Consider the following 81,290-nt stretch of genomic DNA (forward strand, 5'->3'; position numbering starts at 1 on the left):
GGTGTGAGTGATGAATAAAAATCCTGTCTGTATTGCGATGCTTGTTGCTGGTTTGTGTGTGAGTTCGTTGTCTGTTGCTGCCGATTTGCCTAATATCAAAATTTTAGCAACGGGTGGAACCATTGCAGGCGCTGGACAATCAGCAACAGAGTCTGCTTATACGTCGGGCCAAGTTGGCATTAAATCATTAATTAACGCTGTACCTTCAATGACAAAAATTGCGGATGTTAGCGGTGAGCAAGTTGTTAATATTGGCTCGCAAGATATGAATGATCAGGTGTGGCTTACTCTATCTAAACGTATTAATGAACTATTAGCACAAGATGATGTTGATGGTGTTGTTGTTACTCATGGTACCGACACCATGGAAGAAACCGCTTATTTCCTAGACTTGACTATTAACAGTGATAAGCCAGTCGTGCTTGTTGGTGCAATGCGACCATCAACGGCGGTGAGTGCTGATGGTCCAGCTAATTTATATAATGCTGTTGTGACGGCTGTTGATAAAGACTCAAAAGGACGCGGCGTATTAGTCGCAATGAATGATACAGTGCTAGATGCACGTGATGTCACAAAAACCAATACTACGGCCGTTGATACTTTTCGAGCACCTAATTTTGGTTCGTTAGGTTATATCCATAATAGTGATGTTATTTATCAACGTGCGCCTGAGCGTCATCATACAACAGCAACACATTTTGATGTATCGAAGCTGACCACCTTACCAAAAGTAGGCATCGTTTATAATTACTCCAATGCGTCAGCATTACCTGTAACTGCGTTAGTGAATGCTAAATTTGATGGTATTGTCAGTGCTGGTGTGGGTAATGGTAATATGTATAAAGCTATTTTTGATGAATTAGCCAAAGCAAGTAAAGAGGGGACAATGGTTGTACGTAGTTCACGAGTTCCTACAGGTTCTACGACACTAGCCGCTGAAATTGATGATGCGAAATATGGTTTTGTTGCAGCTGGAACACTCAATCCACAAAAAGCACGTATTTTATTAATGCTATCGCTAACACAAACAAAAAATTATAAAGATGTTCAAAAGATGTTTCAGTATTACTAAACGTCATATTTAAAGAACAACACAACAAGACATAATATTAAGTCTTGTTGTGTTTTCTGTTTCAATTTAGCTATTATTTAGTGCTTGCTTGTAGATCACTGATTGCTTTTTCTAGAGCATCAGGATTGTAACCATTAATAATAGTAATATTATCGGTAGTGATATTATTTGTTGGCATCACAATTAATGCAGGGGTGCCTTGGAAACCTAATTTACTAAATAACTCAAAGTTATTCATAAAGGTATTATTTGCATCAAATTTAGACACATCAATACCAACGCTTGTTGCGATACTATTAATATCTTGTTTGGTTAATTTACCTTCATCTTTACCTGTTGCAAATACGGCATTATGGTATTTAGCGTATGTTGCGCCACCTTTTTGTTGGTAGATCCAATTACCCATATCGGCAGCATATTTTGATGCTTCCCAACGTGATGCAAAGATAGGTGTTTCTTTAAATATGAATTTTACATCTGGATTTTTTTCTTCTAATTGCTTGACGGTATCTGCAATTTTAGAACAATACATGCATTGGTAATCAAAGAATTCAATCACATTTACTTTAGCGTCTTTAGGGCCAATAAAGGGTGTTGCTTTATCATTTATAAGCTGTTCAGCATTTGCAATCACGACTTTTTTAGCTTCAACTTGTTGAGCTTGCATCTGTTGCTGTTGCAATGTCTGAGACGCTTTTACTAATACATCGGGATGATTAATAATATATTGACTTGCAATTTTCTCAATTTGTGCTTTTTGTTGAGCTGTAAAGTTGTCACTGTTATTGGCTGTTGTTTCATTACAACCGGTAAGTAATGCACCTAACATAATTGGTAGAAGTAATTTTTTCATCGTATTATCAATCACTATAAATATTTATTGGTCAGAATATCATTTAGAGTAATAATAAAGTAACTTAGTTCAAGTTATTTCAGTAAAATGTCAATTATTAGCAATTAAAAGTAGTAAATATTAATATATTTAGTTAAATTCCATCAAAGTAATTAAATGTTATTTTTTGCTTTTGTTTTTTATGGATCTTATATTCCAGATAAAATAACGATTTAATGTGATAACTATCACTTTATATATAAATATGAATCGTTAGATTATCAATTCAATTTTTTTGATTATTGATTCTAAAATGAAAAAGACATTTACTGCGATTACTATTTCTTCTTTGCTTGCTTTGAGTCTTGTTTCTAGTTCTGTAATGGCTGAGCCAAAAGTACCTGCGACTGAAACAGGATATAGCACTATTCAATTAACACAAATGGGACAGCCTAAAAGTGTTCATTGGGTAACAGTGGAGCAAATTGCTCAGCAATTAAAAGGCAAACCACCAATGGCGGTAGGTTTTGATGTTGATGATACTGTATTATTTAGCTCTCCAGGTTTTTATCGTGGCAAACAAGTCTTTTCTCCAAACAGTTTTAGCTATTTAAAAGATCAAAAATTCTGGGATAAAATGAATTGTGAGTGGGAAAAATTCAGTATTCCAAAACAAATTGGTAAAGAGTTAATTGCTATGCACCAAAAGCGTGGCGATGATATTTACTTTATCACTGGTCGCGATCCTTCAAAATGTGAAATCACCACACAATATCTAAAAGATGTGTTTGGTATTAAACATATGAATAAAGTTATTTTTGCAGGTTCTAGTAAAACAACTAATACTAAGACACCTTATATAAAAGCTGAAAATATTAAAGTTTATTACGGTGACTCTGATGGTGATATCACAGCCGCTCGTGATGCTGGTGCTGTGGGTATTCGTGTTATGCGCCCGGCTAACTCAACTAACCGTCCTATTGCTAAAAATGGTATCTATGGTGAAGAGGTTGTTGTTAACTCACAATACTAGTTGTTATTTATAAGTACAATCTTGGGGTTTTATTTACATAATAAATGCCTGATCTATTATCAATAGATCAGGCATTTTTATATTCAGTCATTGGCTTAGAACGTTGAGACTTTGGGTTAATATTTATAAGCGTAATGAGTGTGGTAGTATTGGCCGACATAAAACCAGCGTTAAAAGAGGTAAATATCGATGCTAGTGATTTCTAATGCTGTGAGTTTAGGTGATTGGGAGATTGAATTAACAGCTATACGTGCTCAAGGTGCGGGTGGACAAAACGTTAATAAAGTATCAAGTGCTATTCATTTACGGTTTGATATCAAGCGGTCATCTTTACCTGAATTTTATAAAGAACGATTACTAAAATTATCAGATAGTCGTATAACTAAAGATGGCGTGATTGTTTTAAAGAGCCAACAACATCGCACTCAAGAAATGAATAGAGAAGAAGCCTTATTGCGTTTAAAACAGTTGATTCAGAGTGTAATGACGGTGCAAAAAGCGCGCCGAGCAACAAAGCCAACTAAAGGATCTCAAGTTCGAAGAATGGATAAGAAAAATCAACGGGGCCAGACCAAGCAATTGCGTGGCAAAGTACAAATGTAAATAAGAAAGAATCAGTAAGGTTGTTGCCGTTCGTTTAATGGAATATTTAATGTGATATTGACTGCATTATCATACGAGTTTTTAGGCGTCATTGTCGCTATCTATTAAAATCGAATTCTATTCAAGATCAGTAAGAGAAGAGCTTATTGATCAACACATGCGCTACTGATTTGGTGAACAAGGATGTTTGAAAAAAAGACGTTGCAACTATTACAATTATTTTATCGTGAAACTGAGCGCGTACGCTTACTTGATATTGATCAATTACCTGTATTAGGGGTTGAACAACAACCTGTGATGAACCTATGGTTAGAGACTAAGCGCAATTTTCAACGCGATGAAATTTATCAACAATATTGGATTAAAACGTGTAGTGCTGGTTATATCACTGAATTACGGTTACATGCTGATGGTACTTTAGATGAATATACGCTGTTTAATCGTCTACATACTCAAGGACGGTGGCAATTAGTTGATGGCGTTATCGAGATAGAGATCATTAAAGGTGATAACTGCTATCGCTGTGCTGTATACGCCAATCGTTATATTAATATTCATTCCGCTATCGAATATAAAAATGATCAACTTCATTCTTATTTAAAATTGGCGCAAACTCGTCCGATTTAGCGATATATAATCAATTTTTTGTTTAATAAATAGACTTCCAAAAGTGATTAAAGTTAGTACACTAAGACTTATCAGTGAATATATTAGGACACAAGGATGAGTATAATAAAAAAGGTGGCGATTGTTGGTGGTACGCACGGCAATGAATTTAGTGGTATTTACTTATTACGTAAATGGCAGCAATCAACAGCATTAACCCGTGATAGTTTTAGTGTTGAAACCGTATTTGCGAACCCTAAAGCGCACGATGATAATAAACGTTATATTGACCATGATTTAAATCGTCAATTTAATTTGGCTGACTTAGCCAATAATGATCTAGCAAGCTATGAACAGAGTCGCGCCAAAGCGATCAATCAACAGATTGGTCCTAAAGGTGATGCTCGCATTGATTTTATTATCGATTTACACAATACCACCAGTAATATGGGGCCTTCTTTAATTCTACTGCAATCTGATAGCTTTAATCGTCAGATGGGGGCATATGTTAAAATGCAGATGCCTGATGCTGTAGTCGTATTTGAAGATCATACCCCAGTTGAACAAAACCATTTCCTTAGTACTATTGCATTACAGGGCGTTATTGTTGAAGTTGGGCCGCAGCCACAATCGGTGATCCGTCAGGATATTCTTGATTGGATGGATGAGATGACAACGCATATTCTTGATTTTGTTCATCTGCATAATACCAATGAACTTATTCCTTTAATTCCAAGCTATGAAGCATTCCGCTACCACGAAACACTGTCATTGCCAGAAGATGAGCAAGGACAGCGTATTGGCATGGTTCATCGTTCAGTGCAAGATAATGATTTTAAACCGCTACGTAATGGTGATCCAATCTTTACTTTGTTTGATGGCACAGAAGTGTATTGGCAAGGTGATTACGAAGCGTATCCTCATTTTATTAATGAAGCCGCTTATTATGATAATAATCTAGCGATGTCTTTGGCGAAGAAAATTGTGATGGAAACCCATGGTTAATTTGTTTGGGTGATAGCTAATTAGTATGTACGATTACGCCTCAGGATACTGAGGCGTAATAAAATGGCTCACTGTGATCTATTTGATGATTTAACAACGACAATTGGCCGATCATCGATAATGGCAACGTGTGAATCAACATCAAATACCGACCAAATTAAAGGGGGTGTAATCGTTGTTATTGGATCGCCATAAGCAAAAAGCTGGCCTTGGTGCAATGCTGCCACTTTGGTTGAATATTGAATGGCCAAATTAAGATCATGAATAACCATTAATACACAAGCTTGAGTTTCTTGACTGTATTTTCTTACAAAATCAAGAAGCTTCATTTGGTTATGCATATCAAGCGCCGATGTCGGTTCATCAAGTATCAGCACTTTCGGTTGGTTAATAACGGCTTGCGCAAGCCCTACCATTTGGCTTTCACCGCCAGATAATTCAGTACACACTTTATTGGCTAAATGTAAAATTCCCATTTGTTTTAATAATTGTAAACTTTTTTCTGCACTATTCGCTTTAGCAAATAAAGAATGTGATCCCATATTTAACGTGGTGATCAATAATTCAACCACGGTAATGGTGGCTGAAATACGGTGATCTTGAGGTAAGTAGCCAATATTCTCTAATGTTAACGGCTTTCCATGCAGTAATATTTGATGTGAATGTTGACGTAGATTTTGGGTAATATGTCGCAGTAAGGTTGATTTACCAGCACCATTTTTACCGATAATCGCCACCATTTCGCCTAAGGCAATGGCGGGTAGGGATAAGTTATCTAAGATTACGTTATTGTCAAATGCGACTGAAATATCATTAATTGCAAGTGCCATTAAAAACGCCCCCCTTTTTTAATGATCAGATAAATAAAGAAAGGAATACCGATGATCGACATCACGACGGTTAATGGCAAAATAATACCGGGCATAATGCTTTTACTAGCAATAGAAGCAAGCTCAAGCAATACTGCGCCAACAAGGAAGGAGGCGGGTAGGAAGTAACGTTGATCTTCGCCTAATACCATACGGGCAATATGAGGAGCAACCAGCCCAACAAAACCAACAGCCCCCACAAATGAAACTGCTAGCGATGTGATGACAGAGACTAATAATAGCGTTTTGATACGTAAGCGTTTAACGTTTACTCCCATTGCTTGAGCACGTTCATGACCAATTTTAAGGGTGGATAATTGCCAAGCATCTTTCATCATGATGACCAATACAATCGGTAATACGATCGCAAGTACGGTAATTTTGGCCCAACTGCCGCGATCAAGTGATCCCATTTGCCAAAACACTAATGTTTGTAATTGGGTTTCACTAGCAACGTATTGCATCATGGTCAGTAAACTGTCGTAGGCAAACATTAACGCAATACCAAATAGCATTACGCCTTCAATTGAAATTCGTTTTACTGATGAAATAGCGGCAATTAAAAAGGTGGTTAATAAGCACATAATAAATGCCATTAACGCTATTTGATATTGTGGTGGAATGAAGGGAATCGCAATAGCGTTCGTGATCACTAATGATGCCCCAAACCCCGCGGCGGCTGAAACGCCAAAAGTATAGGGATCGGCAAGGGGGTTGTTCAATGTGGTTTGCATTTGTGCGCCAGCTAAGGCTAAAGCACCACCGATTAATGGTGCCATTAACGCCATGGGCATTCGAATATCCCAGACAATAATTTTACTGGCAATATCACTGGTTTGAGGATGGATCAATGCGTGGATAACTTGAGTAAAACTTAGCCCTTGTGAGCCAATGAAAATATCCGCAATAACACAAATAATACTGAGTACAAAAAAAACAGCTAAGGCCACTTTTTTGTTACGGTTACGAATGTTATGAGTATTTAACTCCAGTAGAATTGAGGTCATTACTGCATAGCCTTAAAGTTATTCTGACCAAAATCACCACTGATTGTGCGATGACCAAATTGCTTATTCATTTCTTCAAAGGTCTGTTCTGGATTTAGATTTTTAAATACGTTGGGGTGGATCCATTTAGCAAAGTATTCCATGGCGACTAAGTTATACGGTGAGTTATAAAATGGCATATAAATCGAATAAACATCTTTGGTTTGATAAGCACTGACAGCTTGTAACCAATTACGATCCATTAATGCTGATGTGGCTATTTTTATCGCGGTGGGGTTAGGGGTGTAACCTAATGGAATGCCATGCGTTGGCTGACCCTTATCATTAATCCAGCCAGTGGTTTGCATAATATAAACATCAGGTTGAGCTGTGATCACTGTTTCTGGTGACATTTGCCCAGTTACTGCGCCTTTTAGTGGTTTATCTGCAATATTAATCGCTTTTAAGAACGGAATATAAGCCCCCATATTACCGCCTGCAAATGTGCGACAACAGGAATCGCTGTAACCGGCCGCCCGCTCAATAAAGACCTTTTTGGGCTTCAGATTGGGGGATTGGGCTAATGCTTGCTCAATATTGGCAATATGAGTGAGGTAATAATGAGCAAATGCTTGTCCTTGCGCCTCTCGACCGACGGCTTTCGCTACTGTTTCAACCGATTTTACAGTGTTCTTAATTGGATTTTCACGAAAATCAACCGCGATAACTTTAATGCCCGCTGCGTTTAATTTTTTTAATAAACCGTTATCTTGTGCCAATTTAATATTGGAGAGATCAACGATAAATAAATCAGGTTTTGGTTTTAAATTAATGAACCGTTCAGCATCAAATTCACCTGATTTTATCAACCCAATTTTAGGTACATGCTTGAGTGAAGGATATTGTTTGATGTAGTTGGCATACATACTGGGTGCAGAAAACTGCATATCATCGCGTGCAGCAACGAGGTGTTTGGCTGCATTTTGTTGATAAATAATTTCAAGTAAAGGAAAAATACGGCTAGTTGAGAGAGCAATATTTTGTGGCTGGTGGTCAAAGGTAATAGCACGCCCGGCCACATCAGTTACGGTAATAGGATAAGCGGCTGCAAAAGAGTTTAATGACCAAAAAGTAGCAGCACAAAGTGTAAGGATTTTTAGTTTAGTTCTCATAATGATACCCACAGAGAATGATTTTTGTGAATACTAATGAGAATAATTATTATTTTGAACTGTGATAAATGCAAACTTACAATGCAAATATAAATGATTTCGATTACTATTTGCGTGTTGGTGATGTAAATTGCATGAAATTGGTATAAATGATTTGAGATTTAGGTCGCAATATGAAAAAGTCGGAGTACTTGTTTTTATCAATCAAAAAACATAACAATATTGATTATAATAAAGTTATTAACCATTACATGCCTTAATGCTCAGCAGTAATGAGAGATAACAAGGAGGAACGGCTATGTCATTAGTTATACCAATGGTTATCTTTATGCAGCAACATTTAGTCGCTGAAGGCAGTACACTTGTTGCAAAAAAAATGCAGTATGATCTTAACAGTCGACAACTCTTTTATGGTGTTAGTCCTGAAAAACGTCATAAAATATTTCAATTAGCGATTACGCATACCAGTATTGATAATATTGAAAACTACCATCGCTTATTATTGTGGTTATGGTCTGGGGTTTATCGAGAAGAACGCTATTTAGCCTTAGATGCTGGTGAGTATTATCCTGAATATCAAACGCTCGCTTCTTTTGATGTGTATCTTGAAATGTTAGAAACGGCGGATAATATTGATATTTTAGATCGTCTTGTGACTAACCTAATAGGTAAGGTGATACAGCAAGACAAAGATTTAGAACGTTATCTTATTCAATGGCGTGAGTCTGACAGTGTTTGGCTAAAAAGAGCGTCAGTATTAGCGCATTTACATCATAAACAACACACAAATACGACGCTTCTCAGTGAGACAATTTTATTTCTAGCGGCTGATAAATCACAGTTAGTACAACAAGCGATGGGACAAGTGTTAAATGCTTATCGTGACGTTAATACGGCTTTTGTTGATAACTTCATAACAAATAATATGACCCGTTTAACGCCACTTTGCCAACGTGAAGCAAGAAAACTCACAATGATGGTAAATAATACAGTTGAATAAAATTACTGGTGTTTAGATGCTTGTTGCTATCTATATTGATCTTTTTTTGCTACAACACCTAACGAAATTAACGTCTATTCAATTATGGGTAGGCGTTATGGTTTTTTAATGTTTAGTGTGGGTTTTTCAATGCAATTATATCAACAAGATGCCGTCGAGTGGCTGTCTTCATTAGCCGATAATAGTATCGATCTTTTGATCACTGATCCTCCGTATGAGTCGTTAGAAAAGCATCGTAAAATTGGTACAACCACGCGGCTAAAAAATAGCAAGTCTTCAAGTAATCAGTGGTTTGATATTTTTCCTAATCAACGATTTCAAATACTATTAGAACACGCTTATCGTGTTTTAAAGCCTAATAGCCACTTCTATCTTTTTTGTGACCAAGAAACCATGTTTTATATTAAGCCTATTGCAGAGCAAGTTGGGTTTAAGTTTTGGAAACCGATTGTATGGGATAAAGTCGCAATAGGAATGGGATACCATTATCGAGCTCGTTATGAATTTATTCTTTTCTTTGAAAAAGGTAAGCGTAAATTATCTAATTTGTCTATTCCTGATGTGCTTGAATTTAAGCGAGTTTACCGTGGCTATCCAACAGAAAAACCAGTGCCTTTGATCGCAACGTTAATCGAACAAAGCTCAGTTATTGGTGATGTTGTCGCTGATCCCTTTTTTGGTTCGGGTTCAACGTTAGTTGCCGCGCAACAATTACAACGTCAAGCATGGGGTAATGATATATCAGATGCTGCGCACCAACATTTGCGTAGTCGAGTACAGCCAACATGATAGTGGTTGGTTGATTTAAGCGATTGATTGTGGTTGTTGGTAAGGGTGCAGTAAATGAAGAACTTTGATATAAATTTATTACGTATATTAAACGTGTTGTTGGAAGAACAAAGTGTTACAGCTACCGCAGCACGACTTCACCTTAGTCAATCGGCAGTAAGTAAACAGTTAGCAAAATTACGTCAAACCTTTGCCGATCCTTTATTTGAACGAACGCCTTATGGATTACGGCCAACGCCGAAAGCGCTTTCATTGTCTGATTCTGTTTATGACATTTTACAACAAATTAATCAGCTAACACGTGCAGAGCTATTTGATCCAGCACTTAGTCAGCGTCAATTTCATATTGATTTAGTCGAAACGGCATACTCATTAACATACCCTCGATTTATGCCGCAGATGCTACAGCAAGCCCCTGATATTAGTCTAACCAGTCAAACATGGAATGATGATAGTTTGCAGCGCTTACTTCGCTGTGAAATTGATTTCGGAATTGGTATTTTTGAGTGGGATGAACGTTCATCCAGTCATTATCGTAATGTACCCTCATCGTTAAATTATATTGAGCTAGCACGTGATTATCCGGTGTGCTTAATGCGTAAAGGACATCCGGCGTTGAGTGAGCCTTGGAATTTAGATGCCTTTCTAAAATACCGTCATCTACAAGTTAGCATTGGCGGGTTAAAGCGGTGGCTACTTGATGAAATTTTAGCACTTGAGAATAAGCAACTCGATAATGCGGTAAATATGACGGATTTTTATGCAGCAGTAAAACTCTGCGAACAAAGTGATCTCTTTATGTGCTACCCCTCAGCGGCAGTATTAGCAAGGATAGATGAAACAGAGCTTGTTAGTCGTCCTATTCCGATTGAACTTGAGCCTGGTGGTTACTTATTATTATGGAATAAACATTTTGATTTGGATCCTAGCCATCAATGGTTACGACAACTTATCACTAATGGAGCTAATGTTAGCTTGAAAAAATAAAGGATCACAAATGAAAATTCATTGCTCATGTTTTATAATCGAAGAGGCTAGTATATTAACCTTAATGGCGTATCGTATTTAAATATAGTGTAGAGATTATATTTAAATAATAAAGGATGGTTATTATGTTACCTGAAGATAAAAAACTATTAGATCAAATGTTGACTCTTGAAGGTAAGGATCTTACGCGGTTAACGGCGGCGGAAAAAAAGATTTTTGATACATTTAAAGCGCGCGAGCATGAATTTGGCGTGAGTATTGATGTCGCCACTGAAGCACCTATTGGCGATTTAGGCCAAGGCACATCTGAATATGATATCAATGAGCAAGAAAAGCATTATCCTCGTGAAATTATTATTAAACAAGATTGAATACACGTTCTGCCGTTATAGGTAACGGCAGAATAGTTATTTGAATTTTATGAATATTTAATAGTATTAAAAGATTAAATAAAAAATAAGACAATGATTGATTTTTAATTAGTTAAATTGCATTTTGAGCTTATTAATCATGATATAAAAATACTATTATTCATTTTGGATTCATCTTTAACGCTTAATATAATAGATATCGAATCTGCTTATTTATAGCCACAGTTTTTAATTTAATTTTAAGTTATGTAAATACGCATGAGAGGTTGATATGAAACGTTTAGCGATGGCAATCACAGGTATTGTAGCCGTTACTTGTCTAAGTACTGCTGCATGGGCTGACACCAGTGTCCAAACGATTAAAGTATATGAAAACCCAAGTATTACTTCTCCGGTGGTTGAAACCATAAAGTCTGAGATACCATTAATTACCATTTATCAAAATAATGGTTGGGAAAAAGTGGGTGACACAACTAATGGTAATACGGGTTGGATCCAAAGTGTCGATCGTCAAATGATAGCAAAAGCGAATACTAAGGTTTTACCTGATCAAACGACCAATACTATAAAAACTAAAGATGGTGAGAAGAGTGTAACTAAGGGTGTATTACAAACACCACAAGGTCCATTCCATTATGAAATTGTGCAATTTCAAGGCAACAACCATAATCAAAAGGTAGATAAACACCTTTTTGATGCGATGCAGAAGCAACAGCTTGACATGAATCAAGCCTTTGCAAACTCTTGGAATACAATGGGTAGTCCAAATAATTTTAATACCATGCAAGCGAATATGGCGAAGTTAATCCATCAGCAACAACAGCAAATGTTAATTATGCAAAAGCAGTTTCAGCAAGCTGGAATTACTTCACCAACACAACCTAAACTAAATGTTCATTTAACAACGAAAGCTGCTGTTGCAACACCAGAAGTTGTACCAGCTAAATAATATTTAGTTAATGGTATTAAAAAGCCGTGTATTTATCTCTAAATTTATAAGAGGTAAATAAGCGGCTTTTTATCTATATTAATGCTGAATATTTAAGGAGAAATCACTATTGAATGGTTTTCCTTTTAAGTTTGTTGTTACACGAATAACATTTTCATGCTCAAGTTTATGACAGCCAATAGTTGTGTTTGCTGCGTAAATATCAGCACCGCTATTCACTGAACATAATAATTGGAATACGTTGACGTCACCTTCTTTTGGTACGTAAGTTTCTGGGAAGGTAATATCATAAATACCTTTTGACTGTTTATTTACTGTTATTTGGCCTTCTGCTATATCTGGGCCTTGAGTAACATTCACATAACTCAGATCGTTATTATATCTAACGTGAACGGTTACTTCATGCGAAGTGCGTGGGTATACTTTTTGTGGCGGTTTTGGTGGGTTTTTTATATTAATGAAGTCGATTGGTTGACTGATATCAATACTTTTTATATAAGCGGTGACATTATTTTTTTCGTCAATTTTAAATCCCATCCAAGGGTAGCGATGAGTAATATCGATACTTTCATTACTGACTTTGGCAAGGATTAAAGGTTGATCTCTTACGAGATCTGCAATTCTGTCTAATGTCGCACTAATTTGTTCACCGTATTTGTTACGTTCTTCGTCCGTTGCATTAATGGCTTTATTCCACTCTGTACGTAATACTTGTTGTTCTGCTTCGGTACAGATGAATTTTCCATCAGCATTGATGATTGATTGAGATACGGCTTTATCACCAAAAAGATCCTTCATATTATCCAAATCAAATAGATCGCGTTCTATTGTGTATTGGCGTATCTTCTTTGTCTTTGGGGATTGTTTGAAAATATAACCACCTACACCTTCATTATATCGGCGGGAAGTAGATAGTTCTACATATCGAGTACCGCTACAATCAGGTGTTTTATAATAAAATGTGTTAGTAATTGCTGTGGCATCATTTATTATTGGAACGATTTCTCCTTTGCCATTAATAAATCCTTCCCAATTATCTCGATTAATATTGGCATAGCTATTATTATCATAATCTATATATGGAAAAGCATCAACATCTGATGTATAGCCAATAAAATGGCCATTATGGTCTTGATAATAATTACTATTTTCTGCACTTAATGCATGAAGTGAAAAGCTTGCTAAGCTGATATTTATAATAGTCATTAGTATCTGTTTATTTTTTTTCTTCATTATGTGTATTCTTATAGGCTGTTAAAAATAAAGTGTTATAGTCATTTAATGAGCATCGGTACGCATAATTATTATATGTCAATATATTGACGTAGTGGTTGTATTTTACTCTCATTATCTTTCTTTATATTAACAGTGTGACTATTTTTAGTTATCAAATGCTTTAGAATAATAATTAAGGCGAATACTTATGTGGGGGTAATGGGTTATTAATTACTTTATTGCCTGTCTATAATGAAGATGTTTAGTTGTAATAAATATAAGAAAATTGAAGATTTACTATCTTTAAAACCTCTTACTTTATTTATCTAAATATAATAGTAAGAGGTTTTATTTTTATATTAACGTTGAAGATTTAATGAAAAATCACTATCAAAAGGTTTTCCTTTATAGTTCGTGGTTACACGAATAATATTATTATTATTTAGTTTATGACAACCGATGGTAGTGTTTGCTGCATAAATATCGGCACCGCTATTAACAGAACATAATACTTGGAAAGTATTTACACTACTTTTTTTCGATAAGTAATTTTCAGGGAATGAAATATCATAGACGCCTGTTGATTCTTTATTTACTGTTATTTGCGATACAAAAATATCAGGACCTTGGGTAATGTTAACATAACTAAGATCGCCAGTATAACGAACGTGAGCTGTAACATTATGAGATGTACGTGGGAATGATAACTCTTCAGGTGGCACTGGTGGCGGTGTCTCTCCGAGAATCAGTTCAATACCATGGCCAAAACGAGCGGCTTTTATATAACCTATAACATTATGATTTTCTTCGATATCAAATCCCATCCAAGGGTAGCGGTTAGTCATATCGATACCATCGTCACTAACTTTTCCTAAGACTAAACGATTATTCATTGCTTCTTCAGGGATTGTGTCAATTATATAATCAACTTTCTCGCGATTCGCTTCTAGTTCTTCTGCTGGCCCATTTTCTACCAAATTTATTGCCCAATCCCACTGATCTCTAAGTTCTTGTTGGTGGGTTTTAGTACAAATAAATTTTCCATTTTCATCGATTTTTGATTGAGATACACCTTTATCACCAAACATATCATCACCCACATTATCCATACTAAAGGGTTCATGTGTGACAGTATATTGGGTTATTTTTTTTGTTGTTGGTGACTCTTTTAATATTTCAGTCTCAAACGGATCTTCGTGATAATAATGATAGAGCTTTAATTTTACATATCGAGTACCAGTACAATCTGAAGTTTGGTAATAAAAGTCATTTGTAGTGTGATCTACGTCTAAATAGTTTCTGAAAGTCATTATCTGGCCTTTTGTATTTATAAAACCATTCCAATCATCTCTAGAAATTTGAGCACGATCACCTACCTCTGTCCATGTTGGAAAAAAGTAAGGATCTGTAGTATACCCAATAAAAACTCCGTCATAATCTTGATAATAATTGCTGCTAGCTTCAAGGCTTAATGCATTAACTGAAAAGCTAGCTAAACTGATATTTATAATATTAATTAATAATTTCTTATTCATTATTTTCATTGCTTATATCCATAAAAGTAATTTAAAATAAACTATAGTTTTGTGTAACTTATTTTTAACAAATAGTATATATTAAATTTTATATCAGATGAAGGTTAATGCTATTAATTCTTTATTTAACAATGGCTTGTTATTTATTTATCTTATGGTTTAATAGAAGTAAATATTTGTTGTGAATGGTTTTTATTATATTTTTAGAATTAAATTTTAGTAATATATAATGACTAAAATTTTTATTTTTTTGAATAACGCTAGGATATTATTAATTATTATGATCACAGATATTCATTGCCATTTAGAATCGGTTGCACCTGAAAATATAGTTTCTTTTATTGCGGCGGGTAATAAAATAGGAGCGGTATCAATGACACTTAATAGCGCTCAGCAACTATTGAAATTAAAGCGACAATATCCTAATTCGATTGAATTGTTTTTAGGTATACACCCTGAAGTTACACCTGATGAAATGATGATAGAAGCAGTGATTGCGTTGATCCATCAGCATCATACTTTGTTGAGCGGTATTGGTGAGATTGGTATACCGTTCTTTTATCTTGATGATAAAACAGCAACCGAAAAGCGGCATATAAAACAGCAAGGTGCACAACTAATGGCTCGGTTTGTTGCTATAGCTGCGGACTATGACCTGCCGGTTAATTTGCATGTGGTGGAAGATGACATTGCGCTAGCACTTCCTATATTGCAGCAATATGATGTTGAAGGCGCTTTATTTCATTGGTACGAAGGTACTGCGACACAATTAGCCCTGTTACAGCAACAAGGACATTTTATTTCAGTGAGTCCGTGGATTTTTGTCGATGATCATTATTGGCAATTTGTGCAGAATATACCGCTATCGATGATGTTAGTTGAATCTGATGCGCCATGTAAATATAACGGAGAGGTTGGTGACCCGAGTATGGTGGTTGCTGTGATCGCGGCTTTGGCTAAGCACCACCAAATATCGATAGCACAATTAACAGCAATATTAACCGTTAATACTCAGCGTTATCTTCGAAAAGAGGGAAAAAAGGTGAAGATGGTTAAGTGATAACCTAAACGACAGTCTATTTTTATATAAAGCTGATTGATAACAGCGTAGGATGAAACAAATATAAAAATAGGGTGTACGTATGTGCACGTATAGAAAATTATGCAATTAACAGCAAAAGCCTCACAAAATCGTGCTTTACTTATTTCAATCCAAACACCGCAGTTTAAAGGTGATGAAGCCAAAGCATCACTGGCTGAATTAGCTCGTCTTGTTACTACGCTTGGTTTTAAAGTTGTTGGAACGCAATCCCAAAAACTCAGTTCAACTCAACGTATGAATGTATTAGGTTCTGGCAAGATGGCCGAAATAGCACATCTTACAGGTAACCAAGGTTTTGTGGATGATTTTGACGATGATGATGACATTGTCGATGAGATGCTTTTTAGCGAACTACCGTCTGAAGATTTACCCTTTGGCAGTGCTGATGTAGTGGTATTTGATTGTGATTTAAGTCCATCACAATTGCGCAATGTTGAAAATCAACTGGGTGTCGAGGTATTTGATCGTACCGGTATTATCATTGAAATTTTTAGTCGTCATGCGCGTACTCGTACTGCACGACTACAAGTTGAAATTGCACGCCTTAACTATTTAGCGCCGCGTTTACGTGAGTCAACCAGTGGTAATAAAGAACGTCAAATGGGTAAGGGTGCAGGTGAAACCACACTTGAACTTGATCGTCGTAAAATTCGTGACCAATTAGCAGAACTACGACGCGAACTTGCTAGTGTGCAAGATGAGCTTAAAGGTCGTCGTGCTCAACGCTCAGAATTGTTCTGTGTCGCGTTAGTGGGTTATACCAATGCCGGTAAGTCATCAATGATGCGTGCACTAACAGGCAGTGAAGTACTAGTTGAAAACAAATTGTTTGCTACCCTTGATACTACCGTGCGTGCATTACAACCTATAACTCAACCACGAATTCTAGTCTCTGATACGGTTGGCTTTATTAAAAAGCTTCCGCATGATTTAGTCGCGTCATTTCATTCAACATTGGCAGAAGCGCATGATGCTTCATTATTGTTATATGTGGTTGATGCTTCTGATCCTTCTTTCCGTTCACAACTTGATGTTGTACATGAAGTGCTACACGAAGTAGGTGTGGATGATATTCCTAAGCAATTGGTGTTAAATAAATCAGACCAATTGAGTGAGGAACAACAACAGGCATTGATGGTTGAGTTCCCTGATGCTGTGATGACATCAACCCGTAATCCGGCTGATATTACTAAATTACATCAATATATCGTTAATATTGCACAGAATGAGATGGTTGAAGATGAGATCATCGTGCCATACACTGCCAATGGAATTATTGGTGAAATTCGTTCAAGCATGAGTGTGACCAAAGAAGAGTATGAGTATGAGCATATTACTTTTACTGTTCGCTCAAACCCAATCAACTTAGCACGCCTTAAAAAGCAAATGCAGAATAAAGATTAAACAATCTTCTGATCCTATGTTTTAAACCACCATAAAATACGCAGCAAATAATAGGCTGCGTATTTTAAATGAGCGATAATTCGCTCATTTTTTTTCTTTGTGTTCACCTTTAAAACCTAAAAAAGATAACTGCTTTTTTGCCGCTGCAGGTGGTGTATAGCTACTCTCGTCATTATTTTCTTCTACTACTGGATGCGTCGTAAGTGGCAGTAATCTAAATATCGCAAATCCACCTTCTTTGCGTACAAATGAAATTTGACGGTGTAATAGGTTATCTGTTTCTTTTGTTGCCGCTAATGTTTTGTCGTTGACCAGTGCCAGCGGGGCAATCATCGCTTGGCAATGGTAAAGTTTATAACTGTAATCATTAAAGAATCGGCAAGGTTGATCTAAGGTAAATGTTTCGCCTTCAAGTAAATGACGACTATTCTCCACCGCGTTATTAATGTCGGTGATGTTAGCGGCAAATACACAAGAAGTGGTAAAGCTGATGCCCGTAATCACTAATAAGCTGGTAGTAATTATTTTTTTCAGCATAGAGTCTTCCTATTTTTAATCTAAATTGAATGCAAAAAAGCCAATAGCAAGGAATAAAAATATTCGCTGATATTGGCTTTATTATAGACAGAGCGTCACCTAATTTAGGTTAAGCTGCTGCAAACTCATTCAGTAATTCTTTTTGACGATCACTAAGGTTGAGTGGTGTTTCAATGATGAGTTGAACGATTAAATCACCCGTATTGCCCTTACGATCAGTAACACCTTTACCTTTTAGGCGGAACTTACGGCCAGTTTGTGTGCCTTCAGGTATTTTCAAACTGATTGCGCCACCTAATGTATTGACTTCCACTTTACCGCCTAAGGCTGCGGTAACAAAATCAGTGGTTGCTTTACAAAGTAAGTTATTACCTTCGCGAGTGTAGCGTGGGTGAGGGCGAATATTCATCTGAATATAAACATCACCCTGAGGGCCTCCGTTAATACCAGGGTGACCTTTGCCACTTAATCGAATACGGCCGCCTTCCTCGATACCCGCTGGTATTTTGATGTTCAGTTTTTTATTGGTTTGAACGCTACCTTCAAATACAGGAAGATCGATAACACGTGATGCACCACTGATAGCATCTTCAAGATCGATTTCCATGGTGTATTGAAGATCTTCACCTTTTTGCGGGCGAGTTGAATGACGACCACCGAAGCCGCCTCGACCACCACGTGCATTGGAGAACATGTCACCGAAAGCACCGCCAAACATGTCTTCAAAGTCGCTGTAACCACCTTGTTGACCAAAGCCTTGATGGCCACCACGTTGACCACCGCCCATCCCTGGATTTTCAAACGCATTATGACCAAATTGATCGTAAGCAGTACGTTTTTCTTTATCCATTAGAATCTCATAAGCGGCTTTTACTTCTTTGAATTTATCAGCAGCGGTTGGATCATCCGGGTTTTTATCTGGGTGGAACTTCATTGCTAGCTTTTTATAAGCTTTTTTAATTTCTTTTTCAGATGCAGTTTTGGCGACACCAAGAACTTCATAAAAATCGCGTTTTGACATTGGTAACACCTCTTATCCCTATCGGGACAACTATCTGGAACATTCTAAATCATGTAGTTAACACATATGATAACGAAAAACAGCATCATACTTAAACAGTTAATGATCTAAAAAGGCACAGATAGTTAGCCTAATAGGATTCTCTTTATTGTAATCGTCGAAAAGGGCGAGAGATAAAGATCTCTACGCCCATAGTTTTTGTGAAGTTTTTGCTATGTGCTGTCGATTATTGATTTAGCAACTTATCGATGTCGCAACATTAACATTTACTTCATTTCTTCAAACTCAGCATCTACAACGTCATCATCTTTCGCATTTTGTTGGTTAGCGTCAGATTGTCCTTGAGGATTTGCTTGGGTTTGAGCCTGAGCATGTTCCATTATTTTTTGTGCTGCTGTCATTAACGCTTGAGTTTGTGTATTTATCGCTGCTTTATCATCGCTAGATTTCACGGCTTCAAGTGCAGTGATAGCTGCTTCAATGTTGGTTTTTTCTGCTTCAGGGAAGCTATCTCCCGCTTCAGTCATCTGCTTACGTGTGCTGTGAATCAATTGATCCGCTTGGTTACGTGCAGTTACTAACTCTTCAAACTGTTTGTCTGCGTCTTTGTTTGCTTCTGCTTCTTGTACCATCTTTTCAATTTCAGCGTCGGTTAAACCACCAGATGCTTGAATCGTGATCTTTTGTGCTTTACCTGTTGCTTTGTCTGTGGCTGATACGTTTAAAATACCATCCGCATCTAAATCAAATGTCACATCAATTTGTGGCATGCCGCGTGGTGCAGCTTGAATACCTTCAAGGTTAAACTGCCCTAATGATTTATTATGTACCGCTTGTTTACGCTCGCCTTGAAGGACGTGGATCGTTACTGCATTTTGATTATCTTCAGCAGTCGAGAACACTTGATTCGCTTTTGTCGGAATTGTGGTGTTCTTATCGATCAAGGTTGTCATCACACCACCCATGGTTTCAATACCAAAGGATAGTGGTGTTACATCAAGCAATAGCACATCTTTAACATCACCTGCTAATACACCAGCCTGAATGGCTGCGCCCATAGCAACAGCCTCATCTGGGTTAACGTCTTTACGCGGCTCTTTACCAAAGAAGTCAGTAACAACTTTTTGTACCAATGGCATCCGCGTTTGACCACCCACTAAAATCACATCAGTAATGTCACTTATATTTAAGTTTGCGTCTTTTAATGCTGATTTTACAGGGTCTAGTGTACCTTGTACTAGGTCTTCAACCAGTGATTCCAATTTTGCACGTGTGATCTTAACATTCAAGTGTTTAGGACCTGTTGCATCGGCTGTGACGTAAGGTAGATTAACATCTGTTTGTTGTGCTGATGATAATTCAATCTTCGCTTTTTCCGCCGCTTCTTTTACACGCTGCATTGCGAGTGGATCATTTTTAAGATCGATACCTTGGTCTTTCTTAAATTCGCTTACAAGGTAGTTAATTAAGCGGGTATCAAAGTCTTCACCACCAAGATGAGTATCACCATTGGTTGCTAATACTTCAAACGTTTGCTCGCCATCAACGTTATCAATTTCAATAATAGAAATATCAAACGTACCACCACCTAAGTCGTAAACAGCAATAACACTGTCACCGGCTTTTTTATCAAGACCATAAGCTAATGCTGCCGCTGTTGGTTCATTGATAATACGCTTTACATCGAGACCTGCAATACGGCCTGCATCTTTTGTTGCTTGACGTTGAGCATCGTTAAAGTAAGCCGGAACGGTAATGACAGCACCTGTTACTTTTTCACCTAAGTATTCTTCTGCTGTCTTTTTCATTTTTTTCAAAATTTCAGCAGAAACTTGTGGTGCCGCCATCTTTTGGCCTTTCGCTTCAACCCATGCGTCGCCATTATCTGCTTTTACAATTTTGTAAGGCATAATATCAAGATCACGTTGAATCTCGTCATCTTCAAAACGACGACCGATTAAACGTTTAATCGCAAATAACGTATTTTCAGGGTTAGTTACTGCCTGACGTTTTGCGGGTTGGCCGACTAAGGTTTCACCATCAGTGTAGGCAATGATTGATGCGGTGGTACGTTCGCCTTCCGCATTTTCAATAACACGTGCAGTATCGCCATCTAAAACAGCAACACAAGAGTTAGTTGTACCTAAGTCAATACCGATAATCTTACTCATATTTATAATTCCTTTGTGCGCTGCATTGATTAGTTTTTCTTATTCGAACGGCGAGTTATAAGTATGCCGTTAAGGTCCATGAAAATGGTTCATGTGATCCTTGGGAATAACAATAATCAATTCAGCTAAATTTTTAAGTTACCCATAATAGGGTGAATATTTACGGAGCTATTAGCGACCTGCATTAATAATGCATGATGAATAAAGCCAATAGCTCAACGTTATTATTACGAGAGGAGCACTTACAACTGATGAGGCTTACTCGGCAGTTGGTGCTACTGATGCTGATTGACCAATTGCAATTTTACGTGGTTGCATTGCTTCTGGTACTTCACGGAAAAGATCAATATGTAGTAGACCATTTTCAAGATTAGCACCAACAACACTTACATAATCAGCAAGTTGGAATTTACGTTCAAAGTTACGTTCAGCAATACCCTGGTAAATAAAGTTCTTGTCTTCTTCTGGTGCACGAGTACCAGTCACAACAAGCATATTCTCGTTTTGAGTAAGATCTAAACGCTCTTCAGAGAAACCAGCAACTGCCATAGTAATACGGTAGTTGTTCTCATCCGTTTGTTCGATATTGTACGGAGGGTATCCCGCAGCTTGGGTTTTAGTGTTGCTTGCTTCAACAAGGTTAAACAAGCGATCAAAACCAATAGCATGGCGGTATAGGGGAGTGAAATCTACATTACGCATAAAAACTATCCTCAATAATAAGCAATAGTCTTAGTTGTTTGTTAAGTATGTCGTTATCGACAAGGCGACTTAACAGCAAACTAAGTGAACCAGTCCGTTATAGGATCTTGATTCGATATATAAGTGCTAATAAGGCATTCCCTAATAAGGCGAATCTTAATAGCGGTTTGAACTCCATTTGGCAGTTCGTGTAATTAATATATGCTTCCGGAGGGTTTCCGTCAACAGTTTTTAATTAGTTTTTCTAATGTTTTATTGTAATTTATACTAACTTGCTGATTTTAAAAAACTATCAACACTAAAAAATTGTACTCTGTTTTATTACCATAGGTTATTCATTGATAATCTAACGTCATTTAACCGTATTTTTGTTGTTATCTTTATATACATAAGGGCAAAAATTTGTATTTTCAAGACCTCATCAAGCAATAATTCACTTAAATGAAATGGCGTTAATTTTCTGTTTTGCTTATCACATTGTGGGCTATTAAATAGAAGGAATATCGGTTTTTAATGGTGACTGAGAACTACGACACACTATCTATTATCGGTAAATAGACGTGATCAAAATTGTGATCGTTCGCATTATTTAACGCGTGATAACGTTTACAATTGGTTACAGTATTTATCATGGAGTTACATAATGTCGTCTTACTTAGGGTTATCGAGCATAGATATAGCAGTTTTTGTTATATATGTTTTAATTATTATCGGGGTCGGGTTATTTGTTTCTCGTAATAAAAAAGGACACACAAAAACCACCGAAGATTATTTTTTAGCGGGTAAATCTTTGCCATGGTGGGCGGTGGGTTCATCACTGATTGCCGCAAATATTTCAGCTGAACAATTTATCGGAATGTCAGGCTCTGGCTACTCGATTGGATTAGCTATTGCTTCCTATGAATGGATGGCGGCATTAACCTTAATTATTGTCGGTAAATATTTTTTACCCGTCTTTATTAATAAAGGTATTTACACCATTCCTGAATTTGTTGAGCAACGCTTTAATAAAAACTTGAAGACTATTTTAGCGGTGTTCTGGATTGCACTGTATGTGTTTGTTAACTTAACCTCTGTATTATATTTGGGTGGTTTAGCACTACAAACTATTCTTGGTATCCCTCTGATTTACTCTATTTTAGGATTGGCCCTTTTTGCATTGGTTTACTCAATTTATGGTGGTTTATCCGCAGTCGTATGGACTGATGTTATTCAAGTGTTCTTCCTTATTGTCGGTGGCTTAATTACAACAGTGATGGCGGTATTGTATATTGGTGGCGCTGATGGATTATTTGGTGGTTTATCTCGTATGGCTGCAGCAGCACCTGAACACTTTACAATGATCCTTGATCAAGATAACCCACAATACATGAATTTACCTGGAATCGCGGTATTAATTGGTGGTTTATGGGTTGCGAACCTTTATTACTGGGGGTTTAACCAATATATTATTCAGCGTACTTTAGCGGCAAAATCAATTGGTGAAGCTCAAAAAGGTATTGTTTTTGCAGCATTTTTGAAATTGATTGTGCCTTTCTTGGTTGTTATTCCTGGTATTGCAGCTTACGTGATTACCCATGACAGTACTTTACTTGCCGGTTTAGGTGATATTGGTCAAACTAATATCCCTAGTTTTGCACATGCAGATAAAGCTTATCCATGGTTGACGCAATTTTTACCGATTGGTCTAAAAGGCATGGTTTTTGCCGCGCTTGCCGCAGCGATAGTGTCATCACTTGCGTCAATGCTGAACTCAACCGCAACCATTTTTACGATGGATATTTATAAAGAATATATTTCACCTAATTCGAGTGATAGCCAGTTAGTGAATGTTGGCCGTGGTAGCGCAATTGTTGCCTTGGTTATTGCATGTATTGTTGCCCCAATGCTAGGTGGTATCGGACAAGCGTTTCAGTATATTCAGGAATACACTGGTTTAGTTAGCCCTGGTATCTTAGCGGTTTTCTTATTAGGTTTATTCTGGCATAAAACGAACAGCAAAGGAGCAATTGTTGGGGTGTTATTATCGATTCCATTTGCTTTATTCTTGAAGTTTATGCCTTTGAATATGCCATTCCTTGATCAGATGATGTATACCTTATTGTTTACTATGGCGGTGATAGTACTGGTAAGTTTGGGTAGTGCAACATCAGCATTAGACGATAAAGCGATTGATTTAGATCCTGATATGTTTAAAACCGATAAGATGTTTAATCTTGGTGCTTATGCCATTTTAATTATTCTTGCTGTGCTTTATTCTGTGTTCTGGTAATAACATTAGCATCATGTTAAATAAAGATAGCGAATCATTAGTTTCGCTATCTTTTTAATATCATTAATGGATACGACACTTATTTTGTTATCGATGGTAACGATTACAAAATAACAGTTAAATGACACGAGTAATTATTGATATGTCTGAAACCTTGATTCCTAATATTATTGAGTTTATGGGGACGGTTGATCCGTTTGATAAGCTAAACCCTAAAACATTACGTGATGTCGCGGGAATGATCACCATTCGTTATTTTGGTAAAGGAGAGGTGATTGATTTACAAGAAAGTGATCAACTGTATTTATTGCGAATGGGTGCTGTTGAACAACGCAATCTTGATGGTACGTTACGAGCAAAATTAGCAGCGGAAGATTTTTTTGGATTTTCTCGATTAACTCAGCAAGAGACCAATACCGCTAGTGATCCTTATACCATTACTGTTATTGAAGATGCGCTAATTTATTGTTTGTCTATTAATGCATTATTAGCCAAATTAAATGATCAACCGAATGCTTTAGCGCATTTTGCTTCACACGCACAAAGTCGCCTTCGCAGTGGATTAAATGTTGTGTGGTCACAACATGAAAAAGGGTTGTTTTTTAAACCTATCATGGACGTGCTTAATCCTCATATTGTTTTGGTTGAAAGTACTCAAACTATTCAAGCGGTTGCTAAAGCGATGCATGTGGGCACGAATTCATCTTGTGCTTTTATTATGCAGAATAATAAATTTATTGGCTTGATTACAGATAAAGACATGACGAAGCGCGTCGTTGCTGACGGTATCGCTATTAGCGAGAACATTGCTACTGTTATGACGCAGACGCCTTACAGTGTTAAACGCGACGATTTGGTGATCACGGCGGCATCGCTGATGATGCAACACGGTATAAAGAATATTCCAGTGTTAGATAATGGCGTTCCAATCGGATTAATTACCCCTTCTGATTTAGTTCAAAACCACCGTATTCAAGCGATCTTTTTAATCGATAAAATTAATAAAATTGAACGTCTTGATCAACTAGCGAAGCTTACTATTGAGCGACAGGCTATTTTTGAAGCCTTGGTTGAAGCGAAAGTGACTGTCAGTGTTATTGGTCAGGTTATGGCAATGATCATGGATGCTTATAATCGTCGGTTAGTGATGATGGCTGAGGCATATTTAGGGGCCGCGCCTTGTGAATACTGTTGGGTAGTTGCCGGTTCTCACGCCCGTAATGAAGTTCATATGTTGTCTGATCAAGATAATGCGTTGATTTTAGCAAACGACGCGACTGATGCAGATAAAGCCTATTTCCATCATTTAGCGATGTATGTCAGTAAGGGAATGGCGTTGTGTGGGTATGAGCTTTGCAGTGGTCGGTTCATGGCCGTGACGCATAAATGGTGTCAACCTCTCGCGGTATGGAAAGCGCATTATCAAAAATGGGCAGTAAACCCTGAATATGATTTATTACTAGAAATGAGTGTCTTTCTTGATATGCGCTATATCACAGGCAAGCAACAGTTGGTTGATGAGTTACAGGCGTGTATGTGTAAACAATTGGTTCGTAATGCACGTTTAATCTCAGCCTTGGCTCGTAATGCACTAGTACAGAAAACCCCGCTGAGTATTTTTAGAAATTGGGTATTAGTAAAAGAAGGCGAAAATGCCAATACACTTGATATTAAAGATGCCGCATTAAGTATTATTGTGAATTTAGTGCGTGTGCAATATTTACAGTTGTTATCCCAATTATACAGCGTAGAGAAAAGTGTCGTTTATAAAACCAATACCGAAGAAAGATTACAGGCATTGTTTGAACACAATGTCATAAATAAGGCGACGTTCAAGGATTTATTAGCAGCATTTCAATTTATTAGTCAGATTCGTTATAGCCATCAACTGCAAGCATTACAACAAGGTAAAATACCTAATAATCATATTAACCCGAATGCATTTAACAGTTTTGAACGCACACATCTACGGGAAACGTTTAAGTTGATTACCAGCTATCAAGAAGTCATCAAAATGAAGTTTTGTTAAGCATGAAGAATAATCATATTTTTAGCCGATCTCAGTGGTGTTTATGGTGGCAGCGCTTATTGGGAAACCCGTTAGGTGATTTGGAACAGCGACGAATAACGCTGTTACAACAGCGGCCTGACTTGCCTGATTTTATTCAAGCATTGTTTCGCGCACCATTACCGCAACCATCGACAGTGATAAACCAATGGCCATTGTTAGCGATTGATTTTGAAACTACGGGCTTTGATGCTCAGCAAGATGACATTTTATCGGTAGGCTATGTTGCTATGCAGAGTAATGCGATTGATCTGAGCACCAGTGTCAGTGAATTAATTAATTCAAGTGCAACAATTAAACCTGATAGTGTGGTGATCAATCATATTGATCATGCGCAATTATTACAAGGACAGCCACTTGATAAGGTGATGATGCGATTACTGGTGGCTTTGACTGGAAAAATAGGTATTGCTCACGGTTGTTTTATGGAACAAGGCTTTATCAGTGCGTATCTACAGCATAAATATCAATTGAATGATTGCCCACTATTGTGGCTAGACACGTTACCGCTGTATCAATCTTTATATAATAATCAAATCTCACACCAAGATGCGCGTTTAGGCAGTGCGCGGCATAAATTAGGCTTACCTGAGTATCAAGCCCATGATGCCTTGTTTGATGCTATCGCGTGTGGGGAGTTATGTATGGTGTTATTGCATAAAATTTACGGTAATAAATTGCCGACTATTGGCCAGTTGCTTAAACGTTAGTGTTATTTATTATAAGCTTTCGGTCTTAGTTTAAGGTTTAGGTGCTTTTCTTTATTTATCACTGTCGGTGTTATTCTGCATTGATCACTTAATTGCACATCTAAACAACACGCGATGCATAGATGCTCTACACTCAAATTAAAGCAATAGTGTGTTTTGGTTTGCTAGTAAGGGATTGGATAGCATGGGTGTCATTATAAGACGCTATTTACCGGTAGTGATTTTATTACTGTTTGCAGGGGTGTCGGCAGGGTTATTATTAAATAGGCCTCAACCTCAGCAGAAAATGATTGAAAAGATTGTGCCAGTACTTGATGTGATGCAAGTAAAAAAGCAGCAATTGCGTTTTAATATTAACTCTTATGGAATGGTTAAACCTAAGCATCAAGCAGAGTTAGTTGCGCAAGTAAGTGGCATTGTTAACCGTTTAGATCCTGCTTTTGCGGTTGGACAATTTGTACGAAAAGGGCAAGTGTTAGCGTATTTAGACGATGATGATTACCATGCTGATCTTGCTCAGGCACAGGCAACGTTAGCCCAAGCAAAAGCGAAACTTGAACAAGAAATCGCCCATGGGATCGTAGCAAAAAAGAATTTACGTCATGTCGCTGTCGCTAAGCAATCAGCGTTAGGATTACGCATTCCACAACGAAAACAAGAACAAGCGAATGTTAAATTTGCACAAGCAGCATTAGCACGTGCCCAACGTAACGTTGCTCGTACAACTATTATTGCGCCCTTTGATGGTTTAATTACAGAGAAAGCGGTTAATATTGGCACTCATGTCAATGTTGGCGAGCAACTTGGGCGCATATTTGGTACAGATGTCGCTAGAATCCGCCTTCCTGTGACACCACAAGCTTTTTCATTCCTCGACACAAACTCACTCAATACTCGCGTTATATTAGCCTCAGAGCGCCTTGGCCAACCTTATCAACATTGGCAAGCTGACTTTATTGGTACTGAAGGGATCATCGATCAACAAAGTCGAATGGTTTATCTTATTGTTGATGTGTTTGATCCTTATCAATTACAACACCCAAGTTCGCAACGTGCTGATGTTTTAAAATTTGGGACGTTTGTTACCGCAAATGTTGCAGCAAGGCCGATTAATAATGCCGTTAAGTTACAACGTCACGTGGTGAGAAATGATCATGTGATATTGGTTGATCGCAATGGTTTAACTCAAATGCGCAAAGTCGTGGTTGCGCGTACTGATCTTGATTATGCCTACATTAGCAGTGGGTTAGAAGAAGGTGAGTTAGTGTCACTGACGTGGCCAGATAATCATTTAGATGGCAAAGAAGTAACCCCTATTTTAAATACTCCCTCTAAGACGGAACAAGCAACACTTACACTGACGCATTCTAAAGGTACTGAGAACGGAGACTAATGAATGGAATCATCAGGGATCATTGCTTGGTTTACGCGTAATCATGTCGCCGCTAATTTGTTGATGCTGCTAGTGATGATCGGTGGTTTATTTTCAGTTAATCTTATTAATAAAGAGATATTTCCTGCCTTTGGTACTCATAAAATTACCATAACCACTCAATATACAGGGGCTGCCGCTGCCGATGTAGAACAAGGGATCATTGTTAAAATTGAACAAGCTATTGATGACCTTGCTGATATTAAGCGGGTGACGGCTGTCGCTAATCAAGGAAGTGGGGTTGTTACGGTTGAGCTTGATAATGATGCTGATCTTAATAAAGTTTTAGATGAGGTAAAACAGCGGGTTAATAATATTACGACATTCCCTACTCAAATGGAGCCGCCCTTGATTCAACGGGCGGAATTTATGAGTAATGTGATGTTTTTATCAATATATGGTGATTTGAGTGATCGCCAACTTAAACGTTATGCTCAAGTTGTAAAAGATGAAATTATTCAGCAAACCAGTGCGACAGCGGTGACGGTAAGCGGAATAAGAAATGATGAAATAGCAATTGAAATAGCCGCACAGCAACTGCGCGATCATGGCGTTACCATTGAGCAAATAGCACAGGTATTACAGCAACGCTCATTGGACTTACCCGCCGGAGCAATTAAAGCCCAAGATGGTGATGTGTTAGTTCGTACCACAGAACAACTTTATCAAGGTGATCAATTTGCCAATATCGTTTTACGCACGAACGCGGATGGAAGTCGATTACGCCTGTCTGATATTGCCACTGTAACGGATGGTTTTGTCGAAAAATCAGTACTTAATCGATTTAATCAACAACGTGCCGCGGTGATACAAATTCGAAATCTTCCTAATCAAGACGCAACGCTCATATCCCAGCAAATCAGTGATTATGTGACGAATAAAAAGGCACAATTACCAGCGGGTATTCATATTGATAAATGGGCTGATATGTCACATTACCTTGAAGGGCGGCTTAATATGATGCTGTCTAATATGGTGTATGGCGGATTATTGGTGTTTATTATTCTCGCTATTTTTCTTGAAGTGAGATTAGCATTTTGGGTAATACTTGGGTTACCTTTTTGTTTTCTTGGCACGTTATTATTTATGCCATTTGAGATGATTAATATCTCCATTAACTTATTGTCGTTATTTGGGTTTATTCTCGTACTTGGGATCGTGGTTGATGATGCAATTGTTGTTGGAGAAAGTGTTTATTCAGAAGTAGAACAAAAAGGGCAAACAATTAATCATGTTATTCAAGGGGCGAAGCGAGTCGCTATTCCTGCAACCTTTGGGGTATTAACGACCATGGCTGCATTTGTGCCAATGCTGTTGTCAGATAGTCCTCGCACTGAATTTTTTAAGGCCATTGGATGGGTGGTTATTTTATGTTTAACTTTTTCCCTGATTGAATCTAAATTAATTTTGCCCGCCCACTTAGCCCGATCGCGTTTAGTACAACAACGATCTTGGAACAATCCTATTGTGCGAATGAAACAACGCTTTAATCAGGCGGTAAATAAGTTTATTCATGTTCATTATCGACGTTTTATTGGTTTGGCCATCGTGCATAGATATAGTGTCTTAGCGACATTTGTTGGTGTGTTGTGCTTAGCATTGGCGTTAGTGTTCAGTGGACAATTACGGTGGGTGTTCTTTCCTAAATTACCCTCTGACTATATTCAAGTCTTGGTAGAAATGAATGATTCTAATTCAAAAGCAAATAATATTAAGGTTATTAATCAATTAGAACAGGCGTTGTATGCAACTGATGAAGAAATTTATCAGCAGCAGGGCATGCATGTCGTGAAGCATAGCTTTGTTAATATGCGAGACAATAACAATATGTTTGTGTTAGTTGAATTAGAAAAAAGCGAAAGTTTACCTATAAGTAGTTTTGAGATTTTAAATAAATGGAAACACCATATTCCACCATTAGTTGGCGTCAAAACTATTGCTTATGAAGCGTCTATTGACCGCCAGAAAAGTGATATTCAATACCGTTTACAAGGTGAGAATAGTCAGCAACTTTTGCAAGCAGCTACAAAATTAAAGCAGCAACTTGAACGTTATCAAGGGGTGTTTAATGTTGAAGATGATTTATCTGCGCCAACGCAAGAGATTAATATTAAGTTAACGTCAATTGGGAAAATATTAGGTTTATCCGTTGCGAATCTGACCAATCAAGTTCGACATGCTTTTCATGGTATTGAAGTTCAACGTATTTTACGCAATAACGAAGAAGTGAAAGTGATGGTACGTTATCCTGCTGATGAGCGTCGTAGTGTCGGTTATTTACAAAATATGAAAGTGGTTTTATCAAATGGTACGTTGGTGCCATTTTCTGAAGTGGCAACCATTGATTTTATTTCAGCATTAAACAGTATTAATCGGGTAGATAAACGTCGAACATTGGTCGTTAGTGCAAATGTTCACAAAGGTAAAGCTTCTCCATCTGAGATATATACCATTATAAATAAAGATTATTTACCGTTATTACGTCAGCAATATCCAGCAGTTAACATTCAACTTGATGGGCAAGCAAAAGAAGAGTCTGAAACGAAAGTTAGCCTACTGCGTGATGCGGTATTAGCACTGGTTGCTATTTTTGCATTAATGGCGATTCCATTGCGATCATACAGCCAACCGTTGATCATTATGTCAGTGATCCCCTTTGGTATTATTGGTGCCATTGCTGGACACTATTTTGCGGATATTTCACTTAATTTACTGAGTGTGTTTGGTATTTTGGCATTGTCTGGTGTAGTGGTGAATGATTCTTTAGTGCTGGTGGTATTTATTAACCGTGCTTTGGAACAAGGTACTTCTCTTTATGATGCCGTTATTGATGCAGGGTGCTGTCGTTTTCGTGCCATTGTACTAACGTCACTAACCACCTTCTTTGGCTTGGCGCCTATTTTACTTGAAACGAGCTTGCAGGCACAAATAGTGATTCCAATGGCAACATCATTGGCATTTGGAATTTTATTTGCAACAGTAGTTACTTTACTATTAGTGCCTGCTCTGTATTTAATTTTGAATGACATTAAACAAGTTTGTCGTCGTTTATTTCATTATTGGTGGCGTCCACAATTGGATAAATAATGTCTTGTTTAAAAACCAAATCCAACCCCAGCAGCAATACCTGCGTCATGTTGGCTATCATCAGAAGCGGCTAAAGTGACAATACCGTGCTGACCGACATCGAATTTTCCTCCAATAGCCATTGCCGATTGGTTATCATAATTAGCGACACCCATACCAAGAGTATAGTGATAACCTTGTCGCATTGGGATTGATGTCATCGCCATTGCACTTGCAATACCCGCATTGGCTTGATTATGTACTTTTTCAATACTGTGGGAAAGTAAGTCGACTTTTTGATCCGTATATTCATTCGCGGCAGATAACGTAGCCGCTGATTTATTATTAGTATAAGTATTGGCTTGTTGTACGGCGTTGATACTTTGCTGATGGCTGTATTTATTTGCAGTGGTGAGTGTTGTTGCAGATTTATCATTAGTATAACTATTGGCTTGTTTTACCGCATTAACACTTTGTTGCTGGCTATAATTATTCGCAGTGGTGAGTGTTGTTGCAGCTTTATTATCAGTATAAGTATTAGCTTGTTGTACTGCGTTGACACTTTGTTGATGACTATATGTTTTTGCTTCGGTTAGTGTTGAGGCTACTTTTGTATTAGTATAATTTTCTGTTGCTTTTATGCCTTTATTTAATTGACTGACATTCACCGCATCAGTACTCGCGATACCTGAATTTACATGCTCTAAACGACGTTGGATTTGATTATTACCAAAGGAGACTTGACCATCAATTGATTGTGATTGGTTACCTATTGCAATTGAACCTCGAGTACCTGTGGCATGGGCATAATTACCAATAGCAATATTGGAGGTTGATGAACGAGCGTTTGTACCTAATGCGGTAGAATAGCTACCATTAGCTTGGGCGCCAGAGCCAAAAGCAACGGCTGCATTACCAATCGCATGTGCTGTTGATCCAAAGGCTTCAGCTTGAATGCCTTTAACAATAGCCCCTGAGCCAAAAGAAGATGAACTATTACCGTGAGTATTTGCGTTTGAGCCAAAAGATGCAGATTGATCCCCTACAGCCGTTGCGGCAACACCTATTGCAACCGCAGCATCACCTTGAGCGATAGCTTGATAACCTTCAGAAACACTTGAATTACCTTGAGCACTGGCATTAGGACCAACTGAAATAGACGTTGTACTGTTTTTTACATTGGCGTCATTACCAATAATGACATTATTTGATTGAGCCGTTGGCGTTTCAGCCATACTTGATGCAGATAAAGTAGCAAGTATTAAATAGGCTAAGTGATGTTTTTTCATAATAGAGCCCCTTGTTTCTATATAGAGATAGTAGAGCAAGAGGATGTATGAAAGTTAGTAGCAGAATTTAAATAACAGAAACCAAAACTGAACAAATCATAATCAATGGCAGAATGTGATTTTTTATGCTTTTAAAAACGGTATAAAACGTATTTAAATGGATGCTTATGCATTTGTTGTGGGTTGATTTGTAATTTTTTCAGTATTAATAAATATTACTTGTTTCTAATTGTGGCTATTTAGTGATCAAGGTGACTAATTATTGTTGTTTATCTTGTTGTTTATCTTGTTGTTTATCTTGTTGTTTATCTTGTTGTGATGCTGATGCTTTTTTTTCGCTGCGTTTTTATGTGATAAACACTCACTATAATCATTAAAACCTTTTTGTTGGCATTCAATAACTTTATTTTTCATTTGATTTAATTCAGTATTATTACGGACTGAATAAATATTGCCGTTAGTACAAGTAATTGAAATTATACCATTGGGTTCAAAATGATAGCCTTCAATGTCACTTCCACAGGGGTTAAATCCTATATCTGCTTTTACGCTGACTTTAGTTGGAATAACTCGCACACTTTCAGTTACACATCCTACTAATAATAAACAAAACAAGGTTGTAATAATAAATTGTCTCATGTAATGAAAAGCTTTTTAAAGGTAATGAAGATGGCAATTATAAATGAAAAAAGTATGAATATCATGTTATGAAGAGCTAATTGATCACAGTAAAGCATACTAATATATTTGTTAGTATGCTTTAGTCTGCTGAAGAATAATTATTCTTCGTCACTATTAATGATAGTAACGGGACCATAATAATGATGGTGATGATGCGTTGTATAATGGTGATGGTGAGTATCTTTATGTGCGGTACCAACACCACCATGGATATGATGTCCATGTGATGGTTCATGTTCACGATATTGTTGGTGATCTTTATCATGTTTGTGTTTTTCATTATCAGTATAATGATGTTTCATTGTTTCATTGTTTCATTGTTTCATTGTTTCATGCGTTGATTCTTTTGTTTTTTGAGTTGCCATAAATACCTCTATTTTATGATATATCTGGACTCAGTAAGCGTAGTTCATTTTTAAATAGAAAGGGTTGTTTGGCTTTTTTTTATGCACTTTTGCTATATAAATAAAATAATCTTAATTTCATTTTTAATGTAATTCATTGATTAATAATATTTTTCAAGTTTATTCGTGGTTATATGTAAAAGAGATAGTTATTCTTTATTATTTAAAAAAGAGCATTAATTAATATTGTTGCTATATGGAATTAATGTTTTACATTCAAATTGTTCGCAGAGTCACACGGTAAGTGCTATAACGTTGGCTGTTTAACGATGCGGAATACAACATGAATCTCGATGAATTTAAAATATTATCAGTAGTGCTGATTTTTATAACTACTGTACTTGCGGGATTGTATCCGTTTTTACGTAAATTTAAAACGACCCGACCATTAGAATCTCCGGCAGCAGAAGCCTTAGCATCAGGTGTTTTTCTAGGTGCAGGTCTTATTCATATGCTGGGTGATGCCTCTAAATCATTTTTAGATCATGGTATTGAATATCCAATTGCCTTTGTATTAGCTGGCAGCGTGTTCTTATTATTATTATGGTTTGAACACTTAGGTCGCCGTTTAGATGAACATGGCGACAGTAACAGTCCTGCATTCGCTATTTTAGCGATGGTCATTCTATCTATTCATTCGTTACTTGCGGGTACGGTGCTTGGATTAAGTGGTTCAATTACAATGATGGTTATGATCCTCATTGCTATTCTAGCGCATAAATGGGCAGCAAGTTTTTCACTGGCTGTGCAATTAAGTAAAAGCCGCTTGTCGTTGCGCCAATCTTTAACTATGTTTGCACTATTTACGATAATGTTGCCGCTTGGTGTGGGGTTAGGATCGGGTATTTTAGACTATACCGAAAACTATCCATTATTAGAGCCTATCTTTTATTCATTAGCTGCTGGTACATTTTTGTACCTTGGTACATTGCATGGTTTAAAACAGTCAACCATGGTTGATAAATGCTGTGATTTAAAGAATTTCACTTTTGTCGTTATCGGTTTTGTTTTAATGGCCGTGGTTGCTATTTGGGCTTGATTGTTTTATTACGCTAAATTCCACCTTATTGTCCGCGTTAGTTACTTCTAGCTAACGCGGAACTGCTTTATCTGGGTAATACCCTAACGTCATTACATCATCTTGTCTTTGAGTTAGAAACTGATGTGCTAATTATTTAAAAGTTGATCCCCCTCACGTGCAATGGGACAAATGTCCTCATCTTAGATAAAGATACCTTTTACAATTGCTTCAAATTATTAATAAGAACAAAAGGATTAACGGATGGACTTTCTTTCTTGGTTTGATATCAATAACACCCTTGTTAATTTTCCAATCGGTGACGGTTATGCAATGTCATGGATTGAAGCAATTGGTACTGTATTTGGTCTGCTGTGTATTTGGTTTGCCAGTAAAGAAAAAACCATAAATTTCTTTTTTGGTCTTATTAATGTCACCTTGTTTTGTATTATTTTCTTTCAAATTCAATTGTATGGGTTGTTGCTATTACAAGTATTCTTCTTTGTTGCCAATATTTATGGTTGGTTCGCATGGACAAGACCAACTAGCGAGGGAGATAACTTAGAGGTTCGGTGGTTAAGTAAGCAAAAATTAGTCATGACCGTGACATTAAGTGCAATTGCGATTGGGTTACTAACGGTTTATATCAACCCCGTGTTTTTTGCTTTAGCTAATTTCGCTGTAGATATATTGAATGTTTTCGGTGCTAATTTAGCGGCTCCAACATTACAACCCGGCGCGTTCCCATTTTGGGATGCTACCATGACGGTACTGTCTATTGTGGCGCAGATTCTAATGACACGTAAGTATGTTGAAAACTGGATTGTGTGGGTAGTTATTAATATCATCAGCGTCGGTTTATATGCAGTACAAGGCGTGTATGCAATGTCTATTCAGTATGCAATTCTACTCTTTGTTGCGGCAAATGGTGCCCGTTGCTGGATTGCAATTGCGAACAGAAATAAACCACAAGCTAAGAAGGTTATCGCATGAATCAACAACCTCATTTATTAATTAGTCACGGTCAAATTGCCACGAGTATTTTAGTCTGCGGTGAGCCTGATAGAGTAAATCGAATTGCGGAACGTTTTTTAACAAATAGTGTGTTAATTGCTGAAAACCGTGAGTACCGTATTATTAATGGCGACTATCAGGGTAAACCCGTTACATTGTGTAGTACGGGGATGGGCGCACCATCAATGATTATTGCTATAGAAGAACTCAAACGTTGTGGCGCTGAATATATTATCCGTGTTGGCTCAGCAGGGGCACTGCAATCAAATATTGGTTTAGGTGAACTCATTGTTGCCGAAGGTGCAGTGCGAGATGAAGGTGGCTCTAAAGCATATATTCCAAGTGAATTTCCGGCTATTGCTGATCATCAATTGGTTCACTTATTAAAAACAGATTTATCGCAACAGAATATTAACTATCATAGTGGCATTGTACGTTCTCACGATAGTTTTTATACCGATGAAGAAGATAATATTTGTGAGTATTGGCATAAAAAAGGCGTATTAGGGGCTGATATGGAGACTTCTGCCTTATTAACGGTGGGGCGTTTACGTCAACTAAAAACAGCCGCAATTTTGAATAACGTGGTGCTTTATCAGCAGAATGTAAGTGAAGGGATTAGTGCTTATGTTAATGAAGCTGAAGATATGATTAAAGGGGAACAGTTAGCTGCCCATACTGCGCTGAATGCCCTTATTAAGGTTGTTTAAGTCTATTTAATCACCAAATTAATAGCCCGGTTTTTATAAATTGGGCTATTTTAATGCGCACTATACATTTTCCTATTCAGTACCATAAAAACCCGCTATCTTGATTTAAAATGAAACAATAGTGATATGCGCAATGCAATTGACTCCTTCCTCCTCAACCCGTTTTAGTGATTACCTAACTCAACATTATGCGAGCTTTCGCCAAGCACTATATAAGTGTCAAATCGGCAGTAAACGCTACCAAATCGGCGATGCTATCATGCAGCAAGGCCAGGATATTACTCAGTTAATGATTGTGCCTGTTGGACGAGTGTCGATGCATATTTGTGCTGTTAATGGTCGTCGTTTTCAATTAGGAGAGATGGACTGTAACTATAATGTCTTTGGTGAAATGGAGTTCTTTACTAAAACACTATGCCAATGGTCTGTTGTTGTTGAAGAAGCGATAGAAATTGACATTCTTGATATGAAAAAAGTAGAGAAATTACTGTTAGAACGCCCTGAATTTAGTTTGTTTTTTGCGTCTGCATTGGCACTTGATTACCAAGACTCGCTTGATATTTACACCTACCGTTTATTACATCCCATTACTTACAATATTGCATTTGATTTACTTCAGCACGCCCGTAATTCGATGACCCTTGGTCGATTTAATAAAGCAGATAAAGAGGCTGAACGGTTTGGTACATCAAGCCGTGTTTATCGACGCGCATTAAAGACATTGATTCAGCAAGGATTAGTTGAGAAACAAGGTTCTGAGCTTATTATTGTGGATTTGGCTGGGTTACAGAAGTTTGTAGATCACTTTGAAGATTATGAATTATCGTAAGTTGTTTCTGAGTTTTTAAAATAACAATGGTGACTGATTAAGCCGCCATTGTTTGATGTTATTACTTGATATTTATGATTACGCATAATGTTATGCGTTGATAACTTATCACGGTTCAGCTAGATTAATTTCTGTTCAGCCAATAGATCAATAAAGAACGCGTATTCAAGTGCATCTTCATGGAGTGCCTTAAAGCGACCTGATGCGCCACCATGACCTGCTTCCATATCTACTTTAAACAACAGACGGTTATCGTTCGTTTTAACATCACGCAGCTTAGCAACCCATTTCATTGGCTCGAAATACTGCACCTGCGAATCATGTAACCCCGTTGTCACCAATAGGTGAGGGTAGTCATGAGCGGTAATGTTATCGTAGGGTGAATAGCTCAACATGTAGTCGTAGTACTCTTTGTGGTTAGGATTTCCCCACTCGTCATACTCGTTGGTTGTCAATGGAATTGATTCATCAAGCATGGTGGTAACAATATCAACAAACGGCACGTGAGCTGCAACACCACAGTATAGCTCAGGAGCTTGGTTGATAATCGCACCCATTAACAAACCACCCGCAGAGCCACCTACGGCAAAGATCTTATCTTTTGCGCCATAACCTTGTTCTACTAATGATTGTGTAACATCAATAAAGTCATTAAAGGTGTTTTGCTTGGTAAGTTTCTTACCATCTTCATACCAAGGACGGCCCAACATTTCAGAACCACGAATATGCGCAATCGCGTACACAAAACCGCGGTCGAGTAAGCTTAAACGGGTTGATGAAAAGCTTGGGTCAATGATAGCGCCGTATGATCCATAACCATATTGATACAACGGGTTAGTGCCATCTTTTTTAAAGCAATCTTTACGATAAACCAGTGATACCGGAACGGATTTACTATCACGAGCGGGTATCATAATACGTTCAGAACGGTAATTATTCGCGTCAAAATCACCGAGGATTTGTGCTTGCTTTAACACCACATTGCTACCATCACTAAGATTGAAATCATAGTGAGTGCCTGGCGTGGTCATGCTTGAGTAATACAGACGTAATTTGTCTGAATCAATCTCTTTATTACCGTAAAGATAAAGTGTGAATGCTTCATCGTTGAAATGTAATTGTTGCTGCTGTTGAGTGTGAAGATCACGCACAGTAATGCGAGTTAAGCCATTCTCACGCTGCTGATATACTAGATAATCATTAAAGATCTCGTAATCTTCTAACATTGCGCCTTCTTGCGCAGGGATCACGTCTTGCCAATGATCTTTATTGCCGATATCAGTCGTGGCTACTTTCATTAAGCGAAAGTTAACCGCTTTATAGTTAGTGTGAATATAGAACCAGTCATCAAGCTTAGAAATACTGTATTCCAAGCCAACTTCACGATCTAAGAACGAGATTGCTTGCGCATTAGCATCGTTAGCATCAATAAAAGAGACGGCGCTGGTTTCTGTGCTTGAATGCCAGATATAAATTAATGAGTTATCTTTACTTTTACCAATTGAGGTATAAAAAGTTTGATCGTATTCTTCAAAAATTAACTGATCATCAGCTTGTGGTGTACCTAAGCGGTGACGATAAACCTGATAACCTAATAAGGTTTGTGGGTCTTTGTGAATATAGTAAAACGCTTGGTTATCATTTTGCCAAGCAACAGAGCCGCTAGTACCTGTAATTTCATCAGCAAGGTACTGACCTGTGGTGAGATCTTTAATTTTAATGGTGTAAATACGACGGCTTACCGTGTCTTCACCATAAGCTAATAAGTTTTCGTTAAGGCTAATGCTGACACTGGAAACATCATAGTAATCATGCTCAGATGCGAGTTGGTTTAGATCGAGTAAGACTTGCTTATCTGTGCCCGAAAAATCAGTAGCGCGCACTGAAATAGGGTATTCATTATCGCCAGAGACTTCACTTGAATAGTAATAACTGCCTTGCTTTACAGGGACGGTATTATCATCTTTAACAATACGTCCTTTTAGCTCATCAAATAATGTTTGCTGTAATGCAGTGGTGTGTGCCATTACTGCATCTGTGTAACTATTTTCAGCATTTAGATGCGCGATGATCTCAGGATCTGTGCGGCTGTCATCTCGCATCCAATAGTAATCATCAATACGCGTATCATTATGGATGCTCATCTCATGGGGGATTTTCTTAGCAACAGGGGCGCTCACAGCCTGAGTGTTGCTATTATCATGAGATGTCGCTGATGTTGTGTCGTTCAAAGTGTTGTCCTTTTGTGGCTACTGGGTGAGATAAACCACTGAGTAAAACCAATAGATACAGCAATATTATTTGCTTTGATGGTAATAACCTTGGGGCTATTGGTGGCTTTTTCAATCCTTCGTTTTACAAAATAGAATGACGAATGGCTACATGAATTGAAGATGCTTATTGAGAGGAGAAAGCAGAACAGTAATTGATGTTTTCATTATTGAGTTATCTAGCTGAAGTTATTGGTTTTTATGTGATTTATAAAAGAGGGCTATATTTCTATTCTTAACATATAAGAATGAATAAAAACGGCCAATCAAGCGTGATAAAGATCACAAAAAATACAGGGTAACTATTTATGATGAAATAAGATTATGATCGAATAAATTGTTATTAAATGAAAAAAAGACGTGTTATTGCAGTAAGTGTACTGATTTTTGCTGGGCTGATTGGTGTAAGAGATCTGTATATGACGTTAGAACCTCAACATGAGGTTAACGTTAATGGTAAAACACTACATTTAGGTCAGGTATATTCTCAACATTTATTGTCGACGGTTGTTATTACGAGTAATGAAGAAACACTGCTAACGGTAACCGCACCGATTACAACGATCGTTAAACAACTCACAACCGAACTCAATAATGATGTAAATGAGGCAAATAAAACGCTTTCTGCTGGTGAAAAAATGCAGTTATCAACAGCGTATTTTAATACCAATATTACTCTTCATTTATCAACCGTAGTGACTTATAACACTCAGCATTATGCGTCAGTTTCAATGCCATTAGAGACGGTAGCCGTTAATTATACCGTTAATGATGCAGTGCAATTTAATGATATTATTGAGTTAGTGCAACGTTATCAAAAGAGTACTCAGAAGATATTTAATAATAATTATGATTTTATAAACTAGAGAGTTACAAGCAATCATAATAGGAATCAAATACCGTTATTAAATTGATTACCAGTAAAATTGTGATGATCGTTTGATTCTGAAATTTTATGATTGTTTGTTTTTAAAGACCATAGATACTTTCATTTACTTTTGATTTTAATTTAAAGAAAATACATGAAAGTAACTAGACGTTCATTTATCCATTATGCAGCTTCAATGTCTGTGTCTGCCGCAGCATTAACCAGTATGGGAGTGGTGGGGCAACCGATAGCGCCTAAAAAGAATAATGTGTTGTTTATTGCCATTGACGATCTTAATGATTGGATTGGTGCTTTAGGTGCGCATCCACAAGCAAAAACGCCTAATATTGATCGTTTGTTTCATCGTTCAACTGCGTTTACTAATGCTCATTGCCAAGTGCCAGTGTGCGGACCTTCGCGTACAGCTTTATTAACGGGAATGAGCCCAACGACAACAGGGCTATACACCAATAAAGAGCTAGGTATCAAACCGTTTTCGCCTGTTGCTGAGTCTGTTTTAGGTAGTTCTCCCGTCTTACCACAGCACTTTAAAAGTAACGGCTATTACACCATGGCATCAGGGAAAATATCTCATCATGGTACTGCGGATTTTCGTCATGCAGAGCAGTGGCATGAAGAAGTGCCACTCTATGTTATCGGCCCTCGTGATGCGCATATTTTTGCCAATGGTTACGGCTATGGTTCATACGGTAAAGATGATCATAAATATTATCCATTCCCTGTTGGTGGGGGACAAATTATTCAATCTGAACACTACGGTCCAGGTACACCGGGTATGTCTTTGTGCAGTGGTGCGTTAGAACGACGGGATATTCCTAATGGTGGTGTTATGCCTGATGAATATTTTGCTGATTGGACGGTTGAACGGCTTAAGAAAACCTATGATAAGCCGTTTTTTATGGCGTGTGGCTTTATTCGTCCACATGTACCTTACACTGCCCCAAAAGAGTATTTTGATTTATTCCCACTTGATGATGTGATTGTGCCTGACACAATAAGCAAAGAAATGGCTGATGTTCCATTATACGGTAAAGCGTTAGCATTGGGGATCATTCCAAATGGTGATGCGGCAGCGGTTGAAAAAAACAAGATGCGTAAAGAGTTAGTTCAAGCCTATCTCGCCTGTATTGCCTTTGTTGATGCACAAGTGGGTAAGTTGCTTAATACCCTAGAAGCTAGCCCACATGCAAATAACACCACCGTCATCTTTTGGGGCGATCACGGCCAGAACTTTGGTGAGCACATGAATTATCGCAAGCAAACCTTATGGGGAGAATCAACGCGAGTGCCGCTATTAATCAGCGAAGCAGGGCAGAAGCAAGGTAAAATATGTCGCCAAGCGGTAAGTTTGCTTGATATTTATCCAACTTTGGTTGAGATGTGTGGTTTACCGAACGTTGCCACTAATGAAGGTATTTCACTGGTGCCATTACTTAGAAACCCAAACTTTGATCGTAAAATTCCTGTCGTCACCACTTATGGTTATCAATGCCATGCGATTCGTGATCAGCGTTACACTTATATTCGTTATCGTGATGGGGGTGAAGAACTTTATGATCGTAGCGTTGATGCTGACGAACATCATAATTTAGCCGCCGATAAACAATACCAAGCGATTAAAACCAAGATGGCGCAGTGGTTACCCAAAAATGAAGTATTACCGTTTGGAATGAAAGACTTTGATAATGAGGGCGGTGATTTTATTACCAAGATCCTAGCTAAATTTGAAAACAACGGTATTCCAGCATACTTACAGTAATTCCAAATTATGAAAAGCCACTGTGTTGTTGACGCGGTGGCCTTTTATTTGGGGACAGCCATAACTTTGCATATTAACTATGAGCTACTACAGTTAAGCTTCAAGTTGCTTATGGTGAAACGAATGACAATCTCAAGACGAAAATTGATAGAACCTCAAATCACGCCCTTTTATCATGTGATTAATCGCTGCGTGCGTCGTGCTTATTTGTGTGGAGATGACCCATACAATGGCAAAAACTATCACCATCGTCGTGGTTGGATAGTAAATAAAATCAAACAATTAGCCTCTGTGTTTTGTATTGATGTTTGTGCTTATGCGGTGATGAGTAACCATTATCATTTAGTGCTTAAAATAGACACCGAACAGCAGCAAAAGCTAACGCCAGAAGCGGTGATATCACGCTGGTTACAGTTATTTAATGGTCATCCTATTGCGGTCGATTTTTTAAAAGAGGGTAAAATTGGCTCGGATAAACAACAAGCATTATCAAATTTAGTGGCTGAATGGCAACAACGATTAGGCAGTATTAGTTGGTTTATGCGCTGTCTTAATGAAGAAATAGCACGAAAAGCCAATAAAGAAGATCAATGTAAAGGCGCGTTTTGGGAAGGGCGATTTAAGTCTCAGGCACTACTGGACGAGCAAGCGTTATTATCTTGCATGATGTACGTTGATCTAAATCCAATTAGGGCTGGCATTACACCTTCATTAGAGCAGTCTGATTTTACCTCTATTCAACAACGTATTCGTGAATACCATCATGCTAAAGCTTCCAGTTCAAAGAAAACGCCATCAAGTACTAATCATTTTACATTATTACCTTTTGTTGGTGCTGAACATCAGGCAAAAAAAGCGGGGATAAACTTTGCTTTTGCTGATTACCTTGAACTGATTGACTGGACTGGTCGGTGTATTCGAAATGATAAAAAAGGCTTTATTGCACCTAATCAACCCAAGATTTTACAGCAAATGGGAATAACAGCAGATGCTTGGCTTGAACACAGTGAACAATTTATGGAGCATTATGCCAATGTAAGCGGGAAATGGTCCCGAATGTGTGCATTCAAACAACATGTTGGTGGGCATTGGTGCAAAGGGAAGTCAGCGAGTCACCAGTTACATCCTAATTAGATATAGTTTCTTATTATCAGATGAAAATACCGCAATAACTGTCAGGATTGTGGGCTTTTTTGATCCTGAAATATGGTAACAGAACCGATTTAGTGATGAATTATAAACAATAAGCTGTAATTTTTAGAATTGAGAATTTATTGCTGGTGGAATGGTTTGTTTTTGGGGGACTCTATTTAAGAGCTAATATATTTGGCTGTCCAGCATAAAGCACATAAACAAAAGACAGCCCCTAAGATAGCAGGCTGTCTAATATTATTTTATTTTGTTGTTGAGACTAAGCCATACCGCTAACGCTTATAAACCCTGAACATATTGGGCATTGGTTGATATAGGCACTAAATTATCCAGTTCAGCTTTAGCGTCATCATTACCAGCAAGTAGTGCTTCAAAGTGTTTGATTAGTTCTACTTTGTCTTGTTCTTGCTTAGAACCTGCACCGATGTTGGTTAAATCAATAAAGAACTCGTCAAACAAATGCGAGAAATCATTCACTGCATCAAAGTTTAGGAACTGCTCATGATTGTAAATACTTGGGTAGCCACCTTTTTGTTTATCAACCGCAAATGAAATACCTTTTACATTAGTAATGGTGGTCGCTTTTTCGCATTTCAGCATACAGCCAGCTTCAATGGCCGGTTTCTTACAGCCAACGGTTTGTTGGAAGAAACATTGACGGCTGGTCATCATCAGGATTGGATGATAAATGCTGTAATAGAGCTTAAAGTTTTCTGGACGGGTAATATTTCTGATTTGACCACGGTTGATCTCGTTAGAAATAAAGGCACCAGCACAGTTTAATTCTTCTTTTAACGTAAGAAGAGCGTGTGAGTTGGTGGTATTTAAGAACGGTCCTGCCACCCACTCGATACCCATTTCATAAGCTTTATAAGCAATACCCGTATTGTTAGTTACGATACGCTTAGGTTTCACTTGCTCAAGGATTTTGACTGATTCTAAATAATCTTTACCAATTAATACTGCTGGGAACCAAGGAATCAAACGAGGGTTTTCTTGTAATAACGTAATGTGCTTAAGACAGTTCTTTTTCAAGCTTTCAGGGAGTTTGAAGTAGATATCAGCATCTGTTACATCAGTAAGGTGTAAATCTTTTTCATTGGCAATCAGTAACGATAGTTTAGGTGTTGATGATACTTTATCGTGTTTAGGTAAAGCGGGTACATCAACATGCTTAATTACCTCACGAGAGCCATTTAATAAGAATGCTGCTTGGTTTTTTAGATCCGTAATTTCTTTAAACGGCACCGTTAAGTTAGCATCAAAGTTGTCAAAGTTCATTGGCGCTAGATTAAACGTTGCATTATTAAAACTACGGAAGCGTTTATCTAGCGTTTCTGGTGTAATGGCAATTTCATCTGCTGTACGTAATAACGAATCAGTTTTTACTTCAAATGAGGTGTTACCCGCCATGATATTAAGTATTAGCGGGGTGTTTTCTTTGGCAGTAAAAGCCAATGTTAGAGCAACTTTATCAATGCTTAGATCTTTAATCTTATCGGCTAGTTCAGCACCTAATGCATTTTTTTCATTATAAAGATCTTGCTTTACATCATGGATTTGAACAACAGAAATGGCATTGTTTTTTTCAACCGCGTAATTAACACTGTTATCACGCGGATTATCAGTAAACATTTTCTTGTTGAGATCGCCCTGTAAAAATGAGTTAGTGAAGCTACGGTTAAAGACTTTATGTAAATTGCTGTCGTCAGCTAATAACTTACCTGATTCAATAAAGTTATTGATCTGTTTGCGCCATGTATCAACCACAGTGTAAACATAGTGGGCGCCTTTAATACGGCCTTCGACTTTTAATGAATCAACCCCTGCATCGACCAGTTCAGGTAAATCAAAGTAGGCTGAATTATCTTTTAAGTTAAGCGGGAAGCGATGACCTTCAGCGGTCACTTCGTATTCGTCACGGCAAGCTTGGCTACAACGACCACGGTTACCTGAGTTACCGACACTGACTGAACTTGAGTAACATTGACCAGAGAAAGCGATACATAATGCGCCATGGACAAAGACTTCGGTTAATACATCATGATCATGGGCGACGGTTGTTAATGCTTTAATCTCTCCAAGATTGAGCTCACGCGATAAGTTAACGCGTGTAGCGCCGATTTTGTGTAAGAATAAAATTTGACCTTCATTGTGGGTTGTTAACTGAGTAGATGCATGGATATGTAATGATGGGAAATGCTTTTTAACAATGTTGAAGATACCCAAATCTTGTACGATGATGCCATCAATGCCACTGTTAACCAGTTTATTTAGCAACCGTACTAAGCTAACAACCTCGTGTTCTAATATCACGACATTGAGCGTTAAGAAGACTTCACAGTTGTGCTCATGTGCCAGTCGTAATACGCCATTTAGCTCGTCATATGAAAGATTAGAGGCGCGGTTACGGGCATTGAACATATCTAAACCACAGTAGACGGCATTTGCACCAGCAACAATCGCCGCTTTAATTGCTTCTACGTCACCACCTGGTGCCAATAATTCTATTTTTCTACTCATGCGAAATAACCCACTCAATGCTTTTCTTGTAATTTTTGAGAGGGCATTCTATCTGTATCTGTGGGGCAATACCATAAAATAGGCTTTTGTTGATATAAATCAATCAAAGAAATGTAAATGTATGCATGTAAAGTTAGATGAGAGGGTCGTTATAACGTTACATTACAATTGTGGATGATTACAGCAACATCAAGGTTACTTATAGCTGATGAATTACAACATATGGGTGTCCAATTATCTTAATCATCTTTTGGCTGTCTAAGCTTATTTTTTATGTTTTTGATGTATCAAAATAATAAGTATTGCGATGAAATCTACGATTATTGCCATCAATAGTTGTTGGGTGTTTATTTTATCATTGTTAGGTGATTAACTTTTTTATAAATAGTATTTTGGCATTATTCATAGGAAGAAACATGCAGAATCCCGGAGAAGAGTTAGTTGGTGAGTATTTAAAACATATTCTTGGTTGTGATTTTGTTGAATACAATCTTTATACCCCTAATATTCAAGGTGAGATTGATGTTGTGGGCATCAATATTAAGGCTAAAGAAGTTTACATTTGTGAGGTAGCAACTCATTTAATCACTGGTTTGCAATATGTTAAAAATAACCAACCAGATAATATTGAGCGATTCTATAAGAAATTTGTTAAAAATATTAGATATGTAGAAGAATGTTTTCCAAACCACAAAGCAAGATTTATGCTTTGGTCACCTATTGTAAAAGATCAATCATCGAATGCTAAACATAATCAACGTAGAGATATTAAAACCATTCAAGATCAAATATTAACTGAGTTTGGGGTTGAGATTGAATCGATAGTTAATCAAAAGTATTTGAAATGTTTATTTGAATTAAGATCTTATGCTCGTAATGAAACAAAAGAATTAAAATCGCCAATAATGCGATTATTTCAAATTGAAGAGTATTTATTAAAACATATAGAGCGATTAGAGCGTTAAAAATTATATAATAAAAATGATGTTTTAAATAAATTGTTGAAATAACCTCAGGCTATTTCAACAATTAATATTAGTGGTGAATTATTTCACATGTTAATCAATAACGACTAAACAGTTAGGTAATTCATTTTTTTCTTCCGTGTACGGTAGGGCGTTAGTTAATAATTTACCAGATTGCTGTAAACACTGAATAAAGCCTTCAAACGTTTTTCCTGCTTTAACATCTTTGGTGAAATCTCGCACTAGGCTTTGCCATGCCTCATCGCTGATACATTCACTAATGCCGTAATCTGTGAGAATTTCAACATAATGCTCGGCTTCGCAAACAAAGATCATCACCCCTAAATGCTGTTTAGTACGATGAACACCATTGGCTAAAAATTGTTCACGAGCAACTAGACTTGCACGACGATGTTTAACTACTTTTGGTAATAAAAGGTACTTAATGGCTGGAATACGGAAGATCAATGTTAGAACAACAAAAGCAGCTAATTGCACTAATAGAATATCTGTTAGCTCTAACCATAATGGAGTAATGATTAACAGTGCAGGAACAAATAGCGCAATAATGGCCGCCCATAAGGTTGGGACAAAGTAATAGTCATCAGCCTTTGTTGCCATTACGGTAATTAACTCGGCATCGGTGGTTTTTTCCATATCACTGATGGTTTGGCTAATTGTTTGTAGTTGTTCATTTGTAAATAATTTCATTACCATCCTCCTGATGCACCGCCGCCGCCAAAGCCACCGCCGCCACCACTAAAACCACCACCGCTGCCGCCACTACCTCCTCCGAAACCACCGCCAAAGCCACTAGAGCCGCCACGGTGTGATCCAAAACCACCACTGGTGAAGACATCACCATCGCGGCCATAATAGGTTGAACGGTTGCGACGACGACGGCTAAAGGCAACAATTTGAATGATCACTACAAATAAAATAAACAAATAGAAATCGTAGGGTGGTTTATCTTCTGTCACAACAGGTTTGTATTCACCATGGATAGCAGCAATGATAGCTGTTACGCCATTATCGATTCCCGTTGCAAACTTACCGGCTTTAAAAGCGGGTTTAATGTGATTATTTATAATATTAATCGCAATCGCATCAGGTAATGCACCCTCTAAACCATAACCGACTTCGATACGCATTTTTTTGTCATTTTTAGCGATAATTAATAATACGCCATTGTCATGTTGTTTCTGTCCAATTCCCCAAGTACGACCGAGTTGATAGCCATAATCGGCAATGGGAATGCCATTAGTTGACGGTACGGTTACTACCACCACTTGGTTGGACGATGATTTTTCTTCTGCGGCAAGCGTTTGCTCAAGTTGCTGAGTTTGAGCTTCATTTAGCATATGAGCGTCGTCGACCACTCTCCCTGTTAATTCAGGGAAAGTGATTGCAGCCAATGCATTTGGGCTGATGAACAACAAAAGCCCACAGATAAGTAGGACTTTTTTCATTTAGAATTCAACCTTAGGCGCAACATCAGCGTTAGGTGTTGTTGCTGTAAAGTTAGGTTTGATTTTTAGATCGCTATACATTGCCCAGTGCCATAAACGGCCAGGGAAAGTACGAATTTCAGTATTAAAAGCTTTTACTGCATTGATGTAATCGCGACGCGCAACAGCGATACGATTTTCTGTGCCTTCTAGCTGTGCTTGAAGTGCGATAAATTGTTGGTTAGCTTTTAGATCTGGATAGCGTTCTGATACAACCATCAATCGAGATAACGCACTGCTTAATTGACCTTGAGCGGCTTCAAATTTTTTAAAGGCTTCTGGGTTATTTAATGTTTCAGGCGTGACTTGCATCGATGAAACTTTTGATCTTGCTTCTGTCACTGCCGTTAACGTGTCTTTTTCGTGAGCAGCATAACCTTTAACCGTTGCGACTAAATTGGGGATTAAATCTGCACGACGTTGATAATTATTCTGTACTTGGGCCCAATCAGCATTGGCTTGTTCATCGAGAGTAGGGATGGTATTGATACCACAACCTGTTAATTGAGTAAGCAGTAATGCGATAAATAGATATTTGATTGATTTGAGATACTTCACCATAAGATTCCTTTTTTTATGCTTTCAAGTGATTATTATTACTCAAGTAAAGCATACATTGCACCATTGTTGGTAAATGATCACTGATAATTGTGACTAACTGATGGCAAATAGTCTTTTTTTTGTACAATGTTCGTTGGAGTAAGGAAATGGTGGGAATGTTCACATACCTTGTAAGAATGCGAGGTTTATCAACAATAACCCATGCTAATTATTAACTTCGCATGGGTATTGTGATGGAGGATAACTTAATGGTTAATCGTGAATAAGACGTACAATTAACGCCCCTGCGTCACGCAAAGCATCAGTATTGTGACTTAATACAATGCCATCACGAGGAGCGGTATAACGTTTAATTTCATTACCAAGCAGGTCATATTGTGTTGCGATAATATCGCCCTTACTTACAGGTGCTAGCATCTCAACATTTGCGAGTGTTAGCCCACCGATATCAGCGCGAATAGATGTCACGTTATCCGCTTCTATCGCACAAGGCGTCAAGGTCGCTGTTGTTAAATGGTGTTGGTTTTTAATAATTTGCATAACCCCCATAACAGCACGATTAATTAACGTTGGTTGAGTAATCTTGCCACTACCTACTTCAATGGTGATCGCGCTAACGCCATGCTGATTCCAAACGGTTTCTAATACTCCCTGATCGCCAGGATCATTTAAGATCGCATCTGGTGTCATTAATCGTGCCATCGCCAGCGCTGATTCAATCCGGAAATCAGCAAACACATACAATGGGTAACAGGTTCCCGTAGTTTGAGTATGAAGATCTATCGCAATGTCGGCATTGGGTAATAATAAATATTGCCACAATTGAGCAAGGTAACGTTCAGCGGCATTACCTTGATTGTTACCGGGGAAATAGCGATTAAGATTCACAGTAGATAAATCTTGATCCGCGCCATGAAAATCACGATGGTGGTGAACAATACCCGATAGATTAATCGCTGGAACAATAATCACGCTGCCACAAATGTCAGTATGTTGTAGCTGACGGGCCAGTTGTTGCGCGGTTAAAATGCCATTGAGTTCATCACCATGAATGCCTGCGGTGATCATTACTTTCTTGCCCGCTTGCTTGCCTTTAAATACCCATACGGGTAAATGTTGATCTTGATTTAAGGCGTTAGTCGCAACGTTGAACCAAAACTGATGCTGACCAATGGCGAGATCGTCCACATTTAATGCTGAAATCACCGCAATATTATTAATAATGTCACCCGTGAGTTGGGTCGTGCTTGTCGTTGTCATGTGATTAATTAAATCCAGCTAAGTGAGCACAAACAACCGTCACACTTGAAGTAACGAACAATAGCAACATAAAGCGCCAGCTAAAACGGATCCAATCACCCCAATCAATACGACATACCCCTAATGTTCCCATTAATGACGCTGATGTTGGTACCACGATATTGGTAAAACCATCACCTAATTGGAATGCCAGCACTGTTACTTGACGAGAAACGCCCGCAATGTCGCCTAAAGGTGCCAACAATGGCATGGTGAGTGCGGCTTGGCCTGATCCTGATGTCACAAAGAAATTAAACACAGATTGAAAGAGGTACATGATCCAGACTGCCGCTACATCAGGAATGCCACTGATTGCACCGCCAGCACTGTTTAAAATACTATTAAGTACACTGGGTTCTTCAGCAGAACCATCACCTAGAATTAATAATACACCTTTGGCACAACCAACAAGTAGAGCCGGAGCAAGCATGACGCCAGCACCTTCTTTAAATGAGGTCGCAATATCATTTAGCGTCATATTATTAAGTTTAAAAATAATACCGATAATACCGGCAATAAAGCCCATAGTGAAAAATTGCGATGCGATTTCAGGAATATACCATGCGTGTGCAACGACACCCCATACAACCCAACCTGTTGTGATTGCAACGGTAATGATCACTAAGGTATAACCGATACTCCACTGTGATTGTTTAACCTCTGCCGTTTTATCACGTAAAAATTGATCAGTTTTAAAACTATAAGATAATTCGGGATTGCGTTTGATTTTCGCCGCATAACGCATGGTAAAGATAACACCCATTAAAGTGAAACCCACCCATAATGGAATGCGAACCGTCATACCTGAAAGTACAGGGATGCCTGCAATACCTTGAGCAATAGCAACTGAGAAAGGGTTCATCCATGATGATGCAAAACCGACTTGAGTGGCGACATAAGTGACCATGACCGTGGTGATGCCATCGTAACCAAGTCGTAACATGAGTGGTGCGATAATAATTGCAAAGGCAATCGCTTCTTCACCCATACCAAAGACAGCACCGCCCAATGAAAACAAGACAAAGAGAACGGGAATGAATAAAAAGTCATTGCCTTTTGTTTTATGAATGAGGGCTAAAATACCAGCATCGATGGCGCCAGTACGCATAACAACACCAAAAGCGCCACCAATAACCAGCATGAACATAATCACGCCAACAGCTGATCCCCATTTATCACCAGAAACTAAGCCTTCGAACATAAAGTTCATTAAGCCAATACCGCCGCCGGCACTAAAAAATCCAACCGTGTTATAGATTTTTTCACCATTAGCATCAATGGCATATTTAAAAGATGCTGGATCAATGACAGCACGTGTTTTTTCTACACCATCAGCAATAAAACTCACTGCATGTTGAGTAAAACTGCCTGCCGGAATGAGATAAGTGAGAATAGTTGCTAATACGCCAACGATAAAAATGATGATTAATGTGTCAGGTATTTGCCATGATTTTTCAGTATCAGCTGTTTTAGGATGATCTATTGAATTGTGCAAAATATAATTCGCTATAAATTGATAAAGTATGCACAAAATATCAATTATTATGCGTTATTTATCAATTTGATCTTTTTTTTATAACGATAAAAAATATTGCGTTATATATATGTTGATGGAATATTTATTAGTAATAAGAATAATACAAGGTTTTAATAAAGAATTTTTTATAAGAACATGATTATTAGTTGGTTTTTTATTATAGATATCCTATTTTCTCCATTATATTTAACTATAAACAGCCTGTTTAATTTTGTAATCTCAGCGAAATATCACGATTGTTCATGAAAGTTGCAACATAATAAATACGAATTTGACGATATAAATAACAAGACGTCTTTGCTATGACTTTTTAGGCGCGGTATCGCGTTATTAATTTGACTTGAAAAAGAGATTTTAGAATGAAAAAAATATTAATGACAGGTTTTGAGCCTTTTGGTGGTGAGTCCATTAACCCTGCATTAGAAGCGGTAAAATTATTAGATGGTGTGGTTCTCAATAACGGCATAATTGTTGCTCACCAAGTGCCCGTGACTCGCTTTAAAGCAATTGAAGTCGTGATTGAGGCAATTAAATACCATCAACCTGATTATGTTATTACTGTGGGACAAGCAAGTGGACGTGCTGCAATCACTCCTGAACGTATTGCGATTAATATGGATGATTTTCGCATCGCAGATAATGATGGGAATCAACCTATCGATCAACCAATTATTATGAACGGGCCCAATGCTTATTTTTCTACATTACCCATTAAAGCGATCACTCAAGCCCTTCAGCAACAAGGGATACCGTGTCAGGTATCAAATACAGCCGGCACTTTTGTATGTAATCATTTATTTTATGGTGTTCAGCATTATCTACGTTATACCCAGATTGGTCATGGTTTTATTCATATTCCTCTGTTGCCACAGCAAGCAACATTTGGGGATCAGCCGAGTATGTCGTTAGATCTGATCGTTGCAGGGTTAAAAATAGCCGCACAAGCGGTCATTGATAATGCTTTTGACATACCATTAAGCGGTGGCTCTATTTGTTAATGAATTAACTATAGTGGTAGATCTTCCTCAATAACATCAGGATAACGTTTCTGAATCAGTGTAACTTTATTGAGTGAATGTAAAATAGCATCAATACAAAGAGGATCAAACAGTGTTCCTGAGCCATTGATTAAATACAGTTCAACATCTTCTATTGACCATGGTTGCTTATAAGGGCGGTGGCTTAATAGAGCATCAATAACATCAGCTACTGTAACGATACGCGCTTCTAATGGTATATCGGTGCCTTTTAGTTTATCTGGATAACCATTACCATCATAACGTTCATGATGATGACGAATAATATTAAGGATGGTATTGAGTTCTTGGTTATTATCGTACTTAAAGGTGGTTAAAATATTCGATAAAAGCTGGCAGCCTAGATCTGGGTGCTGATTCATGACCGCTCTTTCTTCATCGGTGTAAATCTCTGTTGAATATAAAATATCTTCAGGGATTAAAGATTTTCCTATGTCATGCATATCCGAGAAATGATAAACAGATTCAACAAAATCACCATTACATTTTCCTCTTCTAGCTAAGTAAAGCCCAATTAAACGGCTATATTCAGCAACTCTTTTTAGATGATTCTGGGTTTCAGGATCTTTATGATGACTTAATAACAAAACAGTTTTTACAATCGAATGAAACGCTTTTTTATTATTAAAATTATCAGTAATAAGCAACGTGATCAAAATTGAAAAGGTGGTGAAATAATTAACTTTTTCACTAAAAAAATCTTTTACTTTAGCATTGATAAATAACACACCAATAAAGGTATCATTAGTATAAATTGGACATGCCATACTTGAAATACAATTACTTTGTAATAATCGTAAATGAATTTTTTTCACAGATGATTGATGAGAAAGCATATTATCAATAATACTTGGTTCTAATGATGAACGCATTTTGTTTAAACGTGGTGATCGACTTATTGATGAAATAAAAGTTGGAAAATTATCACCATAGTCAGGGCTACGATAAACAGAATAAAGATTATCGTCTTCATCTATTCGCGTAACTGCGATCCCAATAATTTCAGGATAAAGATTTTTAACAGAAGCTGTAAATAGATTTAAGCGTTCATTAAGAGTATGTGTTGAATTTAAAAATGAATACATCAATAAGTCCCATTCATAACTATATGCATATTGGTTTATATTTAATCAAATATAGTATCTTGTATAGTTATTTATTGATTTTTAATTTTAGTGTTTTTTAAACGGTTATTAACAAATAAATGAATAACCAGATTAACAAGTGAATTAATATAAATTATTGCCATTTTATTATTGTTAAACTGATCATTTTTAAGTGTATAAAAAATAAAAAGCGGATCAAAAGATCCGCTTTAATAGTTGAATTCATGTATTCATGGTTATTATTACTTTTCTATATAACTATCAATACTTGGGCAAGAACACACTAAATTGCGATCTCCAAATACGTTATCAACTCGATTAACACTTGGCCAGTATTTGGCATTTTTAGTATGCACAGATGGGAAGCAAGCAATTTCGCGGCTATAACAATGTGTCCATTCAGCGGCTCGTAAATCAACTTGGCTGTGGGGTGCATTGACTAATGGGTTATCTTCCAAAGACCATGCTCCGGTTTGTACCTGATTAATCTCTTCGCGAATGGCAATCATCGCGTCACAAAAACGATCTAACTCGGTTAAATCTTCTGATTCTGTTGGTTCAACCATTAATGTGCCAGCAACAGGGAACGACATTGTTGGCGCATGAAAGCCGTAATCCATTAAGCGTTTAGCAATGTCTTCTTCTGATATACCAGAAGCGGCTTTAATCGGACGAATATCAATAATACATTCGTGGGCGACGCGACCTTGTGTTCCTCGATATAACACTGAGTAATGTGGGCGTAAACGTTCCATCACATAGTTGGCATTTAAAATGGCTAACTCGGTTGCTTGTTTTAGTCCTGCTTCACCCATCATTGAAATATACGCGTATGAAATCGGCAGAATGGATGCTGAGCCTAGTGCTGCTGCCGATACCGCATATTGATTGTTCTGTGGCTGTTGGTTATCAATATGTCCGGGTAAGAATGGGCTAAGGTGAGATTTCACTCCGATAGGACCCACACCAGGGCCGCCTCCGCCATGTGGTATGCAGAAGGTTTTATGAAGGTTCAAGTGAGAAACATCTGAGCCAATAAATCCAGGACTGGTTAATCCCACTTGAGCGTTCATGTTAGCACCATCAAGATACACTTGGCCGCCCGCGGCATGGACACGTTCACACACTTGCTGTACGCCTTCTTCATACACACCATGGGTTGAAGGATAGGTGATCATAATGCAGGATAAATTATCACGATGCTGATCAATTTTTGTTTGTAAATCATTGAGGTCGATATTGCCTTGTTCATCACAAGCGACCACAACCACTTTCATTGACACCATTGCCGCAGAAGCAGGGTTGGTACCGTGGGCTGAGCTTGGAATTAAACACACATTACGGTGATTATCGCCATTTGCTTGGTGGTAACGCTGAATCGCAATTAGGCCTGCATATTCTCCCTGTGCGCCTGAGTTAGGTTGCAGTGATACGGCATCGTAACCTGTGATGCTACATAACATGGTTGATAGCTTTTGGGCTAATTCTTGATAACCCAATGTTTGAGAATCAGGAGCAAATGGGTGTAACTGACCAAATTCAGGCCATGTAACAGGGATCATTTCAGCGGCAGCATTAAGTTTCATGGTGCAGCTACCGAGCGGGATCATGCCGTGGGTCAATGAATAATCTTTATTTTCAAGTTGCTTCATGTATCGCATCATGTTGGTTTCACTATGATAGCGATGAAAAACAGGGTGCGTTAGGTAATTACTTTGGCGTTGGCAGCGTGTTGGAATTGCAGCAAATTCGTCATCGGCAATTAGGCTACTGTAATGATCAATCGATAAGGCTTTGCCAGTTAATAACGTGAGTAACACTTCAATGTCATCGGCTGATGTGGTTTCATCAATACTAATGCCGAGTTTATGCTCATATTTACGAAGGTTAATATCGGCATCTAATGCTTGTTGATAGAGGTTATCTGTGTTCTCAGCGGTGAGTAAAGTCAGGGTATCAAAAAAGGTGTTATTTTCAATGATAAAGCCATTATCACGTAAACCTGTGGCTAATATAGCGGTAAGGTGATGTACCCGCCGTCCTATTTTTTTAAGGCCTTCAGGTCCATGATATAACGCATAAAAAGCCGCCATGTTGGCAAGTAAGGCTTGGGCAGTACAAATATTAGAGGTCGCTTTTTCACGGCGAATATGTTGTTCACGGGTTTGCATTGCCATTCGAAGTGCACGGTTACCTTTGGCATCTTTAGATACCCCAATCACACGGCCTGGCATAGTGCGTTTGTACTGATCTTTGGTTGCCATAAAGCCAGCATGTGGTCCACCAAACCCCATTGGAACACCAAAACGTTGTGCGCTGCCAATCACCACATCGGCACCCATTTCACTGGGTGGGGTTAATAGCGTTAATGCAAGTAAATCACTGGCAACGGTAATTAAGGTTTTGTTGTTATGTGCGGTGGCAATAATATCGGTTAAATCATCAAGTTGACCGTTGGTGGCGGGGTATTGTAATAAACCACCAAAGACATTGTGATCATTTAATTGTTGAGGTTCGCCAATAATGATTTCTACCCCAATAAAGTGCGCCCGTGTTTTAACAACATCAATAGTTTGCGGATGAACATTAGCGGCAATGAAAAATTGCGTGCTTTTACTTTTACCAGCACGAAGGCACAGTGTCATTGCTTCTGCGGCGGCGGTTGCTTCATCAAGTAGTGAAGCATTCGCCAGATCCATGCCCGTCATATCCATGACTAATTGCTGAAAATTAAGCAATGACTCTAAGCGGCCTTGTGAAATTTCAGGTTGATAAGGAGTATAAGCGGTGTACCAACCTGGATTTTCTAGAATATTGCGTAAAATTACATTTGGCGTATGGGTATTATAATATCCCTGTCCAATATAGCTTTTATTAACAATGTTTTTAGCCGCAATTTGCTTGAGTGATGCAAGCATATTCGCTTCGCTTTGAGCGGGTGGTAATGTTAATGGCTGGGGTAATGCAATGGCCACTGGCAGAGTTTGCTGAATGAGCTGTTCTATACTAGATGCGCCAATTGTCGCTAACATTTGCTGTTGTTGCGATAAGTTTGGACCATTATGGCGCTGAGCAAAATGAGTATCATCACTGAGAGCATTGAGCAGTGTGGTAGAAGTCATCTTTCTTTCCTTGATGTTAGTCTTCAGCAATGGAAGCAAGGTAAGTATCGCTGTCTATTAACTCGCTAAGTTGCGAGAGATCGTCTACTTTAATTTTAGCAATCCAACCTTCACCATACGGGTCGTCATTAATCAGTTCAGGGCTATCATCAAGTGAGCTATTGGTTTCAATGATTTGACCACTCACTGGCGCATAAATATCAGATGCAGCTTTAACTGACTCGACTAATGAAAAAGTAGAACCAGCATCTGCGGCATCACCAATATCGGGTAAATCAACAAAAACGACATCGCCTAACAATTTCTGGGCATGATCTGAAATGCCCATTGTAATTGTGCCGTCACCATTATCACGTACCCATTCATGGCTAGTTGTAAATTTTAATGTCGTTTCCATGTATATACTCCTTACGTGGAATGTTTTATGAGCAAGACAGTTAATTTATCGTCTTATTGTTCGTTTAAGAATCTGCAATGTTAATTTATTGATATGAATACTACGTATTCGTTTGCGTATTGTCATGCCTATTTAACAATATTGCGGATTCGATCAAGATCTCTACCATTAGTTTTTCTGTTCTGGTGGTGTTTTTGGTAGGGTGAAATAATCATTGTTTAACTGCTGTTGCTTATTGGGAGTCAATCATTATGTCTCAACCTTTATTACGTACTCCGCTGCATGATCTACATGTCAATATGGGGGCGAAAATGGTGCCATTTGCTGGGTATGAAATGCCAGTACAATATGCATTAGGCGTTAAAAAAGAGCATTTACATTGTCGTGCAGAGGCCGGATTGTTTGATGTTTCTCATATGGGGCAGTTACGGTTACGTGGTAAAAATGCAGCTAAAATGCTCGAAATGTTAGTGCCTGTTGATATTGTCGATTTACCTGAAGGAAAGCAGCGTTATGCTTTTTTTACCAATGAAGCAGGGGGCATTGAAGATGACTTGATGGTAACGAATTTTGGCGATCATTTATTCATTGTGGTCAATGCAGCCTGCAAAACAGAAGATATCGCACACTTACAGGCACATTTATTAGCTGATGTAGAACTTGAAGTTATACACGATCGAGCACTGCTGGCATTACAAGGGCCAAAAGCGGTGGATGTTTTAGCAACATTAGCACCTCAAGTACGTGACATGGTATTTATGGATGCTGTGCGTATACCGTTATTAGGTCAAGAATGCTATATCAGCCGTTCAGGTTATACGGGTGAAGATGGTTTTGAAATTTCAGTGTCCACCTCACATGCAACCAGGTTAGCAGCCACATTACTTGAAGATAAACACGTTGAATGGATTGGACTCGGTGCTCGCGATTCACTGCGTTTAGAATGTGGATTGTGTTTATATGGTCATGATCTTGATAAAACGACCACGCCAATAGAAGCCAGTTTATTGTGGGGGATCAGCAAAGTACGCCGTACAGAAGGTGAACGCGCTGGTGGGTTTATTGGCGCTGATGTTATTCTTTCCCAAATTGAAATAAAAGCTGTAGATCGTAAGCGAATAGGGTTGATTGGCCAAACGAAAGCACCAGTACGAGAAGGAAGTCTATTATTTAATGCCGATGGTGAGCAGGTCGGGGTTGTGACCAGTGGTAGTTTTGGCCCTTCAGTATCTATTCCTGTTGCTATGGCGTATGTAACACCGCATTATAGTGCTATTGATACAGTATTATTTGCCGAAGTACGTGGAAAAAGATTGCCGATGACGGTAGCAAAAATGCCCTTTGTTGCTCAACGTTATTTTCGAGGTAAATAACGTTTATGATTAATAAGAATAAGAGTTGAGAAAACGTCTTATTGAGGCGTATTAGGTACGCCTCATTATTGAGCTAAGCAACATTTATAATATTTTTTATACTTTATAAGTATTGTTAATATCTTTATAGACAGATCTAAACATTAATTGAAAACCTTCTTTTGTCAGTTCCTTTGCTTCAATTTTTGCAGCTGTTAATCGTCGGTAACATTCTGCTAATGCCTTAATAAACACATCTTTTTCTTTTGGAGTTAGGTGCTGGATATCCATCTTTCAAATCTTCTTTTAAGGGTATTGCGCTCTATATCTGAAATAAAATTTTGATAGTTGGATATAGAATTAAGTCATAGTATTTTATTGCTTAGTAACTGTAATAATATGAACTTTACGGAGTATATGCTATTTAGATTTGTTCTGATAGAGGCTGATTTCAACAATATTAGAGAATGAATTGTTAATAATTTTAATTTATTATTTAGTTTGATAGGTGTCTTTTTAAATACAATGTCTCACTTATTGTTACAATTAATAAAAATAAGAAAGACATTGTAGTGGATTTGTTTAACGCTGTTATATTCGTCTAATCTGCTAGTTATTACTACATAAAAAAGCGTACATAAATTCAGTTATTTTAGTCATGTCATCAATAGTAATAAATTCTTCAGTTGTATGAACTTTACTCATTCCCGTCGATAGATTGACTGTTTTTAAGCCTTTGCCATTAAATACGTTAGCATCACTACCACCACCGGTTGACTTTGTGAATGGAGTTAAACCGTTTGATTTAAATGCCGCCATAATACTTTGTACGTGCGGGTCATTATCTTCAATGTGATAAGCGTTGTAAGAACGACTTGATTCAATATTGATTTGAGCACCATGCTTGGTCGCAGCGTGTTCAAATGTCTCAATCATGTGTGCTGTTTGGCGTTCAAGCTTAGTATCATTTAAAGAACGTGCTTCTGCAGCAAGGAACAGTGAAGGCATTACAATATTGGTTACTTGTCCACCTTGAACGACACCAATGTTAGCTGTTGTTTCTTCATCAATACGTGATAAGCGCATATTAGTAATAGCATCTGCAGCAACGGTAAGTGCATTAATGCCTTCTTCTGGCGTTAAACCAGCATGAGCGGGTTTACCTGTAATAGTGATTTTTAAGCTCTGCTGACCTGGAGCTGTCGTAACAATGGCACCAATAGCGCCGCCTGAATCTAAAACAATCGCTTTATTAGCCGTAATATAGCTCATATCAAATAGTTTTGAGCCTTGCAGACCACCTTCTTCATGCACAGTGAAAGCCAGTTCAATGGTTTTATGATCACGGTTATCAGCTTGAATGCAACGTACCGCTTCCATTATTGCTGCAATGCCTGACTTATCATCACCACCGAGAATGGTGTTGCCTTTTGAGCGAATAACGCCATTCTCAATAATCGGTTCAATATCATTACCTGGATTTACCGTATCCATATGACAACTAAGCGCAATAGTGTCGTTAATGCTGCCATCTAAACGCGCATAGATATTAAAGCCATTAGAGATTGCTTCTGGTACGGGAAGGCGATGAACACTGAAACCTAATTCACCTAATTGTTCTGCCAGTGTTTCGGCAATAGCTTTCTCATTACGTGATTCGCTATTGATTTTTATCAGTTCAATGAAATGGTTAATAAGGCGTTGCTGATTGATTGTAGACATAATTTAGCTTCAAGTGGACATTAGATGTTATGACTGTAAACGTAAACTGGCGACTATGGCTTGGGGCTAAATCAAATTAAGTGAGGATTTATTAATAACAATATCAAATTATGTTAGCGGTATCTTGTTTATGGGAAAGATGCGAGATGCGAGGGAGAGCGTAAAAGAGGTGGGTGGATGTGGAATGATGCAATGGATTTGTTATTAGCAATAAAAAACCACCGCTATTATTAATAACGGTGGTTTTAGCTGTTATCTATAATCAAGATAACACTTATCAGTTAAGGATTAACCCCAAACGATAAGGCTGTAGTTCTTCTTACCACGACGGATAAGTGTGTAACGACCAAACAGTTTGTCAGCATCGTTAAACTTATAGTAAGCATCACTTACTTTCTCGCCATTAACCATGATAGCGTTTGACTCGATGTGAGTTTTAGCTTGGCTACGAGATGTTGCAAGTTCAGCGTTAACAAGTACTTGTTGAAGATCATCTTCATTAGATGCTTGTGCAGTTGGCATGCCATCTTGCGCTAGTTGTGCGAAATCAGACTCTGATAAGTGCTCAAGGTCATTTTCAAATAGGCAGCGAGTGATGTTTTGTGCTGCTTCTAATTGTGCTTGACCGTGTACAAGTGCTGTTGCTTTTTCTGCAAGAATACGTTGTGCTTGAGGTGCTTTGCCGCTATTACGGTCATCTTCTTCGATCTGTTGAATTTCTTCTTCAGAAAGGAAAGTAAAGAAACGTAAGAAACGGTATACGTCAGCATCAGCAGTGTTCATCCAGAATTGGTAGAACTTGTATGGGCTAGTTTTGCTTGGGTCTAACCAAACAGCGCCGCCTTCAGTTTTACCAAACTTAGTACCATCAGATTTAGTGATTAGCGGTACGGTCATACCGAACACTTGCTGCTGGTTCATACGACGAGTTAGGTCGATACCTGCTGTGATGTTACCCCATTGGTCAGAACCACCAATTTGAAGTTCCATACCCATGTCTTTGTTCATACTTGCAAAGTCGTAAGACTGTAGCAAGCTGTAAGCGAACTCAGTAAAAGAGATACCTACTTCATCACGGTTAATACGTTGTTTAACAGATTCTTTACTGATCATTTGGTTAACAGAGAAGTGTTTACCAATATCACGTAAGAATGTTAGTACATCCATATTACCGAACCAGTCATGGTTGTTCACCATGCGAGCAGGGTTAGTTGCGTTGTCAAAATCTAGGAAAGGAGAAACTTGACGTTGGATTTTAGTCACCCAATCAGCAACAATATCTAAAGTGTTAAGTGAACGCTCAGTCGCTTTGAAGCTTGGATCACCAATCATACCGGTAGCGCCGCCAACCAAGGCTACTGGATTATGACCCGCTTCTTGGAAGCGCTTAAGGCAAAGTAGAGGTACCAGATGACCTAGGTGCAAACTATCTGCCGTTGGATCAAAGCCGCAATATAATGTAATCGGACCTTTTGCTAAACGTTCGCTTAAAGCTTCTTCATCCGTAATTTGAGCGATCAGACCGCGATCTTTAAGCTCCTGAATTAAATTCAAATGATTCATGTGTTCTCCAATAATCATTTTATTTACGTTTAATTAAAAATAGGTACGGCATTATTCAATGTCAGTATCTGGTTTATTATGACTTGTAGACCAATAAATCCTACAACAAACAACGCCATATTATTTGTTGCTACATTATATTCAATTTGATGTTGTTTACCACGAAGTTTTCTAAGGGCAAGCACAGGAAAAAGAATTGCTAGGATTGTTAAGAAAATTGCTGCGGCACCTAAAGCTGGGACAAAGCCATTAGGATACACAAGAGTGAAAACCAAGGGTGGCAAGTAGCAAAGTACAGCAGTCATTAATCTGTCTGTTGTATTATTACCACGTTTGAAGGTACTTGCCAATGAATCAAATAACCCTAATGAAACACATAGATAGGAAGTGAACATCGCGATGGACGAGAATGCACCAATTAGGTAAATAATGTTGTTATTTTGAATAAATATTTGCATTTGTTGAAGCATTACACCAACACTTGAACCGTGTTGTGCAACATATTGAAAACTATGGTTACCAAATCGAGGTAATGAACCTAGCATGCTGATTTCCCATATAATATAAACAATCAATGGGATTAAACCACCCGCAACAAAAATATTACGTAATGTTTTTGGTTTATCACGACCAATATATTTCACCATGCTGGGCACACTGCCATGAAAACCAAAAGCAGTAATAAAGACAGGAATAGCGGCAAAAGCATATTTAACTGAATCGTGGTGACTGACTAAAAAGTGACCATGAAGATAAGGAATTATCGTAATAACAAGAATAAAGAAAATAACAATATTACTGGTAAATAAGACACGATTAGCAATATCTACCGCTTTAGTACTAATAAATACAATAGTTGCAATGATTAAAGTAAATATAATTGCGATAGTATGAGAAGGTAGAGTTATATTAAAATAATCACTGAAATCATTTTTATATATAGAAGAGGCACCCGCAATATAAGCACAAGATAATGCATAAAGTAATAATAATAGCGATATGTTAATCACCCATTTGCCTGGTTTTCCAAATAAATCATAGGCAATTGCTTCAAGTCCAGTTCCTTCTGGGTAGTTAAGACAGATCTCTAATAACATTAGCCCTGTATAGGTCATGGTAGCCCATAAAAAAGCCAATAATAAAATGGTATTATAAATGCCCAACCCAGCAGAAATTAAGGGTAAAGCAAGCATTCCTGCGCCAAGCATTGTTCCGGAAATCAGCAGTGTCGCGCCAATAGATTTTACATTCATGACGTTTCTCCTGTAAATATACTGAATCGTTACCTAGGTTTTAGGTAATAATAAAATTAACCATCAATAATAAATAATCGACGGTAATTAATAGAAATATGGATTGCTTTCATTATTATAAAAACGCCAGTCATGAAGACTGGCGTTGGATTCCTTATTAAGCAGCAGTGTGTGCTAATTTCTGTTTGTTTTCTTCATCAATAATTTCACTAAGAAGGCTTGTGAATACATCGCGAAGGTTATTCCAGTAATTATTAAAACGAATTTCATCACGTAGGAAGTGAGTCATTACCGCTGAACGAAGAATATAAACAGAACCGACAGTGTTCCACTCATTTTCACTAAAGCCACGGTTTTCAGCATAGATACGTGGAGTTTGACCATATTCTTCTTCTGATAGAGAAGTAGAAGAGGTTAAGAAGTCTTTAGTGTAGGTACGACCTGTTGCGTAAGAACATAATTCGTAAATGCGTTGGTTAAGTTTATTGTGAGCTTCTAAGCTGTCATTACCAATTTCTTTGAAAGTAAAATCAACCATATGAAAGTCAGGGTGCATAAGAGGGCGAACCTCAAAGCGACGGCCATCAACAACAAAAGGTTCTGCTGTAGCAAGTTTTTTCGCAAACCAATCAGCGGTCACAATACCACGACCAATAACATGGCCGTAGCCACTGATATTTAGTGGAACAAGACGGTGTGCAGCCCAAACTGCTGCTGCCGTTGCACCTGCTTTAGAGCCTTCCATAATAGAAGATCCAAGCACGACTTGTTTATTTTCTTCATTATCATCGTCAGCTTCTTCAAAAACATAAGCTGCGTGGTAAGAGATCAAATCAACAATACGCTTATCTTTCATCGCAACAGCGCCAGCCGCATATTGAATGAAACCCACTTTATGTGGATCGACAGTGATAGAATCTGCTTCAGACATTGCCGCAAATGCATCATAAACGGCACGCTTAGGCCATACTACACCTTCTGGAATCACATCATCGTTACGATAACGTTCAATCAGTGCATCGTATTCCATGAATTGATTGTTATCATCAAGGAACATTGAGCGTACATAACCGCCGTATGCTGCATCAATATGAACGTAGAAAGAAGCACCGTATTTTTGTTCACATTCTTGACGAAGTTTCATCACTTCATGAACTGCATCAATAGAACCTTCTTCGGTTGTACCGACAACAGATACCATACCAAGAATAGGTGTACCTTCTTCCATAAGCTTAAAGGTGACTTCACGCATTTTTTCAATATCAGTACGGTAGTTACCATCAACATCTAGGGGAACAATGTGCTCTTGACCTAGGCCAAGGACATCCATTGCTTTCATCCAAGAGTAGTGTTTAGAACGAGGCACTAAGAACTTACCTAGTTTACCCGCATCAACCCCGACACCACGAGCTGTTAACGCCCTTACTTCTTCAAAAATACCGCGTTTTTTCAATTCATCAGTTAGATCAAGAATATCTTTAGACTTCATGTTAAGTAACTGATGTTCAGTCATGCCAGCGACAAGATCTTTTGATTTTTCACAAGCGGCAATAGCAAGAGGCATGGTTTTAAGGTTACGTGCAACCCAAACACCTTCATAGTTAGCCACCGTACCACCAGAAGTAATGTGTGCCCAAGATTTGTTAACATCGTAGCCAAACATGCGGCATAGGTCATGACCTGCAGCTAACTCAAGTTCTGTTGTCACAGGAGAAGCTTCGTGTGCACAGTTATTTGGGTTGTAAAGCATGGTCATCACGTATGCAAGGTTTGACACCATTAACGTATCAGCGTTCATGTGGCCAAGGTAACGAGGTGAGAACCAAGGCACTGACTGTGTTTTAAGGCGTGCTGATAAATCTTGTAGAATACCTTCTGTACGGTAAAGCGTATCGCGAAAATCTGGTTGGTGTTGAGTCACCGGTGTCATTAATGGTGCATCTTCTGGATGGAAATCTGAACGCCAGTGCATATGTTCACTGATTGCATAATCCATCATTTCTTTGAAGAATACTTGGTTTTCTGATTTTGGACCTAAAAATAGGGCATCCACGTTCATTTTGTCGCTCATAATAAAACCTATTTACTTATCAATAAACGCAACTCAAAAGACCGTTTATCAGTCGTAATGAATATCTTGTTTTAGTAGTTAATTTAATAATTTTTGGTCTGAGACCGCTAAATCGATTGTGATAAGAGGAACAGCCATTGCTGATAAATATGAATGGTGATGGCTGTTCTCTTTATTTCCTGCGATAGCGTCGATAAACGTTAAGGAGGTTTAACTTAATTAGTGTGCTTTAACAGCGGCTTTAGCTAATTCTGCTTTGTTTGAGCGTTTACCCCATGCGTATACAATAATTGGGATAATAATCATGATAACTAAGCCAAAGAACTGGAAGTTAAAGTAGTCATGTGCTGTACCGACATAACTTGATGGTGGTTGGAAACCGAAGTAACCAGCTAATAGACATGTTGCGATACCAAGACCTGAACAAATCCACATACCGATATTGCCACCAGGAACCGTAAAGCTACGTTTGATATCTGGGCGCTTGTAACGTAAGTAGATAGCAGCAGAGAACATCAATAGGTAAGCAACGATGTAAACAAGAGACGTTAGACCTAATAACATAAAGTAGAATGAATCTACGTTAGGCATTACACAGATAAGCACACCAACAATTGAGATCAGGATAGCTTGTAGGTAAATAAGGTTAACAGGTACGCCTTCTTTGTTAGTTTTTTGCAGTACTTTTGGTAGAGCGCCAGCGTTAGCTGTTGCTTGTAGACCACGAACAGGACCTAGCACCCAAGAGTTAACTTGACCCGCTAGACCGATAGCCATACAAATTGCCATAATAGGTGTTAACCAGCCTAGATCCCACATATTGAAGTACGTTTGGAAAGCTTGGATAAGACCCGCAGTCATTGAGATGTGCTTAGTTGGAATACCAATGAAGATAGCAAATGAACCAACAACAGACACGATAACAACAAACAGTGCGACTAAGAAAACTGCAATAGGGTAGTTGCGTTCAGCATTTTTAACATGAGATACGTTAGATGCTGATACTTCCATCCCCATTACTACGAATACGAAGCCAATAAACAGTGCCCAAGTACCTTTGTCTGAAAAATCAGGAATAAGGTTAGCTGTAGTTAATGAAAGGTCAGTAACAATAGGGTGACCGCCAACAAGGTAAGCAACAGCACATGCTACAAGGACGAAGAATGGTAAAAACACACCCAAGATTACACAAAGAGTGGATACCCAACCTAGTGTTTTAACACCACGCATATTACCTAGCGTACATGCCCAATAAACCACTAAGATGACGGCAAGAATGTACATCTTGTTTTGTGCTAATGCAGGATCAAAAGCATACGCAAATATTGCACCGACAATCATCAGAATTGATGTCATGCCGAAAACCATTTGAATCCATTGCATCCATACTGCAACGAAACCCATACGTTCGCCAAATGCTTCACGAACCCAAATAAAAATACCACCATCTTCAGGCCAAGCTGTTGCAAGCTCTGCCGAAACAAGTGCCGTTGGAATCATGAAACAAATTGCTGCAGCTAGCGTTAAGAATATCGTCATCATTCCGGGCTGGGCTGTCATTGGGAGTGTACGTACACTCATAACAACCGCAGCGGTAATCATAACGAAACTAAATACGCCAATTTTAGCGGGTGAAGAATTGGAGTTAGCCATTATAGACCTCAAAATCTGTCAGTTAAGCAGTAAAGACTTAAAAAACGATACTCTGTAAGCTAATAAAAATATCGATATTTAAACTGTCTGTCCGTAAAAATCGATTTTATCTTAATGATCGATTTTGCATTTGTGAAGTGAATTAGCCGCACAAATAGTGATAGTTTAATTTGCATTTTTAAGCATTTGTGGTTGTGACTGTTGAGGTATATCGCAGCATGCTTTTATGGTATTAGCGGGGGAATAATCATGCGTTAACGTAATAGGCGGAAAATAAGAAGCAGAATAATACTTGCTGTAAATGCGCTAATAGTCGCAATGAATAGCGTAATTGCAGGAGATAAAATATACAGGGAAATATAATGGCTATTGGTATCACTGATAATGTTGATAACATAAGGCATTGTAATTGAAAAGCATATACAAGTTATCCATGAAAAAAAGAGTACCCAAGCAGAGTATGATCGAATTTCTGTAAGGACTTTGTTATGGAAATATTCATATTGCTTAATAATATAATGAAATCCAAATAGTGGAACTAATGCCCACAAAATGATGGATAGGCTAAATATACCGTGTTGGTTATGCCAATTGAACATGATGATATTAATGATAAATATGCTAAAAATAGAATAAATACGGTAATTCATAAATAATAGTTAGTTAGACATCAGTGTCGAGTATTATATTTTTTATACGACATAAATAACGCTATATTGCTCATGAAAAAGCACGAAAGCGACTATTTCTAAATATTGTGGTTATAAATATAATATTTAGAGTATTTTAGTCTACATATAGTATATTAAGATGTCGCTATGGTATTAAAGTGTGTCGTAATGAATAGTTTAAGCTCTTAATTTTAAAGGCTTGCGTTCATCTCTGCATCATAAACTATCATTGTTGATTGAAAAGCTTGAGTGTTGTAGATAATTAACTATCTGTATTGAATGGTGCATTAATGCGCTACTAAATGGACGAGTTGAATTTTACGTGATTAGTTATTCACTTTAAGCGTATTAAGTTAATAATGACATAGATAGAAACTGCATGTCTTTTCGTAGTATGTAGTGAGAATAATCATTCGATAATGATAAGTAATTGGCTTTTTTAAAGCTGTGTTTTGTATTTTATTGTATGTAATGAAGACTAGATAGTTGATATGAACAAAAACAACTTTGCAACCATAAGTGATAGAGTAATGTGTCAAATTCGGCATGACATTTTATGTGGTGAATTTGAAGCCGGACAGAAACTTATTCTGAGTGAGTTAAAAGAACGCTACCAAGTTGGTGGCACCCCTTTGCGAGAAGCAATGGTGCAATTGTCGTGGCAAAAATACGTTACCATGAAACCACAGAAAGGGTTTTGGGTAGCGAATGTTTCTCTCGATGAATTACGAGGTATTTTAAAAACGCGGTTAGCATTAGGTCATGTGGCGCTGCAAGATGCGATTAAAAAAGGTGATGAAGCTTGGGAATTGCAGATTTTAACGGCTTTTCATAAGCTTAATCGCTTAAATCCAGAATCTGCTTTATTTGATTATGATGAATGGGAATTGCGTCATAAAGAATTTCATTTATCGTTAATTTCATGCGAAGGCTCTGAATTTATTCGTGGCATGATTTCACATATTTATGATCAGCAAGAACGCTATCGCCACTTCTTATTGAATGCCCGTTTATCACCAGAAAAACAGTATCATGATAACGGAGAGCACGAAGCGCTAATGAAAGCCGTGTTAGCACGTAATGTTGAGCTCGCATGCCAGTTATTACAAGAACACAGTGAACGTTTATATTCTTTACTTGAAGCTGCACCATCGTTACAAGCATTATTACATTTGCCTAATGACAAAACCATGTGGTGATACAGTAATATTTTGATGAAGTAATAAGGGGAATATTAACGATGAAAGGTAAACATTGCTCTATTATGGTTGAGTTAATTGTTGCGTAAATTTCATCGTAATAAAGTTTACCTCTTATAATGATATTATATGATGTTGGGCGATGTTTAAGGACGTTCGTCGCCATTACATTAAAAATATTAATGTTTAAATGATTTCTGAATATCAAATGGTTGAGTCATTATACTCAAACTCTATAGTCAAACCCTTAATAATGTATCATTCTTATATGGATTGTTATTTTTAAATAAAGTGAGAATTATCATTTTTCTAATGACGGCTTGAAATTGAAATGCTAATTTAAATTCATGCCTCTATAAACGGAATTTGCTTAATGTTTTCACAACTTTCTCCCGCACAACCCGATCCCATATTGTCATTATCGCTAATTTATAATGTTGATCAGCGTGATCATAAAATGGATCTGGGTATTGGTGTTTATCGTAATAATCAAGGCCAAACGCCTATTATGGCCGCGATTTCTCAAGCAGAACAACGCTTACTTCAAACTCAAACGACAAAATCATATGTTGGTCTTGCGGGGAGTGAAGTTTTTAATCAATGCATGATTGATCTTTTATTAGCTGACACTTCGGCTCATAGTCGTACTGCGGGTGTTCAAACCCCTGGTGGTAGTGGAGCATTACGCATGCTGGCAGATCTGATGCACGTAGCCAATGAGAATACTACCGTGTGGTTAACTGATTTAAGTTACGTTAACCATCGACCTGTAATGGAAGCTGCTGGGCTAAAAGTGAAATATTATCCTTATTTTGATCGTGATACTAAACAAGTAAATACCGATGCAATGCTATCAGCACTAGCACAAGCAGGGGCGAATGATGTGGTATTACTACATGGTTGTTGCCATAACCCAACGGGTGCAGATATTAATTTCGAAGCTTGGCAAGCGATCACCGCATTAGCCAATAACAATGGTTTTATGCCTTTTGTTGATATGGCCTATCTTGGCTTCGGTGACGGTCTTGAAAAAGATGGCGCAGGCTTGAAATTCATGGCAGATAACATTGAAGAAATGATGATCGCCACTTCATGTTCTAAGAACTTTGGCTTATATCGCGAGCGTACTGGTGCTGCGCTATTAGTGGGTGATACGTTATCAAATGCGCAAAAAGCTAAAGGTCGAATTTTAACATTAGCGCGAGCTAGTTACACTATGCCGCCGGATCACGGTGCAGCATTAGTGGCTGATATTTTAACATCTAGTGTGTTAACTGCAGTATGGAAACAAGAATTGATTATGATGCAACAACGCATTATCGGATTACGTCAAAATTTAGTTCAAACATTAGCTGCTAAAGGCTGTGATCAATTTAGTTTTATTGCTGATCATAAAGGTATGTTTTCAATGACAGGTTTATCGCCTGCGAAAATTATGCGTCTGCGTGATGAATTTGCTATTTATGCGGTAGGTGATGGTCGTATTAATGTTGCAGGATTGCAAGAACAACAAATAGATGCTTTAGCGACAGCATTAATGACGGTTTCTCAGTAACGTTATTCTTATGTTGTTAAATAAAATAATAGGCTAAATATAACAAGAGGCACTCATAGTGTGCCTCTTCGTTTTATGCGGTAGGATTTATTTCCCCGCGATCTTAGCGGCTAATTGTCCCTGCATTGTATAGATATTAGTTTTGCCATTAAACTCTAAGCTAATTGGATCATGTTGGCCTGAAATCCATAATTTTAATTCTGCATCTAGATCGAAATGGCCTGTACTTTCAATTGTATACATAGTGATTGACTTATAAGGCACTGAGCGGTATTCCACTTTTCGGCCTGTCATTCCTTGCTTATCAATCAATATTAAACGGCGATCTGTTAAAATAATCATGTCGCGAATAAGTTTATAAGCTAATTCGATGTGCTCATCTTGACCAAGAATCGTTGATAATTCTTCAGTTGCCTCTTCAAGATCCATCTCGCCAGCATTACCTAAGATAGCATTAAAAAATCCCATGAATGATTCCTTTTAAAATAACAAAATAAGCACTAATTTATATCTTTAGAGTGTAATCGAATTGCGTTTTTTATACTAGTCACGATTTGAGCCTCCAGTTTATTATGTGCATCAACGTGCACTAACTAATCTGTTGTTTAAATAGGCAAGGGTGCTGATATCATCCTAGCTATTTTTTGTTATTTAATTACGCATCATGATGATTTTTTTAGTGTAATCAAGCACAAATTGCTGACAATCAACCGCAGTTTGAGGGGCAAAATCTTGGTTGTGCAGATCAGTATTAGATAAGATACGAATACCAATAAAAGGTATGCTATAAGCTTGAGCCACTAATGCGGCTGATGATGTTTCCATTTCTTCAACTGACGTATTGTATGTTTTATGAAGCCAATTAATACGATCAACTTCGCGGTTCCATTCATCTGCTGTACCAATGATACCAGTTACAACTTTGCCTTTCGTGTAGCTGTTCGCCATGGTTGTCGCGATATGCAGTAAACCTTTATCAGCAGTAAAAGTATTATGTTCAACCAGCTTACCTTGTTCGCGTAAACGCATCGTAACGCTAAAATTCTGCCATTTTGTCGGTGCAATACCTTTACCTTTTTCGGTAAATTCTGATTTATATGCACCCATATTGAAGCTGGTTTTTCCTATAACAATATCACCACGTTGTAATTGTGGATCATGCCCGCCAGCAGTACCTTGGTTGATGATCAAAGCAGGCTTAAAACGCTCAATTGCAAGTGTTGTTGCTGCGGCAGCATTGGCAATGCCGACTTCTGTTCTCGAAACAACAATAGGATAATCATTAATGGTTCCTTGCCAAAATGTCCATGAACCAACCGTGATTTCAGACTTTTCTTTTAAGGCGGCAATAAGGGTTGTGGTTTCTATATCCATTGCCCCCTGAATTAATATTGGGCCAGATGCTGGTGTAGCAGCAATGCTCATTGGTGAAAGAATGAAGCAACAAAGTAGCAGACCACGTTTTAGTAATGACATTAATTTTCCTATAGAAAGAGATAAAAGTAATTTCAGCGTGCAATGTAGATAAGGCAAACGTTTGCGTCAATGTTTTTTTGATATTCTTATTAATAATATTTCTTTATGATTTGTATAAAAATAACTTGTGATCATGGAAGGTGTAATATATTTTATTAGTAGCGAAATAACGCTCTACCATAGACCATGGGAATGATGGAATGAAAATTAAGTTATTATCTTTGCTTATTAGTGGAAGTTTGTTCAGCGCGAGTGTGTTGGCGACAGATAACTCGTTGACAGATATCGCGACGAGTACCTTTGAAACACTCAATAAAATGCAGGAATTGGCTCAACAACCTAACAATGTTATTGAACGTAATGGCCGACAATATTTGCAATATAAAGGCAAAGAATATTGGCTTAATCATGAAAATTCGCCAATATTTCCATTAAATGATGCTCATGGTGAATACAGCACAGCTTTCCCTTTTATTGGTCCTGAGTGGGAATATGTTGCTTATAACGGCGGATTTTATTTATTGCACCGTGAATTCGGTGTAATGACACCTGAAGATACTGGATGTTATGTTGAATATATTCCAGCAGCTCGTGGCTCGCAACGTGATGATGGTAGCTATATCTGGGAATCAGAATTAGTACAACGTATGGTTACGTCAGATTGTGGCGATTTAGCAATGCCAACTATTTCAGATTTTAACGTTGACTCTGTCTCTGATGTTGGGGTTGAACTTGTCTGGAATGATAGTGCGACAAGTCATGACTATAAAATTCAATTAACCTCTAGTAAACCAGGCGAATCTTCAATTACTTACAATTACTCAGCAAAGCAGTCTGGATTTTATATTGCTGATCTTGAACCTGAAACGCAATATGATGTAAAACTTATTGAATGTAATCAACTTGGATGTGATGAAAAAACTCTTTCTTTTAATACATTACCATCACGTTTAAGTTATAACGATAGCCGTAACGCGATTAATCATTTAGTGGGTAATTTACAAGCAAATATAGCGTTGGCACAAACACATACCAGTGTTGCACCTTATGGTAATGATGAACTTAATCACCCTAATTTAGTGATGAATCGTGAGAGTTTATTGCTTGTTACACCTAAATCAAGAAATGTTAATCAGCTATGGGTTGATGTTGAGTTAGATGGCGTGAATATGGGCCGTTTCTTAATGCACCCACCAAGTGCAATACCTGATACTGATCAACTTGATAATGGCAAAAGTAAAGTGATGTTCTCTCATCACGCATGGAATTTACCATTAAGTTGGGAATGGATGAAACCGGGGTTAGCGCTACGTTTTAGTGATAATCGCAATCGTGAAGGTGAACTGAGTCAAGATATGTTTGTCTTTGGTGGAGCACCAGAACTGGTTATTCAAAATATTGATATCGGTATGCTTGTTGAGCCTCGTAATCAATATGACATGATTAATAATATGGAACAGTTGGCTACTGATTATTTCCAGAAAATTCCCGTATCTAAAATGGTGGTGGCTGATTATACCCCATTATATTTACGTAAAATAACAATGCCTAATGGTAAGGTTTATACCAAAGCTAGCGAATATGAAACACCCGGATGGCATGGCGGTGATATGCGTGAAGCTATTGGTAAGAATTTAGTATCGATAGGTATTAATAATGCCAATTTTGGTATAACAGATACGGCAGGGAGCAATTCTCATTGGGCGCGACCATTTAGTCATATAACAGCACATAATAACCGTGGCCGTTATTTAGCTAAAGACAAAGATGGCATCGTGACTTCAACAGTAGTGGAACATGGTGGTAGCGGTGGCGGGGGGATTGTCACGTTAAGTTCTACCCGTGGTAACGAGTGGTCACATGAACTTGGACATAACTTTGGTCGTGGTCATCATCCTCAAAATGCGTCTATTCATGATATGGAATCAGGTTGGGGTTGGGATGCGCGTTATCAACGTTTCATTGGTAACCTTCATTGGTCGGATGCTGCGATAACAATGACTAATGAGCATAGTGGTGAAAGTGTGCCACCATTTGCTAATGAATTCCGTTTTATGCGTGAAGCGATGGGTGGTGGCGAAAATACATTAACAGGTTTGATTAGTCACTATACTTTAGAGCACCCAATAGCTGCTCGAGTTACTCAAGATTGGTTTAATCGTTCTAATAATATGGATACTAACAGTCGCACGGGTTACGTTAAATGGGATCAAATTAGCCAGCATTATGTAGAATCAGAGACAGGTTTTGCCGCGGCTGAGCAGCAAGGGGTTCCTGTGATCACTGTACTAGGTATTTATGATCCAACTGAAAATAATCCGAGTCAGATTTATCCATTAATCTATTCAAATTACGGTAATTTGTTTGATTTACCTGCGCCAACGGTAGTTATACCTCAACGTGAAGGTTGGGTTGCTGCGATGGATCTTAGCGATGCCGATCGAAATGAAACAGAATGGCAAACAATTAAAATAGATAACGAATGGCTACCGTTATGCCAGTTTAGTTATACCAACAAGAATGGTGAAATGGCTAATTTTGTGGGTTATGAAGATACAACAACATCTATGTGTCGTGTGTCATCTGATATGTTCTGGTCGGTAAATAATGAGCGTGAAGTACCTGTTTCTGCCATTAATGAGTATCAATTGTTAGCCTCTAAAGGTGAAGCTGTCGGCAACGTAAACTATATTCCAACGGCGGAATTAGGCAAGAAGACATTGTGTAGCTTAGATAAGTCAGGAACATCACATGATGGCGCTGGATTTGTTGAAAATAATAAATGTATGCAGATTGCTAACGTTAAACATACCAATGGTGCGAATTGGACATATGCCAATCATCAAGGTGGCATTAAACAATACAGTTTTGCTTCACAGAAACAGTGCCAATTAATTGTTGAAGGCGAAAATGGTGATGTTAGCCATATAGCATTGAGTGGTCATCGTTATAACAGCGGTGAAAGTAATAAGTTGCACGTTAATTTACCAGCGGATAACCATCCAACACGTATCACCATTGAGTGTGGATCAGTGTCAGGAACAGAATCAGTGCTCGATACTGTTGTTACACCACGTAACCCTGCTGTAGCTGAGCTTAAAGGCCCTGTAATTATTGGTCAAGAGTATGGTTATAAATCACTTGAGTCAGCAATACCAGCAGGTTGGTTTGCACATACTGAAGGCTTTAATCCAGCAATATTATCGACTCGAGATCGTAGTTCATTAGCAACGTTGAGTGTGGGTAATGAAAGGCCTAATGTTTGTCGCTTCCCATTAACGATTAATGGCGTCGAGCAAACAGTACATGGTTACGTTGACGATTTTGGTAACGGTGATTTCCAATGTACAGGCGGTACAGAAATAACAGTTGCAGATACTCAAGGTGAGCAACCGTTATTATCAATAGTTAATCAATTTGAGTGGATGTCTTTAAATAATCCCAAGCAAGTCGGTCAACGAGTAAAAGCGGTTGAAGGTAGTGATGCTAATTTATGTAGCGTAACTCGCAGTGGTTTTTATGGTGCTGGTTTTGTAAATGCTGGTGGGCAATGTACTCAAGTTCCTGGTATTAAATGGTCAAATGGTAACCATTGGACATTTTCTAGTGGCCACGGCCAATATAGTTACCGTTAATAAAATATGGAAATAAATCCCTCACTCAATAAAGTGAGGGGTTTTATTTGTTGTATAAGTTAAAATATAAATTGATACAGATATCCAGCACCGATAGCCATGCCAAGAATTACTACTAAGAATGCGATAATCATTTGATTCTTAAAAATTGATTTAAGTAAGATAACCTCGGTTAAACTTGCCCCCGCACTACCAATGATCAAGGCCATTACCGCGCCTAATCCCATGCCTTTTGCAGCTAATGCAGCACTTAATGGAATAACGGCTTCTGCACGAATATAAAGTGGAATACCAATTATGGCTGCAATGGGAATTGCAAATGGGTTATTTTCACTGGCAACTTTAGCCACAAATTCTGTTGGCATAAAGCCATAAATCATCGAACCTAAAGCGATACCGCCAATCAAGTAAGGCAACACTTTTTTGAAATCAACCCATGTCGAGTGCCAAATTTTAAGCCATTTGTTTACTGGTTTTGGGATCGAACTACAGCTTGATCCACAGCATGATGGTTTTGGCTGGCTATAGGCTTCATCTTTGATGTATTTTTCAAAACCTAATTTTTCCAGTAAATAGCCTGCAATAATTGAGACACCCATCGCCATTACAAAATAAAATACAGTGACTTTTATGCCAAAAGTTACCGCAAATAAACCAATAATAATGGGATTAAGCAAAGGACTGGCAAATAAAAATACCATCATAGTGCCAAATCCTGCTTTTGCTCGCAGTAATCCTTTTAAAAATGGAATAGTTGAACATGAACAAAAAGGAGTAATAGCACCAAGTAAGCCTGCAATGAAATAGCCTTTACCATTTTTACCGCTAAGAATGGATTGAATTTTAGCGGGGGGAATATACACCTGTAATATGCCAACGAGGTAACTAATTGCAAGAAATAGTACTGTAAGTTCAACGGCAAGAAAACCAAACATTTGTAAGGTATTGGTTATCATCTCGGATGTTATTGTAAACATATTAATTCTCTATATTTCTAGTATTGTCGAAATATAAAGGTAAACGAGGGTGTTGTCAAAATTATATTTCTATAAGTGTGGAAATATTTTCATTAAGAAAAATATAAAATAATTAAGATATTGAAAATTAGGATTTTAGTTACTATCGTTGTTCGTCAATACAACATTCATCTTGTAAAAAACTGATGACACTGGTTAAAGCATCATATTGTGCGACACAAAAGAGTGTACGTCCTTCACGACGTTGGGTGAGTAACCCAGCCGAAGCAAGGCTAGAAATGTGGTGAGAAAGGGTTGAGCCTGGAATAGCCAGTTGCTGTTGAATATCCCCGACAGCAATGCCTTGATAGCCCGCTTTAATGACGCGCTTAAAAATGGCTAAACGGGTTGGGTGGCCTAATTCTTTAAGTGATTTAGCAATTTGGATGGTATCTATTTGATGACACGTCATAGTAAAGCTGACCTTTTATATTGGTTTTTATTTCTATTATTGTGGAAATATAGCGAATTCTGATAAAAAAAGAAAGCGAACAGAAGCCGCTATTTATCTACAATTATCACAGTAACAATATCAACAGTCATTTATTCTATCTTAAATCACTCATAATCGTTGCTATATAGATGTAATAGCATCAATCAATAGAGCTAATAGAAGATATAATGACCAAAAAAATCATATTAGATACCGATCCTGGAATTGACGATGCGATGGCAATTTTATTTGCTGAAGCACATCCTGATATTGAATTGGTTGCACTTACTACTGTTTTTGGTAATGCAACTATTGAAAATGGTACTCGTAATGCGTTGTATCTTAAGCACCGCTTTAAGATGACGGCAGATATTGCTCAAGGGGCGAGTCAACCTTTGGTTCGTAGTCCTGTTGGTCCGACGGAAGTTGTTCATGGCATTACAGGCTTAGGCGATTTCCATGTGCCTGATGATTTTGTTGGTCATCCTGATCCACGTCCAGCTTACCAATATATAATCGATACTGTAAAAGCCCATCCTCATGAAATTACGTTGGTGGCTGTAGGTCCACTAACCAATCTTGCTTTAGCCCTACAAGCAGCACCAGAAATAGCTCAATTAGTTGGTCAAGTTGTGATTATGGGGGGAGCATTTGGTGAAAATGATCATCGCGGCAATGTCACTCCTTATGCCGAAGCCAATATTCATGATGATCCTCATGCTGCCGATATTGTGTTTTGTGCGCCTTGGCCTGTAACTATCATTGGACTTGATGTTACTGAAGAAAGTTTCTTTAGTGCTTATTATCTTGACCAATTACGCCATGATGCTGCTGATATGGGGGAATTCATCTTTACTATCAGTCGTTATTATTTACGTTTCTATTCACAGAAGGTAGGGCTTGATGGTTGTCATGTACATGATCCGTCAGCTATTGCTTATGTGATTGATCCTGAATTATTTATAACTCGAAAAGGGGCTGTACGTGTTGTTTGTGAAGGGCCTGCAAGTGGTATGACAATTCAGAAATTAGATACAAAGCAATACCAAACTGATGAATGGTCATCAATGCCCGCTCAAGAGGTAGGTATTAGTGTTGACTCCGCACAATTGTTAGACTTGTATCAAAAGACCCTTATTGATTATTCTCATAACCAATAAGATAAGTTGGGATATTAGTATAATAATAAAGGCTATCTATGATTGATAGCCTTTAAATTTATAAGGTGAGATATTACAAATGATTGTTTTTTTCGTAAACAAAAACTGTAGCAGGAGGGAAGTTAAGCCATACTTTTTTCATGTTGGTTTGCATCAGTTTATTTTCGCGAAGATTATCTGTACCAAATGGACAACGATTTAGATAAGTATATTGAATTAGTTTTCCACCATGTTCTAAAACGGCACTGATATCATTTAACGCCTTCGCTTTAGTTTCAGTTGAAAAATTAACAAAGGGAATACTAGAGATAACGGTTTTAACTTTTTGGTTTTGATGGCGTTGTCTCATTGTAAACAGATCTGATACACAGATAGTCTTATTAATTTTTACTAATGATTTGTGAAAAATAACGTTATTTTCATAGGTATAAATAGTCTCAATGGCTTGAATTTCTGCGAGTTTACGTGTGATAACACCAGAGCCTGCACCCAACTCAATAATCGTATTTTCTGGTGATATGTGTGAAATCATTTCTTGAACTAAAAATTGACTGCTTGATATAACAGAACCGGTATTTTTAGGGTTTCTTAAAAATTCAATTATCACTATAGGTAAACACCATAAAAAAAAGATAGTGCATAGTTACACTATAAATAGAAGAAAGCGGTCAAAAATGTGATGTTTTGTGAAATAGGCAATGAAATATCAACGAGGGTTTACATTAAATGGGTGAAGTCAGCCTAATAAGTGATTTGATAATAAATATAGTTTCCCATTGTTGATCTATATTTGGACTCAGCAACTATGATAGCTGCTGAGTATTTAGTCATATTGTTTATAGTTCACACTGTATTTTACTTGAATAAAGTTATTCGGAAAAACAATTGCTTGTGTTTGTTCTAATTCGATATCCTTGTGGGTTTCACCGAACAGTGAAATACCACTGCCTAGTAATATAGGAGCACGAGTAATAGTGATATGATTGATTAATTGCTGATTAATAAACGCTTGAATAGTCATTCCACCATCGACGTAAGCATGTTGATAGCCTTCAGTACTTAGTTTCGTTATTAAAATCTTAATATTACCAGCATACATTTCGACTTTGTCACGTAAGTTATCGGGAGCTTGGGTGATGGTTGTGCTCAAAACAATGATTCGAATATTGCCATAAGGCCATTGTTCTGGCGGTAGATCCATACTTGAGATAGTTTCCATACATTTACGTCCCATGATTATACAGTCAACTGAAGCGAGATATTGATTGAACCCCATATCAGCTTGATCGCTCATATCTGCATTTTTGTTACCTGCAGTCTGTAACCAATTGACTGAGCCATTTTTTCTTGCAATAAATCCATCAACACTAGTAGCGATAAATACAGAACATTTCATGGTTTATTCTCTCAAATAGTAAGAATTTTGATTCTATCATGGTTTATTATTGATGAATTGAACAATTAAATGCTGTTTTCTGTCTTTTAATCGCATAATTATGTTGACCTTCCCGTAGGAGGAATGTCTATCCTAAAACCATATTCCATAACGCATTTAGGTCATCGTATGTTTAAAGAAAACGTAAGCACAAGTAATGTAGTAAAAGCACTCATCGGTGGTTTTTTAGGTACATTAGCATTTACTTTAATGGGTAAATTTATTGCACCACATCTTATTGGGCATTCAATGAATGTTGCTGCGATTATTGCTCATATGTTAGGAACCTCTGATAGTGTCGGCTTAATGATGCACTTCGTGGTAGGTACAATTGTATTCCCAATCGCTTACTTATTAATTGGTTATAGTCGTTTACCTGGTTCTGGTTGGTTGCGTGGTTTAGTCTTCTTAATACCTATTTACCTTGGCGCGATGATTGTTGTGATGCCAATGGCTGGTAAAGGTATATTCTTCCATAGTGTGCCAATGTCAATGGTCGCTTTAATGGGGCATATGGTTTACGGTATTATTCTTGGACTTGTTGTTGGTACACCTAAAGATAATAAATAAGTTAGATGGTTATTTATTATTAAAAGTAAAAAGCTGAGAAATTAAATATCTCAGCTTTTTATTGTTATTATTTTGTTGTGTTTTTTGTATGTTTTAGCCATTAATTATTTTTGTAATTGTATCTTTATTATCACGACCATTCGCAAAAATAACTCCACTAATATGGATTAGCATAAATCCTACAACGCCCCACCATGAAAGCTTATGAAATGTTTTACAAGCTGAATATAGAATAAAATCATGTCCTAAGAAGTGAATGACTAAACCTGTGATTACAATACTTGTTAAAAATAAATAGAAAGCAATGTATAACAATCCTTGTAGACGATCATGCAAACTATTCTTTTTCAATGGGTTCGGCATAAATAGACCCACTTTTTTAGAGTAATATAATCGTATAAACACTAGGATACCAATGAAGTATCCCACAATATAGTGCCACTGAAACATTTCATTGCGGATTGATTTAGCAATTGTTATAGCTTGTTGTTGTGATATGGAAATATTATCACTTTTCAATCCAGATTGAAGGATCGTTGCGATATGTGTTTTGTCCATCCACGTTGAGCGTAATACAATAGTTAATAAAATAAATAGAATAGAAAATGCTAATAACCAATGTATTAAACGGTGCAGTTTTGGAAAGTGAAGTTGTGAAGTCATAAAACGGCCAAAAGATAAAATATTATTCCACAATAGTATCATGGATATTCTGAATGTTTAATGAATATTAATCACTATTAAATGCATAGGCATTAATTTGAATATTAAGTTGTTTTTTTATTTAGATTAAAATCAATATTTTATGTCTACATTAGTTTTTTTTGATAATATTTTTAGTGAGTATGTATGAAAAATATTATGCTGTAAAATACAGTGGCAATAAAATAAAGAATAAGTAAATAGAAGAAATGTTATTTTTCAAAAATATCTATATAGAATATAAA

68 protein-coding genes are annotated in these 81,290 nt (G+C 37.7%); 32 read left to right on the forward strand and 36 right to left on the reverse strand.

What is annotated here, in order from left to right:
• Positions 1–10: 10 nt before the first annotated feature.
• Positions 11–1,072: an L-asparaginase 2 gene (gene ansB / locus C9I86_RS10050; protein ID WP_080155723.1), complete on the forward strand. Its 1,062-nt coding sequence runs from the start codon at positions 11–13 to the stop codon at positions 1,070–1,072.
• A gap of 73 nt (positions 1,073–1,145) precedes the next feature.
• On the opposite strand, the gene C9I86_RS10055 is transcribed toward ansB, so the two are convergent.
• Positions 1,146–1,925: a thioredoxin domain-containing protein gene (locus tag C9I86_RS10055; protein ID WP_107276266.1), complete on the reverse strand. Its 780-nt coding sequence runs from the start codon at positions 1,923–1,925 to the stop codon at positions 1,146–1,148.
• A 292-nt stretch (positions 1,926–2,217) separates the two neighbouring features.
• On the opposite strand from C9I86_RS10055, the gene aphA reads away from it, so the two are divergent.
• The 4 genes from aphA (at position 2,218) to C9I86_RS10075 (ending at position 5,151) form a co-directional block, all read left to right on the forward strand.
• Complete coding sequence (gene aphA / locus C9I86_RS10060; protein WP_080155725.1) at positions 2,218–2,937, forward strand: acid phosphatase AphA; 720 nt, start codon at positions 2,218–2,220, stop codon at positions 2,935–2,937.
• A gap of 189 nt (positions 2,938–3,126) precedes the next feature.
• Positions 3,127–3,540 (forward strand): alternative ribosome rescue aminoacyl-tRNA hydrolase ArfB, encoded by a 414-nt coding sequence (arfB, locus tag C9I86_RS10065; protein WP_080155726.1) that lies wholly within the window; start codon positions 3,127–3,129, stop codon positions 3,538–3,540.
• A gap of 183 nt (positions 3,541–3,723) precedes the next feature.
• Positions 3,724–4,167 carry a hypothetical protein gene (locus tag C9I86_RS10070; RefSeq protein ID WP_080155727.1) on the forward strand — a complete coding sequence of 148 codons (444 nt, stop codon included), beginning with the start codon at positions 3,724–3,726 and terminating at the stop codon, positions 4,165–4,167.
• Positions 4,168–4,263: 96 nt separating this feature from the next.
• Complete coding sequence (locus C9I86_RS10075) at positions 4,264–5,151, forward strand: aspartoacylase (RefSeq protein WP_107276267.1); 888 nt, start codon at positions 4,264–4,266, stop codon at positions 5,149–5,151.
• A gap of 68 nt (positions 5,152–5,219) precedes the next feature.
• On the opposite strand, the gene C9I86_RS10080 is transcribed toward C9I86_RS10075, so the two are convergent.
• Genes C9I86_RS10080 through C9I86_RS10090 form a run of 3 tightly spaced genes read right to left on the reverse strand, consistent with a single transcriptional unit; the run spans position 5,220 to position 8,178 of the window.
• Positions 5,220–5,981, reverse strand: a complete 762-nt coding sequence (locus tag C9I86_RS10080) for an ABC transporter ATP-binding protein (RefSeq protein WP_080155729.1) — start codon at positions 5,979–5,981, stop codon at positions 5,220–5,222.
• On the reverse strand, positions 5,981–7,027 hold the full coding sequence (locus C9I86_RS10085) for an iron ABC transporter permease (protein ID WP_080155730.1): 1,047 nt from the start codon (positions 7,025–7,027) through the stop codon (positions 5,981–5,983). The genes C9I86_RS10080 and C9I86_RS10085 overlap by 1 nt, the downstream gene beginning before the upstream one ends.
• The gene (locus C9I86_RS10090; protein WP_107276268.1) at positions 7,027–8,178 is read right to left on the reverse strand and encodes an ABC transporter substrate-binding protein; all 1,152 of its coding nucleotides are present in this window, start codon (positions 8,176–8,178) and stop codon (positions 7,027–7,029) included. The genes C9I86_RS10085 and C9I86_RS10090 overlap by 1 nt, the downstream gene beginning before the upstream one ends.
• Before the next feature lie 298 nt (positions 8,179–8,476).
• Here C9I86_RS10090 and C9I86_RS10095 point away from each other — a divergent pair, with 298 nt between their 5' ends.
• From C9I86_RS10095 to C9I86_RS10115, 5 genes are all read left to right on the forward strand, one after another.
• On the forward strand, positions 8,477–9,178 hold the full coding sequence (locus C9I86_RS10095) for a DNA alkylation repair protein (RefSeq protein ID WP_107276269.1): 702 nt from the start codon (positions 8,477–8,479) through the stop codon (positions 9,176–9,178).
• Positions 9,179–9,307: 129 nt separating this feature from the next.
• A complete protein-coding gene (locus C9I86_RS10100; RefSeq protein WP_080156524.1) occupies positions 9,308–9,967 on the forward strand; it encodes a site-specific DNA-methyltransferase in 660 nt (219 codons plus the stop codon).
• Positions 9,968–10,021: 54 nt separating this feature from the next.
• On the forward strand, positions 10,022–10,954 hold the full coding sequence (locus C9I86_RS10105) for a LysR substrate-binding domain-containing protein (protein WP_080155733.1): 933 nt from the start codon (positions 10,022–10,024) through the stop codon (positions 10,952–10,954).
• A 125-nt stretch (positions 10,955–11,079) separates the two neighbouring features.
• Positions 11,080–11,325, forward strand: coding sequence for a hypothetical protein (locus C9I86_RS10110; RefSeq protein WP_107276270.1), 246 nt, complete (start codon positions 11,080–11,082; stop codon positions 11,323–11,325).
• A 271-nt stretch (positions 11,326–11,596) separates the two neighbouring features.
• A complete protein-coding gene (locus C9I86_RS10115; protein WP_107276271.1) occupies positions 11,597–12,274 on the forward strand; it encodes an SH3 domain-containing protein in 678 nt (225 codons plus the stop codon).
• Between the two features lie 78 nt (positions 12,275–12,352).
• On the opposite strand, the gene C9I86_RS10120 is transcribed toward C9I86_RS10115, so the two are convergent.
• Both C9I86_RS10120 and C9I86_RS10125 read right to left on the reverse strand, forming a co-directional pair.
• Positions 12,353–13,507: a hypothetical protein gene (locus tag C9I86_RS10120; RefSeq protein ID WP_107276272.1), complete on the reverse strand. Its 1,155-nt coding sequence runs from the start codon at positions 13,505–13,507 to the stop codon at positions 12,353–12,355.
• Positions 13,508–13,848: 341 nt separating this feature from the next.
• Complete coding sequence (locus C9I86_RS10125; protein WP_080155737.1) at positions 13,849–15,033, reverse strand: hypothetical protein; 1,185 nt, start codon at positions 15,031–15,033, stop codon at positions 13,849–13,851.
• A gap of 271 nt (positions 15,034–15,304) precedes the next feature.
• Here C9I86_RS10125 and C9I86_RS10130 point away from each other — a divergent pair, with 271 nt between their 5' ends.
• Together C9I86_RS10130 and hflX are read left to right on the forward strand one after the other, a co-directional pair.
• A complete protein-coding gene (locus tag C9I86_RS10130) occupies positions 15,305–16,084 on the forward strand; it encodes a TatD family hydrolase (protein WP_080155738.1) in 780 nt (259 codons plus the stop codon).
• A gap of 102 nt (positions 16,085–16,186) precedes the next feature.
• Positions 16,187–17,530 (forward strand): GTPase HflX, encoded by a 1,344-nt coding sequence (hflX, locus tag C9I86_RS10135; RefSeq protein ID WP_107276273.1) that lies wholly within the window; start codon positions 16,187–16,189, stop codon positions 17,528–17,530.
• A gap of 84 nt (positions 17,531–17,614) precedes the next feature.
• Here the strand turns inward: hflX and C9I86_RS10140 are convergent, their stop codons facing one another.
• The 4 genes from C9I86_RS10140 to C9I86_RS10155 form a co-directional block, all read right to left on the reverse strand.
• Entirely contained in the window at positions 17,615–18,067 is a 453-nt protein-coding gene (locus tag C9I86_RS10140; RefSeq protein WP_080155740.1) for a hypothetical protein, read from the reverse strand.
• A 109-nt stretch (positions 18,068–18,176) separates the two neighbouring features.
• Positions 18,177–19,088 (reverse strand): DnaJ C-terminal domain-containing protein, encoded by a 912-nt coding sequence (locus tag C9I86_RS10145; RefSeq protein WP_107276274.1) that lies wholly within the window; start codon positions 19,086–19,088, stop codon positions 18,177–18,179.
• A 266-nt stretch (positions 19,089–19,354) separates the two neighbouring features.
• On the reverse strand, positions 19,355–21,259 hold the full coding sequence (gene dnaK, locus C9I86_RS10150) for a molecular chaperone DnaK (RefSeq protein WP_107276275.1): 1,905 nt from the start codon (positions 21,257–21,259) through the stop codon (positions 19,355–19,357).
• Between the two features lie 258 nt (positions 21,260–21,517).
• Positions 21,518–21,961, reverse strand: a complete 444-nt coding sequence (locus tag C9I86_RS10155; protein ID WP_045028746.1) for an Hsp20 family protein — start codon at positions 21,959–21,961, stop codon at positions 21,518–21,520.
• A 643-nt stretch (positions 21,962–22,604) separates the two neighbouring features.
• Between C9I86_RS10155 and C9I86_RS10160 the strand changes: the two genes are divergently transcribed.
• The 5 genes from C9I86_RS10160 (at position 22,605) to C9I86_RS10180 (ending at position 31,530) form a co-directional block, all read left to right on the forward strand.
• Positions 22,605–24,233, forward strand: coding sequence for a sodium/sugar symporter (locus C9I86_RS10160; RefSeq protein ID WP_107276276.1), 1,629 nt, complete (start codon positions 22,605–22,607; stop codon positions 24,231–24,233).
• A 121-nt stretch (positions 24,234–24,354) separates the two neighbouring features.
• Entirely contained in the window at positions 24,355–26,262 is a 1,908-nt protein-coding gene (locus C9I86_RS10165; RefSeq protein WP_107276277.1) for a DUF294 nucleotidyltransferase-like domain-containing protein, read from the forward strand.
• 2 nt (positions 26,263–26,264) lie between these two features.
• Positions 26,265–27,011, forward strand: coding sequence for a 3'-5' exonuclease (locus C9I86_RS10170; protein ID WP_107276278.1), 747 nt, complete (start codon positions 26,265–26,267; stop codon positions 27,009–27,011).
• Between the two features lie 184 nt (positions 27,012–27,195).
• Positions 27,196–28,404: an efflux RND transporter periplasmic adaptor subunit gene (locus C9I86_RS10175; RefSeq protein WP_107276279.1), complete on the forward strand. Its 1,209-nt coding sequence runs from the start codon at positions 27,196–27,198 to the stop codon at positions 28,402–28,404.
• A 3-nt stretch (positions 28,405–28,407) separates the two neighbouring features.
• Entirely contained in the window at positions 28,408–31,530 is a 3,123-nt protein-coding gene (locus C9I86_RS10180) for an efflux RND transporter permease subunit (RefSeq protein WP_107276280.1), read from the forward strand.
• 8 nt (positions 31,531–31,538) lie between these two features.
• Here the strand turns inward: C9I86_RS10180 and C9I86_RS10185 are convergent, their stop codons facing one another.
• The 3 genes from C9I86_RS10185 to C9I86_RS10195 form a co-directional block, all read right to left on the reverse strand.
• Positions 31,539–32,798, reverse strand: a complete 1,260-nt coding sequence (locus tag C9I86_RS10185) for a YadA-like family protein (RefSeq protein ID WP_107276281.1) — start codon at positions 32,796–32,798, stop codon at positions 31,539–31,541.
• Positions 32,799–33,053: 255 nt separating this feature from the next.
• Complete coding sequence (locus C9I86_RS10190) at positions 33,054–33,437, reverse strand: hypothetical protein (protein WP_199190774.1); 384 nt, start codon at positions 33,435–33,437, stop codon at positions 33,054–33,056.
• 140 nt (positions 33,438–33,577) lie between these two features.
• Positions 33,578–33,781: a hypothetical protein gene (locus tag C9I86_RS10195; RefSeq protein ID WP_241956879.1), complete on the reverse strand. Its 204-nt coding sequence runs from the start codon at positions 33,779–33,781 to the stop codon at positions 33,578–33,580.
• A 385-nt stretch (positions 33,782–34,166) separates the two neighbouring features.
• Between C9I86_RS10195 and C9I86_RS10200 the strand changes: the two genes are divergently transcribed.
• From C9I86_RS10200 to C9I86_RS10215, 4 genes are all read left to right on the forward strand, one after another.
• Entirely contained in the window at positions 34,167–34,922 is a 756-nt protein-coding gene (locus C9I86_RS10200; protein ID WP_080155750.1) for a ZIP family metal transporter, read from the forward strand.
• Between the two features lie 243 nt (positions 34,923–35,165).
• Positions 35,166–35,894: a nicotinamide riboside transporter PnuC gene (pnuC, locus tag C9I86_RS10205; RefSeq protein WP_107276282.1), complete on the forward strand. Its 729-nt coding sequence runs from the start codon at positions 35,166–35,168 to the stop codon at positions 35,892–35,894.
• Complete coding sequence (locus C9I86_RS10210; protein ID WP_107276283.1) at positions 35,891–36,625, forward strand: nucleoside phosphorylase; 735 nt, start codon at positions 35,891–35,893, stop codon at positions 36,623–36,625. Before pnuC ends, C9I86_RS10210 begins: the two co-directional genes overlap by 4 nt.
• Positions 36,626–36,758: 133 nt before the next feature.
• Positions 36,759–37,454: a Crp/Fnr family transcriptional regulator gene (locus C9I86_RS10215; protein ID WP_107276284.1), complete on the forward strand. Its 696-nt coding sequence runs from the start codon at positions 36,759–36,761 to the stop codon at positions 37,452–37,454.
• A gap of 119 nt (positions 37,455–37,573) precedes the next feature.
• On the opposite strand, the gene C9I86_RS10220 is transcribed toward C9I86_RS10215, so the two are convergent.
• A complete protein-coding gene (locus C9I86_RS10220) occupies positions 37,574–39,685 on the reverse strand; it encodes a S9 family peptidase (protein WP_241956881.1) in 2,112 nt (703 codons plus the stop codon).
• A 386-nt stretch (positions 39,686–40,071) separates the two neighbouring features.
• Between C9I86_RS10220 and C9I86_RS10225 the strand changes: the two genes are divergently transcribed.
• The 3 genes from C9I86_RS10225 to C9I86_RS10235 all read left to right on the forward strand — a co-directional run bounded on the left by C9I86_RS10225 (position 40,072) and on the right by C9I86_RS10235 (position 43,506).
• Positions 40,072–40,590: a hypothetical protein gene (locus C9I86_RS10225; RefSeq protein ID WP_107276285.1), complete on the forward strand. Its 519-nt coding sequence runs from the start codon at positions 40,072–40,074 to the stop codon at positions 40,588–40,590.
• A 156-nt stretch (positions 40,591–40,746) separates the two neighbouring features.
• Positions 40,747–42,372 carry a sulfatase gene (locus tag C9I86_RS10230; RefSeq protein ID WP_107276286.1) on the forward strand — a complete coding sequence of 542 codons (1,626 nt, stop codon included), beginning with the start codon at positions 40,747–40,749 and terminating at the stop codon, positions 42,370–42,372.
• Between the two features lie 123 nt (positions 42,373–42,495).
• Entirely contained in the window at positions 42,496–43,506 is a 1,011-nt protein-coding gene (locus tag C9I86_RS10235; RefSeq protein ID WP_107276287.1) for a transposase, read from the forward strand.
• Positions 43,507–43,803: 297 nt separating this feature from the next.
• Here C9I86_RS10235 and C9I86_RS10240 read toward each other — a convergent pair whose 3' ends face one another.
• Entirely contained in the window at positions 43,804–46,047 is a 2,244-nt protein-coding gene (locus tag C9I86_RS10240; RefSeq protein WP_107276288.1) for a peptidase U32 family protein, read from the reverse strand.
• A gap of 416 nt (positions 46,048–46,463) precedes the next feature.
• Between C9I86_RS10240 and C9I86_RS10245 the strand changes: the two genes are divergently transcribed.
• Complete coding sequence (locus tag C9I86_RS10245) at positions 46,464–47,012, forward strand: hypothetical protein (RefSeq protein WP_045039814.1); 549 nt, start codon at positions 46,464–46,466, stop codon at positions 47,010–47,012.
• A gap of 93 nt (positions 47,013–47,105) precedes the next feature.
• Here C9I86_RS10245 and C9I86_RS10250 read toward each other — a convergent pair whose 3' ends face one another.
• The 5 genes from C9I86_RS10250 to yfcC all read right to left on the reverse strand — a co-directional run bounded on the left by C9I86_RS10250 (position 47,106) and on the right by yfcC (position 51,821).
• Entirely contained in the window at positions 47,106–47,723 is a 618-nt protein-coding gene (locus tag C9I86_RS10250) for a TPM domain-containing protein (protein WP_107276289.1), read from the reverse strand.
• A complete protein-coding gene (locus C9I86_RS10255) occupies positions 47,723–48,481 on the reverse strand; it encodes a YgcG family protein (RefSeq protein WP_107276290.1) in 759 nt (252 codons plus the stop codon). Before C9I86_RS10255 ends, C9I86_RS10250 begins: the two co-directional genes overlap by 1 nt.
• Entirely contained in the window at positions 48,482–49,081 is a 600-nt protein-coding gene (locus C9I86_RS10260) for a LemA family protein (protein ID WP_080155760.1), read from the reverse strand.
• Positions 49,082–49,333: 252 nt separating this feature from the next.
• Positions 49,334–50,341: a succinylglutamate desuccinylase/aspartoacylase family protein gene (locus C9I86_RS10265; RefSeq protein WP_107276291.1), complete on the reverse strand. Its 1,008-nt coding sequence runs from the start codon at positions 50,339–50,341 to the stop codon at positions 49,334–49,336.
• Positions 50,342–50,345: 4 nt separating this feature from the next.
• Positions 50,346–51,821, reverse strand: a complete 1,476-nt coding sequence (yfcC, locus tag C9I86_RS10270) for a putative basic amino acid antiporter YfcC (protein WP_206748825.1) — start codon at positions 51,819–51,821, stop codon at positions 50,346–50,348.
• 455 nt (positions 51,822–52,276) lie between these two features.
• On the opposite strand from yfcC, the gene pcp reads away from it, so the two are divergent.
• Entirely contained in the window at positions 52,277–52,915 is a 639-nt protein-coding gene (gene pcp, locus C9I86_RS10275) for a pyroglutamyl-peptidase I (protein WP_107276292.1), read from the forward strand.
• Positions 52,916–52,923: 8 nt separating this feature from the next.
• Here the strand turns inward: pcp and C9I86_RS10280 are convergent, their stop codons facing one another.
• The 3 genes from C9I86_RS10280 to gcvH all read right to left on the reverse strand — a co-directional run bounded on the left by C9I86_RS10280 (position 52,924) and on the right by gcvH (position 57,579).
• Complete coding sequence (locus C9I86_RS10280) at positions 52,924–54,039, reverse strand: HD-GYP domain-containing protein (protein WP_080155763.1); 1,116 nt, start codon at positions 54,037–54,039, stop codon at positions 52,924–52,926.
• Between the two features lie 263 nt (positions 54,040–54,302).
• Positions 54,303–57,182 carry an aminomethyl-transferring glycine dehydrogenase gene (gcvP, locus tag C9I86_RS10285; protein ID WP_107276293.1) on the reverse strand — a complete coding sequence of 960 codons (2,880 nt, stop codon included), beginning with the start codon at positions 57,180–57,182 and terminating at the stop codon, positions 54,303–54,305.
• A 16-nt stretch (positions 57,183–57,198) separates the two neighbouring features.
• A complete protein-coding gene (gcvH, locus tag C9I86_RS10290; protein ID WP_080155765.1) occupies positions 57,199–57,579 on the reverse strand; it encodes a glycine cleavage system protein GcvH in 381 nt (126 codons plus the stop codon).
• A 251-nt stretch (positions 57,580–57,830) separates the two neighbouring features.
• On the opposite strand from gcvH, the gene gcvT reads away from it, so the two are divergent.
• A complete protein-coding gene (gene gcvT / locus C9I86_RS10295) occupies positions 57,831–58,952 on the forward strand; it encodes a glycine cleavage system aminomethyltransferase GcvT (protein WP_080155766.1) in 1,122 nt (373 codons plus the stop codon).
• Between the two features lie 96 nt (positions 58,953–59,048).
• Here gcvT and C9I86_RS20185 read toward each other — a convergent pair whose 3' ends face one another.
• The 6 genes from C9I86_RS20185 to C9I86_RS10320 form a co-directional block, all read right to left on the reverse strand.
• A complete protein-coding gene (locus C9I86_RS20185; protein WP_162841588.1) occupies positions 59,049–59,222 on the reverse strand; it encodes a hypothetical protein in 174 nt (57 codons plus the stop codon).
• Positions 59,223–59,540: 318 nt separating this feature from the next.
• Positions 59,541–60,653, reverse strand: coding sequence for a M20/M25/M40 family metallo-hydrolase (locus tag C9I86_RS10300; protein ID WP_107276294.1), 1,113 nt, complete (start codon positions 60,651–60,653; stop codon positions 59,541–59,543).
• Positions 60,654–60,941: 288 nt separating this feature from the next.
• On the reverse strand, positions 60,942–62,216 hold the full coding sequence (gene tyrS, locus C9I86_RS10305) for a tyrosine--tRNA ligase (RefSeq protein WP_080155768.1): 1,275 nt from the start codon (positions 62,214–62,216) through the stop codon (positions 60,942–60,944).
• Between the two features lie 29 nt (positions 62,217–62,245).
• Positions 62,246–63,469: an amino acid permease gene (locus C9I86_RS10310; RefSeq protein ID WP_107276295.1), complete on the reverse strand. Its 1,224-nt coding sequence runs from the start codon at positions 63,467–63,469 to the stop codon at positions 62,246–62,248.
• Positions 63,470–63,626: 157 nt separating this feature from the next.
• Positions 63,627–65,540, reverse strand: coding sequence for a pyridoxal-dependent decarboxylase (locus C9I86_RS10315; protein WP_107276296.1), 1,914 nt, complete (start codon positions 65,538–65,540; stop codon positions 63,627–63,629).
• Between the two features lie 219 nt (positions 65,541–65,759).
• Entirely contained in the window at positions 65,760–67,193 is a 1,434-nt protein-coding gene (locus C9I86_RS10320; protein ID WP_080155771.1) for an amino acid permease, read from the reverse strand.
• Positions 67,194–68,394: 1,201 nt separating this feature from the next.
• Here C9I86_RS10320 and C9I86_RS10325 point away from each other — a divergent pair.
• Positions 68,395–69,063: an FCD domain-containing protein gene (locus C9I86_RS10325; RefSeq protein ID WP_235865758.1), complete on the forward strand. Its 669-nt coding sequence runs from the start codon at positions 68,395–68,397 to the stop codon at positions 69,061–69,063.
• Positions 69,064–69,436: 373 nt separating this feature from the next.
• Complete coding sequence (locus C9I86_RS10330; protein ID WP_107276297.1) at positions 69,437–70,618, forward strand: amino acid aminotransferase; 1,182 nt, start codon at positions 69,437–69,439, stop codon at positions 70,616–70,618.
• An 87-nt stretch (positions 70,619–70,705) separates the two neighbouring features.
• On the opposite strand, the gene C9I86_RS10335 is transcribed toward C9I86_RS10330, so the two are convergent.
• Together C9I86_RS10335 and C9I86_RS10340 are read right to left on the reverse strand one after the other, a co-directional pair.
• Positions 70,706–71,086 (reverse strand): PH domain-containing protein, encoded by a 381-nt coding sequence (locus tag C9I86_RS10335; RefSeq protein ID WP_107276298.1) that lies wholly within the window; start codon positions 71,084–71,086, stop codon positions 70,706–70,708.
• A 183-nt stretch (positions 71,087–71,269) separates the two neighbouring features.
• A complete protein-coding gene (locus C9I86_RS10340) occupies positions 71,270–72,094 on the reverse strand; it encodes a 5'-methylthioadenosine/S-adenosylhomocysteine nucleosidase (RefSeq protein WP_107276299.1) in 825 nt (274 codons plus the stop codon).
• Between the two features lie 200 nt (positions 72,095–72,294).
• On the opposite strand from C9I86_RS10340, the gene C9I86_RS10345 reads away from it, so the two are divergent.
• The gene (locus tag C9I86_RS10345; protein WP_107276300.1) at positions 72,295–75,729 is read left to right on the forward strand and encodes a M66 family metalloprotease; all 3,435 of its coding nucleotides are present in this window, start codon (positions 72,295–72,297) and stop codon (positions 75,727–75,729) included.
• Positions 75,730–75,788: 59 nt separating this feature from the next.
• On the opposite strand, the gene C9I86_RS10350 is transcribed toward C9I86_RS10345, so the two are convergent.
• Both C9I86_RS10350 and C9I86_RS10355 read right to left on the reverse strand, forming a co-directional pair.
• Positions 75,789–76,706: a permease gene (locus tag C9I86_RS10350; RefSeq protein WP_107276301.1), complete on the reverse strand. Its 918-nt coding sequence runs from the start codon at positions 76,704–76,706 to the stop codon at positions 75,789–75,791.
• A 142-nt stretch (positions 76,707–76,848) separates the two neighbouring features.
• Complete coding sequence (locus C9I86_RS10355) at positions 76,849–77,157, reverse strand: ArsR/SmtB family transcription factor (RefSeq protein WP_369925431.1); 309 nt, start codon at positions 77,155–77,157, stop codon at positions 76,849–76,851.
• 209 nt (positions 77,158–77,366) lie between these two features.
• On the opposite strand from C9I86_RS10355, the gene C9I86_RS10360 reads away from it, so the two are divergent.
• Complete coding sequence (locus C9I86_RS10360; RefSeq protein WP_107276302.1) at positions 77,367–78,338, forward strand: nucleoside hydrolase; 972 nt, start codon at positions 77,367–77,369, stop codon at positions 78,336–78,338.
• Between the two features lie 73 nt (positions 78,339–78,411).
• Here C9I86_RS10360 and C9I86_RS10365 read toward each other — a convergent pair whose 3' ends face one another.
• Together C9I86_RS10365 and C9I86_RS10370 are read right to left on the reverse strand one after the other, a co-directional pair.
• Positions 78,412–78,945, reverse strand: coding sequence for a class I SAM-dependent methyltransferase (locus tag C9I86_RS10365; protein WP_107276303.1), 534 nt, complete (start codon positions 78,943–78,945; stop codon positions 78,412–78,414).
• A gap of 216 nt (positions 78,946–79,161) precedes the next feature.
• A complete protein-coding gene (locus C9I86_RS10370) occupies positions 79,162–79,734 on the reverse strand; it encodes a dihydrofolate reductase family protein (protein ID WP_107276304.1) in 573 nt (190 codons plus the stop codon).
• Between the two features lie 123 nt (positions 79,735–79,857).
• Between C9I86_RS10370 and C9I86_RS10375 the strand changes: the two genes are divergently transcribed.
• A complete protein-coding gene (locus tag C9I86_RS10375; protein ID WP_146142629.1) occupies positions 79,858–80,343 on the forward strand; it encodes a DUF6789 family protein in 486 nt (161 codons plus the stop codon).
• Between the two features lie 93 nt (positions 80,344–80,436).
• On the opposite strand, the gene C9I86_RS10380 is transcribed toward C9I86_RS10375, so the two are convergent.
• Positions 80,437–81,006, reverse strand: coding sequence for a cytochrome b/b6 domain-containing protein (locus C9I86_RS10380; protein WP_158258937.1), 570 nt, complete (start codon positions 81,004–81,006; stop codon positions 80,437–80,439).
• Positions 81,007–81,290: the final 284 nt, after the last annotated feature.

Source organism: Photobacterium sp. NCIMB 13483 (genome assembly GCF_003025475.1).
In the GTDB taxonomy this organism is placed as follows: domain Bacteria; phylum Pseudomonadota; class Gammaproteobacteria; order Enterobacterales; family Vibrionaceae; genus Photobacterium; species Photobacterium piscicola.

Bases quoted from the DNA above. Each gene is read 5' to 3' on its own strand.
- ansB (WP_080155723.1), top strand. From the start codon at position 11: ATGAATAAAAATCCTGTCTGTATTGCGATGCTTGTTGCTGGTTTGTGT.
- C9I86_RS10055 (WP_107276266.1), bottom strand. From the start codon at position 1,925: ATGAAAAAATTACTTCTACCAATTATGTTAGGTGCATTACTTACCGGT.
- aphA (WP_080155725.1), top strand. From the start codon at position 2,218: ATGAAAAAGACATTTACTGCGATTACTATTTCTTCTTTGCTTGCTTTG.
- arfB (WP_080155726.1), top strand. From the start codon at position 3,127: ATGCTAGTGATTTCTAATGCTGTGAGTTTAGGTGATTGGGAGATTGAA.
- C9I86_RS10070 (WP_080155727.1), top strand. From the start codon at position 3,724: ATGTTTGAAAAAAAGACGTTGCAACTATTACAATTATTTTATCGTGAA.
- C9I86_RS10075 (WP_107276267.1), top strand. From the start codon at position 4,264: ATGAGTATAATAAAAAAGGTGGCGATTGTTGGTGGTACGCACGGCAAT.
- C9I86_RS10080 (WP_080155729.1), bottom strand. From the start codon at position 5,981: ATGGCACTTGCAATTAATGATATTTCAGTCGCATTTGACAATAACGTA.
- C9I86_RS10085 (WP_080155730.1), bottom strand. From the start codon at position 7,027: ATGACCTCAATTCTACTGGAGTTAAATACTCATAACATTCGTAACCGT.
- C9I86_RS10090 (WP_107276268.1), bottom strand. From the start codon at position 8,178: ATGAGAACTAAACTAAAAATCCTTACACTTTGTGCTGCTACTTTTTGG.
- C9I86_RS10095 (WP_107276269.1), top strand. From the start codon at position 8,477: ATGTCATTAGTTATACCAATGGTTATCTTTATGCAGCAACATTTAGTC.
- C9I86_RS10100 (WP_080156524.1), top strand. From the start codon at position 9,308: ATGCAATTATATCAACAAGATGCCGTCGAGTGGCTGTCTTCATTAGCC.
- C9I86_RS10105 (WP_080155733.1), top strand. From the start codon at position 10,022: ATGAAGAACTTTGATATAAATTTATTACGTATATTAAACGTGTTGTTG.
- C9I86_RS10110 (WP_107276270.1), top strand. From the start codon at position 11,080: ATGTTACCTGAAGATAAAAAACTATTAGATCAAATGTTGACTCTTGAA.
- C9I86_RS10115 (WP_107276271.1), top strand. From the start codon at position 11,597: ATGAAACGTTTAGCGATGGCAATCACAGGTATTGTAGCCGTTACTTGT.
- C9I86_RS10120 (WP_107276272.1), bottom strand. From the start codon at position 13,507: ATGAAGAAAAAAAATAAACAGATACTAATGACTATTATAAATATCAGC.
- C9I86_RS10125 (WP_080155737.1), bottom strand. From the start codon at position 15,033: ATGAAAATAATGAATAAGAAATTATTAATTAATATTATAAATATCAGT.
- C9I86_RS10130 (WP_080155738.1), top strand. From the start codon at position 15,305: ATGATCACAGATATTCATTGCCATTTAGAATCGGTTGCACCTGAAAAT.
- hflX (WP_107276273.1), top strand. From the start codon at position 16,187: ATGCAATTAACAGCAAAAGCCTCACAAAATCGTGCTTTACTTATTTCA.
- C9I86_RS10140 (WP_080155740.1), bottom strand. From the start codon at position 18,067: ATGCTGAAAAAAATAATTACTACCAGCTTATTAGTGATTACGGGCATC.
- C9I86_RS10145 (WP_107276274.1), bottom strand. From the start codon at position 19,088: ATGTCAAAACGCGATTTTTATGAAGTTCTTGGTGTCGCCAAAACTGCA.
- dnaK (WP_107276275.1), bottom strand. From the start codon at position 21,259: ATGAGTAAGATTATCGGTATTGACTTAGGTACAACTAACTCTTGTGTT.
- C9I86_RS10155 (WP_045028746.1), bottom strand. From the start codon at position 21,961: ATGCGTAATGTAGATTTCACTCCCCTATACCGCCATGCTATTGGTTTT.
- C9I86_RS10160 (WP_107276276.1), top strand. From the start codon at position 22,605: ATGTCGTCTTACTTAGGGTTATCGAGCATAGATATAGCAGTTTTTGTT.
- C9I86_RS10165 (WP_107276277.1), top strand. From the start codon at position 24,355: ATGACACGAGTAATTATTGATATGTCTGAAACCTTGATTCCTAATATT.
- C9I86_RS10170 (WP_107276278.1), top strand. From the start codon at position 26,265: ATGAAGAATAATCATATTTTTAGCCGATCTCAGTGGTGTTTATGGTGG.
- C9I86_RS10175 (WP_107276279.1), top strand. From the start codon at position 27,196: ATGGGTGTCATTATAAGACGCTATTTACCGGTAGTGATTTTATTACTG.
- C9I86_RS10180 (WP_107276280.1), top strand. From the start codon at position 28,408: ATGGAATCATCAGGGATCATTGCTTGGTTTACGCGTAATCATGTCGCC.
- C9I86_RS10185 (WP_107276281.1), bottom strand. From the start codon at position 32,798: ATGAAAAAACATCACTTAGCCTATTTAATACTTGCTACTTTATCTGCA.
- C9I86_RS10190 (WP_199190774.1), bottom strand. From the start codon at position 33,437: ATGAGACAATTTATTATTACAACCTTGTTTTGTTTATTATTAGTAGGA.
- C9I86_RS10195 (WP_241956879.1), bottom strand. From the start codon at position 33,781: ATGAAACATCATTATACTGATAATGAAAAACACAAACATGATAAAGAT.
- C9I86_RS10200 (WP_080155750.1), top strand. From the start codon at position 34,167: ATGAATCTCGATGAATTTAAAATATTATCAGTAGTGCTGATTTTTATA.
- pnuC (WP_107276282.1), top strand. From the start codon at position 35,166: ATGGACTTTCTTTCTTGGTTTGATATCAATAACACCCTTGTTAATTTT.
- C9I86_RS10210 (WP_107276283.1), top strand. From the start codon at position 35,891: ATGAATCAACAACCTCATTTATTAATTAGTCACGGTCAAATTGCCACG.
- C9I86_RS10215 (WP_107276284.1), top strand. From the start codon at position 36,759: ATGCAATTGACTCCTTCCTCCTCAACCCGTTTTAGTGATTACCTAACT.
- C9I86_RS10225 (WP_107276285.1), top strand. From the start codon at position 40,072: ATGAAAAAAAGACGTGTTATTGCAGTAAGTGTACTGATTTTTGCTGGG.
- C9I86_RS10230 (WP_107276286.1), top strand. From the start codon at position 40,747: ATGAAAGTAACTAGACGTTCATTTATCCATTATGCAGCTTCAATGTCT.
- C9I86_RS10235 (WP_107276287.1), top strand. From the start codon at position 42,496: ATGACAATCTCAAGACGAAAATTGATAGAACCTCAAATCACGCCCTTT.
- C9I86_RS10240 (WP_107276288.1), bottom strand. From the start codon at position 46,047: ATGAGTAGAAAAATAGAATTATTGGCACCAGGTGGTGACGTAGAAGCA.
- C9I86_RS10245 (WP_045039814.1), top strand. From the start codon at position 46,464: ATGCAGAATCCCGGAGAAGAGTTAGTTGGTGAGTATTTAAAACATATT.
- C9I86_RS10250 (WP_107276289.1), bottom strand. From the start codon at position 47,723: ATGAAATTATTTACAAATGAACAACTACAAACAATTAGCCAAACCATC.
- C9I86_RS10255 (WP_107276290.1), bottom strand. From the start codon at position 48,481: ATGAAAAAAGTCCTACTTATCTGTGGGCTTTTGTTGTTCATCAGCCCA.
- C9I86_RS10260 (WP_080155760.1), bottom strand. From the start codon at position 49,081: ATGGTGAAGTATCTCAAATCAATCAAATATCTATTTATCGCATTACTG.
- C9I86_RS10265 (WP_107276291.1), bottom strand. From the start codon at position 50,341: ATGACAACGACAAGCACGACCCAACTCACGGGTGACATTATTAATAAT.
- pcp (WP_107276292.1), top strand. From the start codon at position 52,277: ATGAAAAAAATATTAATGACAGGTTTTGAGCCTTTTGGTGGTGAGTCC.
- C9I86_RS10280 (WP_080155763.1), bottom strand. From the start codon at position 54,039: ATGTATTCATTTTTAAATTCAACACATACTCTTAATGAACGCTTAAAT.
- gcvP (WP_107276293.1), bottom strand. From the start codon at position 57,182: ATGACTTCTACCACACTGCTCAATGCTCTCAGTGATGATACTCATTTT.
- gcvH (WP_080155765.1), bottom strand. From the start codon at position 57,579: ATGGAAACGACATTAAAATTTACAACTAGCCATGAATGGGTACGTGAT.
- gcvT (WP_080155766.1), top strand. From the start codon at position 57,831: ATGTCTCAACCTTTATTACGTACTCCGCTGCATGATCTACATGTCAAT.
- C9I86_RS20185 (WP_162841588.1), bottom strand. From the start codon at position 59,222: ATGGATATCCAGCACCTAACTCCAAAAGAAAAAGATGTGTTTATTAAG.
- C9I86_RS10300 (WP_107276294.1), bottom strand. From the start codon at position 60,653: ATGTCTACAATCAATCAGCAACGCCTTATTAACCATTTCATTGAACTG.
- tyrS (WP_080155768.1), bottom strand. From the start codon at position 62,216: ATGAATCATTTGAATTTAATTCAGGAGCTTAAAGATCGCGGTCTGATC.
- C9I86_RS10310 (WP_107276295.1), bottom strand. From the start codon at position 63,469: ATGAATGTAAAATCTATTGGCGCGACACTGCTGATTTCCGGAACAATG.
- C9I86_RS10315 (WP_107276296.1), bottom strand. From the start codon at position 65,540: ATGAGCGACAAAATGAACGTGGATGCCCTATTTTTAGGTCCAAAATCA.
- C9I86_RS10320 (WP_080155771.1), bottom strand. From the start codon at position 67,193: ATGGCTAACTCCAATTCTTCACCCGCTAAAATTGGCGTATTTAGTTTC.
- C9I86_RS10325 (WP_235865758.1), top strand. From the start codon at position 68,395: ATGTGTCAAATTCGGCATGACATTTTATGTGGTGAATTTGAAGCCGGA.
- C9I86_RS10330 (WP_107276297.1), top strand. From the start codon at position 69,437: ATGTTTTCACAACTTTCTCCCGCACAACCCGATCCCATATTGTCATTA.
- C9I86_RS10335 (WP_107276298.1), bottom strand. From the start codon at position 71,086: ATGGGATTTTTTAATGCTATCTTAGGTAATGCTGGCGAGATGGATCTT.
- C9I86_RS10340 (WP_107276299.1), bottom strand. From the start codon at position 72,094: ATGTCATTACTAAAACGTGGTCTGCTACTTTGTTGCTTCATTCTTTCA.
- C9I86_RS10345 (WP_107276300.1), top strand. From the start codon at position 72,295: ATGAAAATTAAGTTATTATCTTTGCTTATTAGTGGAAGTTTGTTCAGC.
- C9I86_RS10350 (WP_107276301.1), bottom strand. From the start codon at position 76,706: ATGTTTACAATAACATCCGAGATGATAACCAATACCTTACAAATGTTT.
- C9I86_RS10355 (WP_369925431.1), bottom strand. From the start codon at position 77,157: ATGACGTGTCATCAAATAGATACCATCCAAATTGCTAAATCACTTAAA.
- C9I86_RS10360 (WP_107276302.1), top strand. From the start codon at position 77,367: ATGACCAAAAAAATCATATTAGATACCGATCCTGGAATTGACGATGCG.
- C9I86_RS10370 (WP_107276304.1), bottom strand. From the start codon at position 79,734: ATGAAATGTTCTGTATTTATCGCTACTAGTGTTGATGGATTTATTGCA.
- C9I86_RS10375 (WP_146142629.1), top strand. From the start codon at position 79,858: ATGTCTATCCTAAAACCATATTCCATAACGCATTTAGGTCATCGTATG.
- C9I86_RS10380 (WP_158258937.1), bottom strand. From the start codon at position 81,006: ATGACTTCACAACTTCACTTTCCAAAACTGCACCGTTTAATACATTGG.